A 115,343-nucleotide genomic window follows, 5' to 3' on the forward strand; every position below is an offset into this window, starting at 1 on the left:
GTGATGGACGCCTGGAACGCCTGTCTGGAGGAGGGCGCCGACTTCTCCGACATGAACCGCGCCATGCGCGAGCGCGACGTACCGCGCATCCGCGAGATCTGGGCGAAGCTCGTCGAGAAGCTGGACAACCAGACCTTCTACGGCTTCCTGTGCGAGTCGGAGGCCTTCAAGTCCTTCCGCCACCGCGAGATCTTCGGCCAGGTCGGCTTCGGCACGGGTGGCTGGGACACCGACTTCCCGAACTCCATCCTGGAGATCCTGCGCGTCGTCTACTCCGAGGCCGACGACCACCACCGCGGCATCGTCGAGGGCAGCCAGCAGCTCCCGCTGCGCCTGTGGGACCGCGAGCCCGAGAAGATCGTCCACTGGCCGCTCGGGACCTCGCTGTCGTCGCTGCACGACGGCGAGCCGCGGCCCGCCGTCACCCGGCTGAACCGCACCGCGGGCAACCGGATCACGGTCACGGACGCCTCCGGCGACATCCGCACCTACCGGGCGGCCGTCTTCACCGCGCAGTCGTGGATGCTGCTCTCCAAGATCGCGTGCGACGACTCGCTCTTCCCCATCGACCACTGGACGGCGATGGAGCGGACCCACTACATGGAGTCCTCCAAGCTGTTCGTCCCCGTGGACCGGCCGTTCTGGCTGGACAAGGACGAGATCACCGGGCGCGACACGATGTCGATGACGCTCACCGACCGCATGACCCGCGGCACGTACCTGCTCGACAACGGTCCCGACAAGCCGGCCGTGATCTGCCTGTCGTACACCTGGTGCGACGACAGCCTGAAGTGGCTGCCGCTGTCCGCGAACGAGCGGATGGAGGTCATGCTCAAGTCGCTCGGGGAGATCTACCCGAACGTCGACATCCGCAGCCACATCATCGGCAACCCGGTGACCGTGTCGTGGGAGAACGAGCCCTACTTCATGGGCGCGTTCAAGGCGAACCTGCCCGGCCACTACCGCTACCAGCGCCGCCTGTTCACCCACTTCATGCAGGACGGGCTGCCCGAGGACAAGCGCGGCATCTTCCTCGCCGGCGACGACATCTCGTGGACGGCCGGCTGGGCCGAAGGCGCCGTGCAGACCGCGCTGAACGCCGTCTGGGGCGTCATGACCCACCTCGGCGGGTACACCGACCCGTCCAACCCCGGTCCCGGCGACCTCTACGACGAGATCGCGCCCGTCGAACTGCCGGAGGACTGAACCGCCGCCCCGGCTCCGCGTGCCCGTGGAGCCGGGGCGCGTCAACGCCAGGGGGTCAGCAGGCAGCGGCCCACCAGACCGACGCCCGCGTCGAGGCGCTCGGTGAACTCCTCGGCCAGGTCCGGCAGATCACGCAGCCCCCACAGCAGCCGCGCAGCCGACCACGCGCCCTCCCTGGCGCGGTCCAGGCTCCACGAGCCGACGAGATGCGTCAGGGGGTCGGCGATCTGCAACAGGTCGGGCCCGGGCATCACGTCCTCGCGGATGCGTTCCTCCAGCAGCACGAGCACGTCGCCGACCCGGTCGAACGCGCCCTCCAGGTCGGCCGGTTCGCAGCCGAGCGCATGGCAGGTGTCGACGACGGCGAGCGCCAGGTCGTGTCCGATGTGCGCGTTGATCCCGGCGAGCGCGAACTGGAGCGGCCGTACGCCGGGATGGCGGCGGTACTGGAACAGCGGCCGCCAGCAGGCCGGCGGGCGCAGCCCCTGCGACGCCGCGTCGAGCGCCGACAGGTAGCGGCGGGCGAACAGCACGTCGAGCGTGACGGCGGCCCGCCGGTCCGCGAACAGGCCGTCGTCGATGTGCCGGCCGATCTCCCGGGTGACCGCGAGATAGACGCGGTTGAACACCGCGAGGCCGTCCCCGGCCGGCCAGGCGGAGCCGTACGCGAGCATCCGCCGCACCACCGAGTCGACCGCCGCCGGGACGTCGCCCGGTAGCACTGCGAGCTGTTCACTCTGCGCCATGGAGGCAGGGTCCCAGGCCGCGGCCGGGCGGCGCGGTGACGGGCCGCGGCTTCCCCGGAAAGGAGGACGAGGCGCCTCTAGGAACCCGCTCCGGGCCCGCTCCGGGCGTCCTCGGCGTCCTTCGCGTCGTACGAGGAGGTCCCTGAGTCCAGCAGGGGCTCCTGCTCCCTCATCCGCTCCTTCATGTGCGCCGGGGCGAAGGCGCGCAGCACGTGGTAGCCCGTGATGACGACGATCGTGCCGAGCGCGATGCCGCCGAGCTCGAAGGTGTCGGTGATCTTCAGGCTGACGCCGCCGACGCCGATGATGATGCCCGCGGCGGCCGGCACGAGATTGAGCGGATTGCGCAGATCGACGTCGGCGTTGATCCAGATCTGGGCGCCGAGCAGCCCGATCATGCCGTACAGGATCACGGTGATGCCGCCGAGCACTCCACCGGGGATCGCGGCCACGACGGCGCCGAACTTGGGGCACAGGCCGAAGAGGAGCGCGAATCCCGCGGCGGCCCAGTAGGCGGCCGTGGAGTAGACGCGGGTGGCGGCCATGACGCCGATGTTCTCGGAGTACGTGGTGTTGGGCGGGCCGCCCACGGCGGTGGAGAGCATCGACGCGGCGCCGTCGGCCGCGATCGCGGTGCCGAGCCTGTCGTCGAGCGGATCGCCGGTCATCTCGCCGACCGCCTTGACGTGCCCGGCGTTCTCGGCGATGAGCGCGATCACCACGGGCAGGGCGACGAGGATGGCGGACCACTCGAAGCTCGGGGCGTGGAACGACGGCAGCCCGATCCAGTCGGCCTTCGCCACGCCGGAGAGGTCCAGCCGCCAGTGGTCGACGGCATCGCCGCCGACGGGGGAGTGGATCTTTCCGAAGATCCGGTCGAGGGCCCAGGAGAGGGCGTATCCGAAGAGCAGGCCCAGGAAGATCGCGATGCGGGAGAAGAACCCGCGCAGACACACCACCGCGAGACCGGTGAACAGCATGACGAGCAGCGCGGTCCACTGGTCCTGGGGCCAGTACGTGGACGCGGTGACGGGCGCGAGGTTGAAGCCGATGAGCATGACCACCGCGCCGGTGACGATCGGCGGCATCGCCGCGTGGATGATCCGCGCGCCGAACCGCTGCACGGCGAGGCCCGCGACGAACAGCGCCGCGCCGACCACGAGCACCGCGCCGGTCACGGTCGCGCTGTCGCCGCCGGTCGCCCGGATCGTCGCGGCGACACCGACGAAGGAGAGCGAGCAGCCGAGGTAGCTGGGCACCCTGCCGCGGGTCGCGAGCAGGAAGATCACGGTCGCGATGCCGGACAACATGATCGCGAGATTCGGGTCGAGCCCCATCAGCACGGGCGCCACGAACGAGGCGCCGAACATGGCGACGACGTGCTGGGCGCCGAGGCCGGCGGTACGGGGCCAGGACAGCCGCTCGTCGGGTCGTACGACGGCACCCGGAGCGGGGGTCCGCCCGTCGCCGTGCAGGGTCCAGCGCACGCCGAGGTCCACGGGTCGCTCCACTTCATGCAGTAGTCAACTATCGGGCGCCATCGTAATGGCCGGGAAAAACGCCTCGGCGCGGCCCGGAGGGAGGCGGCCGTGTCCCCGACGCCGCGCGCCCCTGACACCGGACCCGTGGCGAGCGACGCTCCGAGCGACCGCACGACGACGTACGCGCACGGCTCGCGGGTGCTCGTCCGGCTGGACGCCGGCAGCCTGCGGCCCGCGCCCTGGAGCGAGCGGCTCAGGGACGCCGGCCGGGCACTGGTGCGTCCTGCGCACTGACGACCTTCAGGCTCTCCCGGCCTGCCATCCGCAGCACGCCCGCGCCCAGCACCAGCCCGAGCGCGAGCGCGGTCACCAGGCCGAAGGAGACGACGAGGCTGGTCGCGTCGGCGACGGCGCCGATGGCCGACGGCGCGATGAGCCCGGAGGTGTACGTGATGGTGGCGACGCCCGCGATCGCCTGGCTCGGGTTCGGCCCGCTGCGGCCCGCGGCCGCGAACGCCAGCGGCACGACGACCGCGACCCCCAGGCCGATCAGCCCGAACCCGCACAACGCCACCCCCGGCCGGGGTGCGACGACCACCAGCAGCCCGCCCGCCGTCGCCAGCACACCGCCGACGCGCACCGTGCGCACCGGCCCGAACCGGTCGACGATCCGGTCGCCGGCGAGCCGCGCCACCGCCATCGTCAGCGCGAAGGCCGTGGTCGACGCGGCGGCGAGCCCCGGCGACGTGTCCAGCACGTCACGCAGGTACACCGCGGACCAGTCCAGGCTCGCGCCCTCCGCGAACACCGCGCAGAATCCGATCGCGCCGATGACCAGCGCCGACCTGGGCGGCAGCGCGAAGCGCGGCGGCGGCTCCTCGTCGGGGGTGCTGCGCAGGTCCAGTACGCCCTGGCAGGCGATCAGCCCGAGCGCGGTGAGCGTCGCGGCCGCGAGCACGTGGTGGAGGCGGGCGTCGCTGCCCAGATGGGCGGCGAGCGTGCCGCCCGCCGAGCCGATCAGCGCGCCCGCACTCCACATGCCGTGCAGCCCGGACATGATCGAGCGGTCGAGGCGGTTCTCGATCTCCACGCCCAGGGCGTTCATCGCCACGTCCGACATGCCCGCGGTCGCGCCGAACGCGAACAGCGCGGCGCACAGGGTGAAGAGGTTCGGCGCGAGGGACGGGAGGACCAGGCTCAGCGTCCACAGCGCGAGCAGTCCGCGCAGCGCGGTCCGCGCCCCGAAGCGGTGACTGATCGCCCCGGCCAGCGGCATCGCCACGGACGCGCCGAGCGCCGGGAACGCGAGTGCCAGTCCCAACTGGCCCGCGCTTACGCTCGCGTGGTCCTGGATCCAGGGAATGCGGGTCGCGAAGCTGCCGGTCACGGCGCCGTGCACACAGAAGACGGCGGCGACGGCGGCGCGGGCGCGCTTCAGCCGGCCCGGCTCCGTGGCCATTTCCCTCGACATGCGGATATCCCTCCCCGAGTACGTGAGCCGTAAACTATCAGGGACCCTTCCTGATAGTTGACGGATTTCGTGCTCCTCGTCCCTGAGCGGCCGGGGCCGTCTGGAAGGATTCCGGCATGCCCGCATCCCCGAGCACCGCCCGGGCCATCAACGACCGGCTCGCCCTGGAACTCCTCCAGCAGGAGGGCCCGTTGACGGCAGGTCAGCTGAAGAGCCTCACCGGCCTGTCCAGGCCGACGGTCGCCGACCTGGTGGAGCGGCTCCAGGGCTCCGGCCTCGTCCGCGTGGTCGGCGAAGCGGGCGCGGACCGGCGCGGGCCCAACGCCCGCCTGTACGGGATCGTCGCCGACCGCGCGCATCTCGCCGCCCTCGACGTCCGCACGCAGAGCGTCGCCGTCGTGGTCGCCGACCTGCTCGGGACCACGCTGGCCGAGGCCACGCTGCCCATCGACGGTGACACCGGCACCGAACCCGCCGTCGAACAGGCCGTCGCGCTCCTGGAGCACGCCGTCCGTGAAGCCGGCGCCGCCCGCCTGCACAGCGTGGGCATCGGGGCGCCGGGGCTGATCGACCTGGTCGCCGGAGAGCTGCGCGAGTCCAGCGGGCTGCCCGCCTGGCACCGGCGTCTGGTCACCGCGCTCCAGGAGCGGCTCCCCGCACAGGTGGTCGTCGAGAACGAGACGAACCTCGCGGCCCTGGCCGAGCAGCGCGCCGGTGCGGCCCGCGACCGGGAGACGTTCGCCTTCCTCTGGCTGGGCCATGGCGTCGGCGCGGCCCTGTTCCTCGACGGACGGCTGCGCAGGGGCGCGTCCGGGGGAGCGGGCGAGATCGGTTTCCTGCCCGTGCCGGGGACGGCGGGGCTGCCGTCGGCGGTCGACTGCGGCGGCGGTTTCCACTCGCTGGCCGGGTCGGCGGCGGTCTGCGTGCTGGGCGAGCGCCATGGGATCGCGGCTCCGGCCGGCGGTCCGGAACCACGGGCCGCGGCGGTGGTCGCGGCCGCCGTGGCCGACGGCCGGGACGACTTCCTCGACGCCCTCGCCGACCGCCTCGCGGTGGGCGCGGCGGCGGTCGTGTCGGTGCTGGACCCGGGCTGCGTGGTCCTTGGCGGAGAGGTGGGCCACGCGGGCGGCGCGGCGCTGGCGTCGCGCGTGGAGGCGCGGCTCGCGAGGATGTCACCGCTGCGGACGGAGGTGCGTGCGGGGGAGCTGGGCGGGTCGGCGGTCCTGAGCGGCGCTCTGCGACTGGCTCATGAAGCGGCGCAACGGGAACTGTTCGCGGGGGCGTGACGCCGGCGCGGGGTTCTTTCCCCTCCCGGCCCTCCCCCTACGGCCTGGCGGCCGTGGGAGGGACCTCCGGACGGGCTGCGTTGCGGCCTCGCCGGCGTTCGAGGCGCGGGGTTCGAGGCGGAGCGCCGACGAGGACGCCGCGGCCACCAGTCACGTCCACGCTGGAGGCGCGGGTCCCGGGGCAGCGCCCCCGGGAAGGCCCGGCGGCGGCAAGGGCCTGGGACCGCCGCCGGGCCGCTTGGGAGGGGTCAGCAGGCGCCGAGGTCCTGCCAGACGCCCCACTCACCCGTGGTACCGGGCTCCTCCCCCTTCGTCCACCACTTGGACTTCCACGTGTGCGACCGGTGGGAGACCGTCGTCCCCCCGCCGTACTCCGTCGACGCGGACCACGCCGGCGCGGTGCACGCCCCCGGCGTGGGCGTCGGCGTGGGGGTCGGCGACGGCGATGTACCGCCGCCCGGCTCCACCACCGTCGTCCCGCGCGCCAGGTCCCCGGCGAGCGCGTACGTCTTCCCCCCGAACGTCATCGTCCAGTTCGACGGCGTCGACGTCGGCAGGTAGTACACGAAGTCCAGCTCCACCGACGCCCCCGGCGCCAGCGTCTGCCACGCCGGCAGCTTCAGCGAGACCCGGTGGAAGTCGCCGTCCAGGCCGCCCACGTTGTTCCCGCTGTGGTCGCTGCGCACGACCGTCGTGCCGAAGCCGGACTGGTCCTTGGCGTTCGCCGGTGCCGAGGTGCCGTAGTCGAACTGGAACTCCGTCCCGCCCGGCAGTGTCGCCTCGGAGTTGTTGGTGATCTTCAACTTGGGGCTGATCGGGTAGTTGGAGTCGCCCAGCGGGAACTGCCCGAAGTCCACGTCCACCATGACCGCCTCGGTCGGCAGGGCGGTGTTCGACCGCTCGGCGCCGTAGGGCGGGGCCGCCTTGAACTTCTCGTACATGGCGGAGGTGAGGGTGTCACCGGCTTCGTACTGCCCCTTCGCCGCGTTCCAGCCGTAGTCGCCCGCCAGTTCCCACACCATCGTGCCGCCGATGCCGCGGTCGACGACGTAGTCCGCCTTGGCCGCCACCGACTGCTCGTCCTCCGTGGACAGGAAGACCTTCTTGTCGGCGTTCCACAGCCAGGGCGCGACCAGCGTCGCGTCGTACCTGCGCACATAGGCGCCGGTCAGCTTCGTGCCGGCGGGGAAGCCGTAGCGGGTGACGTAGTCGCCGACGATCCCCTTCTCCAGGTTCTTGGCGTGCCACATCGGGTTGGAGCCCGCGGGGGACTCGTTGCCGCCTGTGTCCTTGTCGTGCCAGAGGTTGTCGATGCCGACGGCCCCGTCACCGCACTTGGTCAGGCCGGCGCCCGCCGGGCAGGTGGTCGACGGCGCCCTGCCCCACAGGCCGTCCGTTCCGCCCTGGACGTTCTTGAAGCCGCGGGTGTAGTACGGCAGCCCGATGTTGATCCGGCCGGCCGGCATCGAGCCGCGGAAGTAGTGGTACGCCCAGTCGGTGTTGAGGTAGCCGATGCCGCCGTACTGGGACGTCGAGTACACCCCGGCTGACTGCGTCGAGAGGACTCCCGGGGACGCGGCTTGGGAGACGCCGGACGAGAGCGAGCCGGCCAGCAGTGCGGCGGCGGCTGCGCCGACTGCGAGCAGCGATGCTCGTCTGTGGGTGGGGGACTGCACGGTCGGTTCCTCCTGGTGGGGGTCCCGAGACGCCCCGCCAGGGGCGCCCAAGGGGGAGTTCGGCTCGGCTCAACCGGCATGGGGATGACATGCTTTGGCCCGCCGGTGTGCGCACACCGGCGGGCCGGTCCGCGGAGGTGACGCAGAGATTAAGAGGACTAGACCAGTGAGTCAATAGGTCTGGACCTTTCCGTGCGACTGTGTCATCTGTGAGTCAGCCCACAGCGTTCACCCGCATGGCCGAGCGTCCGGCATGGCACACTGGCCCTGTATCAGCAGCAGCGCACTCCGGGGTCGGTGCAATTCCGAACCGGCGGTTACAGTCCGCGACCCGTCCGCAGCCAGCGGCCGGTTGACCAGGTGAAATTCCTGGACCGACGGTTAAAGTCCGGATGGGAGGCAGTGCGCGGCGGGCGACCCTCACGGGTGTGCCGGCCGTACGGGTACGGATCGACGTTCGCGGCGATCCTGTGCCATCGGCCTCGGCGTTCCCCGTGCCGTGTTGTTTCCCGCTCTCTGTCGTCACCGACAGGCCCCGGAGTCCGTGCCCGAATGAGGCAGGAGGACCCGGTGGCCACAGCCGACACGGACGCCATGCGACGGGCGATCGCGCTCGCCGCCCGCGGTCTCGGCTCCACCAGCCCCAACCCGGTCGTCGGGTGCGTCGTCACCGACGCCGCCGGACGCGTCGTCGGCGAGGGCTTCCACCAGCGTGCCGGCGGACCGCACGCCGAGGTCCACGCCCTGCGCGCCGCCGGCGACCTGGCCCGCGGCGGCACCGCGTACGTCACCCTCGAACCCTGCAACCACACCGGACGCACCGGCCCCTGCGCACAGGCCCTGATCGAGGCCGGTGTCGCCCGTGTCGTGTACGCGGTCGCCGACCCGACCCCGCAGGCCACCGGCGGGGCCGACACCCTGCGCGCCGCCCGGGTCCGGGTCGAGCACGGGCTCCTGGAGGACGAGGCCGAGGCGGGCAACGCCGCCTGGCTCACCTCCGTACGCCTCGGCCGCCCCCACGTCACCTGGAAGTACGCGGCCACCCTCGACGGCCGCATCGCCGCGGCCGACGGCACCAGCCGCTGGATCAGCTCGCCGGAGTCCCGGGCCGATGTACACCGCCTGCGCGCCGAGTCGGACGCGGTCGTCGTCGGCTCGGGCACCATGCGGGCCGACGACCCCCACCTCGCGGTGCGCGGCGTCGAGGGCGCGACCCAGCCCCTGCGGGTCGTCGTCGACAGCGACGCCGCGGCGGTGCGGCCCGGCGCGCGCGTGCTCGACGACGCGGCGCCCACGCTCGTCGCGATCGCCGAGGACGCCGAGAGCGACCTGCCCGACGTCCTGCGCCTGCCGCGCGCCGAGCGCGGGCTGTCCGTGCCTGCGCTGCTCGCCGGGCTGCACGAGCGCGGCGTCCGCTCCGTCCTCCTCGAAGGCGGGCCGACCCTCGCCGGAGCCTTCGTCACCGCGAACGCCGTCGACCGCGTCGTCGGCTATCTCGCGCCCGTACTCCTCGGCGCGGGCCCCGCGGCCCTCGCCGACGCCGGAATCACCACCATCGCCGAAGCGTTGCGGCTCGACGTCACCGAGACCGTGCGCATCGGGCCCGATCTGCGCATCACCGCGACCGTCACCAAGGGAGCTTGAGTGTTCACCGGAATCGTCGAAGAGCTGGGTGAGGTCACCGCCGTCGAGAACCTCGGCGACGCCTCCCGCTTCCGCCTGCGCGGACCCGTCGTCACCGAAGGGGCCAAGCACGGCGACTCGATCGCCGTCAACGGTGTCTGCCTCACCGTCGTGGAGACCGGCGACGGCGAGTTCACCGCCGACGTGATGGCCGAGACGCTCAAGCGCTCCAGCCTCGGGGCCCTCACCACCGGATCCCGCGTCAACCTGGAGCGCCCGATGGTGGCCGACGGACGCTTCGGCGGCCACATCGTCCAGGGGCACGTGGACGGCACCGGCACCATCGTCGAGCGCACCCCCTCGGAGCACTGGGAGATCGTGAAGATCTCCCTCCCCGCCGAGCTGGCCCGGTACGTCGTCGAGAAGGGCTCCATCACCGTCGACGGCGTGAGCCTCACCGTCGTCGAAGCGGGCCCCGACTACTTCACGATCAGCCTGATCCCCACGACGCTCGCGCTGACCACGCTCGGCGTCAAGCAGAGCGGCGACCCGGTCAACCTCGAGGTCGACGTCATCGCCAAGTACGTCGAGCGGCTGCTCGGCGCGGACCCGAAGGAGAGCGCGAAGTGAGCGCGCTGAGCTGGCTCAACACGGAGGCGTTCACCCTCTTCGGGCAGCACATCATGTGGTCCGACATGATCGGCAACACCATCGGGCTCGTCGCGCTCGCCCTCGGCTGGCGCCGCTCCGTCCTCACCTGGCCCGCGCAGCTGCTGTCCGGAGTCATCCTCGTCGGGGCGTACGCCTCCGCCCATCTCAGCGGCGGCGTCGGCAAGCAACTCCTGGTCATCGGCGTGGCCGCCTGGGGCTGGCACCAGTGGACCCGCGGCCGCCGGCAGGCCCAGGACGGCTCCATCGCCGTCCGGTTCGCCTCCTGGAAGGAGCGCGGCTGGCTCGCCGCCGGCGCGGTGCTCGGCACGCTCGCGGTAGGCGGCCTGTTCACCGCGTTCCCGTCGCTGTCCTGGAGCCCGTGGGCCGACGCCTACATCTTCGTCGGCACGCTGGTCGCGATGGTCGCCCAGGCCCGGGGCCTGGTCGAGTTCTGGTTCGCCTGGCTGCTGGTCGACCTCGTCGGCGTGCCGCTCGCCTTCAGCAGCGGCCTCGCCTTCTCCGGCCTCGTCTACGTGATCTACTTCGCCCTCGTCGTCTGGGGCGCCTACGACTGGTGGCAGCGCTCGCGCCGGAGTGCCGCGCCCGCCCTGGAAGGAGTCGCAGCATGACTGCCCTGCCCGCCTTGTACGCCGCCGACAGCTTCGAGGACCTCGCGCTCGACCCCGTTGAGCAGGCCATACGCGACATCGCCGCGGGCCGCCCGGTCGTCGTCGTCGACGACGAGGACCGCGAGAACGAGGGCGACCTCGTCATCGCCGCCGAGAAGGCCACGCCCGAGATCATCGCCTTCATGATGAGCGAGTGCCGCGGCCTCATCTGCGCCCCGATGGAGAGCGACGAGCTGGAGCGCCTGGAGCTGCCCCAGATGGTGGGCAACAACACCGAGTCGATGCAGACGGCCTTCACCGTCTCCGTCGACGCGGGCCCTGCCTACGGCGTCACCACCGGCATCTCCGCCTCCGACCGCGCCACCACGCTCCAGCTGCTGGCCGGCGGGCAGGCCGGCCCGTCCGACTTCGTGCGGCCCGGGCACATCTTCCCGCTGCGCGCCAAGCCCGGCGGCGTGCTGACCCGTCCCGGCCACACCGAGGCCGCCGTCGACCTCGCGCGGCTCGCGGGGCTGCGCCCGGCCGGCGCGATCGTCGAGATCGCCGGTGAGGACGGCGTCATGCTGCGGCTGCCCGAACTCGTCCCGTTCGCCCGCAAGCACGGCCTGACGATCATCTCCATCGAGGACCTGATCGCCTACCGCCGCAGCTCCGAGCCGACCGTCAAGCGTGAGGCGGAGGTCAACCTGCCCACCGCGCACGGGCAGTTCACCGCCTACGGCTACCGCTCCACCGTCGACGGCGTCGAGCACGTCGCCCTCGTCCACGGCGACCTCGGCGACGGCGAGGACGTGCTCGTGCGCGTCCACTCCGAGTGTCTGACCGGCGACATCTTCCACTCGCTGCGCTGCGACTGCGGGCCCCAGCTGGAGGCCTCCATGGACCGCATCACCGAGGCCGGCCGCGGCGTCGTCGTCTACCTGCGCGGTCACGAGGGCCGTGGCATCGGACTGCTGTCCAAGCTGCGGGCGTACGAGCTCCAGGAGCGCGGCCGCGACACCCTGGACGCCAATCTGGAGCTCGGACTGCCCGCCGACGCCCGCGACTACGCGGCCGGGGCGCAGATCCTCGCCGACCTCGGGGTGCGCAGCACACGGCTGATGACCAACAACCCCGACAAGACCGCCGCGCTCATCCGGCACGGCATCGCCGTCCTCGGACGCGAGCCGATGCCCGTGAAGGCCGGCGAGCACAACCTGCGGTACCTGCGCACCAAGCGGGACCGGATGGGCCACGACCTGCCCTGGCTCGACGCCGCCGGCACGTCCGCCTGCAACAACCAGTAAGACAGCCACAGAGCATCAAGGAGACACGTACGTGAGCGGCAAGGGCGCACCCGAACTGAGCGTGAAGAACTGCGGCGACCTCCGGGTCGCCGTGATTGCGGCGCAGTGGCACGAGAAGATCATGGACGGACTCGTCGACGGCGCCCTGCGCGCCCTCCACGAGCTCGGCATCGACGAGCCGACCCTCCTGCGGGTCCCCGGCAGCTTCGAGCTGCCGGTCGTCGCCAAGGTCCTCGCCGGCCGCGGCTACGACGCGATCGTGGCGCTCGGAGTCGTCATCCGCGGCGGCACTCCCCACTTCGAGTACGTGTGCCAGGGCGTCACCCAGGGCCTCACCCAGGTGTCCATCGACACGGGCGTCCCGGTCGGCTTCGGCGTACTGACCTGCGACACCGAGGAGCAGGCGCTCGACCGGGCCGGACTGGAAGGGTCGAACGAGGACAAGGGGCACGAAGCGGTCACCGCCGCGGTGGCCACCGCGACCATCCTGCGTTCAGTATCCGAACCCTGGCGCTGAGGGGAGCCCACTTCCGCGTAGGGTGGGAGCACCATGTCCAAGAAGACGTTCGAGGAGCTCTTCACCGAGCTCCAGCACAAGGCCGCCAACGGCGACCCCGCCACCTCCCGCACCGCCGAGCTGGTGGACAAGGGCGTGCACGCCATCGGCAAGAAGGTCGTCGAGGAGGCCGCCGAAGTGTGGATGGCCGCCGAGTACGAGGGCAAGGACGCCGCCGCCGAGGAGATCTCCCAGCTGCTGTACCACGTCCAGGTGATGATGGTCGCGCGCGGGATCTCCCTCGACGACGTCTACGCCCACCTCTGAGCCCGCCCCGCCCGTACGTACAACCCACGCGAACAAAGGAAGCCCGTCTCATGCTGCGCATCGCCGTCCCCAACAAGGGTTCACTGTCCGGACCTGCGTCGGCGATGCTCCATGAGGCCGGCTACCAGCAGCGCAAGGAGTCCAAGGAACTCGTCCTCGTCGACCCCGAGAACGAGGTCGAGTTCTTCTACCTGCGCCCCCGCGACATCGCCATCTACGTCAGCTCCGGCAAGCTCGACATCGGCATCACCGGCCGCGACCTGCTGCTGGACTCCGGTGCGAACGCCGAGGAGATCCTCCAGCTGGGCTTCGCCCGCTCCACCTTCCGCTACGCCACCAAGCCCGGCACCGCGAAGGGCGTCCAGGACTTCGGCGGCATGACGATCGCCACCTCCTACGAGGGCATCGTCGACAAGCACCTCGCCGACAACGGCGTCGACGCCTCCGTCGTCCACCTCGACGGCGCTGTCGAGACCGCGATCGAGCTGGGCGTCGCCCAGGTCATCGCGGACGTCGTCGAGACGGGCACCAGCCTGCGCAACGCGGGCCTCGAAGTGATCGGCGAGCCGATCATGACCTCGGAGGCCGTCGTCATCCGGCGCACCGGAGCCGACGCCGAGGACCCGCAGGTGCAGCAGTTCCTGCGGCGTCTCCAGGGCGTCCTCGTCGCCCGCAGCTACGTGATGATGGACTACGACTGCCGCGTCGAGAACCTGGAGCAGGCCGTCGCGCTCACCCCCGGGCTCGAGTCGCCGACCATCTCCCCGCTCCACCACGAGGGCTGGGTCGCCGTCCGCTCGATGGTCGCCGCCAAGGAGGCCCAGCGGATCATGGACGACCTGTACGCGCTCGGCGCGCGGGCCATCCTCACCACGGCCATCCACGCCTGCCGGCTCTGAGGGACGGCCCGACACATGTCCACCGCGACACCCCGCGTCCCCGCGCTCCCGGTCACCTTCAGGCCGACCCGCACCCGGATCGTCCTGCTCACCGTGGGCGCGGTGATGTGCACCGTTCTCATCGCCGTCACGCTCCTCCTCGAACGCCTCAGCGGTCCCGAGCGGGTGAGCTTCATCTTCACCGCGCTGCTCTTCTTCGGCGTGCTGGCGCTGCTCAGCAGGCCGAAGGTGGTCGCCGACGAGGACGGCGTGACCGTCGTCAACCTCACCCGGACGCGCCGGCTCGCCTGGCCGGAGATCCTGCGCGTCAACCTGCGTCCCGGTGACCCCTGGGTCTTCCTCGACCTCAGCGACGGCACGAGCCTGCCGGCCCTCGGCATCCAGCCGGGCATCGCCAAGGCACAGGCCATCGACGACGCGCGCGCCCTGCGTGCCCTCGCCGAGACCCACGGCACCCGCCCGGACACCCCCTAGCCCACACAACTGCCCCCGCCGCCCCCGGCTTGATTACTCTGGTGGGCGGCGGCGCCAGGTGCGCCCCGCCCCGCACCGTGCGGCCCCAAGCGGCCGGCGGGGCTTTCCTACGACCCGAGGAGTGACTCCCTCCGGCAATGGACGGATCGTCCGGTAGTACCTGCGCCGCCCCCTCACAGGAGGCGGCGGCATGATCATCCCGCTTCTGCTGCTCGCCGCAGCGTTCCTTCTCATCCTCGCCAACGGCTTCTTCGTGGCGGCCGAGTTCGGCCTCGTCACCGTGGAGCGACCCGACGCCGAGCGTGCCGCCGCCGAAGGCGACAAGCGCGCCCGCCGGGTCGTCGCCGCTCTGCGGCAGCTGTCGTTCCAGCTGTCCGGCACCCAGCTCGGCATCACCATCACCTCTCTGGTCGTCGGCATGCTCGCGCAGCCGGCGCTCGCCCAGCTGCTCGACGGACCGCTCACCGCCACCGGACTGCCCGACGGCGTCGTCCCCGGCGTCGCCGTGGTGATCGGCATGCTGCTCGCCTCGGCCGTCCAGATGGTCATCGGCGAACTCGTCCCCAAGAACTGGGCGGTGTCCCGGCCCCTGCAGGTCGCGCGCTTCGTCGCCGGCCCGCAGACGCTGTTCTCGGCCGTTTTCCGGCCCGTGATCACCCTGCTCAACGCCGCGGCGAACCGACTCGTACGGCTCTTCGGCGTCGAGCCCGCCGAGGAGCTGGCCTCCGCCCGCACCCCGGGCGAACTGGTGTCCCTCGCCCGTCACTCGGCTCGGGCCGGCGCGCTGGAGCAGGACACCGCGGACCTGTTCGTACGGACCCTGTCCCTGGGCCACCTGACGGCCCAGCATGTCATGACCCCGCGGGTGAAGGTGAGCGCGCTCCAGTCGGACGCCACCGCCGCCGACGTCCTCAACCTCACGCGTGCCACGGGCCTTTCCCGGTTCCCCGTCTACCACGAGCGCATCGACGAGATCGTCGGAATGGTGCACCTCAAGGACGCGCTCGCGGTACGGGCCGAGGAACGCCGGCGCGTGCGAGTGTCCCGTATCGCCGTACCGCCGCTGCTCGTTCCCGAGACGCTGCCCGTGCAGCAGCTCCTCGAACGGCTGCGCAGCGAACAGCCGATGGCCGTCGTCGTCGACGAGTACGGCGGCACGGCCGGCGTGGTCACCCTCGAGGACATCGTCGAGGAACTGGTCGGCGAGGTCCGCGACGAGCACGACGCCGAGGCCGACGCCCGGCCCGAGCTCGTGCCCGTCGCGCCCGAGGACGGCAGGCCGGCCTGGGAGGCCGACGGAAGCTGCCGGGTCCTCACCCTGCGCCGGATAGGTCTCGACGTGCCCGACGGCCCGTACGAGACCGTCGCCGGCCTCGTCGCCGACCTGCTGGGCCGCATCCCCGTCCCCGGCGACCGGGCCGAACTGCCCGGCTGGCGCCTCGCGGTGCGCCAGGTCGACCGCTACCGCGCCGAGCGCGTGCGCCTCGTGCGCACCGCCGACGTACCGGCGCTGACGGAGGCCGCCCGATGAGCGCCGTCCAACTGCTGTTCGCCCTGCTCCTGGTCCTGGCGAACGGTTTCTTCGTCGGGGCCGAGTTCGCCCTCGTCTCCGTACGCCGCAGCCAGATCGAACCGCTCGCCGCCGACGGCTCGGGGCGGGCCCGGCAGGTCCTGCACGGGCTGGAGAACCTGCCGCAGATGATGGCGGCCGCCCAGTTCGGCATCACCGTCTGCTCGCTCACCCTCGGCGCCGTCGCCGAACCGACCGTCGCGCACCTCCTGGAGCCCGTCTTCCACGCGGCCCGTGTGCCCGAGGGGCTGATCCACCCTCTCGGTTACGTGATCGCGCTGGCGGTCGTCGTCTTCCTGCACCTCGTCATCGGCGAGATGCTGCCCAAGAACCTGGCCATGGCCGCGCCCGAGCGGACGGCGCTGTGGCTCAGCCCCGGCCTCGTTGGTTTCGCCCGGCTCTGCCGTCCGGTGACGTCGGGGCTCGGCGCCTGCGCCAAGCTGGTGCTGCGCGCCTTCCGGGTCGAGCCGAAGGACGAGGTGGAGGCCGTCTTCACCAGCGACCAGCTGGGACAGCTCGTCGAGGACGCGGGCCAGGCCGGACTGCTGGCGCCCGCGGAACAGGAGCGTCTGGAGGACGCGCTGGAGCTGGGCAGCAGGCCGGTGAGCGAGGTGCTCATCGCCCGGTCCGCACTCGTGACCGTGCCGCCGTCGGTGACGGCGCGGCAGGTGGAGGAGCTGACCGTCCGCACGGGCTACTCCCGGTTCCCGGTCTCCGCCGGGGGCACCGGGCCCTTCATGGGTTATCTGCACGTCAAGGACGTGCTGGACCTGGAGGACGGCGAGCGGCCCGTGCCCCAGCACATCTGGCGGCCGATGGCGACGCTCCGCGCCGAGCTGCCGCTCGACGACGCGCTCACCGTGATGCGCCGCGCGGCGACGCACCTGGCGCAGGTCGCCGACGAGTCCGGGCGGGTGCTCGGCCTCGTGGCCATGGAGGACGTGCTGGAGAAGCTGGTGGGCGAGGTCCGCGACCCGGCCCACCGCGTCACGGTGCCGGCACGGGCGCCGAGGACGTCCGCCAGCCCGGACTCGGCCCTCGTGAGCTGAGCCGGGCGCCCCGGCACGACCGGGAGGCAGCGCCTTAGCCGAGGGGAGGCTCCTGCGGGCCGCGGCCCGCAGGACCGCGGCCCGACAGGACCTCCCCGTAGGCCTGCATCAGATCCGGGAGCCGCAGCGTCGACAGGTCCTCGCGGTTCAAGGTGCCCGGATACGTGGACAGCCGCAGGTCCCGGTACGCGCAGCTCTTCTCGTACAGCGTGCGCAGGAACCGGCCGTTGCCCAGCTCGTCGATCCAGCCCTGCTCGACGACATGGCCGCTGATCGAGCACAGCTCGTCACGGGCCTCCTCGTCCCACACGTCGCCGTTCTCCGCGGCCAGCACCTCGCCGATGGCGGTCAGCTCGAGCGGGCGGTAGGACGGGAAGTCGACCCGGGTGGTGAAACGCGAGGAGAGGCCGGGGTTGGTCGCGAGCAGGCGGTCCATGCCCTCGGGATAGCCCGCCAGGATGACCACCAGATGGTCGCGGTTGTCCTCGGCGCGTTTGAGCAGCACCTGCAGCGCCTCGTCGCCGTACGCGTCGCCCTTGCTGTAACCGGAATTGGAGAGGCTGTACGCCTCGTCCACGAAGAGCACCCCGCCGAGCGCCGAGTCGATCAGCTCATTGGCCTTCACCGCCGTCTGGCCGAGGAACTCGCCCACGAGGTCGGCCCGTTGGGCCTCCACCAGGTGGTCGCCGCCGAGCAGCCCGAGCGCGTAGAACACCCGGCCGAGGATGCGGGCCACGGTGGTCTTGCCGGTGCCGGACGGGCCGGAGAAGACGAAGTGCCGCTTGGGCGGTCGTACGGGAAGGCCCTGACCGGCCCGCAACCGGGCCATCTCCAGCTGCGCCGACAGCGCTTTGACCTGCCGTTTCACCGGCTCCAAGCCCACCATGCGCTCCAGCTCCGCCAGCGCCTCTGCCAGGAGCACCGGGTCGGTGGGGCCCGACGGGAAGTGCGGGGGAGTGGCCTGCGGGGACACGGTCGTGCGCCGCCGGGGTCCGTCCGAGGGCGTCGGCCCGTTCCCCGGCAGCTGGCTGCCCGGGTCGCCGGGCAGGCGCTCGGTGGCGACCGGGCCCTCGCCCTCGGTCTGGACGTCCGCGGCGTCGGCGCCGAAGCCGGTCAGCGACACGGCGGCCAGGCCCGCCGCCTCGTCGTAGCCGTCGATGCCGTCGTACTCCGCGATGGCCGCGAGCCGTGCCGAGGTGTCCATGAAGGCCGGGTCGATCCGGTGCACGGCCCGGTACAGCGGCATGGCCGCGGCGCTGCGTCCGGTGCCCTCGTGGGCACGTGCCAGCCAGTACCTCAGCTCCTTGCGCTGCGGCTGCTCGCTGCGGCAGCGCATCAGCGCGGCGGACAGCATGGGCTCCGCCTGGCGGAACATCTCCAGCCGCACCCGGGCCATCCCGCCGAACAGGCCGGCCTCGATGCCCAGCAGCGGATCGTCGACGAGCGGCTCGGTGTGGCGGACCAGCTCTTCCCAGTCCTTGACCAGGTAGGCACGGCAGGCGTGCAGGAAGCGCACCTGGGGGTCGGTGTCCACCGGCGGAAGCCCGGCCAGCGCCCGGTCGAGCTCGGGCACGTGGCGGCCGTCGAGCCAGTGGGAGGCGTGCGCCAGCAGGAGATCACGCCGGCTCTCCAGCACGGGCTGCACCCACCAGCCCAGCCAGTACCAGGAGTTGAGCGTGCGGCGGTGGCGGGCGCGCTGTTCGCCGAACCGTTCGCGGTGGCGGTACATGCGCAGCAGGGCGGTGGTGGTGTCGACGCGCAGGGCGTGGAGCCCCAGCCACGCGTCCGCCATCCCCGGGTCGAGCCGCACAGCGGCGCGGAACTCCTCCTCCGCCTGCGGGTAGGCGCCCATGGTGCAGGCGTCCACGCCGCGCAGCCAGGCGAGCTCGGCCGGAGTCCGTGCCCCCTGCGTGCCGTCGTCCATAGGGTCCCCCACACTCCCCCCACAAACCGTGCACCAGTGTTGTCGCGCCAGGGGGCGCCCACCGGCAGCGTACGCAACGACCATGCCGCGGACGGGAATTGAGCCCACCGGGGTGCATCGTACCGGCGAGCGGGAGCTGCGCTAAGAGCGCCGCAAGGACCAGGCGCCGGTGACCCACTGTGAGCGAAAGGGCCGGAAGAGTGCCGACGGTGAGAGGGAAGGGCGGAACGAAGCCCCCGATCACGGGGGAACAACCGGGGGCTTCGTGTCCGCGGCGGCTCCGGAAAGCCGCACATTGAGAACGTAAGACCTGTCCGCCCCGTCGGTCAAGCAGAGTTGAGGCACTCTTGTGCGGGAGGCCCGACTGCTCAGTATGCCTGGCCAGGGCGATCACCCTCGGTGATCGCGTCATCCGTTCGTGCTGTCCCGTCAGGTACCACCGACCACTCGTAACCCTCGGAGCACTCGCGCACCAGGATGTCTGCGTGCGGACGGGACGGGTCCGCGGAGAAATGGCGCATCTCCGCCGCCGTCCACCCGTCCCAGAAGGCGCTGAGCCCGGCACCGTCGCGCCGCCTGCCGCGCGCCCAGGAGTCCTCGGCCGCACGGTCCATCCACAGGAGACGGGCCAGGTGGGGCCGCAGGGCCCGCCTCCCCGCGCCGACGCCCTCGACCAGGACGACGGGCGCCGCGGGCAGCGGACGCGACTGACGAAAACGCCTCAGATTCCAGTCGTACGGGTGATACAGCGCCGTCCGTCCACGGGACAGCGGGGCGATCACCTCGTCCAGCATCCGGCCGGTCCACGCGAACAGCTCCTCGTGCGTGGCGAGGTCGTCCAGGTGCAGCACCGGCACGTCGTCCCCGCCGAACGCGGCGGCGAGCCGGGCCGTGAACGTGCTCTTGCCCGAACCGGCGTGGCCGTCCACCGCGATCAGGCGCACCGGACCGCACGAAGGGGCCAGTGCGCTCAGCCGCGCGGCGAGCCGGTCGAGATCGTCCATGGGGCAAGAGTAGAAGCCGTCACGGCGCGGCCGGGGCGCCCCCGCAGGTCATGCCAGTGGACCAGACCAATATTGCCCCGGCCGACGCGGTCCGAAGTGCTGGCCGAAGCCCCGCCCGAGCCGGGATAGTTGGCCCACTGTCGCGCACCTGACTTGGGGGTCCCATGGCCAGACCTACTTCGCGCAGAACCGTCCTGGGCGCCGCGATCGCGGCCGCCGCGAGCGCCGGAACGCTGTCCGCCGCCGGGCCGGCGGCCGCCTCACCCATGGCCGGCCCGGTCGGCGCCGCCCCCTCCTCCGGCCGGAACGCCGCCGCGGCCCCGCTCGTCGACAACCGCTTCTGGTCCACCTACACCGACTGGCGCTGCGGCGACCCGGCCGGCACCGCCGCCGTCTCCGGCCGACGCCCCGGCGTCGTGATCACCACGCCCGCCGGCACCGTCGACTACACCGATCCGCACAGCGGGCGCGGCGCCCGCTGGGAGTACGCGACCTGGACCTCGCCGGTGCACCGCTCGGCGGTGCCCGCGACCGAGGTCATCGCCTCCTGGAACGCGCACACCCCCGCCGGGACCTGGCTCCAGGTGGAGCTCGCGGGCACCTACTCGGACGGCACGGACACGCCCTGGTTCGTGATGGGCCGCTGGGCCGCGGGCGACGGGGACATCCGCCGCACCTCCGTCGACGACCAGAGCGACGGCAAGGCGAGCATCTGGACCGACACCTTCGCCGTCGACGACGCGGCGAGCGGGCTGCGCCTGACCTCGTACCGGCTGCGGCTGACGCTCTACCGCAGGCCCGGCACCCGCCTCACCCCGACCGTGTGGCGCCTCGGCGCGATGGCCTCGGACATCCCGGACCGCTTCGGCGTACCGGCCTCGGAGCCGGGCCTCGCCCGCGAGCTCGTGGTCCCGCGGTACTCGCAGAACACGCACGTCGGCCAGTACCCGGAGTACGACAACGGCGGCGAGGCCTGGTGCAGCCCCACCTCGTCCCAGATGATCATCGAGTACTGGGGGCGCAGGCCGACCGCCGACGACCTGGCCTGGGTGAACCCGGACTTCGCGGATCCGCAGGTCTGCCACGCGGCCCGCTTCACCTACGACTACCAGTACGAGGGCTGCGGCAACTGGCCCTTCAACGCGGCCTACGCGGCGACCTACCGCGACATGAGCGCGGTGGTCACCCGGCTCTCCTCGCTCACCGACCTGGAAACCCTGATCCGTGCCGGCATCCCGGCCATAACGTCGCAGTCGTTCCTCGAGGAGGAACTGACCGGAGCGGGCTACGGGACCGCGGGGCACCTGATGACGGTGATCGGCTTCACCGCCGACGGCGACGTGATCGCAGGTGATCCGGCGTCGCCGAGCAACGAGGCCGTGCGGCGTGTCTACCGGCGCGCCGAGTGGGAGAAGATCTGGCTCCGCACGAAGCGCTACAACGCGAGCGGGAAGGTCGTGTCCGGCACCGGCGGCGTCTGCTACGTGTACTGGCCGGCCGCCGCCACACCCGCGCAGCGCCGGGCTCTCGAGGCGGTCGGCATCCACTGAGGCGGCCGACCGGGCCCCGGGGGCGTGACGAACGTCTCTACCCCGGGGCCCGGAGGGGCTGGCACTGTAGTGGGGTCACGGGGGACGTCACCTGCACACCGACCGAACGAGACCGCCATGACTTCGACCGCCGCCACCGCCCACAGCGCCCGGCTCGGCACCCGCACCGGAGGCCCCGACGACGAGTCGTCGGTGCTGGAGCACGTCCTCGGCTGGACGCTCGTGGTCGTGATCGCCATGCTGATCACCCAGCTCGGCATGCTCTAGTCCGCGCCCCCGTCGGTCAAGACCGCGGACCGATTTCGCCGCTCTCCGGCAACATCGCGGCATCGCCGCACCCGCTCCCTGGCACCTCGTGACGGGAGCCGCCCGATCGGGCATACTCAACGCGCCAACAGCCGCCAACCAGCCTCTTTCGTGATCCGGAAGGGGACCATCGGCGTGGCAGAAGACCCGGCGACGCGCCCTCACCCTGCCCGCGCGACGCCGCAGCGCCCGACAGGGAGGAGAGCGCCGCAATGCCCGACCGCGCCCCGCAGCCGGTGGACCGTCAGCTGCCCACCGAGGAGGCCAGGGACCTGATCGCCCTGGTCCGCGACATCGCCGAGCGGGAGATCGCTCCCCGCGCGGCCGAGGAGGAGGAGGCCGGGCACTTTCCGCGCGAGGTCTTCCGGCTCCTGTCCGAATCCGGCCTGCTCGGCCTGCCCTACGCGTCCGAGTACGGCGGCGGCGACCAGCCGTACGAGGTCTACCTCCAAGTGCTCGAGGAGCTGGCGGCCGCCCGCCTCACCGTGGGCCTCGGCGTCAGCGTCCACTCCCTCGCATGTCACGCGCTCGCCGGCTACGGCACCAAGGAGCAGCGCGCCGAGCACCTGCCCGCGATGCTCGGCGGCGGCCTGCTCGGGGCGTACTGCCTCTCCGAGCCCGCCTCCGGTTCCGACGCGGCCTCGCTGCGCACCAAGGCGGTGCGCGACGGCGACGACTGGGTGATCACCGGCACCAAGGCGTGGATCACGCACGGCGGCGTCGCCGACTTCTGCACCGTCCTCGCCCGCACCGGTGGCGAGGGTGCCCGCGGCATCACCGCGTTCCTGGTCCCGGGCGACGCTCCGGGGCTGACCGCCGCCCTGCCGGAGAAGAAGATGGGCATGAAGGGCTCGCCCACCGCCCAGCTGCACTTCGACGGCGTCCGCATCCCCGACTCACGCCGCATCGGCGACGAGGGACAGGGCTTCGCCATCGCGCTCTCCGCGCTGGACTCCGGGCGCCTGGGCATCGCGGCCTGCGCCATCGGCGTGGCCCAGGCCGCGCTCGACGCGGCCGTCGGGTACGCGACGGACCGCAAGCAGTTCGGCCGCCCGATCGCCGACTTCCAGGGACTGCGCTTCATGCTCGCCGACATGGCGACGCGTATCGAGGCCGGGCGGGCGCTGTACCTGGCGGCGGCGCGGCTGCGGGACGCGGGCCGGCCGTTCTCGCGGCAGGCCGCCATGGCCAAGCTGTTCTGCACCGACGCCGCCATGAGCGTCACCACGGACGCCGTCCAGGTGCTCGGCGGCTACGGCTACACGCAGGACTTCCCGGTCGAGCGCTACATGCGCGAGGCCAAGGTGCTGCAGATCGTCGAGGGCACCAACCAGATCCAGCGCATGGTCATCGCCCGTCACCTGGCCGGGCCCGAGACCCGCTGACCCGCCCCTCCCACGCCAGGGGCGCCGCGAGCCTGCTCCACTCGGGGTCGCGGCGCCCCGGCAGCGTCCTGCCGCGGCTCGCCCACAGTGTGAGCAGCTCGCGGTAGATCGGCGGATCCGCCGGGTGATGAACCGATTCTTCATAGGCGGGCACGAGAAGCCGCCGACGGCCGCGCGTCGCGGTCGTGGAGTACAGCGTCATGCCGGGCCAACGCCCGGGCCCCGCGGCGGGTTACCGCCGGGCCGATTCGAGCGCCAGTCCACGGCGTACGCATGACGTCCGCGCCGTGACATGGCGGCGGGCCGCGGCAGCGCGGCCCGCGCGCTCAGGGGCGCGGAGTCAGGGGTATGGAGTCAGGCCGCGCGCCGCATCGGCGGCACCTTCAGCGGCCGCGACCCCGGACCGCCGACATGCGAGAACGGCTGGGTGCGCCAGTCGAGCCCCTGGGGCAGCGTCAGCAGCAGGGCCATGTCCTGCTCCTGCGCCTCGAGCGACTCGTCCGCGGGCCGGGCGTCCCCGGCGGACCGGCCGGTGCCCGAGCACACCGTCAGTCCGAAGGGGTTCCACGGGGTGGGGCACAGCGCGTGCTCCGGCAGGACGTCCTCGTCCGCCAGGAGCGCGATCGGCTGGGCGCAGTCCGGGCAGACGACCCGGTACATCTCGAAGGTGTCGTACGCGTCGAGCTCGTCGCCGTCGGCCTGTTCGGCCGAATCGACGGGCTCCAGTTCGGTACGGCCGTCGTTCTTAACGCTCTGCATGGAGAATCTCCCCCTCGGATGGGCCGACCAGGCGCTGATGGCCTCGACCACAGCAAGCAATGCCCATCGCGCGGGGCAGGTAACCGTGAGGTCACGGCGGACCGGGGGCGCAAACCTGTGGCGTTCGTCACATGGGTGTCGTAAGGCCCCCTCGCGGCCGCTGCGGACTGTGCCGGAGGCGGCCCGGGGCAATAGGTTGATCCGCATGGAGGAGCTGGATCGTCAGATCGTGGAGTTGCTCGTCAAGGACGGGCGGATGAGCTACACCGACCTGGGCAAGGCCACGGGCCTGTCCACCTCGGCGGTGCACCAGCGCGTCCGCCGTCTGGAGCAGCGGGGGGTCATCCGCGGCTACGCCGCCGTCGTCGACCCCGAGGCCGTGGGCCTGCCGCTCACCGCGTTCATCTCGGTGAAGCCGTTCGACCCCAGCGCCCCCGACGACATCGCGGACCGGCTCGCCGGGGTCCCCGAGATCGAGGCGTGCCACAGCGTCGCGGGCGACGAGAACTACATCCTCAAGGTGCGCGTCGCCACGCCCCTCGAACTGGAGCACCTGCTCAGCCGCATCCGCTCCCTGGCCGGCGTCTCCAGCCGCACCACGGTCGTCCTGTCGACCCCGTACGAGGCCCGCCCGCCGCGTATCTAGGCTTGGTCCCATGACCGAGCGCACCGCCCCCCAGAGCGAACACCGCACCGTGCTGCTGCGCGGTGGAGAAGTCCACAGCCCCGCCGACCCCTTCGCCACCGCGATGGTCGTCGAGAAGGGACATGTCGCCTGGGTGGGGTCCGAGGGCGCGGCCGACGCCTTCGCCTCCGGCGTCGACGAGGTCGTCGACCTGGAAGGCGCCCTCGTCACCCCCGCGTTCACCGACGCGCACGTGCACACCACGGCGACCGGCCTCGCGCTCACCGGCCTCGACCTCTCCGGCGCCGCCTCGCTCGCCGAGGCCGCCGCGCTCGTCCGCGCCTACGCGGACGGCCGTCCCGGCGACCGCATCCTGATCGGACACGGCTGGGACGCCGCGCGCTGGCCCGAGGCCCGTGCGCCGCGGCGCGACGAGCTCGACGAGCTCACCGGCGGACGGCCCCTCTACCTCACCCGTATCGACGTCCACTCCGCCGTCGTCACCACGGCCCTTCTGGACCGCGTCCCGGGCATCCGCTCCCTGGCCGGCTTCCGAGACGGCGAACCGCTGACCGGCGACGCCCACCACGCCGTACGCGCCGCCGCCTACGCGACCCTCTCTCCGCAGCAGCGCACCGAGGCGCAGCGCGCCGCTCTCAGGCACGCCGCATCCCTCGGCATCGGAACCCTCCATGAATGCGGCGGTCCCGACATCTCCTCCGAGGACGACTTCACCGGCCTGCTGCAGCTCGCCCGGGACGAGCCGGGCCCGCGCGTGGTCGGCTACTGGGCCGACCGGGACGTCGAGCGGGCGCGCGCCCTGGGCGCCCTGGGCGCCGCCGGTGACCTCTTCGCCGACGGTTCCCTCGGCTCGCACACCGCCTGCCTCCACGAGCCGTACGCCGACGCCGGCCACACCGGCGCCGCCCACCTCGACGCGGACGCCGTCGCGTCCCACGTCGTCGCCTGTACCGAGGCCGGCCTCCAGGCCGGGTTCCACGCCATCGGCGACGCGGCCCTGACCGCGGTCCTCGACGGCGTCCGCGCCGCGGCGGACAAGCTGGGCCTCGCCCGCGTCCGCGCCGCCCGTCACCGCGTCGAGCACGCCGAGATGCTCACCCCCGAAACCATCGCCGCCTTCGCCGAGTTCGGGCTCACCGCCTCCGTCCAGCCGGCCTTCGACGCGGCCTGGGGCGGCGAGACGGGCATGTACGCCCAGCGGCTCGGCGCCGAACGCGCCCGCACGCTCAACCCGTACGCGGCACTGCTGCGCGCCGGCGTCCCCCTGGCCTTCGGCTCCGACAGTCCCGTGACCCCCCTGGACCCGTGGGGGACCGTCCGGGCCGCCGCCTTCCACCGCACCCCCGAGCACCGCATCTCCGCCCGGGCCGCCTTCACCGCCCACACGCGGGGCGGCTGGCGGGCCGTCGGCCGCGACGACGCGGGTGTCCTGGTGCCCGGAGCACCGGCGGACTACGCGGTCTGGCGCACCGGCGAACTCGTCGTCCAGGCACCCGACGACCGCGTGGCCCGCTGGTCCACCGACCCGCGCTCGGGCACCCCGGGTCTGCCGGACCTCACGCCCGGCCACGACCTGCCCGTCTGCCTGCGGACGGTGGTCTCCGGCCACACCGTCTTCGGGGGACCGAACGGGTGACGTGCGGACATTTCGTACCGCCGATCGATGCCCGGACCGCTCGGCCTCGACCTGCGGATCTTCGCCTCTGACCTGGTGATACGGCCGATTCCCGCTGGTGGCGCGACTGTTGACAGCGAGCGCCCACCGGCCGGTAGGTTCGGCCGGGTCCACCACAGGACGTCCGACCGGCACCTTCCACGCAGTCGTCGAACGCCGCTGGGCCATGGGGTGGTGTGCCGCACCGGCGCACCACCACTGGGAGCCAGGTTCAGCGCCCGCGCCTCGGGGGCAGAGGGAAGGCTTCAGCCGGCCGGCAGGTGCGACCCGGGTGGGGCCCGGCGTTCAGTAGACAACGGCTCTCGGTCGACCCGCAGCCAGCGGGCCCCAGGTCGGCCCGAAGGACGCCGGGTCCGATCCGCTGCCGCCCACCGCCGTCCGGCGGCCCGCTCCCCGCTCCGGCGGCCCGTCACGACTCTGCGACGCGCCTGCCCGTCATCCGTTGCGTCATGATCCGCCGCCACCCCGCGGTGCGTTCCGCGCGCTCGCTATGGTGGGGCTCTGCGTACGGACTTTAAGGGGCAGCAGTGAACGACGGTGGTGCGGTTCCCCATGGCGGACCCCAGGGGAGGCGGTACGGCCCGCTCGGCAGGACCCTGGTGATCATCCCGACCTACAACGAGGCCGAGAACATCAAGGCGATCGTCTCGCGGGCGCGCGCCGCCGTGCCCGACGCCGACGTCCTCGTCGCCGACGACAACAGCCCCGACGGCACGGGCAAGTTCGCCGACGAGCTCGCCGCCACCGACGAGCAGGTGCACGTTCTGCACCGCAAGGGCAAGGAAGGGCTCGGCGCCGCGTACCTGGCGGGCTTCCGCTGGGGCATCGAGCACGGCTACGGCGTCCTCGTCGAGATGGACGCCGACGGATCCCACCAGCCGGAGGAACTGCCCCGGCTGCTCACCGCGCTCAAGGGCGCGGACCTGGTCCTCGGCTCGCGCTGGGTGCCGGGCGGCCGTGTCGTCAACTGGCCCCGGCACCGGGAGTTCCTCTCCCGAGGCGGCAGCACGTACTCCCGCATGCTGCTCGGCGTGCCCATCCGTGACATGACCGGCGGCTACCGGGCCTTCCGCGCCGAGACGCTGCAAGGTCTGGGGCTCGACGACGTCGCCTCGCAGGGCTACTGCTTCCAGGTCGACCTCGCGCGCCGGGCCGTGGCCGCGGGCTTCCACGTCGTCGAGGTCCCGATCACCTTCGTCGAACGTGAACTGGGCGACTCGAAGATGAACAGGGACATCGTGGTCGAGGCGCTGTGGCGGGTCACGGCCTGGGGCGTGGGGAGCCGGGCGAACCGGCTGCTCGGCCGGAAGCCCAAGGCTTCCTGATCCACTCCTTGCGCCACTTCGGCGGGCGCCCAGGCACACTGGGGGCATGACGACCGGCGCATCGACCCCGACCGCACCCCGGCGCTCACGCGCCCGCACCCTCGCTCCTCTCGGCGTCGCCGCCTGGCTGGTCCTCGAGATCTGGCTGCTGACCCTCGTGGCCGGAGCGGCCGGCGGCTTCGCCGTCCTCGGTCTCCTGGCCGGCGCGGGTGTGCTCGGCACGGTGGTGATCAAGCGGGCGGGACGCCGTGCGTTCACCAACCTCACGCAGACGCTGCAACAGCAGCCGGGTGCCGCCGCACCGACGGGCGGCGGAGAAGGCAACGGCCTGCTGATGCTCGGCGGCCTGCTGCTGATGCTGCCCGGTGTGGTGTCGGACGCGCTGGGCCTGCTGCTCCTGCTGCCGCCCGTGCGCACCCGGCTCGGCCGGTACGCGGAGCGCTCGCTGGAACGCCGGATGAGGGCGGCGTCGCCGGGCACGCTGGGCAACGCCTTCCAGCAGGTCAGGATCCACCGCCCCGACGGCAAGGTGGTCCAGGGAGAGGTCATCCGCGAGCCGGGCGCGGGGCGCCCGGACGAGCCGGATGTCCCGAGGCCCCCGCTGACCCCCTGACGCCGCGTCCTCCGCCCGCGCTTTCCCCGAGCCGGGGCGGGGGCCGACGCCATGGGGACCTGCCCCCGGATGCGGCCGGCGGGCAGCGCAGCCGGGGCGGCGCGACCCGCGCCGGGTGCGAGGCCCCTGCGTCCCGGCGGAACCGGCAGCACGAAATGGTCCGGCAGCACAAAACGGCGGAGCCGCGGGCTGGTCACACCACTGGTGTGGCCGGCCCGCGGCTCCGTACGTGCGTGACCGCGCGCTTCGGCGCGCCTACGCGGACTTGCGGCTGTCGCGCGGGTGCACCGCGATGTTCATGGCGCCGGAGCGCAGGACCGCCAGCCGCTCGGCCAGCACTTCCTCGAGCTCCTCGCGGGTGCGCCGCTCCATGAGCATGTCCCAGTGCGTACGCGCCGGCTTGCCCTTCTTCTCCTCGGGGCCGTCCCCGTCAACAAGGAGCGCCTGGCTTCCGCAGACCTTGCACTCCCACTCCGGCGGAATCTCCGCCTCGACCGAGAACGGCATCTCGAAACGATGCCCCTTCTCGCATGCGTACTCCACCGCCTGGCGCGGGGCCAGATCGATGCCGCGGTCGGTCTCGTAGCTGGTCACCACGAGGCGCGTGCCGCGAAGAGCTCGCTCACTCATGAATCGTGCCTCCCGGGCTTGTCGCCCACAGGACAGGTGTCGCTGTCGTCGTCATCCGGTCAACGTCCGGTCGGCGGTAAAGATTCCCGTTGCGGGTCATGCGTCGCCCGTCGTGCCGCCCCTTGTTCTACCCACCAGTGCCCGGTTTGTCACATCTGGCATCAGATGTCACCCAGCGTCTTCGCTACTTGAGCACGCAGTAACGGTCCGCCTGGCGGGCCAAAGGCGTACACTACCGGCCTTTCATCTCCGCGTCTAAATCCGGTCCGGAACGGGGTTGCCCGCGGCGGCCACCGCACGCCGCACCGGCACCCGCGCGAGCAGCACGAACCCGAGCATGAAGAAGATCACCAAGGAGATGATGGCATCCCGGTAGCTGCCGGTCAGCTGATACGCGAGACCGAACACCAGCGGGCCCAGCCAGCTCAGCCCGCGGTCGCTCATCTCGTACGCGGAGAAGTACTCCGCCTCCTTGCCCCGCGGCACCAGGTGGGAGAACAGCGAACGCGACAGGGCCTGGCTGCCGCCCAGCACCAGCCCGATCGCCGCCGCCAGGCAGTAGAACCACACCGGCGCGCCCGCCGGCAGGAAGTAGCCCGCGGCGAGGATGAGCGTCCACACCGCGAGTGAGGCGAGCACGGTGCGCTTCGCGCCGTGCGTCCGTGCCAGCCGGCCCATGCCCAGCGCGCCCGCGACCGCCAGGACCTGGACGAGGAGCACCGCCGTGATGAGCGTCGTCTGGTCCAGGCCCAGCTCTTCGGAGCCGTAGACCGAGGCCTGCGAGATCACGGTCTGCACGCCGTCGTTGTAGACGAGGTACGCGAGCAGGAAGGACAGCGTCAGCGGATGGCGGCGCATGTCCTTCAGCGTGGCCAGCAACTGACGCCAGCCGGAGCCGACCGCCCCCTCCCCGTCGACGGTGAGGCGGCGGTCCCGCAGCCGGCGCAGCGGAACGAGCGTGAAGGCGCCCCACCACAGACCGGCGGAGGCCAGGCAGATCCGCACCGCGTCGCCCTCGGACAGCCCGAAGGACTCGTGGCCGGAGTAGACGACGAGGTCGAGCACCAGCACCAGAGCGCCCGAGGTGTAGCCGAAGGCCCAGCCCCGCGAGGAGACCGCGTCGCGTTCGTGCGGCTCGGCGATCTGCGGCAGGTACGCGTTGTAGAGGACCATCGACACCGCGAGCGAGGCGTTCGCCACGATCAGCAGGAAGGCGCCGAGCAGGTACCGGTCGCCGTCCAGGAGGAACATGCCCGTCGTCGCGGCGGCGCCGAGATACGCGGAGACGGCGAGGAGAGGCTTCTTGCGGCCACTGCGGTCCGCCGCCGCGCCCGCGAACGGCATCACCAGCACCGCGAGGACGACCGACGCCGAGACCGCGTAGGGGAAGACGGAACCGGCCCGCACCGCGATCCCCAGCGGATGGACGAAGCCGTCGGCGTCGGCGGCGGCCTTGGCGACCGATGTCAGATAGGGCCCGAGGAACACCGTGAGCACGCTCGTCGAGTACACCGAGCACGCGAAGTCGTAGAAATACCAGCCCCGTTGCTCGCGTCTTCGCTCGCGGGCGCTGTCCGCGCCGTCCGTGCGGTCGGGGGTGCCGGCCGTCATCCGCGCCCCCTCGCTCCTGCTGTCCCGGACGCGCTCCGGGTCAGACCCACACCCCACGGTCGGTCAGTACCGTGCGCAACGTCTCCAGATGATCGGTCATGATGCCATCCACGCCAAGGTCCAGGAGCGCGGCCATCCGGCCGGCGTCGTTGACCGTCCAGACATGGACCTGCAGTCCCCGCGCATGCGCCTCGCGCACGAAGCGGCGGTCCACCACCCGGATACCGCCCTGGGTCTCCGGAACCTGCGCGCACACCGCGCCGCTGCGCACGGCGGCCGGTATCCCCACGGACGCGAGGCGCAGGCCCAGCACGCCCCTGACGCCGTACGACGTGGCGAGGCGCGGACCGGCCCGGCGCACCGCCCGCGCCACCCTGCCCTCCGAGAACGAACCGACGCACACTCGGTCCCAGGCGTCCGTCCTGCGGATCAGGTCCACCAGCGGCTCGAGCGCGGACTCCGCCTTGAGGTCCACGTTCCAGCGGGCGGTGGGGAACTCCTCCAGCAACTCCTCGAACAGCGGCAGCGGTTCCCGGCCCGCCACCCGGGCCCGGCTCACCTCGCTCCAGGGCAGCTCGGCTATGCGTCCGCGCGAGTCGGTGACCCGGTCCAGCGTCGCGTCGTGGAACGCGACCAGGCGTCCGTCGGCCGTCGTGTGCACATCGGTCTCGAAGTAGCGGTATCCGGCGTCGGCGGCCCGGCGGAAGGCGGCCGTGGTGTTCTCGATGCCGTCGGCGGAGCCTCCGCGATGGGCGAAGGCGAGCGTCGCCGGATGGTCCAGATAAGGGTGGCGTGTCGGATTCACCGCCGCAGTATGGCCTGCCTCGGTGTCGAGCCGGCGACCACGGTGCTGCCTTCGTTCGCCCCCGGGATGGCGAAGAGCCGCAGGAACGACTGCGCCAGCGGCCCGATCGCCAGCGCGTACACCACCGTGCCGACGCCCACCGATCCGCCGAGCAGGAACCCGGTGGCGACGACCGCGGCCTCCAGCGCCGTGCGGACCAGGCGGATCGACCGGCCCGTGAGGCGGTGCAGACCCGTCATCAGGCCGTCGCGCGGACCGGGGCCGAAGCGGGCCGCGATGTACAGGCCGGTGGCCACACCGTTGAGTACGACACCCGTGAGAAGAAGCGGGATCTGCGCCACGAGTCCGCGGACATCGGGCACGACCGCAAGTGTCGCGTCCATGGCGATCCCGATGACGAACACGTTGGACACCGTGCCGAGCCCCGGCCGCTGCCGGATGGGGATCCACAGCAGCAGCACCACGGCGCCGACGATGATCGACACCACGCCGATCGAGATTCCGGTCAGCTCCGACAGGCCCTGATGCAGCACCCCCCACGGTTCGAGCCCGAGCCCGGCGCGCACCAGGAGTGCGGAACTCACCCCGTACAACGACAGACCGACGTACAGCTGGAGCAGCCTGCGGGTGAGATGTCCGGACACGATGGCGTCCCCCTGTGTGGTGGTAGTGGACCGACGCATGACACTCTGTGGCTACGGAAGAATGCTCAACCATGGCCAATTCGAGGAAGGTGGACTGACTTCCATGTCTCAGTGGACCTCAGCGGTGGGGGCGGCGCAGCTCGCCCGGCAGCTCACCTCCCAGCAGCCGCGCCCCGCCGGCCCCGGCACCCGCAAGCCGCCCGCCTACCGCGCGCTCGCCGACGGCATCCGGCTCCTCGTCCTCGAAGGGCGGGTGCCCGTCGCCGCGCGCCTGCCCGCCGAACGGGAGCTGGCGCTCTCGCTCTCCGTCAGCCGCACCACCGTCGCCGCCGCCTACGAGGCCCTGCGGGCCGAGGGGTTCCTGGAGTCCCGCAGGGGGGCCGGCAGCTGGACCGCCGTTCCCGCGGGCAACCCGCTGCCCGCCCGCGGCCTCGAACCGCTGCCGCCCGAGTCGCTCGGCTCCATGATCGACCTCGGCTGCGCGTCCCTGCCGGCCCCCGAGCCATGGCTGACCAGGGCCATCCAGGGAGCCCTCGAGGAACTGCCGCCGTACGCCCACACCCACGGCGACTACCCGGCGGGCCTGCCCGCGCTGCGTCAGATGCTCGCCGAGCGCTACACCGAGCGTGGCATCCCGACCATGCCCGAGCAGATCATGGTCACCACCGGTGCGATGGGCGCGATGGACGCCATCTGCCACCTGTTCGCCGGCCGCGGTGAGCGCATCGCCGTCGAGTCCCCTTCCTACGCCAACATCCTCCAGCTGATGCGCGAGGCCGGGGCCCGGCTCGTGCCGGTGGCGATGGCCGAGGGGCTGGCCGGATGGGACATGGCGCGCTGGCGCCAGGTGCTGCGCGACGCGGCGCCCCGGCTCGCCTACGTCGTCGCCGACTTCCACAACCCGACGGGCGCGCTCGCCGACGAGGACCAGCGCCGTTCGCTGGTGGAGGCGGCCCGCTCGGCGGGCACCGTCCTGGTCGTCGACGAGACCATGTCCGAGCTGTACCTCGACCCGGACGTAAAGATGCCCCGTCCCGTCTGCGCCTTCGACCCGGCCGGTTCCACCGTGCTGACCGTCGGCTCGGCGAGCAAGGCGTTCTGGGCCGGCATGCGGATCGGCTGGGTGCGCGCGGCTCCCGACGTCATCCGCTCGCTCGTCGCCGCCCGCGCGTACGCCGACCTCGGCACGCCCGTGCTGGAGCAGCTCGGCGTCAACTGGCTGATGCGCACCACCGGTTGGGACAGCGCCGTGTCCATCCGCCGCGAACAGGCCCGCGACAACCGCGACGCGCTCGTCGCGGCGGTGCGCAGGGAGCTTCCCGACTGGGAGTTCGACGTGCCCTCCGGCGGTCTGACGCTGTGGGTCCGCACCGGTGGCCTCTCCGGCTCCCGGCTCGCGGAGGTCGGCGAGCGGGTCGGTATCCGGGTGCCGTCCGGCCCGCGTTTCGGGGTCGACGGGGCGTTCGAGGGATACGTACGGCTGCCGTTCACGGTCGGCGGGCCGGTGGCGGAGGAGGCCGCCACGCGGCTCGCGGCGGCGGCGCGGCTGGTACGCACGGGCGCGACCACGGGCACGGAGGCCCCGCGCACGTTCGTGGCGTGACCGCCGGGCGGGGCCGGGTGCGCTTCGGGCGGGGTGCCTTGCGTGAGCGGGACGTGGCCGCCGGCCGGGCGGTCGGTCGCCGGGTGGTGCGGGGCCGTCGGACACGGGCCGGTTGTCGGCGTGCGGGGCCCGGGGACGCGCCGGGGCCGGGGCCGCGTGGGACGCGCGGGCCCGGCCGGGGGTGGTGGCGTCAGCCTTCGGCGGGGACCGCGGCGGCCGCCGGTGCGGGGGAGGACACCGGCCTCGCACCGGGCTCGGCCTCCGGCGCCTGCGTCGGCTCGTCCGGACGCGGTGGCAGCAGATCGAGCACCGCCTGCCGGTGCGCCTCGCTCGTCGCGTCGTCGAACGGGTCCGGCGTCGCCGGGACCTGGAGCCTGAGCACCGGACCCGTGCTCAGCCGCGCATAGCCGCGCCCGGGCGGGACGTCCGTGGCCGGCGTCGTGCGGGGAACCGTGCCCAGCACCGCCTTGACCTGGTCGAAGTCCGCCGGGCCGAGCGCGACACGGGCGCGCGTATGCGTCCGCACGGTCTCGGTCAGGGCGTCCGCGCTGTCGAACTGCTCGGCCACCACGACCGTGACGTGCACCGCCCGGCCGTGCCGCAGTGGCGCCTGCAGCAGCTCCTGCGGGTCCATGTGGCCGTCGGCCGCGGCGAGATGGCCGAGGACGCTCGGCCGGTCGAGCAGGATCCACAGCGGCCGCTTCGCGTCGTCGGGTGCCGGCCTGCCCGCCTGCCGTGCGCGGTTCGCGACGATCAGGCGCCGCTCGGTCTCGTGCGCGGCCCATTCGAGGCCGGCCAGCGCTCCGGCGAGGTCGCACTCGACGGCGAGGACGCCCGGGCGGCCGGTGAGGCAGGCGTACTCGCCGGTGCCGCCGCCCTCGACGATCAGGACGTCGCCGTGCTGGAGGGCCTGCAGGGCGATGGAGCGCAGCAGTGTGGTGGTGCCGCTGCCGGGCTCGCCGACCACCAGCAGGTGGGGTTCGGTGGAGCGCGGCCCGGTGCGCCAGATGACCGGCGGCGCCTGCTCCGTGGTCTCGCCGCGGGTGACCGGCAGCATGCGCTGGACGGAGTCGGCGTCGGTGAAGCCGAGCACGGTCTCGCCGGGGCCGGTGACGAAACGTTGGGCGGCGATGGAGGTGGACAGCGGGGGCAGCACGCTCATGTCCAGCTGGTTGGCCTCCTCGTCCCAGCTGAAGCGGTACTCGCGGCCGCGGCCGGACTTGGTGTGGAGCAGGTGCTCGATCCGGGCGCGGGAGTCGGCCTCGGAGTCGGTGAAGTACGCCGGGTACGTCACGCGCAGCCGGGTGAGGCGGCCGCTCTCGTCGAACTCGTACCTGCTGAAGACCTTGTTCCACTCCCCGCCGTGGGTGAAGAGCGGAGCGGGGTCCTCGGGGGCCGAGAAGTACGGCACGAGGGCCTCGTACAGGGCCTTGAGCCGGGCGACCTCGGCTTCGTCGGGGCCGGTCCTGACCGGTTCCCCGACCCTGCCTGCCCAGGCGGCCGCGGCCATCACCGTGATGAGGGCGACCAGCAGCCCGTACGGGACGACCGCGGCGGCCAGGACGCAGGCCGCCACGAAGAACAGGGTGGGACCACGCCGTTCCTTGGGAGTGGCGGCCCACTTGCTCCGGGCCATGGCGGCCAGCTTCCGCAGACCCCGGGTGACCGTGATCAGCGGATGGAGGACATCGGTGGCGCCGTCGGCGGCCGTGCGCGCGATCTCACGGCTTCGGGCGATCTGTGCGCTGCCGCTGGTCAGAATGCGGGGGAGTGGTCGCCGGGCCACATCTGTCTCCTGAAGGCTCGTGTCTCCTGAAGGTGCTCGTCGGTCGTTCGGGGCGTCAGAACTTGATCCCGCCCAGCAGCCCGGCGAGGCTCGTGGTGCCCGCCGTGATGCTCGGCGCGATCGCGGTGCCCGCGAGGAAGAAACCGAAGAGCACGGAGACGAATGCGTGAGACGCCTTGAGCCCGTCTTTCCTGAAGAAGAGGAACACGATGATGCCGAGCAGCACGACGCCTGAGATGGACAGGATCATGAGGTTCTCCTGGGTGAGGGGACATTCACCATGAGTTCTTCCATGCTTACAGAAAGTGTCTATACGATAAAAGCTGCGAATGGGTGAAATCGGGCGGGTTTCACTGCACCGGACCACACGCGTTCGTTGATCGGCGCGCACACGGCACGGCGCACCGGCGCAGTGCCTCCCGAGGCCTTGCCGCCGAGGGGCCCGTTCGCCCTCGTCAGCGCCCTCGTGCCGGGCCGCCTGGCAGTACCCTGTCGGTTCACTCGTACGGCTGCTCCTGCCGTGCGGCCCAGGTCAACGTGGTGAAAGGCGGTCCGTCCGATGAGCGAAGTCCCGGACTCCGAGGTGATCGAACTCGCGACCAAGGTCTTCGACCTGGCGCGCCAGGGGGAGACCGAGACGCTTGCCGCGTATCTCGACGCCGGCGTCCCGGCCGACCTGACCAACGACAAGGGCGACACCCTCGTCATGCTCGCCGCCTACCACGGGCACGCCGCCACGGTCGAGGCGCTCCTCGCCCGGGGTGCGGAACCGGACCGGGCCAACGACCGCGGCCAGACGCCTCTCGCCGGCGCGGTCTTCAAGGGCGAGGACGCCGTCATCCGCGCACTGCTCTCCGGCGGCGCCGATCCGCAGGCCGGAACCCCCTCGGCCGTGGATACCGCGCGGATGTTCGGGAAGACGGATCTTCTGGAGCTGTTCGACGGCCGCTGAGCGGCCGTCGCGCACGTTCCGGTCGGCGCCGCACGCGCTCCGACCAGCCATGACGTGATCATCCGCGGGGGTGGGCCTCCAGAGCGGCCGCCAGGTCGTGGGGGAGCCGTAAATGTGGTCGCGGTGGCGAAATGTGTGGGTCATCATGACGTCAGCCCTGTCCCGGACCTCATCATCCGGGAATTCCCCTGGGGCCACCGAAGAGAGGCAGAGGAACATGCTCACCACCAAGCAGAAGACGCGTATGACGACGGGCGGCCCGACATGCTGCTGCGCGGCCTAGGCATTCCAGTCACCGGTTGCGTCGACAGCTTGATGTGAGGCATTCCCCATGTTCGATCCAGTCATAGCGCCGAGCGGCACTCTGCTCGGCCTGCTGCAGAGGGGCCGCGGCGACGGCACACTGCACGCGCTCGCCGCGCCACGGGCCGAAGCGCTCGCGGCGCTCAACCACTGCGTCCTCAACGATCCCCGCCATGACTGGCAGGTCGAGAACCGCTCCCTCTACTACGCCCGCCTGTACCTCGACCTCCACGGCAGCCTCGACGAGATCGAGCGGCACCTGTGCGACGCCGACGACCACCTCGACGCCGACGAGACCAGGACCGGCCTCGCGCTCGCCGTGCTCGGGCACCTCGCCTCCTACGGCCGGGGCGACGCCCTCGCCCTGCTGCGCCGGTACGCCGCGCAGGGCGCCAACTGGGCCTGGGCCCTCGACGAACTCGCCCTGCGCGACGACGACGCGGGCCTGCGCTCCCTCGCGGCCCCGATCCTCGCCCGCTTCCCCGCCACCCCCGAGGGCGACGCCGACCTGGCCGTCGCCGTCCGCGACGCCTTCGAACCGCGGCCGTGGCGGCTGTGGGCGGAGGACCGGCGCGAGTTCATCGGCGGCCGGGTGCGCGCCGCGCAGGAAGCGGGCTCCTTCGACCGCTGGCAGCGTCAGATGCGTCCCTCCGGCCCCCGCCCCGGCTGGAGCGTCCAGGCCGTCCTGGAATGGGCCGACCAGGGCCTGTCGCGCGGCAGCGCGCTGCACGTGCCCGCCGCCCGCTGCCTGTCCGCCGTCGCGGGACCCGAGGACCGCCCCGCGATCGTCCGCGCGGCGCACGGTGGATCCGACGGAGCCCGCTGCGCCGCCCTGCACTACCTCGCCGAGTCCCGGGACCCCGTCGTCCTCGACCTGATCGAGGCGGCCGTCGCGAACGGATCGGCCACCGTCGCCGAAGCGGCGGTCTCCGCGTTCGAGCGGATGTGCGGCGACGAGGCCGTGGACCGGGCCCGGGGCTGGGTCCACCGTCCCGACGCCCTCGGCGCGTCCGCCGCCGGAGTCCTCGCCTGCCGGGGCGCCGCGAAGGACGCACCCCTCGTGCTGGGCGCCCTGCGCGAGACCGTCCGTGCCGACGGGCCCGACGCGCCCCTGCTGTGGACTCTCGTCGACGGCACCGGCCGCCTCGGCATCGCCTGCGCCGCACCCGTACTGCGCCACGTCTACCGTGAGACGACCTCCTCCCGTCTCCGCGGCCGTGCCGCCCGGGCGCTCGCCGCCACCGACCCCTCCTTCGCCACCGGATTCGCCGTCGAATGCCTGTGGGACTGCGAGGAGACCACCAGAGAGGTCGCCGCCCTCCACGCCGAGACCGGCGACGTACGCGTCGCCGAACGACTGCGCCGGCTCGCCGCCGACCCCGCCGAGGAGGCGGAGGTGCAGACCGCCGTACGCAGCAGGATCGGGCCCGACATGCCCGCTGTGTGACGACTCGCAGCCGTCGGGCCGGGCGTGGCAACAAAACGCTCATGGGACGTTCCCCGGCCGGAAAGATCCACGTTGGCGCAGCCACCCCGGGCCCGACGACAACACGGGTATGCGTGTCGTCATCGTCACCGAATCCTTCCCGCCCGACGTCAATGGTGTGGCGCACTGCGCCCTGCAGACCGCACGGCACCTCGCCGCGCGCGGTCATGAACCGCTCGTCATCGCCCCGGCCGCGGCCGGGGCCGACAGCGCCGACCCCCACGCGCCGTGCCCTGTCGTCCGGGTGCCCTCCCTGCCGCTGCCCGGTTATCCGCAGGTACGGGTCGCGCTCCCCAGCCGCAGGGTGGCGGCGGCGATCACCGCGCACCGCGCCGACATCGTCCACCTCGCGAGCCCCTTCGTGCTCGGTGTCCGCGGGATGGCCGCGGCGACCCGGCTCGGCCTGCCGGCCGTGGCCGTCTACCAGACGGACCTGGCCGGGTACGCCCGTACCTACGTCGGAGCGGGCGAGGGCACGGCCTGGCGGCGCATCAAGGCGGTCCACGGAGCCGCCGACCGCACCCTCGCACCGTCCACCGCGGCCCGGCGCGACCTGGAGGAGCACGGCGTCGAGCGCGTGGCGCTGTGGCCGCGCGGGGTGGACACGGCCCGCTTCCGTCCCGAGCTGCGCGACGAGAACCTGCGGCGCGAACTGGCGCCCGGCGGGGAGCTGATCGTCGGCTACGTCGGCCGCCTCGCCCCCGAGAAGCACGTCGAACTCCTCGCGGGCGCCTGCGGCCTGCCAGGAGTACGGGTGGTCGTCGTCGGCGACGGACCGAGCGAGACCTCGCTGCGCGGCGCGCTGCCCGGTGCGGTCTTCCTCGGCCGGCGCACCGGGGACGACCTCGCGCGGATCTTCGCCTCCCTCGACGTGTTCGCGCACACCGGCCCGTACGAGACCTTCTGCCAGACCGTGCAGGAGGCCATGGCGAGCGGCGTCCCTGTCCTCGCGCCCGCCGCCGGCGGCCCGCTCGACCTCGTCGACCACGGGCGGACCGGCCTGCTCGTTGCGCCCCACAGCACCGACGCGGTGCGTGACGCCGTACGGGCGCTGGCCGACGACCCCTGGCTGCGGGCCGGTTTCGCACGCGCCGGGCGCGCCGCCGTCGAGGGCCGCACCTGGGCCGCGGTCGGCGACATGCTGCTGGACCACTACGCCGACGTCCTCGGCGCGCGCACGGCGGTGGCGGCATGAGCGGACTGCGCATCGTACGGCTCGCGAACTTCGTCACGCCGTCGTCCGGCGGGCTGCGCACCGCGCTCGACCAGCTCGGCCGCGGCTACCTCGCCGCCGGGCACGAGCCCGTTCTGGTCGTCCCCGGAGACCTGGAGAGCGACCGGCACACCCCGCAGGGCCGCGTCGTCACCCTGCCCGGCCCCGAGCTCGTCGGCACCGGCGGCTACCGGGTGCTCGCCGGGCGCCGACGGCTGCGCCGCCTCCTCGAGGACCTCGCACCCGACCGCCTCGAGGTCTCGGACCGCACGACCCTGCGCTGGACGGGCGAGTGGGCGCGCCGCCACCGCATCCCGTCGGTGATGGTCTCGCACGAGACCGCCGACGGTGTGCTGCGCACCTGGGGCCTGCCGGACTCGCTCGCCGCGCGGACGGCGGACCGGCTCAACCGGCGCAGCGCCTGGGCCTACTCGAAGATCGTGTGCACGACGGAGTGGGCGGAACGCGAGTTCATCCGCATCGGCGCGCGCAACGTCGTACGGGCGCCGCTCGGCGTGGACCTCCGGCGGTGCCGGCCCGGGCGGCGCAGCACGGTGCTGCGCGCCCGGTACGCCGACGGCGCGCGCGTCCTGCTGCTGCTCTGCTCGCGGCTCTCGGTGGAGAAGCGGCCCGGCACCGCCCTGGACGCGCTGGCGGAACTCCGGGAACGGGGCGTGCCGGCGGCGCTGGTCGTCGCAGGGGACGGGCCCCTCAGGGCGCCGCTGGTGCGCAGGGCGGAGGCCGAGCGCCTGCCGGTCCGGTTCCTCGGCCACGTCGCCGACCGGGAGGCGGTCGCCGACCTCCAGGCGGCGGCGGACGTGTGCCTGGCGCCCGGCCCGGCGGAAACGTTCGGGCTGTCCGCGCTGGAGGCCCTGGCCTGCGGCACGCCCGTCGTGGCGAGCGCGTCCTCCGCGCTGCCGGAGGTGATCGGCGACGCCGGCGTCGCCGCGGCGGACACGGCGACGGACTTCGCGGACGCGGTCCTGGAGGTCCTCGCCAGGCATGAGAGCACCCGACGCGAGGCGGCCCGGGCGCGGGCCGAACTCTTCGACTGGGACAGCTCGGTGACGGCGTTCCTGGCCGCCCACGACGCCCTGCCGGTACGGAACGGAGCGAAGGAACCGGGAGTCCAGGCATGACGACCGCGGACCTCGACGGGGAGCGCGGCGTGCGGTGCCTGTGCGCGCAAGCCGGTCCCGAGAGCATGGCCGGATCCAGGATCGGCGCGGCGGGAGCGGGCGCGGACGGGGACGGCTCCACGGGCGGATGGCACGCCGTACCACCGCCACGGGACGGCCGTGCCGGGTCGGTGCTCCTGGACGAGACGGCCATGCCGCCGCGCGCAGCGCAGAGAGCGCGGACGGACACGGCCCCGCCCCTGCGGTTCGTCGCGCTCGGCGACTCGCTCACCCAGGGCGTCGGCGACCCCGTCGACGGCGGGTGGCGGGGGTGGGCCGCGCTGCTCGCCGACGGCGTCGGGAGCGCCGAGCGGCCCGCCGTCTTCCGGAACCTCGCCGTCAGCGGCGCCCTCAGCCGGGACGTCGCCGAGCACCAGGCGCCGCAGGCCCTCGAGTTCGGACCGGACATCGCGTCCGTCGTCGTCGGCGTCAACGACACCCTCCGGCGCACCTTCGACATCGGCCGGCTCACGCACCATCTCGACCGGGTGTGCGGTGCGCTCGCCGCGCGCGGCGCCGTCCTGCTCACGGCCTGCCTGCCCGACCCCGGTGCGATGTTCGCCCTGCCCGTCCCCCTGGCCCGGCCTCTGGCCCGGCGGCAGCGGGCCGTCAACGCCGTGGTCCACGCCCTCTCCGACCGCTACGGCGCCGTCCATCTGCACGCCGCGGACCCCGCCTGGGTCGCCGACCGGTCCATGTGGAGCGCCGACCGGCTGCATCCCGGCGAACGGGGACACCGCATGCTCGCCCGGTCCTTCCACGACCTGCTCTCCACCCGCGGACTCGTCCACGGCCCGCCCCCCTCCACCGAACCCGACCGGCCGCGGCCCACCCGCGCCGAGGCGCTGCTGTGGCTCGCCACGGCGGGCACCGGATGGGTGGCGCGCCGGTGCACCGACCTGATCCCGCAGCTCCTGCGGCTCGCCGGCGACGAGATGCAGCACTGGGCCCGCGGCACCAGCGCCCGGCTCGACCGGTCCGCCGAGCACGCCCTGTCCGCCGCTCTCGCCGCCGTGTCGCCGGAGCCGCCGTTCCGCCCCGCCGGGGCAGGAATGGGGGAATGAGCGGGCGCTGGGAGTTCTGGATCGACCGTGGCGGCACCTTCACCGACATCGTGGGCAAACCCCCCGACGGGCGGCTCGTGACCCGCAAACTGCTCTCGCACAACCCCGAGCGCTACCGTGACGCCGCCGTCGCCGGGATCCGCCTGCTGCTCGGCACACCCGACGGCGAGCCCGTCCCGGCCGACCGCGTCGCCGCGGTCAGGATGGGCACCACCGTCGCCACCAACGCCCTGCTGGAGCGCCGCGGCGAACCGACCGTGCTCGTGATCACCGAAGGGTTCCGTGACGCCCTGCGCATCGCGTACCAGAGCCGGCCCCGGCTCTTCGACCGCCGCATCGTCCTCCCCGAGGCCGTGTACGACCGGGTCGTCGAGGTCCCCGAGCGCGTCGACGCCCGCGGCACCGTGGTCACCTCGCTGAGGGGAGGGAGTGCGGTGGGGTGTGCTGCGGACGCGCGACGTCCGTGCGGGAGCGTGCGGGGGACTGACTGGGACTGCTGGGCTGCGCGGCCGGTGGGAGGCGTGCCTGTGCGGGTCGAGCGATGACGCCAACGTAGAGGATCATTGAACGATCCGACAAGGGGCGCGTTGAGTTGTTCGAGCTTCTACGATGGACCCCGTGCGCCGGTGTGAGCCCGTCCGGCGAGGGAGAGAGGGCGTTGTGGGGACGACGGAGCCCGGGGCCGGCGGACTGGCCGAGGACCGCCCGCTGTTGGGGCGCACGAGCACGGCCGAGCGGGTGGCGGACATCCTGCGCACCCGCATCGCCGAGGGCTACTTCCCGCCCGGCGAGCGGCTGTCGGAGGACAGCATCGGCAAGGCGCTCGGCGTCTCCCGCAACACCCTGCGCGAGGCGTTCCGGCTGCTCACCCATGAACGGCTGCTCGTCCACGAGCTCAATCGCGGCGTCTTCGTGCGCATGCTCGCCGTCCAGGACGTCGAGGACATCTACCGGACCCGGCAGCTCGTCGAATGCGCCGTCGTGCAGGGCCTGGGGGAGCCGCCCTACGACCTGGCCGCACTCGACGCGGCGGTCACCGGCGGCGAACGCTCCGCCCGCGAACGTGACTGGAAGGGCGTCTCGACCGCCAACATCCACTTCCACCGCGAACTCGTCGCCCTCGCAGGCAGTGCCCGCACCGACGAGCTCATGCGCGGCGTCCTCGCCGAGCTCCGCCTCGCCTTCCACGTCGTGGACGATCCCCGTGGCCTCCACCAGCCCTATCTCGTGCGCAACCGGGAGATCCTGGAGGCCCTGCGCGCCGGCGAACGCACCAGGGCCGAGCGGCTGCTGGCCGACTACCTCGACGACTCGCGCACCCGCGTCGTCGAGGCCTGCGCGGGACTCGTCGCCGACGCCGACAGGGCGTAGCGGGCCCGGGACCGACTCCCCGGCGGCCGGGAGTGCGCAGGGGGACGGCCGGGGCGCGGAGCGGTCGCTTCTGCGCCGTTTTCTCCGTTGTCAGTGCGAGGACCTAATCTGTGCACCGTGACTTCGCCTGCCCCGACGGAATTCGTTCCGCCCCAGCTCAGCGCGGTGCCGCGGCCCGCGCAGGGCCCGGCCGCCGACGAAGGGCTGGCGCGGCGCCTCCGCGCGCTCGCGTGCACCGCTCCGCTGCACGACCTCGACGCCCGCAAGGCCAACCTCGCGGGGGAGTACACGGTCTACGCGATGGCCGAGGTCGCCCTCGCCGCGATCGACCTCGTCACGCTCAACATGGACTTCGACACCGGAGCCGACCACGACCAGATAGTGGCCAGACTCCTCCCGCGGGTCGCGGCCCAGGCGCCGCACCGCCCGCAGGCCGAGCACGAGCGCGTCGCCCGCTGGGTCCTGGAGAACCTGATCAACGTCGGCAGCGTGGACCGCGGATTCCGCGCCGTGTACGGCACCTTCGGTACCGACGGGGTCTACACCCGCCGCGACTACGACTTCAAGCTCGTCGAGGAAGTCCCCGGATACGGCGGCAGCGTCTACCTGCGTACGACCGACGAGGCGGTCAACGTCCTCGTCGGCGCCCTCGACACCGACGTCACCAGCGCACAGATCGCGGCCGAGGTGAAGCTGGAGGTCCTCATCAGCAGGGGCCGCCTCGCCGACGCCCAGCTCGCCGCCGAGCAGGCGCGGTACCGCACCGTGCAGTACTCGGAGACCCTGCGCCGGACCCTGGACGCCACCCGGCGCAACGTGCGCGCGGTCGACTGGCTCAACACCGTCCCCGACATGATCGCCGAGGCCCTCGACCACGTCGCCGGCCGCTACCGCCACGAGAACGCGATCCTGACCAACATCCGCAAGGCACGCGACGAGGCGGAGGACCCGGAGCACAAGCGGCGGGCCGCCGAGCTCGTCGACATCGTCAAGGACTGCATCCGCCGTCACACCCAGCTGCAGTCCCGGCTGCTCGAGGCCGGCCCGCTCTTCCGCGCCGAGCAGGACCGCCAGGCCTTCGCCCGCCCCACCGCGCGGACCGGACTCGACCTGTACGGCCAACTGCTGGCCCCCCTGCTCCCTCTGCCCGTCGCTTCGGCGACCCGCGTCACCCACGCCTTCTTCGCCCGCGGCACCGGGCTGCGCACGCCCGCCTCCGTCCGCGTCGGCGACCTGGTCGACCTGCTGCTCACCCCGCCGCCGGAGCGGGAGCACCTCGGTGCGGAGATGCCGGAGCCCGATCTGATCGCCACCCCCGACGACAGCCGCTTCAGCGAGGAGCAGCTGGCGAGCGCCATGGAGCTGCTCGATCTGGAGCACGACGCACCCCGCCGGCTCTCCGGTCTCCTCGCCGAGGCCCGCCGGGCCGACCCCGAACTGCCCTACCTCGTCGCCCTGTTGGCCGTCCACGCGGCGAGCCCGCCGGTCGGCACTGCGTACCGGCAGGGCGAACAGCGCCTGCTCTTCGCCGTCGACGACGGCACGGAGCTGGACGACCCCGAGTTCGGCGGTGCGGACCTGATCGTGGGCACCGCACTGCTGGACGCGGCGGGCATGGCGGCGGACCGCACGGAGGGCACGTGACCGACCTTGCGCCCTCCCTCGACCGGCGGCTTCGCCCCCGGACCCTGCGCCCAGCGGATGTGGGGGGACCCCCAGCGCCTCAAACGCCCGCCGGGCTGGATTCGGCCACGCACCGTCAGTCCGTCCGCGGGTTGCTCCCACGGCTGCCGGGCCGTACAGGCAGATCGAGGACACCGCGCGCAGCGCGGTACGGAGTCCGGGGCCTGCCCCGGCTCGCGAAGGGCCGGACAGGGGAACAGCCCGCCGCAGGCGCCGCCCGCCCGCACACGCACCACCACCGCACAGAGGAGCACCGACCGTGACCGAGCCGCACGCAGAGCACGCCACGCCGTGGCGTGAGGCCGACGCGCCGCTCGGCCCCCCGGCCGGCCCGGTCTCCACGGCCACCGGACCCACCCGCGGCCCCGGCAACGTCACCCCCGCGGATGCCGCCGACGCCGCCCGGCTCGTCTCCTTCGGCCTGCAGCCCAAGCTGCTCCCCGCCCGCGACGCGGAGTACGCCGAACTGCTCCGCCGCTACCGCGAGGACACCTCTTTCGCGCGGCTCGCCGACGCCGTCGCGACCGGCCTCGGCCTCGTCGTGCTCGAGGTCTCGCCCCGCGCGGGCATGGCCGTCACCGCGGCCGAGGACTCCGTCTTCGCCGTCCGCATGGGGGACTACGCGCGCCGCGCCGCGGCCGACTCCGCCGACCGCTTCCTGCACGGCCTGGCCCACCTCGCCGTCGCGGCCATGGCCTTCCCCCGTCCCGAGGACCTCGCGGACGACGGCTACATCGGCCGGATCACCGTCAACGGCGTCGACGCCTTCGTCCGGCAGGCCTGCCGCAGGCTGGAGGAGCGCGCCGAGGAGCAGGGCGAGAACAGCGACCCGGCCAGCGACGCCCCCGGCCTGGAGGCGGCCTGGCGGGTGTACGCGCGCCGCAGCGCGACGGGCGCCACCAAGGACGCCCGCCGCCTCGCCGGATCCACCACCGGCATCGTCGGCAAGGCCGTCGCCTTCCTCACCGACTCCGGCTTCCTCCAGCGGACCGGCGACGACGCGGGAGGCGCGTACCGCACCACCGCGCGCTACCAGTTGCAGGTGCGCGACATGGCCGGCAGCGCGGCGATGGCCGAACTGCTGGAGCTGGGTGTCGTCCCCGTCAGCGACGGCACCGCGACCCTCGTCCCGCCGCCCGACGGCGACGACCTGGAGCTCGCGGCGGACGCCGGCCTGCCGTTCCACGCGTGACCGCCCCCGCCCCGCGTCACCGTCCCCTCGCAGCCGCCTTCCCCGCGCCACCGCACCGCACGCGCCACCGCTCGACGAAGCCAGAAGAAGACTGAGAGTCCGCCGCCATGTACGAGTTGTCCCGGGTCCGCCTCTACTCCATCGGCCCTGCCGGTGCGCGCTACGCCGACACCGTGCTCGACCTGCGCGGAGTCGGCGAGCCGGTGCCCAACCCCGCTCCCACCCAGGCGGAGTTCTTCGAGGAGGAGCCGGTCGGCCCGCCGCGCCGTCCCGCCCCCGCCGGCGTGCTCTTCCTGGAGAACGGCGGCGGCAAGTCCGTCCTGCTCAAGCTGATCTTCTCGGTCATGCTGCCCGGCCACCGCAACACCCTCGGCGGCGCGAGCTCGGGCGTGCTGCGCAAGTTCCTGCTCGCCGACGACTGCGGACATGTCGCCCTGGAATGGCAGCACACGCAGACCGGTGAGCTCGTCGTCGTCGGCAAGGTCAGCGAGTGGCGCGGGCGCCAGGTCTCCAACGACCCGCGCAAGTTCGCCGAGGCCTGGTACTCCTTCCGGCCCGGCCCCGGCCTCAGCCTCGACTCCCTCCCCGTCGCCGAGTCCACGGCCGTCCGGCCGCCGGTCGAAGGGGCCTCCGGGGCCCGTGGCCGGCGCCGGACCATGAAGGGCTTCCGCGACGCCGTCACCGAGGCCGGCAAGGCGTATCCGCACCTCGACGTGTACTGGGAGGAGATCCACGATCGCTGGAACGAACACCTCGGCGAGCTCGGCCTCGACCCCGAACTGTTCCGCTACCAGCGCGAGATGAACGCCGACGAGGGCGAGGCCGCGGGCCTCTTCGCCGTCAAGAAGGACTCCGACTTCACCGATCTGCTGCTGCGAGCCGTCACCGACACCCGCGACACCGACGGCCTCGCGGACCTCGTCAGCGGCTTCGGCAACAAGCTCGGCCGCCGCGCCGAGCTCACCGCGGAGCGGGACTTCACGGCCGGCTCGGCCGACCTCCTCGGCCGGATCGTCGAGGCCGCCGAGGCGCGTACGCGAGCACGCGAGATCCACACCGGCGCCGAGCGCCGCACCCGCACCCTGGCGCGCCGCCTCTCCGCCCGCGCCACGCAGGAGCGGGCCCGTGCCGCCGACCTCGCCCAGCAGGTCACGGCCGCCGCGCACACCGTCACCGAGGCCGAGCAGGCCCGCAGCCGCAGCTCTCTGATCGCCGCCGAACTGGCGTACCGGCACGCCTCCCTGGCCCTGACCGTCGCCGAGAAGGGCGCCGCCGCGCAGCGCCGTGAGCTCATCGACGCGCGCACGCTGCACTCGGCCTGGCAGGCGGCCGAGGCCGTGCTGCGACACCGCGCCGCCGGTGACCGCTCCGCCCGCGTCGCGGCGGCGATCCGCGAGGCCGAGCGGGACGCGGCACCCGCCCTGGCCGCACGCGCCAAGGCCGCCGGAGATCTCGTACGCGCTCTGCACAAGGCCGCCGAGGACGGTGAACGGGTCGCGAACGAGGAGGAGGAGCGTTCCCGCGCCCTCCAGGAGACCGGCGAGGCCGCCCACCGTGACGCCACGGTCGCGGCGACCGAGGCCCAGCGCGCCCGCAGCGAGATCGGCCACCTGCGTCAGCGCCTCGCCGAGGTCGAGCAGGAGACCGCGGAAGCCGTACGGGCCGGCTGGCTCGACGACACCGCACCCGACGCCGACCCGGCCAGGGCCGCGCTGGCGGCGAGCGACGCGGAGAAGACGACGGTCGCGGCCTGGGACGCCGCACGTGAGGCGGCGCGCGTCACGGCCGAGCGCGCCAAGGAGGCCGCCGCGGCGGAGTCGCGCGCCGAGCTGACCGCCGCGCGAGCGGCGGACGCGGCGCAGGCCGCGGAGAACGCGTACGAGGCGGAGCGCCGCGCGGCCGAGTCCATCGCGGAGGACGGCCGGCTGGCGGACCTGCTGAGCCTTCCCGCGCCCCAACTGCCCGGCCCGGCGGTCCCGGCACCGCGCGGCCCCGGCGCGGTCCCCGCCGACCACGCCCGCGGTCCGGCGGCCGCCGCCCGCGTGCCGCACCCCGGTGACGCCGCGCACGACGGGGCCGGTGCTCGGCCCGAGGACGCTCAGCCCGAGGTCGAGCCCGGGCATCGCGGACCGAGGGCGTCGGCCGATGCGAGCACCGCAGCGCACGACGGGACGTCCGGCGGCCATGCCGAAGGGGGCGTGGACGGCGGTGCCCACGGGGCCCTGGCCGAAGCAGGCGCCGGAGCCCCCGGCGGGGCACCCGCAAGCCCCTGGAACGACGGCACCGCTTCCGGCGGCCGGGCCCATGGGGAGGCGGCCCGGGCGGGACACGGCGTTCCCGGTGCTCCGGCCACGGGGAACACGGCGGCGTACGGCGGGGTTCCCGAGGATGCCGCCGACGGGCGGAGCACCGCGTCGCGACGGGCCGGTGACGGTCCCCTCGGCGCCGCCGAGCTCGACGGATTCGCGGACGAGCTCCGCGAGTTGCTGGAGCAGTCCATCGCGTCCGCCGAGCGGCAGCTCTTCGACCTGCGCACCGCTGCCGCCGACGACGCCCGCATCCTCGGCGCCCTCGGTGACGGCGGGCTCCTGCCGCCCGCGCCCGACGTGCTCGCCACCGTCGAGTTCCTCGGCGAGCACGGCATTCCGGCGCTGCCCGGCTGGCGCTATCTCGCCCAGTCCGTCGACCCCGCCGACCATGCCGCCGTTTTGGCCGCGCGGCCCGAGCTCGTCGACGGTGTCGTGATCACCGACCCCGCCTCGCACGCCCGCGCGCGCGAGGCGCTCGCCGGCGCGGCACTGCTGCCGCGTTCGGCCGTCGCCGTCGGCACCGCCGCCGCGCTGCTCGCTCCCGTGCCCGCGACGGGCACCGGCACCGAGCAGGACGTCTTCCTCGTCCCGCCGAACCCCGCCATGCACGACGAGGCCGCGGCCGACGAGGAACGGCACGCGCTGCGGGCCAGGGCGACCGCCCGTGACGAGGAGATCCGCGCGCTCGCCGCACGCCTCGCCGGCGACCGCTCCCTCGCGGCCCGGCTCGCCGCCTGGCGCGAGGACTGCCCGCAGGGCATGCTCGCCGAACTCGCCCACGCCGCGCGCACCGCCCGCGCCGTGGCGGTGGAGGCGCAGGAGGCCCTCGCCGAGGCCCGTACGGCACGGGCCGAGGCCGACGTGGCGGCCGCCGACGCCGCGCGTGTGCGGGAGGAGCGGCAGGAGGCCGCGCAGCGCGCCCGTCGCGCCGCGGACGCGCTCGCCGGCCTCGCGTTCCGGCTGCGCGAACGCGCGGGCTGGCAGGCCAAGCTGCGCGAACTGGCCGACGAGGCCGCCGAGTCCGAGGCCCGCGCCGCCGCCTGCCTGGAGCGCGCCAAAGCCTCCGACGAGGACCGCCGCGCCGCCCAGCGCGCCGGTGACGACGCCCGCCGCACCGCCCGCGCCCTGCGCGCCGAGCGTGCCGAGATCGCCGGAGCCCCCGAGAACCTCCCCGAGCACGACGGCGACGCCCCGCGCGCCTCCCTGCCCGCGCTCCGCGAGGCCTACCGTGCGGCGTCCCAGCTCTACGAGAAGGTCGGCGTCGGCGCCGATCTCCGCGCCGAACAGGCCCGTGCCGAGAGCGACGAGAGCGCCGCACTCGCGGAGCTCGACCGCCTCACCAACAAGGTCCGCACCCGCGCCGCCCAGCTCCTCGAAGGCACGGACGGCGCCGACGGCCCGTCCCGCCAGGCAGCCGCCGCCCGCGCCGAGGCGCTCGTGCAGATGCTGGAGTCACGCGCGTCCGAGGCGAGCGAGAAGCTCGGCCGTCTCCGTGGCGAGGCCGAGCGGCTGGCCCCGGCCGACGGCGCGTCGCACACCGACCTGCCCGACGACCTCGTCCCCGCCGACGCCGAGCACGCCAAGGCGCTGCTGCGCACCGCCGACGGCGAACTGGCCGCTCGCACGGAGGCGCTGGAGACCGCCCGCACCACGCACGCGGAGCTGCTCCGGGCCCATCGAGCCGCCGAGGACGCCGCCGGCGGCTTCGACGAGACGGCGGCGCTCTTGCGCGACCTGCTCCGCGACCACCACCAGGACGACGAGGCGGCCGACGCCCCGGAGCCGTATCCGGGCACGCTGGAGGAGGCCCGCCATACCGCGGCCGAGGCACGCCGTTCACTGCGCGGCTGCGCGACCGACCTGTCGGCCGCCGAGTCGGCCGTACGCGAGGCGAGCGACGTGCTCGTACGGCACGCCAACTCCACGCGCTACGAGCAGGTCCGCACCCCCGCGCGGCAGCAGATCCGCGAACTGCCCGCGGCCGCGCTGCCCGAGCACGCCGCGAAGTGGGCCGAGGCGTTCGCGCCCCGGCTGCGGGTGCTCACCGACGAACTGGCGCAGCTGGAGCGCAACCGCGTCACCATCGTGGACCGCCTGCGCGGTCTGGTGGAATCGGCCCTCGCGACGCTGCGCTCGGCCCAGCGGCTGTCCCGGCTGCCCGAGGGGCTCGGGGAGTGGTCGGGACAGGAGTTCCTGCGGATCCGTTTCGAGGAGCCGGATCAGGCCACGCTCGCGGAGCGGCTCGGCGAGGTCATCGACGAGGCGACCCGCGCGGCGGTGAAGAAGAACGCGTCCGCCGCCTACGGCGAGGGGCGCAGGGACGGCATGTCCCTGCTGCTGAGGGGCGTCCAGGCGGCCCTGGAGCCGAAGGGCGTCGCCGTGGAGATCCTCAAGCCGGACGCCGTGCTCCGCGCGGAGCGGGTGCCGGTGGGGCAGATGGGCGACGTCTTCTCCGGCGGACAGCTGCTGACGGCGGCGATCGCTCTGTACTGCACGATGGCGGCCCTGCGCAGCAACGACCGCGGGCGCGACAAGCACCGGCACGCGGGCACGCTCTTCCTCGACAACCCCATCGGCCGGGCCAACGCGACCTACCTCCTGGAGCTCCAGCGTGCCGTCTCCGACGCTCTCGGTGTGCAACTGCTCTACACAACGGGCCTGTTCGACACGACGGCACTCGCGGAGTTCCCCCTGGTGATCCGGCTGCGCAACGACGCGGACCTGCGGGCGGGCCTGAAGTACATCAGTGTCGAGGAGCACCTGCGTCCCGGGCTTCCCCAGATCGAGCCCACGGGGGAGACGGTGCACGGCGAGATCACGGCCACGCGCATGTTCAAGCGGGCCCCGCTCCCGGAGCAGTCGGCGTCCGAGCCGTCCCCGGCGGTCGAACGGACGACGACGGCACCGGACGCGTAGCCGACCGCCCGGCCTGGCCGACAAGGGCGGGATGGCCACGGCATCGGCTCGGCCGGTCACGGGGGCGGCTGCCCGGCAACGTCGGTCACATGACCTGCGGTTGTGCGGCTCCGGCGCGGTTCTCGGCCGACCAGCGGGGTTCACCAGGGCAATTCGGCCCCGCAACGTCGGCCGCGTGACCTGCGGCTCGAGTGGCCTTGTCCTTCTGGGCGCCCAAGTCGGCTGTCGCCCGGGCGACATCGCCGCTCAGCAGGCGAACCCGCGCGGGTCAGGCTCGTGACAGCCCGCCCGCGCCGGGCCTCCGTATCCGCGACGCCTCGCGCGCGGACGCCCGCGCCGCCCGGCGCGCCCGGCGGCGCTCACGGCGCAGTTGCCGCGCCGTGCTGCTGGGCACGGACACCACCCCATGCCGCTGGTTCCACACCTGCCGCGTCACCCACACGTCCAGCACCGACCAGGTCGCGACCACCGTGCTCGCCACACTGCTGAGCACCATCGGGAACGCCAGCCACGAACCCGTCACCGACAGAAGGAAGGCCGCCATCGCCTGGATCAGCGTGAGGGACGTGATGATCACTGCTCGGACCGCAGCCGTACGCACCGGATCCGCCATGCGTCGCCTGGCGCTCGGCTCCTCGGTCCAGAGCGAGCGCGGCACATACGCGTCGTCATGTGCCGACGTCGCTCCGGACGCTCCGGACGCCGCTTTCCGCAACGCCACCGGCGCGGAGCCCGGAGTCTCTTCGCGGCGCTCGTGCGTGTCCATGGATCCTGTCACTCCCCACCTCTGTCCCGCTTCAGGGTGGCTGCCCGGAATCCGTCGTTCTACTCCGGCTGTCCCGGCCCGCGCACTCCTGCACGGACAACCGCCGCATTCCGTGGAATGCGGTGCGCATCGACGAGTCGGCGCGTGACGACTGTGAACCTCCGCGGCTCCCCGTACGTATGGACGATCGGGAAGCCGTGAAGATTCCCGCCGTACCGACCACGTCCCGGACTCGAGTCCCGACCCCGAACACCCCGCCCCCGCACCTCGAAGCGAAGAATTCCGGCCAACTGCCCCGGTCCGAAAAGAGGCGTGTCGCCGCTCCCTCGTGACACGGAGAGGAATGCCATCACCGCGAATACCCGGACATGCCGCTACCGCGTTCACTTCCGTCGGCCGAAAATCGTCCGGACGTTCCTTCGAGTTGTCTGTGTGACAGTAGTAGGCTCGCGCCGTTTGTTGACGGAACACCCGCCGAGCCGGGCCGGGTTGAGCAGGGGGAGGCCATGCGCTTTCGCGGGAAGTCCATCCGCCGGAAGATCGTGGCGCTGCTCCTCGTGCCGTTGCTGTCCCTCACGGCACTGTGGGGATTCGCCACCGTCCTGACCGGCCGGGACGCCGCTCAGCTCCTGGCTGCCAGTTCCGTCGCCGAACAGGTCGGCCACCCGGTCGAGAACACCGTCGACGTCCTCCAGAAGGAACGCCGTCAGACCCTCGTCTACCTGGCCGACCGCCGTGCCTCCGACGCGCTGCCGGCCCTGCGCACCCGGCGGGACGCGACCGACACCGTCGTCGCCGCGCTGCGCGACAAGGCCAGGACGCAGTCCGTGCGCGACGACATGACGCCCGAGACCGCGCAGCAGCTCACCTCGCTCCTCGACGCGCTCGACGGCCTCGGCGCGCTGCGCCGGTCCGTCGACAGCAACACGATCACCCGGTTCCAGGCCCTCGAGTTCTTCAACCGCCTCGTCGACCCGTCCTACGGCTTCCTGCTCACCCTGCACGGCCACAACGACGCCGCGCTCGAACGGCAGGGAATCGGCCTGGTCGGGCTGCTCCGGGCCCGCGAGATGCTCGCACGCGAGGACGCTCTGGTCGCCTCCACCCTCACCACCCGCAAGGTCACCGGCGAGGAGATACGCACCCTCACCGACCTCGTCGCACAACGCAATCTGTACTACGAGCTCAACCTCGCGAGCCTGCCGGCGAAGGACCGCGAGATCCACGAGGAGTACTGGCGCAGCCCCGAGACCGTGCCGCTGCGCGAGACGGAGGAACGCCTCATCACCGAGGGCCCCGTCGACCGGCTCGCCTCCACCGAGATCGACCGCTGGGAAGAGGCCGCGACACCCGTCCTGGACGACCTCGCCCGCGAGAGCAAGGAGGCCGGCGACCGTCACGAGGACCGCATCGAACCCGCCGCGTACAGCGTCTTCGTACGCGCCGGAGTCGCCGGCGTGCTCGGCTTCCTCGCCGTCCTCGTCTCCTTGATCGTCTCCGTGCGCATCGGCCGCGACCTGGTCCGCGACCTGACCCGTCTGCGCAAGGAGGCCCACGAGGTCTCCGGCGTACGCCTGCCCAGCGTGATGCGCCGCCTCGCCGCCGGAGAGCACGTCGACGTCGAGACCGAGGCCCCGCGTCTGGACTACGACAAGGACGAGATCGGGCAGGCGGGGCAGGCGCTCAACACCCTGCAGCGCGCCGCCGTCGAGGCCGCCGTGCGCCAGGCCGACATGCGGCGCGGCGTCTCCGAGGTCTTCGTCAACCTCGCCCGCCGCAACCAGGTCCTGCTGCACCGGCAGCTCACCCTGCTCGACGCGATGGAGCGGCGCACGGAGGACACCGAGGAACTCGCGGACCTCTTCCGCCTCGACCACCTCACCACCCGTATGCGCCGCCACGCCGAGGGGCTGGTGATCCTCTCCGGCGCGGCGCCCTCCCGCCAGTGGCGCAAGCCGATCCAGCTGATGGACGTCGTACGGGCCGCGGTCGCCGAGGTCGAGGACTACGAGCGCATCGAGGTGCGCAGGCTGCCGCGTATCGGCGTCGGCGGACCCGCGGTCGCCGACCTGACCCACCTGATCGCCGAACTGCTGGAGAACGCCACGGTGTTCTCGCCCCCGCACACGGGTGTGCAGGTCCACGGCGAGAGAGTGGCCAACGGGTTCACCCTGGAGATCCACGACCGCGGACTCGGCATGGCGCCCGACGCGCTCCTCGACGCCAACCTGCGGCTGGCGGAGACACCCGAGTTCGAGCTGTCCGACACCGACCGGCTCGGCCTGTTCGTCGTCAGCCGGCTCGCCCAGCGTCAGAACGTGCGCGTCTCGCTCCAGCAGTCCCCGTACGGCGGCACCACGGCCGTGGTGTTCATCCCTGCCGCGCTGCTCACCGAGGCGCCGGAGACCCAGGGAACCGGATTCCGGCTCGACCGCAAGACCGAGAGCGCGGCGGGCCGGCGCGACCACAGCAGGCTGGCCCTGTCCAAGGTCCCCTCCGGGCTGACCGGCTCGGCCCTGCTCGACGGGCCCGTCGAACTGGAGGCGCCCGTCGGCGCCCTGGGGCCGGACGACCGCCGCGATGACCGGTCCGGCGCAGTCGACCGCGCGGCCGTCGTCGACGCCGCCCTCGGCGACCTGGAGGACACCGAGAGCGAACGCGGCGGCATCTTCCGTCCCCGCTCCCAGCGCCGTGACGGCGCGGGCCGCGAGGGCGCCGGCCGCGACCAGCACCGGCAGGGGCTCGTACCGGGGCAGGAGCCGCCGGCCGGACCCGTCCCGCTGCCCCGGCGCAGGCGGCAGCCGACGCTCGTCGCCGACCACGGCCGCCGCGTCGACGAGCGGAACACCGCCGGGCGGCACCATCCCGCCCCCGGCGCCGGGCGCGGCACGGACGCCCCCACACCCTTCGGACGGACCTCCCCGCCCGCTGGGGGCACCGCTCCGCCGGCCCTGCCGATCCCGCTCGTCCAGGACCGCCGCGACCGGTCGGGCCAGGGACGCGAGCCGGTGGCCCAGGAACCCGATCCGTCGCCCCGCGGCCGGGCACCCGGCTCCGAGGCGCCTGCTGCCGCTCCGCCGCTGCTCGACGGACTGCCGCGGCGCGTCCGGCAGGCCAGCCTGGCCCCGCAGTTGAGGGAAGCGGCCGCCGCACAGCCGTCGGTGGCGCCGGCCGTGAGGCGGGAGTTCGAGCGGGACGCGGAGGAGGTCCGCAACCGTATGGCGTCCATGCAGCGGGGCTGGCAGCGCGGCCGCCGGCGCAACGCCGAGGAAGCCGCGGCCGAACGCGGCACGGACCAGGCCACCGGCCCCGGCCGGAACGCACCAGGAACGACATCGGAGGGGGACGGTCCATGACCGCACCGAACGCCGCAGCATCCAGCGCCACCGGCGCACCGGTCGCCGCCGGGGGCGCCGGCGAACTCAACTGGCTCCTCGACGAGCTGGTCGACCGCGTCGCCAGCATCAGCAAGGCGCTCGTGCTCTCCAGCGACGGCCTCGCCACCGGCACCTCCAAGGAGCTGACCCGCGAGGACAGCGAGCACCTGGCCGCGGTGGCCTCGGGCTTCCACAGCCTCGCCAAGGGGGTCGGCCGCCACTTCGAGGCAGGGCAGGTCCGCCAGACGGTGGTGGAGCTCGACGAGGCGTTCCTCTTCGTCACCGCGGCCGGTGACGGCAGCTGTCTGGCCGTGCTCGCCGACGCCGACTCCGACGTGGGCCAGGTCGCCTACGAGATGACGCTCATGGTCAAGCGCGTGGGCGCCCACCTGGCCACCTCGCCACGGACCGGTCAGGCCGCCGGAGGGTGAGAGGCTGCCATGAGTGATTCACTCCGGAACAGCCGCACCCCGCACCACTGGATCGACGCGGACGCCGGTCCCGTGGTCCGTCCGTACGCCATGACGCGCGGCCGCACCGCGCACGACAGCCGCCACCGGCTCGATCTGATCGCCCTGGTCGTGCCCGATGCGTCCGCCGCCGACCCCCGCCACGACCAGACGCTGTCCCCGGAGCATGTCGAGATCGTCGAACGCTGCGGCGGCACACCGCAGTCGATCGCCGAGCTCGCCGCGGGACTGGACCTGCCCGTGGGCGTGGTCCGGGTCCTCGTCGGCGACCTCGTGGACGACGAACTCGTCCACGTGACCCGTCCCGTACCCCCGGCCGAGCTGCCGGACGTAAGCATTCTGCGCGAGGTGATCAATGGCCTTCGGGCGCTCTAGCCGCCGAGAGGCACCGCCGGAGCCGGTGACTCTGAAGATCCTGGTGGCGGGCGGCTTCGGCGTCGGCAAGACCACCCTGGTCGGCGCGGTCAGTGAGATCAGACCCCTGCGCACCGAGGAGACGCTCAGCGAGGCGGGGCGCCCCGTCGACGACGTCTCCGGTGTGGAGAGCAAGACCACGACCACGGTCGCCATGGACTTCGGGCGGATCACCCTGCGCGAGGACCTGGTGCTCTACCTCTTCGGCACCCCCGGTCAGGACCGCTTCTGGTTCCTGTGGGACGAGCTGGCACAGGGTGCGCTCGGGGCGGTCGTCCTTGCCGACACCCGGCGCCTGGAGGACTGCTTCGCCGCCATCGACTACTTCGAGCGCCGGGACATCCCCTTCGCCGTCGCGGTCAACTGCTTCGAAGGGGCGAACCGCTTCCCCGCCGAGAGCGTGCGGGCGGCGCTGGACCTCGACGCCGAAGTCCCCCTCCTCATCGGCGACGCGCGTGAACGCGAGTCGGTCAAGGAGATCCTGGTGGCCGTCGTGGAACACGCGCTGGTCCGCGCGGACCAGGCCCGCGAGCCCGCCACCACCTGAGGTCACCGGCACGGGACACGGCCCGTACCCCCACCCACAGGGGTACGGGCCGTGCGCCTCCAGGGGCGTCCCGCGGGGGCCGGCCGCCGCCGGTCTCAGCTTCCGCCGGACTCCTCCTCCCAGCCGAAGCTCTTCTCCACCGCCTTGCGCCAGTTGTGGTACTCGCGCTCGCGCACCTCGGCCTCCATCCGCGGCGACCACTCGACGTCGCGCTGCCAGTGGGCCTTCAGCTCGTCCAGGTCCGACCACACGCCGGTCGCGAGCCCGGCCGCGTACGCGGCGCCCAGACAGGTCGTCTCGGAGACCTTCGGCCGGATCACGGGCACGGCCAGCACGTCCGCCTGGTGCTGCATCAGCAGGTTGTTGGCGGTCATGCCGCCGTCGACCTTCAGCGTGGTGATGCGCACCCCGGAGTCCTGGTACATCGCGTCGACGACCTCACGCGTCTGCCAGCTCGTCGCCTCCAGCACGGCCCGCGCCAGATGCGCCTTGGTGACGTACCGGGTGAGCCCGGTGATCACTCCGCGCGCGTCCGAGCGCCAATAAGGCGCGTAGAGGCCGGAGAAGGCGGGCACGATGTACGCGCCGCCGTTGTCGTCGACGCTCGCGGCCAGTGTCTCGATCTCGCCGGCCGACCGGATGATCCCGAGCTGGTCGCGGAACCACTGGACCAGCGCCCCGGTGATCGCGATCGATCCCTCCAGGCAGTACACCGGATTCTCGTCGCCGATCTTGTAGCCGAGCGTGGTGATCAGTCCGCTCTTCGAGGGCACGGGCCGGTTTCCGGTGTTGAGCAGCAGGAAACTTCCCGTGCCGTACGTGTTCTTGGCCGTGCCCGTGTCGTAGCATGCCTGGCCGAAGACGGCGGCCTGCTGGTCGCCCAGAGCGGAGGCCACCGGGACGCCGGAGAGCTGGCCCACCGCCGTGCCGTACATCTCGGCGGACGACCTGATCTCCGGGAGGATCGCCTCGGGCACATTCATCGCCGACAGGATGGCCGGGTCCCACCGCAGGGTCTCCAGGTCCATCAGCATGGTGCGCGAGGCGTTGGTGACGTCGGTGACGTGGACACCGCCGTCGGTGCCGCCGGTGAGGTTCCAGATCAGCCAGGAGTCGATGGTGCCGAACGCGATCTCGCCGCGCTCGGCCCGTGCGCGCAGCCCGGGTACGTTGTCCAGCAGCCAGGCGGCCTTGGGCCCGGAGAAGTAGCTGGCGAGCGGCAGACCGGTGGTGTCGCGGAACCGGTCCTGGCCGTCCGCGCCGCCGAGTTCACGGCAGAGCGCGGCCGTGCGGGTGTCCTGCCAGACGATCGCGTTGTGCACGGGCTTGCCGGTGGCGCGGTCCCACAGGACCGTCGTCTCGCGCTGGTTGGTGATGCCGAGCGCGCTGAGCTCGCCGGCCCGCAGCCCCGCCTTGGCGAGGGCGCCCGCGACGACGGCCTGGACCTTGGACCAGATCTCGGTGGCGTCGTGTTCCACCCAGCCGGGCCGGGGGAAGATCTGGCGGTGCTCGCGCTGGTCGACGGCGACGATCTCGCCGTGCTGGTTGAAGACGATGCAGCGGCTGGACGTGGTGCCCTGGTCGATTGCGGCGACGAACCTGTCGGTCATGACGTCCCCTTACGTCCCCTTGTCGAAGCGGCCCCGAGGCCGGGAGGCATGCGGCTAGAAGGCTGCGTTGAAGATCAGACCCGCCAGCAGCCCGCCAATGAGGGGCCCGGCGACAGGCACCCAGGAGTAACCCCAGTCCGACGTCCCCTTGTTGGGGATCGGGAGCAGGGCGTGGACGATGCGCGGACCGAGGTCGCGGGCGGGGTTGACGGCGTATCCGGTGGGCCCGCCGAGGGACAGGCCGATGCCGACGACCAGGAGGGACACCAGCAGGATGGAGATGCCCGATCCGTAGATGCCGGCGTCCTGGCCCGGGATCTGGCCGACTCCGATGCCGTCGTTCTTGCCGAAGGCGAGTATCGGCAGCACCAGGCCGACCGTGGCGATGATCTCGGTGACGAGGTTGGCGGCCGGGTTGCGGATCTCGGGGCCGGTGGAGAAGATCCCGAGCGTCGGCTGGGCGGTCTTGATGTCGGCGTTCGCCTGGAACTGGGCGTAGTAGACGAGATAGGCGAGTACGGCGCCGATGATCGCGCCGACCATCTGCGCCGCGATGTACAGCGGCACCTTGCCCCACTCGCCGGTGTCGACGGCGACGCCCACGGTCACGGCCGGGTTGAGGTGCCCGCCGGACAGGGGAGCCGCGGTGTAGGCGCCCGCCAGCACCGCGAAGCCCCAGCCGAAGGCGATGACGACCCACCCGGCTGCCCTCGCCTTGGAGTGGTGCAGCGTGACGGCGGCGCAGACGCCCGCGCCGAAGAGGATGAGGATCGCGGTGCCGATGACCTCACCGAGGAATATGTCTCCGTTGCTCATGGCGGCTCCTTTGCCCTGGCCCCGGGGCCCGGCCCCGGTCCTCCGTGCAGGGTGCGTGCTCCATGGCGTGCATGGCTGCGGACCCGGAGGCAGGGGAGGTCCCCGGCCCCGCCCGGCGTCCGTGACGAGCGTGGTGAGCGTGCCGAAGTGCGGCGATGCCGACGAGGAGGCAGTTTTCCCCTGCCGTGATGGGGCGTCAAGGTCGCGGACAGCATGCACGGTTCATGGCGGGTGCCGGACACGGAGGGCGGGAACGTGGAAGAGGCCGCGCGTGTGCCACGCCGGATTGGATCGTCAGCGGTTCTCGGCGAGCCACTTGGCGGCGATCTCCGCCAGCTCCGCGTCCCGGCCCGCCAGCATCATCCGGATCATCTGCGCGTCACCGCGCAGTGACCAGGCCGGATGCCCGAACGTGGCCGGGTTGTTCCTCTCGATGAGGAAATGGGCCGGCCAGGCCGTCCCGTAGCCGATCAGAGGGAGGGCGGCCGCGTACCGCAGCCGCCCCCGCGCCAGGCCGTACACACTGATCGCGAGCCCGGTCAGGGTGCCCGTGAGATGTACCCACCGGGTAGCGGCCCGCGAGTGCATCGCCACGTAGTAGGGCCAGAACTCCTCGTACGTATCGAACGTCTGCTGCGTCATGACCGCACCGTAACGGCCCGGCGCCCCCGCGTCAGCCTGCGCGGTGCCCCGCGACCGAGCGCCGCGCCACCGGGAAGTCGAAGTACGTGTCCGGGAACGGCTCCGGCTTGAACGTGAAGTGCCACCACTCCTCCGGCAGATTCACGAACCCCTGCGCGGCGAGCGTCCCCTTCAGCAGCTGCCTGTTGGCGCGCTGGGCCGCGGTGATCCGCGGGTCGTCGGTGTGCGACAGCGTGTCGAAGCAGTCGTAACCGGTGCCCATGTCCACGGAGTTGTCCGGGAAGCGCTCGGAAGCGGGCGCGTAACACGCCGTCAGCGGCTCGCCCGGCACATACCCCCGCGTCGGCTCGGCGGGCAGCTTCACGATGGTCAGGTCCACCGTGCTGCCGCGGCTGTGCCCGGACTTCTCCGCGATGTAACCGTCCGCGAACAGCCGTGACTTGTCGACCCGCGGATAGAACTCCTGCTTCATCGCCTCGTCGTCCAGGTCCTTCGCCCAGCGCACGAAGTGATCGACCGCGCGCTGCGGCCGGTAACAGTCGTACACCTTCAGCGAGTACCCCTGTCGCAGCAGCTGCGACTGCGCCCGGCCCAGCGCCTCGGCGGCCGGCCGGGTCAGGATGCACAACGGCTGCCGGTACCCGTCGACGGGCTCGCCGACGAAGTTGTGGTCCGTCGTGTAGCGCATCTCCTGGATGATCGTCGGCGCGACGGTGCGCAGCGACACGAACTCCCGCGGCGCCTTCGGTTCGGGGGTCGCCCGGGCGACGGGAGCGGCTGCCGAGACGGCGAGCAGCCCGGCGGCGGCCACGGTCAGAGCGCGGAAAGCGGAACCAAGTCGAGTCATGCGCACACCGTTTATCACTTCCCGCCCCGGCGGGAAAGAGTGATCGGATACAGTCCGCCCGTGCCCCAGGACTCCCACTGCGGCCACTGCGGAGCGCCGTACGGCTCCCCAGCCGGCTGGCCCCGCACCTGTCCCGACTGCGGCGAGACCGCCTACCGCAATCCTCTGCCCGTCGCCGTCGCCCTGCTGCCCGCGTACGACGACCGCGGCACCGGACTCGTGGTCATCACCCGCACCATCGAACCCGCCCGCGGCGGCACCGCACTGCCCGGCGGCTTCATCGACCACGCCGAGGACTGGCGGCACGCCGTCGTCCGCGAACTCGCCGAGGAGACCGGCATCGAGGTTCCGCAGCACGACGTGCGCCTCGCCGACGCCCTCAGCTCGGCCGCCGGGCACCTGCTGCTCTTCGGACTGCTGCCCGCCCGCCCCGCCGCCGCGCTGCCACCGCCCCGGCCCACCGAGGAGACCGACGGCTGGCACCTGCTGCGCGGAGCCGAGGAGCTGGCCTTCCCGCTCCACACGACCGCCGCGCGCAACTGGTTCACGGGCGCGTACGCACACCGCTGACCGGCCTCGCCGTCAGCCGAGGCCGCGCACCCGCACCGGGTCGTCCACCGCCACACGCCCTGCGTCCGTGATCCGCTCCACCACCACACGGCCCTCCACCAGACGCGTCGCGTAGCGCTCGATCTGCGACAGCGCCCAGCCGTCACCGGTGTCGCGCACCACCAGTCCGCCGCCCTTGCGCCCCGGTGCCGGCGCCCAGACCTCCAGCTCCACCCGGCCGTCGTCACCCTGCACCGCGAGCACCGTCCCCGCCCTCGCCAGCACGGGGATCCGTGACACAGGCGCGTCCACCAGCACCTGAGCCGGGCCCTCGTACACGCGGCCCGTCACCGTGTCGTACCAGCGCCCCCGGGGCAGCCGCACCGCCCGCCGGTCCGAACCCGGCTCCAGCACCGGCGCCACCAGCAGCGAATCGCCCAGCAGAAACGCGTCCTCGCAGTCCCGCAGCCCCCGGTCCTCCGGGCAGCCCCACCACAGCGGACGGACGTACGGCGCACCGGTCAGCCGTGCCAGATGCGCCAGCCCCACCAGATACGGCCGCAGCCGCTCCCGCTCCCGCAGGGCCGCACGCGCATGCGCCAGCACCTCCGGCCCGAACTCCCACGGCTCCGCGCCCGTGTTCCCTGCACACAGCAGCGGAAGGTACGCGGCCATTTGGAGGCGCCGCAGATACAGTTCCGCCGACATGCCGGGCACCGGCCGGGCCTCCGCCCCCGCGAACGGCACCCCGCAGACGCCGAGCCCCAGGACCAGCGCCAGCGAGGCACGCAGCCCCGCCCACCCCTCGGGCACCGGCCCGGCCCACACCCCGCCGTACCGCTGCGCCCCCGTCCAGCCGGAGCCGGACACCAGGAACGGACGCTCGTCGGGGCGCAGCCGGCACAGCGCCTCGTACGCGGCGCGTGTCATCGCCAGACCGCCCACGTTGTGCGCTTCCCGGTGGTCACCGCCACGGCCCTCCAGCACGTGCCGCGCCGAACGCGGCAGCGCCATGGCCCCGAACGGCGACCTTGCCCACGGCACGGGCGCCTCGTGCCACATCCCCGAGAAGCCCTGGTCCAGCAACTCCCCGTACAGCTCCCCCCACCACGCCCGGGTCCGCGGATCGGTGAAGTCCGGGTGCACGCGATCGCCCGAAGCCGCCACCCCGCGCACCACGGCGCCCCCCGCGTCCCGCACGAACGCCCCCGCGCGCACCCCGGTCTCGTACACCTCGTCACCCGGCCGCGCCGCGACGGCCGGACCGACGACGCGGACCAGCCGCACCCCGTCCTCGCGCAGATCCTTCGCCAGCGCGGGCGGATCCGGGAACCGCGCCTCGTCCACGCCGAACGCCGCCGCCGCGTCCTCGGGAGGCGTCCGGCGGAACCAGCCGGCTCCGGCCTGCTGCGCCGGACGCCCCTTTCCCCCGCCGAGATGCACCGCCGACAACGGCAGCCCGCGCTCCCGGTAGGCGGACACCAGACGCCGCACCGCGTGCTCGTCATCCGCCCCGGCGCCCGCGTGCTGAATCCCGAGCGCCCACGAAGGCGGCAGCGCGGGCGCCCCCGTGAGCTGCGCGAAACCGCTCAGCACACGGGCCGGAGTGCCCACCAGCACCCAACTCCGCAGCGGCCCGCCGTCCATCCTCAGCTCGACGGCCCCCGGCCGGTCGTGGCCCGAGCCCGCCCCCTCCTCGCCCTCCCGCACCGTGACCCGGCCGTCCCACGACGTGTCGTGGAACGCCAGATGCGACCCCGCGTCGGCGACCACCATCTGCACGGGCATCGTGAGGTGCGGAGCATCTCCCTCCGGCCCTGCGGCTCCGCCGTTCCAGAGCCGGTACGCGCCCCCACGCAGCCGGAGGCCCGTGCCCCGGCCGCCCAGACCGAACATCCGCGCGTCGGCGCCGACCTCGCTGCGCTGCACCCAGCGGGCCGGACCGCCGCCGACCGGCTCCCACCAGCGCGGCGGCAGATCACGACGCAGCACCACACCGCCGGGAGTGCGGATCTCCACCGCCCCGTGGCGCGACACCTCGACCGTCACCCGCTCCGACACCACCCGCCAGCCGCCGTCCTTGTCCGGCTCGAGAGCGGCCCGCGGATCGGGCTCCGGAGGCGGACCGGCCAGCCCGTACGACGGCAGAGGCTCGGCACCGTCCCAGCCCCGGAACACCGCCCCGCCCGTGGCGACCACGATGCGCAGCTCGGAACGGGCGAACCGGACGATCCCGCCGCCCGGCAGCGGCTCCGCCTCCTGCGCCGCACCCGGCACTCTGGCCCGCTCCGCCCCCCTGGCCGACAGCTCCCGAGCGTCCGCCCTGCCCCGCCGCCACGCGGAGCGCGCCGCCCGCAAGCCCTGAACCGAGCCGACATTCCTCACCGAGCGCACCAGGTCACGACCGTCCATGCAGCTCACCCTGCCACCCGGCCGACGGATCGGGTGCCCTGTTCAACTGCCGTTCACCCGTGGTCGGAGCACATATTCGCCCTCCCGACCATGGGCGGAGAGCCCTGGTGCGAAAGACGATCACGTGGCATCGTCCCTTTCAGCCCGCGTCCGCGCACACCCCGCCCGCCCGCGGGCCGCGCAGACACCGCGCACCGACCGCGTAGAGAAAGCCCGGGAGCCGACCCATGACCTCAGCAGCGAACCCCGCCCCGCTCTGGCAGCCCGACGCCGACCGCATCGCGGCCGCCCGCGTCACCCACTTCCAGTCCTGGGCCGCCGAGCGCTACGGAGCACCGGCCGAGGGCGGCTACCCGGCGCTGCACCGCTGGTCCGTGGCGGAACTCGAGACGTTCTGGCAGGCCGTCGCCGACTGGTTCGACATCCGCTTCTCCACCCCCTACGAGCGCGTGCTCGGCGACCGGACCATGCCCGGCGCCCAGTGGTTCCCCGGCGCCACGCTCAACTACGCGGAACACGCCCTGCGCACCGCCGAGGACCCGGCACGGGCACACGACCCCGCACTTCTTCATGTGGACGAGACACATAAGCCCACGCCCATCAGCTGGGCGGAGCTCCGCCGCCAAGTCGGCGCACTCGCCGCCGAGCTGCGCGCCCTCGGCGTACGCCCCGGCGACCGCGTCAGCGGATACCTCCCCAACATCCCCCAGGCCGTCACCGCCCTGCTCGCCACCGCCGCCGTCGGCGCCGTATGGACCTCCTGCGCCCCCGACTTCGGCGCCCGCAGCGTCCTCGACCGCTTCCAGCAGGTCGAACCCGTCGTCCTCTTCACCGTCGACGGCTACCGCTACGGCGGCAAGGAACACGACCGCACCGCGACCGTCGCCGAGCTCCGCCGCGAACTCCCGACCCTGCGCGCCGTCGTCCACATCCCCCTGCTCGGCACCGGGGCCCCCGAAGGCGCCCTCGACTGGTCCGCGGTCACCGCCGGCGACGCCGACCCCGTCTTCGAGCAGGTCCCCTTCGACCATCCCCTGTGGGTCCTCTACTCCTCCGGCACCACCGGCCTGCCCAAGGCCATCGTCCAGTCACAGGGCGGCATCCTGCTCGAACACTTCAAGCAGCTCGGCCTCCACTGCGACCTCGGCCCCGGCGACCGCTTCTTCTGGTACACCTCCACCGGCTGGATGATGTGGAACTTCCTCGTCTCCGGCCTCCTCACCGGCACCACCGTCGTGCTGTACGACGGCAGCCCCGGCCACCCCACCACCGGCGCCCAGTGGAGCATCGCCGAACGCACCGGCGCCACCCTCTTCGGCACCTCCGCCGCCTACGTCATGGCCTGCGCCAAGGCCGGCGTCCACCCCGCCCGCGACCACGACCTGTCCAAGATCGCCTGCGTCGCCACCACCGGATCCCCCCTGCCGCCCGACGGCTTCCGCTGGCTCCACGACGAGGTCGCCGAGGACCTCTGGATCGCCTCCGTCAGCGGCGGCACCGACGTCTGCAGCTGCTTCGCCGGCGCCGTCCCCACGCTCCCCGTCCACATCGGCGAACTCCAGGCCGCCTGCCTCGGCACGGACCTCCAGTCCTGGGACCCCCAGGGCAAGCCGCTCATCGGTGAGGTCGGCGAACTCGTCGTCACCAACCCCATGCCCTCCATGCCCATCCGGTTCTGGAACGACCCCGACGGCAGCCGCTACCGCGACAGTTACTTCGAGATGTACCCGGGCGTCTGGCGGCACGGGGACTGGATCACCATCAGCGAAACCGGCTCCGTGGTCATCCACGGCCGCTCCGACTCCACCCTCAACCGCCAGGGGGTGCGCATGGGATCCGCCGACATCTACGAGGCGGTCGAACGCCTCCCGGAGATCCGAGAGTCGCTCGTCATCGGGCTGGAGGAACCGGACGGAGGCTACTGGATGCCCCTGTTCGTCCACCTCGCCGAAGGCGCGGTACTCGACGACGCCCTCAAGGACCGCATCAAGCGGACCATCCGCGAACAGCTCTCCCCGCGTCACGTCCCCGACGACATCATCGAGGTCCCCGGCGTACCGCACACCCTCACCGGCAAGCGCATCGAGGTCCCCGTCAAACGCCTCCTCCAGGGCGCTGCACTCGACAAGTCGGTCAACCCCGGATCGGTCGACAACCTCGAACTCCTGCGCTTCTACGAGGACCTGGCCCGCACCCGCAGGTAGCCCCGGGCCCGGACGCCGCTCCCGGGCGGCGTCCGGGGCGACCGGCCGCCGTTGTCAGTGCCACCACCTACCGTGAGTGAGCAGTGACCAACAGCGCTCAGGGGGGAATCAGCATGGCGCACACCAGCAGGTCCAAGCGGCCGGGCACCCACGCATCGATGCGGCGCATCCTGCGCCGCGAAGTCCCCAGCACCGTCGGCGTCCTCGCCGACGCCCGCGACTTCACCGCGATGCGCCGCTACCGCAGCTTCACCTTCGACGACCACACCACCTATCTCCGCCAGTCCGAGCAACTCCTGAAGACACTCGCCACCCGGCAGCTGCACACCACGGTCGCCCTCTTCGACCCCGACGAATACGCCGAGTTCTGCACGGAGACCGGCCTCGACGCCGACACCGCCGAGGCCCGCAGCCGCTTCACCGCCGAGCTCACCGGCCGCGGCCCCACCGTCACCTACACGGGGCAGCCACTGACCGAGCTGCTGCCCCGGCTCATCGACCAGGCCGTCCGCCACGCCACCTGGCAGTACGCGACGCTGCTCCTCGCCGACCTCGGCACCTGCGCCGACTGCGGCCAGGACATCGGACGCTCCGCATTCGACCGGGCGTCCCGGATCCTCATGAGGCTCCTCGAAGTCGCCGGACCCGGCACCCACCATCTCGTGTGCAGCGTCCCCGGCCCCGACGAACAGCTCCTCGCCGTGCTCCACGCCCATGGCTCCGCCTCGGCCTCCGCAGAGATCGACGCCGGGGAGGGCGCCGAGTTCGTCACCGTCCTCGCGGCCGGAATCGCCCTCGAAACCACCGGCGGAGTCGTCCTGCGCACCAGCCGCCCCGGCAGCCCGGACCACCTCCACGGCTGGCGCCTCGACCACGGCCGGCTGATCCCGCTCACCGCGGGCGAGGTCTTCAGCGCCTACTGCACCGACGCCGCCACCGGCGAACCACTGTCACCCGAGCCGGGCGTCGAGTACTGCGCCGGGTTCCCCGTCACCACCGACGACCCGGACATCCACCACTGAACGGCGAAGGGGGCCTCCCGCCACCCGGCGGAAAGCCCCCCCTTCGACAGCACCCGGCCGACGACTACTCGCCGGACAGCACCGCCTGCGCGGCCAGCCGCGCCTCCTCGGCGGTGTCGGCGGCGCGCGCAGCGGCCGCGGCCCGCTCGCACTGCGCCAGCGTGTACTTCGCCAGCGTCGCGCGCACATAAGGAATGGACGCCGCGCCCATCGACAGCGACGTGACACCCAGACCCGTCAGCACACACGCGAGCAGCGGATCGGAGGCCGCCTCACCACACACACCACAGCTCTTGGCCTCGGCCTTCGCGGCCTCCGCGGCCAGCGCCACCAGATCCAGCAGCGCCGGCTGCCACGGATCCTGCAGCCTCGACACCGCACCCACCTGCCGGTCGGCGGCGAACGTGTACTGAGCGAGGTCGTTGGTCCCCAGCGAAAGGAACTCGACCTCCTGCAGGATCGAGCGCGCCCGCAGCGCGGCGGACGGGATCTCGACCATCGCGCCGAACTTCGCCTGCAGCCCCGCCTCCCGGCACGCGTCCGCGAACGCCTTCGCGTCCGTACGGTCCGCCACCATCGGCGCCATGACCTCGAGGTACACCGGCAGGCCCTGCGCCGCCTTCGACAGCGCGGACAGCTGCGTGCGCAGCACCTCCGGGTGGTCCAGCAGCGAGCGCAGCCCGCGGACACCCAGCGCCGGGTTCGGCTCGTCGGCCGGCGTCAGGAAGTCGAGCGGCTTGTCGGCACCCGCGTCGAGGACACGCACCACGACCCGGCCCTCGGGAAACGCCTCGAGCACCTGGCGGTACGCCTGGACCTGCTTCTCCTCGGACGGCGCCTGCTTGCTGTCGTCGAGGAAGAGGAACTCGGTACGGAACAGCCCGACGCCCTCCGCGCCGGCATCCACGGCCGCCGGCACGTCCGCGGGACCGCCGACGTTGGCCAGCAGCGGCACCTTGTGCCCGTCCGACGTCGCACCCGGTCCGCTCGACGCCGCGAGGGCGGCCTTGCGCTCGGCGGCGGCCTGCTCCATCGCGGCCCGCTTCTCGGCACTCGGCTCGACGAAGATCTCTCCCGTGCTGCCGTCCACCGCGATCAGCGTGCCCTCGGCCAGCTCGCCCGCGCCCGGCAGAGCCACGACAGCGGGGACGCCGAGCGCACGCGCCAGGATCGCGCTGTGGCTCGTCGGACCGCCCTCCTCGGTCACGAAGCCGAGCACGAGCGCCGGGTCCAGCAGCGCCGTGTCGGCCGGCGCAAGATCGCGCGCGATCAGTACATACGGCTCGTCGCTGTCCGGCACGCCCGGCATCGGCACCCCGAGCAGCCGGGCCACGATCCGGTTCCGCACGTCGTCCAGATCCGCGACCCGTCCGGCCAGGTACTCACCGGCACCCGCCAGCAGGGCCCGGTACGCGGCGAACGCGTCGTACACGGCACGCTCGGCCGTGCTGCCCACGGCGATGCGACGCTCCACGTCCGCCATCAGCTCGGGGTCCTGCGCCATCATGGCCTGCGCCTCGAGCACGGCCTGCGCCTCGCCGCCGGCGAGATTGCCCCGGGCGATCAGGTCGGCGGCGACGGCCTCGACGGCCTTCCGGGCCCGTCCCTGCTCGCGCTCCGCATCCTCCGCCGGTATCTGCTTGGCCGGCGGCTCGAGAACCGCCGTGCCCATGTGCCGCACCTCGCCGATCGCCACCCCGTGGCTCACGCCGACGCCTCGCAGCGTTGTCTCCATGTCACCCGTCTCCGGTTGAGCGGCGATCCGTGCCGCCGCGGTCGATGTCGAACTCGCCGTCACCGGCGTGCGGTGGTCACTGCCAGCCGAAGAGGCTGTCGCCGGCCTTCACGTCGCCGTCCTCACGGACGTCGGAGAGGGAGTCGGGGGTGGCCTCGAGTGCCACGACCGGACAGATCGGCGACTTCCCGGCCGCCTCGACGGCTGCCGGGTCCCACCGGACCACAGCCTGTCCGCGCTGCACGGTGTCCCCCTTGTTGACGAGGAGCTCGAAGCCCTCACCGTTGAGCTGCACGGTGTCGATGCCCAGATGCGTCAGAACTCCGTGCCCCTCTTCGTCGACGACGACGAACGCGTGCGGGTGGAGAGAGACGACGATGCCCGCGACGGGGGATACGGCCTCCGTAGCCCCGGGCTCGGGATCGATGGCAGTACCAGGACCGACCATCGCGCCGGAGAACACCGGATCGGGCACCGCCGCGAGCCCGATGGCCCGTCCGGCGAGAGGGGACGTCACTGTGGTCATGGAGCCTCCCAGGGCGGGGATTTCGTGCTGCGTCGTCACTGCTCGTACCGGACGACGCACTGTTCAGCAGGGTATGTCATATGAAGTCCTAGTTCCGCATGACAGCTACCAGTTGACGGACCTAGGGGGTACCGCAAGCGATTTGCCTCGACTGCGGCCGACCTGTACTGTCGTACCCCTGCCTGGCCCCAACGCGACATCGAGTCGGGGGTCGGCAGCGCTATCAAGCCGAGATCCTAACTGGTCTAAACCACTGCTGTCCGCAGGGTGGGTGGTCAGAGGGAGTGAGAAAGCCTGATAGTGTTGGAAACGCAAGACCGAAGGGAAGCGCCCGGAGGAAAGCCCCAGAAGATGTTCTGCGGGTGAGTACAAAGGAAGCGTCCGTTCCTTGAGAACTCAACAGCGTGCCAAAAATCAACGCCAGATATGTTGATACCCCGTCCATCTCCGGATGGTCGAGGTTCCTTTGAAAAAGTCCATCCCGCTTGCGGAATGGCAATCACAGCGAGGACGCTGTGAACGACCGGTCTTATTCCGACCGGTTGTTCCGCTCTCGGATGTGTCACCCGATCACGGGTAAACATTCATGGAGAGTTTGATCCTGGCTCAGGACGAACGCTGGCGGCGTGCTTAACACATGCAAGTCGAACGATGAACCTCCTTCGGGAGGGGATTAGTGGCGAACGGGTGAGTAACACGTGGGCAATCTGCCCTGCACTCTGGGACAAGCCCTGGAAACGGGGTCTAATACCGGATAACACTGCGGATCGCATGGTCTGCGGTTGAAAGCTCCGGCGGTGCAGGATGAGCCCGCGGCCTATCAGCTTGTTGGTGGGGTGATGGCCTACCAAGGCGACGACGGGTAGCCGGCCTGAGAGGGCGACCGGCCACACTGGGACTGAGACACGGCCCAGACTCCTACGGGAGGCAGCAGTGGGGAATATTGCACAATGGGCGAAAGCCTGATGCAGCGACGCCGCGTGAGGGATGACGGCCTTCGGGTTGTAAACCTCTTTCAGCAGGGAAGAAGCGAAAGTGACGGTACCTGCAGAAGAAGCGCCGGCTAACTACGTGCCAGCAGCCGCGGTAATACGTAGGGCGCAAGCGTTGTCCGGAATTATTGGGCGTAAAGAGCTCGTAGGCGGCTTGTCACGTCGGATGTGAAAGCCCGGGGCTTAACCCCGGGTCTGCATTCGATACGGGCAGGCTAGAGTGTGGTAGGGGAGATCGGAATTCCTGGTGTAGCGGTGAAATGCGCAGATATCAGGAGGAACACCGGTGGCGAAGGCGGATCTCTGGGCCATTACTGACGCTGAGGAGCGAAAGCGTGGGGAGCGAACAGGATTAGATACCCTGGTAGTCCACGCCGTAAACGTTGGGAACTAGGTGTTGGCGACATTCCACGTCGTCGGTGCCGCAGCTAACGCATTAAGTTCCCCGCCTGGGGAGTACGGCCGCAAGGCTAAAACTCAAAGGAATTGACGGGGGCCCGCACAAGCAGCGGAGCATGTGGCTTAATTCGACGCAACGCGAAGAACCTTACCAAGGCTTGACATATACCGGAAACGGCCAGAGATGGTCGCCCCCTTGTGGTCGGTATACAGGTGGTGCATGGCTGTCGTCAGCTCGTGTCGTGAGATGTTGGGTTAAGTCCCGCAACGAGCGCAACCCTTGTTCTGTGTTGCCAGCATGCCCTTCGGGGTGATGGGGACTCACAGGAGACTGCCGGGGTCAACTCGGAGGAAGGTGGGGACGACGTCAAGTCATCATGCCCCTTATGTCTTGGGCTGCACACGTGCTACAATGGCCGGTACAAAGAGCTGCGAAGCCGCGAGGCGGAGCGAATCTCAAAAAGCCGGTCTCAGTTCGGATTGGGGTCTGCAACTCGACCCCATGAAGTCGGAGTTGCTAGTAATCGCAGATCAGCATTGCTGCGGTGAATACGTTCCCGGGCCTTGTACACACCGCCCGTCACGTCACGAAAGTCGGTAACACCCGAAGCCGGTGGCCCAACCCCTCGGGGAGGGAGCTGTCGAAGGTGGGACTGGCGATTGGGACGAAGTCGTAACAAGGTAGCCGTACCGGAAGGTGCGGCTGGATCACCTCCTTTCTAAGGAGCACAGCACCGATTGCAGACAAACGTTCTGCACGGTCAGCTCATGGGTGGAACGTTGATTATTCGGCGCACTCGGTCACTGGTGACCGCTAGTACTGCTCCTCGGAGCGTGGAACGCGACCATCCAGGGATCGGCTGTGCCGGGCACGCTGTTGGGTGTCTGAGGGTGCGAGCGTTGCTTGCCCTTCGGGATGCCGGCCCCAGTGAACTCGCCGCTTGTCGGCGGGGTGGTGGGTGGCTGGTCGTTGCTTGAGAACTGCACAGTGGACGCGAGCATCTGTGGCCAAGTTTTTAAGGGCGCACGGTGGATGCCTTGGCACCAGGAACCGATGAAGGACGTGGGAGGCCACGATAGTCCCCGGGGAGTCGTCAACCAGGCTTTGATCCGGGGGTTTCCGAATGGGGAAACCCGGCAGTCGTCATGGGCTGTCACCCACTGCTGAACACATAGGCAGTGTGGAGGGAACGAGGGGAAGTGAAACATCTCAGTACCCTCAGGAAGAGAAAACAACCGTGATTCCGGGAGTAGTGGCGAGCGAAACCGGATGAGGCCAAACCGTATGCGTGTGATACCCGGCAGGGGTTGCGCATACGGGGTTGTGGGATTTTCCTTTCACGGTCTGCCGGCCGTGAGACGAGTCAGAAACCGTTGATGTAGGCGAAGGACATGCGAAAGGTCCGGCGTAGAGGGTAAGACCCCCGTAGCTGAAACATCAGCGGCTCGTTTGGAGAACACCCAAGTAGCACGGGGCCCGAGAAATCCCGTGTGAATCTGGCGGGACCACCCGCTAAGCCTAAATATTCCCTGGTGACCGATAGCGGATAGTACCGTGAGGGAATGGTGAAAAGTACCGCGGGAGCGGAGTGAAATAGTACCTGAAACCGTGTGCCTACAAGCCGTGGGAGCGTCGGATGCAAGCTTGCTTGTATCTCGTGACTGCGTGCCTTTTGAAGAATGAGCCTGCGAGTTTGCGGTGTGTTGCGAGGTTAACCCGTGTGGGGAAGCCGTAGCGAAAGCGAGTCCGAACAGGGCGACATAGTAGCGCGCTCAAGACCCGAAGCGGAGTGATCTAGCCATGGGCAGGTTGAAGCGGAGGTAAGACTTCGTGGAGGACCGAACCCACCAGGGTTGAAAACCTGGGGGATGACCTGTGGTTAGGGGTGAAAGGCCAATCAAACTCCGTGATAGCTGGTTCTCCCCGAAATGCATTTAGGTGCAGCGTCGTGTGTTTCTTGCCGGAGGTAGAGCACTGGATAGGCGATGGGCCCTACCGGGTTACTGACCTTAGCCAAACTCCGAATGCCGGTAAGTGAGAGCGCGGCAGTGAGACTGTGGGGGATAAGCTCCATGGTCGAGAGGGAAACAGCCCAGAGCATCGACTAAGGCCCCTAAGCGTACGCTAAGTGGGAAAGGATGTGGAGTCGCAGAGACAACCAGGAGGTTGGCTTAGAAGCAGCCACCCTTGAAAGAGTGCGTAATAGCTCACTGGTCAAGTGATTCCGCGCCGACAATGTAGCGGGGCTCAAGCGTACCGCCGAAGTCGTGTCATTGCAGTACATACCCCCAACGGGGACTGTGATGGGTAGGGGAGCGTCGTGTGCCGGGTGAAGCAGCCGCGGAAGCGAGTTGTGGACGGTTCACGAGTGAGAATGCAGGCATGAGTAGCGATACACACGTGAGAAACGTGTGCGCCGATTGACTAAGGGTTCCTGGGTCAAGCTGATCTGCCCAGGGTAAGTCGGGACCTAAGGCGAGGCCGACAGGCGTAGTCGATGGACAACCGGTTGATATTCCGGTACCCGCTTTGAAACGCCCAGTACTGAACCCGTTAATGCTAAGGCCGTGAAGCCGCCGGCTGAGTCTTCGGACGAGGTCGGAGTGGTGGAGCCGCTGACCCAAGGCGGTAGTAGGTAAGTGATGGGGTGACGCAGGAAGGTAGTCCAGCCCGGGCGGTGGTTGTCCCGGGGTAAGAGTGTAGGCCGTTGTGTAGGCAAATCCGCACAACATCAAGGCTGAGACCTGATGCCGAGCCGATTGTGGTGAAGTGGATGATCCTATGCTGTCGAGAAAAGCCTCTAGCGAGTTTCATGGCGGCCCGTACCCTAAACCGACTCAGGTGGTCAGGTAGAGAATACCGAGGCGTTCGGGTGAACTATGGTTAAGGAACTCGGCAAAATGCCCCCGTAACTTCGGGAGAAGGGGGGCCATCACCGGTGAGAGCACTTGCTGCTTGAGCTGGGGGTGGCCGCAGAGACCAGCGAGAAGCGACTGTTTACTAAAAACACAGGTCCGTGCGAAGCCGTAAGGCGATGTATACGGACTGACGCCTGCCCGGTGCTGGAACGTTAAGGGGACCGGTTAGCTGACTTTCGGGTCGGCGAAGCTGAGAACTTAAGCGCCAGTAAACGGCGGTGGTAACTATAACCATCCTAAGGTAGCGAAATTCCTTGTCGGGTAAGTTCCGACCTGCACGAATGGCGTAACGACTTCTCGACTGTCTCAACCATAGGCCCGGTGAAATTGCACTACGAGTAAAGATGCTCGTTTCGCGCAGCAGGACGGAAAGACCCCGGGACCTTTACTACAGTTTGATATTGGTGTTCGGTTCGGCTTGTGTAGGATAGGTGGGAGACTGTGAAGCTTGGACGCCAGTTCAGGTGGAGTCGTCGTTGAAATACCACTCTGGTCGTGCTGGATGTCTAACCTGGGTCCGTGATCCGGATCAGGGACAGTGTCTGATGGGTAGTTTAACTGGGGCGGTTGCCTCCCAAAGGGTAACGGAGGCGCCCAAAGGTTCCCTCAGCCTGGTTGGCAATCAGGTGTTGAGTGTAAGTGCACAAGGGAGCTTGACTGTGAGACCGACGGGTCGAGCAGGGACGAAAGTCGGGACTAGTGATCCGGCGGTGGCTTGTGGAAGCGCCGTCGCTCAACGGATAAAAGGTACCCCGGGGATAACAGGCTGATCTTCCCCAAGAGTCCATATCGACGGGATGGTTTGGCACCTCGATGTCGGCTCGTCGCATCCTGGGGCTGGAGTCGGTCCCAAGGGTTGGGCTGTTCGCCCATTAAAGCGGTACGCGAGCTGGGTTTAGAACGTCGTGAGACAGTTCGGTCCCTATCCGCTGTGCGCGTAGGAGTCTTGAGAAGGGCTGTCCCTAGTACGAGAGGACCGGGACGGACGAACCTCTGGTGTGCCAGTTGTCCTGCCAAGGGCATGGCTGGTTGGCTACGTTCGGAAAGGATAACCGCTGAAAGCATCTAAGCGGGAAGCCTGCTTCGAGATGAGGACTCCCACCTCCTTGAGAGGGTAAGGCTCCCAGTAGACGACTGGGTTGATAGGCCGGATATGGAAGCCAGGTAACTGGTGGAGTTGACCGGTACTAATAGGCCGAGGGCTTGTCCTCAGTTGCTCGCGTCCACTGTGTTAGTTCTGAAGTAACGAACTCGCCTTGCCGGCTGGTAGTTCGGACATCTTCATAGAGTTTCGGTGGTCATTGCGTTAGGGAAACGCCCGGTTACATTCCGAACCCGGAAGCTAAGCCTTTCAGCGCCGATGGTACTGCAGGGGGGACCCTGTGGGAGAGTAGGACGCCGCCGAACAATCATTGTGGGAAAGCCCCGGAACACTGTTCCGGGGCTTTCCTGCGTTCCGGGATCGTATGAAGGCGAGCTCCGACCCCCTGTGCTCGGTGTCGGAGCGACTGCCGGTAAGGTCAGGGGGCATCGTTGGTACGTTTCCCACAGGAGGCCCCCGGGTGGAGGTCCAGGAGACCCGCGTCCAGACGGAGCGGGTGCTCACCATCCCCAACATCCTCAGCATGGCGCGGCTTGTCGGGGTGCCGCTCTTCCTGTGGCTGATTCTTCGCCCCGAGTTCGGCGGGCCCAAGAGCGACGGCTGGGCACTGCTCGTTCTGATGCTGAGCGGAGTGAGCGACTATCTCGACGGGAAGCTCGCCCGCCGGTGGAACCAGATCAGCAGCCTGGGCCGCATCCTCGACCCCGCCGCCGACCGGCTCTACATCCTCTCCACTCTCGTGGGACTGACCTGGCGCGAGATTCTCCCGATCTGGTTGACCGCTGCACTTCTCGCCCGGGAACTGATGCTGCTGGTGATGGTGTACATCCTCCGAAGGCGCGGTTATCCGCCGCCGCAGGTGAACTTCCTGGGCAAGGCGGCCACCTTCAACCTCATGTATGCCTTCCCCTTGCTGCTCCTGAGTGACGGAACGGGATGGCTTGCGTCACTGGCCGCGATTTTCGGATGGGCGTTCGCCGGATGGGGTACAACTCTGTATTGGTGGGCAGGGATCCTCTATGTGGTTCAGGTCCGCCGACTCGTCAAGGCGGACGCAGAGGCCGATTGACCCCGAAGACACGGTGACCGGCAGTGTCGCCGGCCGTGGATGCCCTGAGGGTTTGTTGTGCGGGTGAAGTCGGCTGGACCGTCATCTCTTCAAGGAGGACGCTTCCGACATGAAGGCCGTCGTGATGGCTGGTGGCGAAGGAACGCGACTTCGCCCCATGACCTCGAGCATGCCCAAACCGCTCCTGCCGGTGGCGAACCGGCCGATCATGGAGCATGTACTGCGGCTGCTCAAGCGGCACGGGCTCACCGAGACCGTCGTTACCGTTCAGTTTCTCGCCTCACTCGTCAGGAACTACTTCGGTGACGGCGAAGAGCTCGGAATGGAGCTCACCTATGCCAACGAGGAGAAGCCACTCGGCACTGCGGGGAGTGTCAAGAATGCCGAGGAAGCGCTGAAGGACGACGCGTTCCTCGTCATTTCCGGTGACGCCCTCACCGATTTCGACCTCACCGACCTGATCTCCTTCCACAAGGAGAAGGGCGCCCTTGTCACCGTCTGTCTGACACGGGTGCCCAACCCTCTGGAATTCGGCATCACCATCGTCGACGAGGAGGGAAAGGTCGAGCGGTTCCTCGAGAAGCCGACCTGGGGGCAGGTCTTCTCGGACACCGTGAACACGGGCATTTACGTCATGGAGCCCGAGGTCTTCGACTACGTCGAGGCCGATGTGCCCGTCGACTGGTCGGGGGACGTCTTCCCGCAGCTCATGAAGGAAGGCAAGCCGATCTACGGCTACATCGCCGAGGGCTACTGGGAAGACGTCGGCACGCACGAGAGCTATGTGAAGGCGCAGGCCGACGTCCTGGAGCGGAAGGTCGACGTCGAGCTCGACGGGTTCGAGATCTCTCCCGGAGTGTGGGTCGCCGAAGGGGCCGAGGTGCATCCCGACGCGGTGCTACGGGGGCCGCTCTACATCGGGGACTACGCCAAGGTCGAAGCCGGCGCCGAGATCCGCGAGCACACGGTCGTGGGCTCCAACGTCGTCGTGAAGTCCGGGGCGTTCCTCCACAAGGCCGTGGTCCACGACAACGTCTACATCGGGCAGCAGGCCAACCTGCGAGGCTGCGTCATCGGCAAGAACACCGACATCATGCGCGCCGCGCGCATCGAGGACGGTGCGGTGATCGGCGACGAATGCCTGGTGGGTGAGGAATCGATTGTTCAGGGCAATGTGCGGGTCTATCCGTTCAAGACCATCGAGGCCGGCGCGTTCGTCAACACCTCGGTCATCTGGGAGTCCCGGGGGCAGGCGCATCTGTTCGGCGCCAGGGGTGTCACCGGCATCCTGAACGTGGAGATCACCCCCGAGCTCGCGGTGCGCCTCGCCGGGGCGTACGCGACGACGCTCAAGAAGGGCGCCACCGTCACCACGGCGCGTGACCACTCCCGTGGTGCACGCGCCCTGAAGCGGGCGGTCATCTCCGCGCTCCAGGCCAGTGCCATCGACGTCCGGGACCTGGAGAACGTGCCGTTGCCCGTGGCGCGGCAGCAGACGGCCAGGGGCAGCGCGGGCGGCATCATGATCCGCACGTCCCCGGGCGTGCCGGACTCCGTCGACATCATGTTCTTCGACGAACGTGGTGCCGACCTGTCCCAGGGCGGCCAGCGGAAGCTGGACCGGGTGTACGCGCGCCAGGAGTACCGTCGTGCGTTCCCCGGCGAGATCGGTGACCTGCACTTCCCGTCGAGCGTGTTCGACTCGTACACGGGCTCCCTGCTGCGCAACGTGGACACGTCGGGGATCGCCGAGTCCGGGCTCAAGGTGGTCATCGACGCGTCCAACGGCAGTGCCGGCCTCGTTCTGCCGAGCCTCCTCGGCCGCCTCGGTGTCGACGCGCTGACGATCAACCCGGGTCTGGACGAGTCCCGGCCGACCGAGTCCGCGGACACGCGCAGGTCGGGGCTCGTGCGGCTCGGTGAGATCGTCGCCTCCGCGAGGGCCGCGTTCGGTGTCCGCTTCGACCCCGTCGGCGAGCGGCTGTCCCTCGTCGACGAGCGCGGGCGGATCGTCGAGGACGACCGGGCGCTGCTGGTCCTGCTGGACCTCGTGGCCGCCGAGCGGCGCAGCGGCCGGGTCGCCCTGCCGGTGACCACCACGAGGATCGCCGAGCAGGTCGCCGCGTACCACGGGACCCAGGTGGAGTGGACGACGACGTCACCGGACGACCTGACCCGTGTGGGCCGGGAGGAGACCACGATCTTCGGCGGTGACGGCCGCGGCGGCTTCATCGTGCCGGAGTTCAGCAGTGTCTTCGACGGCACGGCCGCGTTCGTGCGGCTCGTGGGGCTGGTGGCCCGTACGCAGCTCACGCTGAGCCAGATCGACGCCCGGATTCCGCGGGCGCACGTGCTCAAGCGGGATCTGGCCACGCCCTGGGCCGTCAAGGGTCTGGTGATGCGCCGGGTCGTCGAGGCCGCTGGCGATCGACATGTCGACACCACGGACGGGGTGCGGGTCGTGGAGGCCGACGGACGCTGGGTGATGGTCCTGCCCGACCCGGCCGAGGCGGTCACCCATCTGTGGGCGGAGGGACCCGACGACGCCTCGGCGCAGGCCCTGCTCGACGAATGGGCGTCGGTCGTGGACAGCGCGGGTCGGTGAGGCGCCCGTCGGTGTGCCGCCCGCCTTTCCGGGGCGGTGTCCGGCACACCGGTGGGGCCATTCGGCGGTAGCGGCTGCGACATGCGACGATGTGCGGCATGTCGCAGCAGCCCCCCGTTCGGAGCACAGGTTCTCCGCCCGCGCGTCCCGATGCGTCGATGTCGCTGCTGACGAACGTGATGGAGCACAGCCTCGACGACGGGTACGCGGAAGCGGCCGCGCGCCGGGCCGAGCACGGGGGACTGCCCCGGACGCTGCGCGCCAAGCTCGGGCTCGCCGCCGGCCTGGTGCTGGCGGCCGTCATCGTCACCGTGGGTGCCGCCGAGGCGCGGGTATCGGCACCGGTCCTGGCGAAGGAGCGCGAGGAGCTGATCGACCGCGTCCAGGCGCAGACCGAGTCCGTGGACAAGCTGGAAGAGAGCGTCGACGCGCTCCGCGACGACGTCCAGGAGCGCCAGCGCAGGGCCCTCAACACCCAGGGCGGCGACCAGGGCGCGCTCGTGGGTCTGCTGGCCGGCGCCACGGAGGTGTCCGGGCCGGGCGTGAAACTCGTCGTGGACGACGCCAAGGGCACCGACCAGGGCGGTGACGGGCCGCGTGAGAGCAGCGGGTTCTCCGACACGGGCCGGGTCCGCGACCGTGACATGCAGCGTGTCGTCAACGGGCTGTGGGAGTCGGGAGCCGAGGCCGTCGCCATCAATGGGCAGCGACTGACGGCCCTGTCGGCGATCCGTGCCGCGGGCGACGCCATACTGGTCGACAACAGGCCGCTGGTACCGCCGTACACGGTGCTCGCGGTGGGGGACGGGAACAAGCTGAGCACCGCGTTCCAGGACAGCGCCGACGGGCAGTATCTGCACGCGTTGCAGGAGAACTTCGGTATCCGCTCCAGCATTTCCGACGAGCAGACGGTGCGGTTGCCCGCGGCCCCCAGCTTGATCGTACGTACAGCAGAGCCGATGACCGCCGACGCCGACCGGGGCAGCGGGCCGGGGACGGCAGACACAGGGAAGGGCACATCGTGATCGCCGTACTGGGCCTCGTCGCCGGAGTCGTGGTCGGACTGTTGATCCGGCCCGAGGTGCCGGCGGTGGTCGAGCCTTACCTTCCGATCGCGGTCGTCGCCGCCCTGGACGCGGTGTTCGGCGGTCTGCGGGCCATGCTCGACGGGATCTTCGTCGACAAGGTCTTCGTCGTCTCCTTCCTGTCGAACGTGGTCGTGGCCGCGCTGATCGTCTTTCTCGGCGACAAGCTCGGCGTCGGTGCGCAGTTGTCGACCGGCGTGGTCGTCGTCCTCGGTATCCGGATCTTCTCCAACGCCGCCGCGATCCGCCGGCATGTCTTCCGGGCGTGACGAACATGAACAGCGAAGAGAAACCCCACCGCAGTTCGCCGGAGCCCAGGCGCGAGCCGCTGCCGCCGCTCGCCCCGCCGCCGGCGCAGCAGCCCGATCCCCCCGCGGACGAGAGCCCCTCGCAGACAGGACGGCAGCGGCTGCGTGCCGCCGTGTGGCCGCCTCGGGTGACGCGCGCCCAACTCATCGTCGCGGTGCTGTTGTTCGTACTCGGTCTGGGCCTGGCCATCCAGGTGCGTTCGAACAGCGACGAGAGCGCGTTGCGCGGGGCGCGCCAGGAGGACCTGGTGCGCATCCTCGACGAGCTCGACAACCGATCGCAGCGCCTGGCGGACGAGAAGCAGCGCCTGGAGGACCAGCGCACCGAGCTGGAGAGCAGTTCCGACCAGGCCGAGGAGGCGCGCAAGCAGACGCTCCAGAAGGAGCAGCAGCTCGGGATCCTCGCCGGCACGGTGGCCGCGCAGGGTCCCGGCATCACGCTGACCATCGGGGACCCGTCGGGCACGGTGGAGCCCGACATGCTCCTCGACGCGATCCAGGAGCTGCGGGCCGCCGGCGCGGAGGCGATCCAGGTCAACGGGGTCCGCGTCGTCGCCGACACGTTCTTCTCCGGTACGGCGGGTGACATAGAGGTCGACGGGAAGCGCGTCAGCGCGCCGTACACCTTCGAGGTCATCGGCAAGCCGCAGGACCTGGAGCCCGCGCTGAACATCCCCGGTGGTGTGGTGCAGACACTGGAGAAGGAGCAGGCCACGGCGACCGTGGAGCGTTCGGAGAAGATCATTGTCGACGCCTTGCGACCGGCGGAGCGGCCTGACTACGCTCGGTCGTCCTCCCAGTGAAACGGGGAAGCATGGAGTCTGCTGCCGGGCCAGGGCGGAAATTTGCAGGGGGGCGACGCACCGGATCGGTGGCGCGTGGTGGAAACTGTCCGGTGGTTACGGACGTTGTGAAGATGTCCGGGTCGGCAGGTGTGTTCGTTCAGGATTCGTCCTGCCCCACGGGCGGGTCTATTTCGGTCAAGGGGAAACGCCCGTGAAGTTGTTTGGAAAGTTGTTCGGCAAGAGCGCACGCGAGGACGGCAACGCCCGCCACCGCGCGCCGCGCCACGGCCAGAGCGAGGAGCAGGGCGCCGAGCGGCCGCTGTTCCGCGACGAGGTCGCCGGTGGCGACAATTCGGGCGGACAGGGCGCGTCGTCTGTTGACCCTGCCGGTGCCGGGCGCATAGGTTTCGGGGAACCATCAACCTCAAGTGCGGGTGGAGGGTTTGCCCCCGATCCGTATGCGACCAATCCCCACGCGGGACAACCGCGGCAGGAGGATCCCTCCATGGCGGGTCTGCCGGTTTGTACGAGGTGCGGCCACCGGAACACCGAGGCCGGTCGGTTCTGCTCCAACTGCGGTGCGCCGCTTCGCGGTGGTGCTCCGGCCGAGCGCGCCTCCGAGACGACGTCGACCATCTCGATCTCTGGGATCGAGGCGTACGACTCCGAGGTCACCGGGCAGACCGCCCTGCCCTCGCTGTCGCCCGAGGCTCAGGCGGCGGTCGACGCCCTGCCGCTCGGCTCCGCCCTCCTGGTGGTGCGCCGCGGCCCGAACTCGGGCAGCCGCTTCCTGCTGGACGGTGACCTGACGACCGCGGGCCGTCACCCGCAGAGCGACATCTTCCTCGACGACGTGACGGTCTCGCGCCGCCATGTGGAGTTCCGCCGAGGCCCGGACGGCAGCTTCAGCGTCTCCGACGTCGGCAGCCTCAACGGCACGTACGTGAACCGCGAGCGGATCGACTCGGTGGTCCTGGCGAACGGTGACGAGGTCCAGATCGGCAAGTACCGGCTGGTGTTCTACGCGAACCAGCGGGGCGTGTGACCGTTTCCCCAGACTCCGTCCGGGGGGACTCCCACAGGGAAGGTACATGCTGCGTACACCGACGGGCGGTGCCGGACACGGCACCGCCGGCCCGGGCGACCGGCTGATGAGCATCGGCGCGGTGCTGGCACGGCTGCGCGACGAGTTCCCCGAGGTGACGATCTCCAAGATCCGTTTCCTGGAGGCCGAGGGGCTCGTCGAGCCGCGCCGGTCCCCGTCGGGGTACCGCAAGTTCAGTGCCCAGGACGTCGAGCGCCTGGCCCTCGTCCTGCGCATGCAGCGCGACCACTACCTTCCCCTCAAGGTCATCCGCGAGCAGCTGGACGCCCTCGAGCGCGGCGAGCAGATCCAGCTGCCCGTCCAGGGGGCCCAGCGCGAGCTGTTCGAGGGCGGTGACGGGGGCGAGAGCGACCGCCGTACCGCCCGGCGGCTCGGCCGGGCCGAGCTCCTGGCAGCCGCGGAGGTGGGCGAGGAGGACCTGGCCGAGTGGGAGTCGTACGGGCTGCTCACGGCCGACGCGAGCGGCGGTTACGACGCCGAGTCGGTGACGGTGGCCCGGCTCGTCTGCGAGCTCGGCAGATTCGGACTCGAGCCGCGGCATCTGCGGGCGATGAAGGCGTCCGCCGACCGGGACGCCGGGCTGGTCGAGCAGATCGTGGCGCCACTGCGCAGACACCGTAATCCGCAGACCAGAGCGCATGCGGAGGCCACTACGAGAGAGCTGGCCGCGCTGTCCGTGAGACTGCACGCGGCCCTGGTCCAGAGCGCCCTCGGAGTGCGGCTGCACTGATCTTGGCCCAGCCCGACTACCCAAACCTCGTCCGCACGTCCTAGGGTTGCTGTGTGAACGAGCTCGACGTTGTGGGTGTCCGGGTCGAAATGCCCTCGAACCAACCGATCGTGCTCCTGCGTGAAGTGGGAGGCGATCGGTACCTCCCCATTTGGATCGGACCGGGGGAGGCGACCGCGATCGCCTTCGCGCAGCAGGGGATGGCCCCCGCCAGACCCTTGACGCACGACCTGTTCAAGGACGTCCTCGACGCGGTGGGCCAGGAGCTCACCGAGGTCCGCATCACCGACCTGCGCGAGGGCGTGTTCTACGCGGAGCTGGTCTTCGCCAGCGGTGTCGAGGTGAGTGCCAGGCCGTCCGACGCCATAGCGCTCGCCCTGCGCACCGGGACCCCGATCTACGGCAGTGACGGTGTGCTCGACGACGCGGGGATCGCCATCCCGGACGAGCAGGAGGACGAGGTGGAGAAGTTCCGCGAGTTCCTCGACCAGATCTCGCCGGAGGACTTCGGTTCCAGCAGCCAGTGAGGCCGTCGCGGGCGGTGAGCACCCGGCCGTGCGGCATCGGCGCATTCGAGTAGCCTTTCCCCGGATCGGGCACGAGAAACCACTCTCAGGGTGATTATCACTCGGCGTGCCGAGTGTGGCGATCGTTGACGCACCCCTGGTGACTCCCTACCTTCGAGGTGGCAGGTCAAGGACGGAGGTCGGCGTGAGAAGCAGCGGCGACAGTACGGCTGGGGGCGGCCCCGGAATCAGTCCGGTGGAAGGCGGGCCGTATCCGCTGCACGACAGCGCGGCCGACCCCTTCACGGACACCATCGGATACCGCGGACCGACCGCGTGCGCGGCGGCGGGAATCACCTACCGGCAGCTGGACTACTGGGCGCGTACGGGCCTGGTGGAGCCGAGCGTGCGGCCGGCGTACGGATCGGGCACACAGCGGCTCTACAGCTTTCGGGACGTGGTCGTCCTCAAGATCGTCAAGCGGTTCCTGGACACCGGCGTCGCGCTGCAGAACATCCGCGCCGCCGTCCAGCACCTGCGTGCCCGGGGCTTTCGCGACCTCGAGCGGATGACGCTGATGAGCGACGGGGCGACGGTGTACGAGTGCTCGTCGCCCGACGAGGTCGTCGACCTGCTCCAAGGGGGTCAGGGCGTCTTCGGGATCGCGGTGGGCGTCGTGTGGCGCGACGTCGAGGCGGCCCTTTCGCAACTGCACGGAGAACGCGTCGACACGGGCGAGACGCTGATCGGCAACAACCCCGCCGACGAGCTGGCGAGGCGCAGGCGCGACCGCGCGGGGTGATCCGGGTGCCGCGCCCCAGCGGCACCAGGCGGACACAGGCGTCGCCGCGCTGTTCGCGCGGCGACGTTGTCAGTGGTGTAGGGCAGCATCGATGGTGTGAGATCCGCGCCGACGATCCTGCATCTGGACATGGATGCCTTCTACGCCGCTGCCGAGCAGGCGGCGAAGCCCTCGTTGCGCGGAAAGGCCGTGGTGGTCGGGGGGCTCGGGCCGCGCGGAGTGGTCGCCACCGCGTCGTACGAGGCGAGGCGTTTCGGCGTGCACTCGGCGATGCCGATGGCGCAGGCCAGACGGCTGGCGCCGAACGCGGCATACCTGGTGCCGCGGTTCTCGCTCTACCGCTCGGTCAGCGAGCACGTCATGGAGCTGCTGGGGCGGCTGTCGCCGCTCGTGGAGCCGCTCAGCCTGGACGAGGCCTTCGTCGACCTGGAGGCGGGCGGTGCCGCCGACGACTCGGCCTCGGCCCGTGCGACGGGAGAGCGGCTGCGGGCCGACATCCGGGCGATGACGGGGCTGACCGGGTCCGTCGGCCTGGCCGGCTCCAAGATGCTGGCGAAGATCGCCTCCGAGCAGGCGAAGCCGGACGGTCTCGTCCTGATAGAGCCCGGCACCGAAAGAGAGCTGCTCGGGCCCCTGTCCGTGCGGACACTGCCCGGCGTGGGCCCCGCGACGGGTGAGCATCTCCGACGCGCGGGGATGACCACGGTCGCCGACCTCGCGGAGGCAGGCGAGGACGAGCTCGTACGCCTGCTGGGCAGGGCCCACGGCACCGCGCTGTTCCGGATGGCGCTCGGGCACGACGACCGGCCGGTGGTCGCCGAGCGGGACGCCAAGTCGGTGTCGGTGGAGGACACCTTCGACGTGGACCTGCACGACCGGGTGCGGGTGCGGATCGAGGTGGAGCGGCTCGCCGAGCGCTGCGTGCAGCGGCTGCGGGCGGGCGGACACTCCGGCCGGACGATCGTCCTCAAGGTCCGGCGCTACGACTTCTCGACGCTCACGCGCTCGGAGACGCTCAGGGGGCCGACCGACGACCCGGCCGTGGTGCGGGAGGCCGCGGGCCGGCTGCTGGAGTCCGTGGACACGACGGGCGGTGTACGGCTGCTCGGAGTCGGGGTCACGGGGCTTGCCGACTACACGCAGGAGGACCTTTTCGCGCAGGCCGCGGCCGAGGAGGCCGCGGCCTCCTCGGCCGCGTCGTCGGTCGAGGCCGGTGAGCCGCCGGAGGGGGCCGAGCGCGAGGAGGCGCCGGTGGAGCCCGGACCGGCCGGGCCGATCGCGCGGCACTGGTCCGCGGGGCAGGACGTCCGGCATGCCGTGTACGGGGCGGGCTGGGTGCAGGGGAGCGGCGTGGGGCGCGTGACCGTGCGCTTCGAGGAGCCGGGATCGGCGCCGGGCCGGGTGCGCACGTTCCGGGTGGACGACGAGGACCTCCAGCCGTCGGACCCGCTGCCGCTGGTGCCGGCGGTCTCTCCGCGGACCGATGCGTCCGGGGAGGAGGCGGTCGCCTCGGGTGGGCCGGCGGCGGGGGCCGAGGGGCCGCTGCCGGAGACGGTTGCCTCGGGGGAGCCGGCACCGAGGGCCGGTGGGCCCGGCAGAGACGCGGCCGCTTCGGATGGGGCGGCCACAGGGCCCCCTCATGCGATCGCTCGGCCGGGGCCTGAGGCGCCGGGTGCCCCTCCGCCGGGAGCGGCGGAGGGGAGCGCGTCCGTTCCGGGCGGCGACGAGCACAGGGTGGCGCCGAGCACCTGACGGCCGAGGGAGCCCACAGACCGCCGGGCTCGTCCTGGAGCGGACCGGAACTCACCGGGCAGGGCGGTCGGGGCGCCCGCGTCGGAATGCCACGGCTCGCGGGCCCAGCCGGGGGCTGAGGGGGGGCCGGCGTCAGTGCTCCTGACGGGGCCACGGAGCATGGCGTCCGATGCGGGAAATGGGGCCCTCGACCGGGGGCTGAGGTGGGAGGGAGGGACGGCGTCAGTCCTCCTGGCCTGTGACCTGGCCGAAGGAGCGGTCGCCGGCGGACGGGGCAGGCGTTGGGGGAGCCGAGAGGTCGAGGCCGTAGTGGTGATAGAGCTGAAGCTCCTGCTCGGGAGAGAGATGCCGTCCGACACCGAAGTCGGGCGCGTCCTTGATCAGGGCGCGCTCGTAGGGGACGTGGAGTGCGTTGTCGACGACTTCGCTCGGCTCCAGGGGCACGAAGGCGTCCCGGCTGAACAGTCCCGTACGAACGGCGGCCCACTCGGGCTGGCCCGTGGCGTCGTCCAGGTAGACCTCGTCGACAGTGCCGATCTTGTGGCCGTCGCGGTCGAACGCCTTGCGGCCTATCAGGCTGCGCGGATCGATATCGGTCTGCACGGTCCCTCCAATGGGTCGCACCTGCTCTCAGTCACTACAAAAGGGCACATCCCGGGTGACGGCCACTTGAAGGTTTTTCATAGGAACGCGCTGGTACCCTGGCAATCGGCTGTTGACCCTGTGCGGGAGAGTCCACCGGTGATCCCACCGGCGGCGCCGAAGGAGCAAATCCTCCCCGGAATCTCTCAGGCCCCTGTACCGCACGGACGAGGTCACTCTGGAAAGCAGGGCGGGCGTCGGACGGCATCCGCTCTCACCGACGGTGAAAGCCGGCGCGTCGCTCCATGGCGCCCGGTGAAGCTCTCAGGTTCGAGATGACAGAGGGGGAGGCCGTCCGGGCATCCGCGCCGCGATGCCCCTCGCAGGTCGCATAAGACCAGGAGGCCTCCCACATGACCGCCAACCGCATTCCGCTCTCCCAGTTGGAGCGAGGCACACCCTTCGAGCAGCGACACATCGGCCCCGACGCCGCTGCCCAGGCGAAGATGCTCGCGCAGGTGGGGTACGGATCGCTCGACGAGCTGACCGCCGCCGCGGTGCCGGATGTGATCAAGAGCGCCGAGGCGCTGAACCTCCCCGACGCCCGCACCGAGGCCGACGTCCTCGCCGAGCTGCGTTCGCTCGGGGACCGCAACCAGGTGCTCGCGCCCATGATCGGCCTCGGCTACTACGGCACCTTCACGCCGCCGGTCATCCTGCGCAACGTCATGGAGAACCCGGCCTGGTACACCGCGTACACGCCGTACCAGCCGGAGATCTCCCAGGGACGGCTCGAGGCCCTCCTGAACTTCCAGACCGTCGTCGCCGACCTCACCGGCCTGCCCACCTCCGGCGCCTCCCTGCTGGACGAGGGCACCGCGGCCGCCGAGGCCATGTCGCTCGCCCGCCGGGTCGGCAAGGTCAAGGACGGCGTCTTCCTCATCGACGCCGACGCCCTGCCGCAGACCATCGCCGTGATCGAGACCCGCGCCGAGCCCACCGGCGTCGAGGTCGTCACCGCCGACCTCAGCGAGGGCATCCCCGCCGAGATCGCCGAGCGCGGCGTCTTCGGCGTGCTGCTCCAGTACCCGGGTGCCTCCGGCGCCGTACGGGACCTGAAGCCGGTCATCGAGCAGGCGCACGAGCTCGGCGCGATCGTCACCGTCGCCGCCGACCTGCTGGCGCTCACCCTGCTGACGTCGCCCGGCGAGCTCGGCGCGGACATCGCCGTCGGCACGACCCAGCGCTTCGGCGTCCCCATGGGCTTCGGCGGCCCGCACGCGGGCTACATGGCGGTGCGCGACAAGTTCGCCCGCAGCCTGCCCGGCCGCCTCGTCGGCGTCTCCGTGGACGCGGACGGCAACAAGGCCTACCGGCTCGCGCTCCAGACCCGTGAGCAGCACATCCGCCGCGAGAAGGCCACCAGCAACATCTGCACCGCGCAGGTGCTGCTCGCCGTCATGGCGGGCATGTACGCCGTCTACCACGGCCCCGACGGTCTGCGCGGCATCGCGGAGCGCACCCACCGCTACGCCACCGTCCTCGCCGACGGGCTGCGGGCCGGCGGCGTCGAGGTCGTGCACGGCGCCTTCTTCGACACGCTCACGCTGCGCGTGCCCGGCAAGGCCGCCGACGTCGTCGCCGCCGCGCGCGAGGGCGGGGTCAACCTGCACCTCGTGGACGCCGACCACGTCTCCGTCGCCTGTGACGAGACCACCGGCCGCGACCAGCTGACGGCCGTGTGGTCCGCCTTCGGAGTCCAGGGCGAGGTCGAGGCGCTGGACGCGGCGAGCACCGACGGCCTGCCGGCTGCGCTGCTGCGCTCCGACGAGTACCTCACCCACCCGGTCTTCCACCAGCACCGCTCCGAGACCGCGATGCTGCGCTACCTGCGCAGGCTCGCCGACCGGGACTACGCGCTGGACCGCGGCATGATCCCGCTCGGCTCCTGCACGATGAAGCTGAACGCGACGACGGAGATGGAGCCGGTCACCTGGCCGGAGTTCGGCCAGATCCACCCCTTCGCGCCCGTCGAGCAGGCCGAGGGCTACCTGACGCTCATCCACGAGCTGGAGGACCGTCTCGCCGAGGTCACCGGCTACGACAAGGTCTCGATCCAGCCCAACGCCGGGTCCCAGGGCGAGCTGGCCGGTCTGCTGGCCGTGCGCGCGTACCACCGCGCAAACGGCGACGAGCAGCGCACCGTGTGCCTGATCCCGTCCTCCGCGCACGGCACCAACGCCGCCAGCGCCGTGATGGCCGGCATGAAGGTCGTCGTCGTGAAGACCGCCGACGACGGCGAGGTGGACGTCGAGGACCTGCGCGCCAAGATCGAGCAGTACGGCGACGAACTCTCCGTGCTGATGATCACCTACCCCTCGACACACGGCGTGTTCGAGGAGCACGTGGCCGACATCTGCGCTCAGGTGCACGACGCGGGCGGCCAGGTCTACGTGGACGGCGCCAACCTCAACGCACTGGTCGGTCTCGCCAAGCCGGGCAAGTTCGGCGGCGACGTCTCGCACCTGAACCTGCACAAGACCTTCTGCATCCCGCACGGCGGCGGCGGTCCCGGCGTCGGCCCGGTCGGCGTACGCGCGCACCTCGCGCCCTATCTGCCGAACCACCCGCTGCAGCCGACCGCGGGCCCCGAGACGGGCGTCGGCCCGATCTCGGCCGCCCCGTGGGGCTCGGCGGGCATCCTGCCGATCTCCTGGGCGTACGTCCGTCTCATGGGCGGCGAGGGTCTCAAGCGGGCCACGCAGGTGGCCGTTCTCGCGGCGAACTACATCGCCAAGCGCCTGGAGCCGCACTACCCGGTGCTGTACACGGGTCCGGCGGGTCTGGTCGCCCACGAGTGCATCGTCGACCTGCGGCCGCTGTCGAAGGCGACCGGTGTCAGCGTCGACGACATCGCCAAGCGCCTGATCGACTACGGCTTCCACGCGCCGACCATGTCGTTCCCGGTGGCCGGCACGCTGATGATCGAGCCGACGGAGAGCGAGGACCTGACCGAACTCGACCGCTTCTGCGACACGATGATCGCGATCCGTGCCGAGATCGAGAAGGTGGCGTCGGGCGCATGGCCCGCGGACGACAACCCGCTGCGCAACGCCCCGCACACCGCGGCCGCCCTCGGCGGCGAGTGGAACCATGCCTACAGCCGTGACGAAGCCGTCTTCCCGGCGGGTGTGAGCGCTGCGGACAAGTACTGGCCGCCGGTCCGCCGTATCGACGGCGCCTTCGGCGACCGCAACCTGGTCTGCTCCTGCCCGCCGCTGGACGAGTACGACAACTGACGCCCTGCGCGCATGGATCGGGGCCGGTACGGAGAACTCTCCGGCCGGCCCCTGGTCGTCTCGGCGACCGCTCTACGCGGCCGTCATCACCTGGCCGGTCTCACGCGGCCGGTGCGGAGCGATGATCTGCCCGTCGGGCAGCAGTTCGCCGGTGTCCTCGAAGAGGAGCACACCGTTGCACAGGAGGCTCCAGCCCTGCTCCGGGTGGTGTGCCACCAGGCGCGCCGCCTCCCGGTCGGCTGAGTCGGGCGTAGGGCAGGCTGGCTGGTGCTGGCACATGGATGGGTTCTTTCCCTGCGGTGTGGTGAGTGTCCTGCGGCTCGATGAGCTGTTCATGGCCGCCCCCCGTCTCTGTCGGTCCGGTCCCAGTGTTCCCCCACGGGCGTCGATCCGCAGGGATTTCACAGCAGCTCTTCCTACTGATTCATGACGCATCACCCGCGTGAGCGGTTCAGCGCAACCGGCCTGTCCTTTCGGGTGGTTCGAAGTGACCCGGCAGGGCTAGTCCGGCCGGGCCATACGCTGCTCAGCAGTACGCCCCGCGACCGGCCGGTCGCGGGGCGTACTGGAGGTCAGGCGAGGTCAGGCGGCCGGTGAGTCGAGCAGGGGCTGCGGTGTCAGCCGCAGGGTCAGCACGGGCAGTAGATCGGCGACCTGGTGCGGCCGGTGAGCCGCGATGCCGGGCGGGGCCGGTGCCAGCGGCACCAGAACGTCGGTCGGCTGAAGAGTGCCGGCGGACGCGTCGGCCTCGATGTCGCGGTGCAGCCAGAGTGTGAGCATGTACAGCTCCGGTACGGACAGCAGGCGCGGCTGGAAAGGTGCTCCCATCGCCTCTGCCTGGCGCAGCGCACGTTCCGTGGAACCGAGATAGGGCCCTTCGAAGAAGTGGGAGAAGGCCCAGCCGTCCGGCGTCAGCCTCGTGTCCGCCGCGGCCACGGCACGATCGCCGTTGCGGATGAGGAAGCGCCAGCCGGCGAGCCGTGTGTACGGGGCGCCGGCGGTCGGGACGACTCGGTCCAGGACATGGACCGGAAGGGGCAGTTCGGGGCTCAGGGGTCCCTGGACGGACCTGAGAGCGGGTGTCGGAGCCTCACGGACGGCCGTGGGGGAACCGAGTGCTGCGAGAACGCTGCGCAGGGCGGGCACGGGGGCCGGGGGAACATGCAGCGGCATGATGGGTCGCCTCTCACTCAAGAGACACGGTGATGCGGGGAGATGCAGACGGCACTGTCGGCGTACGGGCCGCGCGGGGCCGGAAAGACCACCTGGCGCCGAATCCCGGCCCATCCGCAGAGTTTATACGACCCGTGTTCAGTGATTGTTTCCGCTAGCCTTCGCGGTGATTTTTCGCAAGGCGAATACCGGACCCGCCGAGCCCGAGTTTCCGGCGTGTTTTCCGGAGGCCGAGGACGTGGCCTGCGGTTTCTTCCGCGGAGTGGTAGGCCGAATCCGTACGGTGTTTTCGCCCCGGCCGGATCCGGAAAGTGACCGTCGCATCACACCGTGGGAAGTGCCCGGTGAATGTGCCCCGTGCGTACTGACTCCAGACTATCGGGAGCGGACCTGCCGCGCGGGCGTTACGGATCTAAGAGTCTGGGCATTATCGTCCGTGACGCGAGCGGCCCACGCTGCGTGGCTGCCCACTCGAGGAGGGACCCTTCGATGGGGGAGAAGATCGTGGCAGGCGGGTTCGACCTGTCCGATCGTCAACGGTACCGGCGCAAGCTCCAGCAGTGCCTGGCGGGACTGGGGCGGCTGCTGGCGGAGAAGAGGTTCGACCGGCCCAGGAACCTCATGGGGCTGGAGATAGAGCTGAATCTCGCGGATGCGGACGGGACGCCGAGGATGATGAATGCGGAAGTACTCTCCCGCATCTCGAGTCCTGATTTCCAGACCGAACTGGGAATGTTCAACCTGGAAGTAAACATCGTTCCGCACCGGCTGGACGGGCACGTTTTCGATCAGTTGGCAGAGGAGTTGCGGACCGGTCTGGGATATGCCGACCGCAGGGCCGCCGAAGTGGGCTCCGGGCTCGTGATGATCGGAATTCTGCCCACCTTGCGGCAGCACGACCTCGTCTCCGCCAATCTCTCCGACGTCGACCGCTACATGCTGCTCAACGATCAGATCGTGGCCGCGCGCGGCGAGGAGTTCACACTCGACATCGAGGGCGTCGAGAGGCTGACCTGCACCTCGTCGTCGATAGCCCCGGAATCGGCCTGCACGTCGGTCCAGCTGCACCTGCAGGTGACACCCGCCCGGTTCGCCGACGTGTGGAACGCGGCGCAGGCGGTGGCGGCCGTCCAGGTCGCCGTCGGCGCCAACTCGCCCTTCCTGTTCGGCAGGGAGCTGTGGCGCGAGTCGCGGCCTCCGCTGTTCCAGCAGGCCACCGACACCCGCCCGCCCGAGCTCCAGGCGCAGGGTGTGCGGCCGCGCACCTGGTTCGGCGAGCGCTGGGTGAACTCCGCGTACGACCTCTTCGAGGAGAACCTGCGCTACTTCCCCGCGTTGCTGCCGATCTGCGACGAGGAGGACCCCCTGCGGGTGCTCGACGACGGCGGGGTCCCCCGGCTCCAGGAGCTCGTCCTGCACAACGGCACCGTGTACCGGTGGAACAGGCCGGTGTACGCCGTCGTCGACGGCGTGCCGCATCTGCGGGTGGAGAACCGCGTCCTGCCCGCCGGCCCCACGGTCGCCGACGTCGTCGCGAACGCGGCCTTCTACTACGGACTGGTGCGGGCACTGGCCGAGGAGACGCGGCCGGTGTGGACCCGGCTGCCCTTCGCTGCCGCCCACGAGAACTTCGAGGCCGCCTGCCGTCACGGCATCGACGCCGAACTGCTGTGGCCGCGCCCCGGCCGCGGCGGCGGGGTCACCCGCGTGCCCGTCGCCAAGCTCGTGCGGGACGAACTGCTCCCGCTCGCCGCGGCCGGTCTCGACGCGTGGAACATCGAGCCCGCCGACCGTGACCGGTACCTCGGCATCATCGAGGAGCGGTGCAGGCGGCGCACGAACGGCGCCTCCTGGCAGGTGGACACCTTCCACCGGGCACTGGAGGCCGGGCTCGAACGGGACGCGGTGCTCGCGGCGACCACCCGGCGCTACGGCGAGCTGATGCGCGAAGGGGAGCCGGTGCACACCTGGCCCGTGGGATTCCCCGGCGCGGCGTCGTGAGCCGGCCCGTCGTCAGCCGGCCGCGCCGCCCTTCTGCCCCACCGCCATGATCGCCTTGAGGATCACCGACGTGATCTCCGCGGGGTCGCTGACCTCGTAGCCCACGCCGCCCGTCGCCCTGGCGATCTCGTCCACCTCCTGCAGGTCCGCCTCCGGACCGATGGCGATGGCGATCACGGGGACCGGGGTGTTGGGATTGCTCAGCTGGTTCAGCTCGGAGATCAGATTGCTGCGCGTGATGCTGAACCGGTCCTGGTTCGAGCCGTCGGTGAGCACCACCAGCGCGTTGAACTTGTCCTTCACATACGTGTCCTGGGCCTTCTTGTAGACCGCGAGCGTGGTGTCGTACAGGCCGGTCGCGCCGTTGGGGACGGCGGCGAGGCCGTCGAAGGCCTTGGAGAGGCGGGCGCGCTGGGTGCCGGGCCTGCCCGCCGGACCGAGCGGGTCCGTGGGTACGACCTCGCGGTAGTCGTTCGGGCCGTCGAGCCCCGTCGCGAACTCCCAGAGTCCGATCTCGTCCTCCGGTGTGAACTGGTCCAGCGCCTTCTGCAGCGCCTCCCTGGTGACGTCGAGCCGGGTCTGCGCCCCCCGCCCCGGCACCGGTGTCTGCATCGACCCCGAGACGTCGACGACCGTCGTGAGCCGGGCGCTCTGCACGGTGATGGTCCACATGCCGAGCGTCTGCTGGATCGCGTCCGCCGGGAGCGGATCGGCCGCCGCGCCCTCGGCCGCGAACGGCTGCGGAGCCCGGCCGCCCGCCGCGCGGACCAGCCGCGCGTCCACGGGCTTGTCCGGCACCCGGAACCCCTGCCGTGCGAGCGCCGTGCGCGAGCGCGGCTCGTCCAGCAGCGCCATGAAGCGGGTGGCCGCCCGGCTCTCGTCGGTGGACAGGTCGGTCTCGTCGACGAGCTCGTACGGGTAGTCCAGCATCGGGCTGCCGTCCTCGGGATAGAACAGCCGCAGGTCGGGGACGCCTTCGCCGGCCGACGCGTTGTACGCGAAAGCGGCCTGCTCCGTCAGGAACACGGCCTGGTTGCGGGCCGGGTCACCGGCGGCCTCGCCCGCGTCCGCGCGTGCCAGGGTGCTCGCGGCCTCCGTGTCCGTGTCCGACAGCCGCTGGGAGAGCAGCTTGGCCGTCGCCGCCACGCCGGTGTCCGCGTCCGGGTCCGTCCGCTGCGCGGAGCGGGAGACACTCGTGAGCGCGAGCAGCCCGGTGGCGCTGCGGGCTGGATCGGCCGAGCCGAGGCGCACGTCGTCCGTCGCCGTGGCGGCGGCTGTGAGCTCCGCCCAGGTGTACGTCCTGCGGGGCCAGCCCAGCTGTGCGCCGGCCGACGGCACGGTGGCCAGGGTCACGGGCGTGCGGGCGACGTTGCCGGCGGGCGTGAGCGGCACGCCGTCGCCCGTGCTGCGGACGCGTTCGGCCCAGACCTCGGAATCCGGCAGCCAGACCTCGTAGTCGGGGCTGTTCGACCCCGTCGTGAGCAGGTCCGCCACCTCGTGGTTCTCGCGGGAGACGACGTGCACGTCCATGCACTGGCCGTCGGACCTGACGCCCTCCTCACGGGCCCGTTCGGCGATCTCCTCGACGGCGGGGGCGATGTCGGGGGACGCGGCCAGATCGATCCTGACGGCGGAGTCCTGGCAGGAACCCGCGAAGGAGAGCAGCCCGCTCTGCACGGCCGCCCCCGCCCCGGCCGCGACGCCGAGCACGAGAGCGGTGGCGATGACGGTCGTGCGACGGCGCACGCGGGGACGGGACCTGCCTCCCTCCGTCACCTCGGCGTCGGGCAAGCTGTGACGTCCCATGCGGTGGTGCCCCTCCTTGTGCGGTGTGCAAGGAAAAAGGGGACCGCGTCATCGTGATGACGTGTGTCCCCCCGGCCTGTCGCGTGATCTTCGTACCTGCATTCGAGACCCTAGCGGGACGAGGATGGGGACGAGACGGGATTGGCGAACTGGAGGCAGTTGTGCAGGCGGAGCCGGAAGGCATGGCCGGATCTCTTCCCCGGGAGGGCGCGTCGCAGAAGATCTTGCGGTCCGAGACCGTGCTCGTCCTCGCGCTGTCGCTGGGCGCGAGCGCGGTCTCGTCCCTGATCAGCTTTGTCGGGTCGCTGACGAGGCCGGGGGGCCTCAAGGACCAGGCCGCGATGCTGAACTCGTCGGCGGCCCCGGGGCGGCCGTGGCTCGATCTCGCCTGGCAGCTCTTCGGGATCACCACCGCACTGGTGCCCGTGCTGCTCGTCGCGCACTTCCTGGTCCGCGAACGCGCCGGGCTCGGGGCGATCGGCTTCGACCGGAGCCGCCCGTGGTCGGACCTGGGCAGGGGCGCACTCGTGGCGGCGGGCATCGGAAGCGCCGGGCTGGCCTTCTACCTCATCGCGCGCGCCGCCGGCTTCAATCTCACCGTCGTGCCGGAATCCCTGCCGGACGTGTGGTGGAAGTACCCGGTGCTGATCCTCTCGGCGATCCAGAACTCCGTGCTGGAGGAAGTGATCGTCGTCGGCTATCTGCTGCGCAGACTGGGGCAGTTGGGGTGGTCGCCGACGGCCGCGCTGGCCGTGAGTTCGCTGCTGCGCGGCTCCTACCACCTCTACCAGGGGATCGGCGGGTTCGTCGGCAACATGGTGATGGGCGTGGTCTTCGTGCTCCTCTACCGCCGCTGGGGCCGGGTCGGGCCCCTGGTGGCGGCCCACGCGCTGCTCGACATCGTGGCCTTCGTCGGCTACGGGCTGCTGGCCGGTCATGTGTGCTGGCTGCCCACGCCGACAGGCCGCGAGAGCTGCTGACCCGGGGCGTACGGCACCGGCCGTACGCCCCCGCGCCGTGTCAGGGCGCCGTCAGCAGCTCCCCGTCGATGACGGTCACGGCGCGGCCGGTGAGCAGTGTGCGCCCGCCGCGCAGCGCGGTGCGGACCAGGCCGGAGCGGGCGGACGCCTGCAGTCCGGTCAGCTCGTCGCGGCCCTGGCGTGCGGACCAGAACGGTGCGAGCGCGGTGTGCGCGCTGCCTGTGACCGGGTCCTCGTCGATGCCGAGGCGGGGGAAGAAGCCGCGTGACACGAAGTCGTACCCCGCCGACGGGTCGGCGGCCGCCGCGGTCACGATGACGCCCCGCTCGGAGTGCGCCACCAGGGCCGCGAAGTCCGGGGTCAGGGAGCGGACCGTCGCCTCGTCGGTCAACTCCACCAGCAGGTCGCCGACGTGCTCGCCGGTGTCGTGGGCGGAGAGGACCTCGGCGCCGAGTGCCTTGGCGATGCCGTCGGGAACGGGGACGGGGGTGAGCGGCGCGGTGGGGAAGTCGAGCGTGATGGCCGCGTCGTCGTGGGCGGTCGCGGTCAGGACGCCGCACCGTGCGCTGAAGCGCACGGTGCCGCTCGTCGCGCCGGTGCTGTGCAGGACGTGGGCGGTGGCGAGGGTGGCGTGCCCGCACATGTCGACCTCGGCGACCGGCGTGAACCAGCGCAGCGCCCAGTCCGCCTCGCCCCCGCCGGGCAGCGGGTGGGCGAAGGCGGTCTCGGAGAGATTCACCTCCTTGGCCACGTTCTGGAGCCATACGTCGTCGGGGAACGCGCCGGAGTCGAGCAGCAGGACTCCGGCGGGGTTGCCGGCGAAGGGGCGGTCGGTGAAGGCGTCGATGATTCGAATCCGCATGCCGTGACCGTAGAGCCCGCGTAAAGCCGCAGGCCAAGGCCAATCCGTGAGAGCTGGACCTGCCGGGCATTGTCATGCGACAGATTCCGATATATCGTTGACGCATCGCGACAGATCAACGATGGAAGGAGCGTAGCGATGCGTTCACATGGACACGGTCAGGAAGGCGAACACGGCCGAGGTCGTGGGCACTGCGGGCCCGGCCATCAGGGTCAGGGTGAATGGGAGGGCCGGCGCGCGGCGTTCGGGCCCTGGGGGCCTCCGTTCGGCGGACCCTTCGGCCGCGGGCGCGGCGGCGGCCGGGGGAGGGCGCGGCGCGGTGATGTGCGCGCCTCGATCCTGGCTCTGCTCAAGGACCGGCCGATGCACGGCTACGAGATGATCCAGGAGATCGGCGAGCGCAGCGGCGGGGCCTGGAAGCCCAGCCCCGGCTCGGTCTATCCGACGCTCCAGCTGCTCGAGGACGAGGGGCTGATCGTCTCCGAGAGCGAGGGTGGCAAGAAGCTGTTCACGCTCACGGACTCCGGTCGCGCCGAGGCCGAGACAGGGCCCGAGGCTCCCTGGGAGGAGGCCGGGCGCGGCGTCGACTGGGACACGGTCAACGAGGTCCGCCAGGCCGGCTTCGGGCTGATGGAGGCATTCGGCCAGGTCTGGAAGACGGGCAGCACGGAGCAGCGGCAGAAGGCCGTGGCGGTCATCAACGAGGCCCGCAAGAAGCTCTACCTGATCCTCGCCGACGAGCACTGAAGCGCCCGCCGACGCCGAGGGGCCCCGTACCGCGGGGCCCCTCGCGGATGCTCAGGTGACCAGTCCGCCCAGCTTGCGCAGCGACTCGTTGAGCGCCGCCGTGGCCGAGTCCTTGAGCTTGCCGGCCATGAGGGAGACCGCCGCGCCCGTGAACTCGCCGTCGATGCGCACCGTCGTCGCCGAGCCGTCCGGGACGAGTTCGTAGCGGGTGCCGACGTCGACGGACATCGGCCCCTTGCCCCTGATGGCGAGCACCCGTTCCGTCTCCAACTCCTCGACGGTCCAGGTCACCTCGGCGGGGAAGCCCATCAGCTTCATGTTCTCCGCGAACGTGGCCCCCCTCTCCAGCGGCTCGGGGCCGCCCCTGGGGAAGCTGGTGTGCGTGGCGTTCCAGCGGCCGTACGAGGCGAAGTCCGTCAGCTGGGCCCAGACCTTCGCCGCCGGCGCCTCGATGCGTGCCTCCGCGCTGACCTCGGCCATGCGGCCACCCCTTCCAGTCGGGTTACGGTGCCGCGGAACGTAGCTCCAGGTGCGCGAACATTCAATACTGACGGCTCGTCAGACGTGGCGGCCGGGACAAGGCGGCGCGCCGCCCGGAGGGGGAGTTGTCGCGATCTCATCCGTGAGGAGGAGAAACCGGCCAGGTGCGCCCGACCTGCGTGGGATGCGGAAATGCTCCCCCGCGGGGACGCTGCGGCCGTCGGCTCCTGATGAGGTGGGACCTGTGCAGAACCCCATGCCACCGGTGCCCCGGCACCCCGCCCCCGTCCATGCCGGGATCGAGGCCTCGCTCACCGTCGAACTGGCCTCCGTGGTCGCGGGCGCCCGCCGGAGGGCGCTGCGCGACGGTGACCGGCAGATCGACACGGCCCATCTGCTGCACTCGCTCCTGGAGTCGGACGCCGAGGTGCGGGCGGCGGTCGGCGACGGGGCGCAGGTCGCCCGCGTCCTGGGCTACCTCGTGCAGCGCAGCATCGGCTACGGACTGCGCTGGCAGGGGTCGGTCGAGGGCTCCGGGGTGCTCCCGCTGGTGCGGGCGGCGGCCGCCGTGCCCGGCTGGTCCCCGTCGGCCGTCGCCGCCATGACGGGCGCTCTGGCACGGGCGCAGACGCGCGGCGATCCGCGAGCCCGGGGCATCGACGTGCTCGCCCGCGTCGTCACCGATGCCGGGTGCCGTGCCGTCGACGTCCTGTGCCGTGCGGGTGTCGACACGGCGCAGGTCGGCGAGCGGATCGCGGCAGCGTCTCGACATGCGTCACGGGGGTGACGGTACTGACGCGCGCTGACATGATGGCCCGATGCGCACGTCTTCGGGAAGAAGCGCCGGCCTGGGCATCGCCCTCGGGTCGGCCTTCGCGTTCGGTGGGTCAGGAGTCGCGGCCAAGCCGCTGATCGAGGCGGGGCTCGACCCGCTCCATGTGGTGTGGCTGCGGGTGGCGGGCTCCGCCCTCGTCATGCTGCCGCTGGCCTGGCGTCATCGCGCTCTCGTACTGCGCAGGCCCGCGCTGCTCGCCGGCTTCGGCCTGCTGGCCGTCGCGGGCGTGCAGGCCTGTTACTTCGCGGCGATCTCCCGCATCCCCGTCGGTGTCGCGCTCCTCATCGAGTACCTCGCGCCGGCCCTCGTGCTCGGCTGGGTCCGCTTCGTGCAGCGGCGTCCGGTGACCCGCGCCGCGGTCGTGGGCGTCGTCCTCGCGGCCGGGGGACTCGCCTGCGTCGTCGAGGTGTGGGCCGGGCTGAGCTTCGACGTCCTCGGCCTGCTGCTCGCGCTCGGCGCCGCGTGCTGCCAGGTCGGCTACTTCGTCCTGTCCGACCAGGGCGGCGACAGCGACGACGCGCCCGACCCGCTCGGCGTCATCGCGTACGGCCTCCTCATCGGCGCGGCCGTGCTCACCCTCGTGGCCAGGCCCTGGGGCATGGACTGGTCACTGCTGGCGGGCAGCGCCGGTATGAGCGGCACCCAGGTGCCCGCGGCGCTGCTGCTCGGCTGGATCGTGCTGATCGCGACCGTGCTCGCGTACGTCACCGGCGTCGTCTCGGTGCGCATGCTCTCCCCGCAGGTGGCCGGTGTCGTGGCCTGCCTCGAGGCGGTCATCGCGACCGTGCTCGCCTGGGTGCTGCTCGGTGAGCACCTGTCCGCACCGCAGATCGCCGGCGGCGCCGTGGTGCTGATCGGTGCGTTCATCGCCCAGTCGCAGGCGCCCAAGGCGCCGTCGGGACCGGTCGCCGAGGGCGGACGGGAATCTGTCCGCGGCGCCGGGACTGTCGGGGAGTTGTCGGCCGGACACCCCGGGCCGTAGTGTGGCGATCATGCATTCGACCGTACTTCCGCCGCCTGCCGCTTAGCGCGGGCGGCCGTTTCCTGACGAGGACCGGGCTCGGGGTGTTCCCGAGCGGTTCGCCGCTGCCCGCGTGACGGAGCCGAGCGACCTTCATCCCCTGTCCTCCACACGGAGAAGTCACGTGTCGAATTCCTCTGCAGCTCCTGTCGGCGTCCCCGTCGGACGGAGCCTCGTCTATCTCGTCTTCGCCGGCGTCGCCTGGGGCACCGCCGGTGCGGCGGCCTCCCTCGTCTTCGCGGTGAGCGACCTCGGTCCCCTCTCGCTGTCCTTCTGGCGCTGTGCGGGCGGACTTCTGCTGCTGCTCGGCGTCCTGGCCGTACGCGCCCGCGGGCGTGCGGCGGCTCCCGCGGCCTGCGCCGTCGCCGAGTCCCGCGGGCGCAAGTACCTGCGCATCGTCGGCACCGGCGTGGGGCTCACCCTCTTCCAGAGCGCGTACTTCGCGGCCGTCGAGGCGACCGGCCTCGCCGTGGGCACGGTCGTCACGCTCGGCGCGGGACCCGTTCTCATCGCCGTCGGCGCCCGGCTCACCATGGGCGAGCGCCTCGGGCGCGGCGGCACGCTCGCGGTGGCCGGAGCGCTCACCGGGCTCGGCGTGCTGGTGCTCTGCGGCGAGGGAGGCACCGTACGGCCCGTGGGCGTCGTGCTCGCCGTGCTGTCCGCCGCAGGGTACGCGGCGATCACCCTGCTGACGCGATGGCTGGGCCGCGAGGGCGGAGGCGGCGACTCGCTGTCGACGACGGCCTGGGCGTTCGCGATCGGCGCGGTCGGCCTGCTGCCCATGGCGTTCGCCGAGGGGCTGCTGCCGCACACCGCGGACCCGGTCCGGGTGGTGTGGCTGCTCGTCTACGTGGCGGCCGTGCCCACGGCGCTCGCGTACGCGCTGTACTTCGCGGGCGCGGCCGTGGTCCGCGCCGCCACCGTCTCCGTGATCATGCTGCTGGAGCCGGTCAGTGCGGCCGTCATCGCGGTGACGCTGCTCGGCGAGCACCTGACGGTGGCGACGGTCGTCGGCACCCTGCTCCTGCTGACCGCCGTGGCCGGGCTCGCGGTGGCCGAGGCGCGCGTCGCCGCCGTCCGCAGGCGGGCGATGGCCACGGTGTGAGCGACGGGGGCGGGGACGGCGCGGCCCCGCCCCCGGTCGCCGCACCGGTGTGTGTCAGCCGAGCGCGGCCAGGTAGTCCGGCAGGGCCACCGACTCCGCGAGGTCCGCGGACGGGACGGGGGCGCCGTACACCGGAGCCACCGGGACGACACCGGCCCAGTGCGGGAGCGTCATGTCCTCGGGCTCGTCGTTCGGACCGCCCGTGCGGGACTTGGCGGACACCTCAGCGAGGTCGATACGGATCACGGCCGTCGCCGCCAGTTCCTTGGCGTTCGCCGGCCGTGAGTCCGCGGAGCGGCCCGCGACCGCGTGGTCGACCAGGGCGTCGAGGGCCATGCGCTTCTCGTCCTCGTCGGTGACCTGGTACGCCTTGCCGTGGATCACCGCCGAGCGGTAGTTGACGGAGTGGTGGAAGGCCGAGCGCGCCAGCACCAGGCCGTCGACGTGGGTGACCGTCAGGCACACGTCCAGGCCCGGGTCCTCCTGGCCCGCCATCCGCAGCGGCCGCGAACCGGTCGAACCGTGGACGTACAGCGTCTCGCCGACGCGCGCGTACAGGGTCGGGAGCACGACCGGCGCGCCGTCCCGGACGAAGCCGAGGTGGCAGACGTAGGCGCTGTCGAGTATCGAGTGGACGAGCTCGCGGTCGTACGAGGCCCGGTCCCGGCCCCGCGTGGGAACCGTGCGGCCGGTCGGCTCGTACGCGAGGGCGGTGTCCGGCTGGGCGGTGGGCGACATTGCGGAACTCCATTGCACTAGTGCATAATCGATTTTGTGCTAGGAGAGTATCGGATCACGGGCCGGCGCGCATCGGAGATTGCCGCGAGCGTCGAGCGCGCGGTGGGCTCGGGCGACCTCGAACCGGGGCAACTACTGCCTCCCATGCGGGAGTTGGCGACCGACCTCGGGGTCAATCCCAATACCGTGGCCGCCGCCTACCGCACCCTGCGCGAGCGCGGCGTCATCGAGACCGCCGGCCGCCGGGGGAGCCGAGTGCGCCCGCGCCCCGCGAGCACGCCCCGCAACGCCATCCGGGTCGAGGCGCCGCCCGGCGTGCGCGACCTCGGCGCGGGCAATCCCGACACCGCCCTCCTGCCGCCGCTCGACGAGGCGCTGGCCGTCGCCGCCCGTCACCACGCGAAGCACCCGACGCTCTACGGCCAGGGGCCGCTCGACGCCGAGTTCGCGCGCCTCGCCAGGGCCTCCCTCGACGCCGACGGTGTTCCCCCCGGGCCGCTCGCCGCCACCTTCGGCGCGCTGGACGCCATCGAGCGCGTGCTGGCCGCCCACCTGAGGGCCGGAGACGCGGTGGCGGTCGAGGATCCGGGGTGGGGGAGTCTGCTCGACCTGGTCACCGCCCTCGGACTCAAGGCGCTGCCGGTCGGCCTGGACGACGACGGGCCGCTCCCCGCCGACGTCGAACGGGCCCTTGTGGCCGGGGCCCGCGCCGTCGTCGTCACCGACCGGGCACAGAATCCCACCGGAGCGGTCCTGACGGCCGCGCGGGCGGCCGAACTGCGGTCCGTCCTCGGCCGGTTCCCGCACGCCCTCGTCGTCGAGGACGACCACGGGCACGCCATCGTCGACCAGCCGCTCCACCCCCTCGCCGGCGCCACCGCGCACTGGGCCTTCGTGCGCTCTGCTGCCAAGGCGTACGGGCCGGATCTGCGCGTCGCGGTCCTCACCGGTGACACCGTCACCGTCGACCGGGTGCAGGGGCGCCTGGGGCTCGGCCCGGGCTGGGTCAGCACGCTGCTGCAGCGCGCGGTCGCCCACCTGTGGGCGTCGGAGGCGGTCGACGCCCGGGCCGTGGCCCGCGCGTACGGCGAACGGCGGGATGCGCTCATCGGGGCGCTGGCGCGCCGTGGTGTCCCGGCGTACGGGCGCAGCGGGATGAACGTGTGGGTGCCCGTGCCCGACGAGACCGGCGCGGTGACGCGCCTGCTGCACGCAGGGTGGGCGGTGGCCCCCGGGGCCCGGTTCCGGATGTCCGCGGCGCCGGGCGTGCGCATCACGGTCTCCGCGCTCACGCAGGCGGACATCGAGCCGATCGCCGCGGCGGTGGCCGCGGCGATCGGCCCGGTGCCGACGCGCAGTTACGGCTGAGCGGCGCGAGCCGGGGTGACGACGGGCGGGGCCGCTTCCGGTGCGACGCCGGCCGGGGCCGGTGAGGCCGCTTCCGGGCCCGGGGCCGCGTCCGCCGCCGTGGCGGTACGCGCGCTCCTGGCGCGGCTCTGCGTGAGCGCTGCCCCCGCCAGCACGATCAGCGCGCCGACGGGCGTGTTCCAGGCGAGCTGTTCGCCCAGCAGTGTCACGCCCGCCGCGGTGGCGATGACCGGGATGAAGTACGTGACCATCTGCGCCGTCGTCGGACCGACCTCGGCGACCAGCCCGTACTGCATCAGCAGCGCCAGTCCCGTGCCCAGCGCGCCGAGCGCGACGACGGCGAGCAGGGGCACGAGGGGGAACGAGGCCGGCGCGCTGGTGAACAGCGGGGTGACAACGCCCAGTTGGACGGTGGCGAGCCCGAGCTGAGCGCCGGTGAGCGACAGATGGGAGTGGCTCGACCCCGCGAGCGTACGGCGCACGTAGATCCAGCCGACCGGGTAGCTGAGGGAGGCGAGCAGCGCCATCGCCGTGCCGCGGACGTCGAGGCCCGAGAAGCCCTGCCAGGCGCCGAGGACCGTCAGCACACCGAGGAACCCGATGCCCAGTCCCGCCACCCGCCGCCGGGTCGGCCGGTCCTCGGACAGCGCGACCAGGGACAGCGCCATGCCCCACAGCGGCGACGTGGCGTTGCAGATGCCCGCGAGCGTCGAGGGGATCGTCAGCTCGGAGTAGGCGAAGAGGGAGAAGGGCAGCGCGTTGAGCAGGAACGCCGCGACCGCGAGATGGCCCCAGGTGCGCAGCCCGCGCGGCAGCCGCTCCCGCCGGAACGCCATGGCAGCGGCCAGGACCGCGGTGCCGAAGAAGAGCCGGCCGAAGGTGACCTGGAACGGCGCGTACGCCCCCGTGCCGACCTTGATCAGAAGGAAACTGAAGCCCCAGACCGCCGAGAGCACCGCGAACCGGATGCGCCAGTCGACGGCGTGGCGGCGGGATGCGGCGGAGGGAAGGGGCGGGCGGGCACGGCCGGACGAGGCCGGCGCCGGGGCAGCGGTGGTCATGTACTCAACGATCCCGGATTCGATATCTTAGGACAAGCGAGAAAAGCTGGACTCGTTCGCTTAGCATCACTTACATGTTGAACCTGGAGCGCCTGCGCACCCTCGACGCCCTCGCCCGGCACGGTTCCGTGAGCGGCGCCGCCGACGGACTGCACGTGACGACCTCCGCCGTCTCCCAGCAGATGGCGAAGCTGGAGCGGGAGGTCGGTCAGCAACTGCTCGCCAAGAACGGGCGCGGGGTGCGCCTGACCGACGCCGGCCGGCTCCTCGCCGACCACGCCGCGCGCATCCTGTCCCAGGTGGAGCTGGCGCAGTCCGACATCGAGGCGCAGCGCGGACAGGTCGTGGGGGAGGTGAGGCTCGGCGCCTTCCCCACCGCTGCCCGCGGCCTGTTCCCCGCCGCCGTCGCCGCGCTGCGCGGCGACCACCCCGACCTGCGGGTGCAGACCCGCGAGCTGGAGCCCGAACTGGGCATCCGGGCTGTCATCCGCGGCGACCTCGATCTCGCGGTGGTCCTCGACTGGAGCAACAAGCGCCTGCCCGTGCCCGGCGGTCTCAGCCAGGCCCGGCTGCTCGACGACGTGCCCGATGTCGCCATGCCGGCCGGCCATCCCCTCGCGGACCGCGACGAGGTGGACCTGGAGGAGTTCGCGGACGACGAGTGGGTCTCCTGGCCCGAGGGGGAGTTCTGTCACGACTGGCTGGTGTTCACCCTGCGCGCCAAGGGGTTCGAGCCCCGGATCACGCACCTCGCCGGCGAACACCACACCCAGCTGGCGCTCATCGCCGCCGGTCTCGGTGTGTGCGTCGCCCCCCGGCTCGGCCGGGGACCCGTGCCCGAGGGCGTCGCGCTCGTCCCCGTACGGCAGCGGATGCGCCGCCATGTGTACGCGGTGTGGCGCACCGACGCCGACCGCAGGCCGTCCATCAGGGCGGCCGTCGATGCGCTGCGCACGGCCGCGGGGTCAGAGGGCTGACAGTTTCCTGAAGTCCCAGGAGGCGATCGCGTCGGGCGTCAGCCGCAGCCAGGCGTGCCGGCCGTCGTGCGGCATCGCCTCCAGGCCGAAGTTCTTGCGGGCGAACAGGGCCTCGGGCGCCGCCAGTTCGGGGCAGTCCGCGCCCGTTCGCGGGGCCTCGCCGACGAACACGGCGGTGCCCGCGAGCTCGACGCCCCTGAGCTCCCCGTACTCCTCGCCGTCGTCCACCACCACGGCGAGGCGCGGGTCGCGGCGCAGGTCGGCCCAGCGGCGGCTGCGGGTCAGCGAGTACAGCCACAGCGACGTGCCGTCCCAGGCGAACCACAGGGCGCTCACGTGCGGACGGCCGTCCGCCGAGACGGTGGCCACCCGGCAGGTGCGCCGCTCGGCGAGGAAGGCGTCCAGCTCCTCGGGGGTCATCATGATGCGCCGGCCGCGGCGCTGGGTGACGGCCATCGGCGTGCCCCTCCCAGAATGCTGACGGTGTGTCAGGAATGATGGCGCCGCTTCCTCCCTCGCGCAATGGCGGCTACTCTCGCGCGCCCCGGCACAGCGAGGAAGGGACACGCCATGGCGTCCAGGGAAGAGCTCGCCGACGAGCTGGATCCCGCCACCACCGTGCTGCTCACCGTCGAGTGCCAGGAGGGCGTCGTCGGAGCCGGGAGCGCATTGCCCCAACTCGCCGCACAGGCCCGCTCCTCCGGCGTGCTCCACAACATCGCGCGCCTGGTGGACGCGGCGCACGAGGCGGACGCGCAGGTGATGCACGCGGTCGCGGAGCGGCGGCCCGACGGGCGCGGAGCGAACGGCAACGCCCGGCTGTTCCGGTCAGCGGCCCGGCTCCCGGTGCAGCAGCACTGCGGCTCGGCCGCGGTCCGCGTCGCGTCGCCGATCACCCTGGCGGACGAGGACATCGTCGTCCGCAGGCTGCACGGCCTGTCTCCTGTGGCGGGCACCGGGGTCGATCCGGTGCTGCGCAACCTCGGCTGCCGCACCCTGGTCGTCACCGGCGTCTCTGCCAACATCGCCGTCCCGGCCGCCGTCTTCGACGCCGTCAACCTCGGCTACACCGTCGTCGTGGTGGCGGACGCCATCGCGGGAGTGCCCGCCGAGTACACCCCCGCGATGATCCGCAACACGCTGTCCCTGGTGGCGACGATCGCGACCACCGACACCGTGCTGGGTTGCTGGAAGCGGCCGCGCCGGGCCCTGCGCGCCTGACCTCGCGCACACCCCTGACCCGGCGGCGGCCGCCTCCCACGCGTGACCCCCGAGGCGGTTCCGGCGCCTGACCCCGTGCGCCGGAACCGGCCGAGTCACGCGAGCTTGATGGAGTCGCCTTCCACGGTGATCTCCGCCGGGGGCAGCGGCGCGGTCGCGGGACCCGCCTTGACGCTGCCGTCCGACGCGTCGAACGCGCTGTTGTGGCAGGGGCATGTGATGACCCCGTCCGCCACGTCCTTGACCGCGCAGCCCTGATGCGTGCACTTGGACGAGAACGCCTTGAACTCGCCCGCCCGGGGCTGCGTGATCACCACGTCCCCGACGACCTTGCCGCCGCCCTCCGGGATTTCGGTGGTCCGTGCGACCACCGAGCCGCCGCCCGTGCCGCCCGTCGCCCCGGCGCTCTGGTCGGCGGGCTTGTCGGACACCGACCCTGCCGAGTCGTCCGAACCGCCGCAGGCGGTCAGGGCGACGGCGAGACCGGCGCCGCCCGCCGCGGCGACGACGGTACGACGCGCCACGGTCCGTGCGGTCCCCTGCGATCCGGTCATGTTGGCTCCCTCTCCACGGCCAGCCCTCTGCCGGCCGGTTCGTGAGGGTGTACGGACCATCCGCCGTCGATGTTCACCCCTTCCCCGGATTGTTGCGGGCCCGTGCTCTGCGAGGTCACCGCGGCGGTACGTCACGCTCCGGTGCGGGCGGCCCGGTCCCTCCGGTCGGACCGCGGGAAACCTGGGGCAACGCTCGGCGAAGTCACGGCGACCCGCTCGTGGTCGCCGTGCTCCTCGCGGGCCGTCAGAAGCTCCGCGACATCGAGGCCGCTCGGGTCGTGGAGGGCTCCGTGGTACGCCGCACTGGAAGAACGCCGCCTCGGCGTCGCGAGCAGCGTCGGGCGGCGCTCCTGCCACTCTGTGACCCATGCCACATGCCGTTCCTGTCAGGAATCGGGGCGCTGTTCCGCTCAACTCACAACTCACCGCGAGCAGCGCATCGCCGCCGTCGCACGGGCCGGTTTCAAACCGACACCCGCGAAACGGCGACTTGCCGGCGGCACGCCCGCCGTCCACTACGCGCTCGTCAACGGCGCCCCCGCCCTCCTCTTCGTGCCCGGCGACCAGGTCGTCGGCGCCGTGACGTTCGACATCACCGACGGCAAGATCGCGACCGTGCGCGGCATCGCCGCCCCCACCCGCCTCGCCCGCCTCGCCGAAGCCTGGCGGCAGCACGAACCGGACACACCGCTCATCACCCAGTGGTGAACCCTGCCCTCGCCCGCCGTGAGCAAGCCGACCGCCTCCGCCCCCGACCTGCGCGCAGGGGCGGGGGCGGTCGGCTTGCGACCCACCGCAGGTGCCCTCGCTCAGCTCTTGACCGCACCCAGCGTGAGTCCCGCGACGATGCGGCGCTGGAGGAGGAGCGTGAGCAGCACGACCGGAATCGAGTAGACCGTCGCCAGAGCCGTCATCGACCCCCACTGCAGTCCGAACTGCGTCTGGAACTCGGCGATGACCAACGGAGTGGTCTGCGCCGTGACCCCGGTGAGGAGGAGCGCGAACAGGAACTCGTTCCACGAGGCCAGGAAGGCGAAGATCGCCGTGACGGCCAGGCCGCCGGAGACCACGGGCACGACCACGCGCAGCATCGCTTCGAGCCGGTTGCAGCCGTCCACCTTGGCGGCCTCCTCCAGTTCGCCGGGAACGGCTTCGAGGAAACTCGTCATGAGCCAGATCGACAGCGGCAGCGACACGGTGGTGTGAGCCAGCGCCAGCCCGAAGGGAGTGTCGGTCAGATGGAGCGTCTTCATCATGCCGACGAGCGGCACGCCGACGGCGACCGGCGGCACCATCCTCGTCACCAGGGCGGCGAGGATGAAGACCCGCCCACTCGGGGTCCTGAACCGCGTGACGGCGTACGCAGCCGGAACCGCGAGGACCAGGGAGAGCACCGTGCTGATGGTTGCGGTGCTGATGCTGTTGACGAACGAGGCGGGAACGCCGGACTCGGAGAAGGCGTTCGCGTAGTTCTCCCAGCTCCACGTGCTCGGCACGAGCGTCGGAGGAACCGAGATCGCCTCGCTCGGGCTCTTGAACGACGTGAGGACGAGATACGCGAAGGGGAACGCGTACAGCACGATCAGTGCGGTCAGCAGGGCCCACAGCAGCGTGCGGGCCGATGGCCGCCGGGCTTCCGGGCTGCTCATGCTCACGCCTTTCCAGGGCGCCAGATCGTGGCGACCGCGACCAGGGCGACGGCGAGCATCGCCAGGAGATACAGGGTTCCCATGGCCGAGGCGAGTCCCGGATCGCCGAATCGGACCATGGTCCGGTAGATCAGCAGGCTCAGCGTCTGCGAGGCGTTCTCGGGCCCGCCGTTGGTCTGGATGAGGATGACGTCGAAGGCGCGGGCCGCGTCGATTCCCCGGACGACGAGGGCCACGGCGATCACCGGGCGCAGGAGCGGCAGGATGATCCGCAAAAGCATCTGCACCGGGTTCGCCCCGTCGAGGCGGGCCGCTTCGAGGACGTCGCCGGGAAGGTTCTGCAGGCCGGCGAAGAGGACGAGCGCCATGAACGATGTGGTCAGCCAGATGTCGGGAAGGGCGACCGAGAACAGGACGATGTCGGGATCGCTGAGCCAGCCGATGGCATCAGGATCGTCGATGACGCCGAACCCGGTGAGCAGCTCGTTCACGATGCCGAAGTTGTCGATCATCAGGAAGCGCCACAGCAGACCGGCGACGACCGGCGCGATCATGAGCGGGTAGAGGAACACCGTGCGCAGGACCCGGGAGCGCCGGCCGAGGGCATGGAACAGGAGGGCCGCCGCCAGGCCGAGCACGAACTCGGCGCCGACGACGAGGAGCGTGTAGAGCACGGTGCGCACCGAGGCGCCGATGAACTCGGCGGATCCGAAGGCCTCGCGGTAGTTGTCCACTCCGCTGAAGCGGCGCTCGCCGGCCATCGGGGAGATGTCGTAGAAGCTGTCGACGACCAGGCTCACCAGCGGCCAGAGGACGAACGCCGCGAGGAAGACACCGGCCGGCGCCATGAGCAGGAGGGCGAATCCGCGGTCGGTGAGCCGCACGGCCCGGGTCCTGGGACGACCGGGATCGCCGGGGGCGTGGCCGGACCGGGGGAGGTCGGTCCGGCCACGCTCGCGGCTAGCCGACGAGACGCTCGACATCGGAGCGGGCTCCCTTCAGAAGCGCCTCGTAGTCGGCTCCGGGGGTCAGCGACTTCTGGATCGTGGGGATGAGCACCGTGTCGACGATCTGCTGCCACTTCGGCGTCGCCGGGCGCGAGCGGGTGGCGGGCGAGGACAGGGTCTGCACCAGCGGCTTGAAGTGCTCGTGACCGGGCTTGTCCTGGTATTCCTCGAAAGCCGAGACGCGGGCGGCGAGTCCGAGCGAGGACTGGATGCCGAGCGCGTTGTTGTCGTAGCAGAACTGGACGAACTCCGTCGCCAGGTCGGCCTTCTTGGTGGCCTGCGGCACGGACAGGTACCACGGCCCCGGTACGCCCGCGATGCCCGCGGCACCGGCGATCATGGGCGCCGCCCCCACCTTCCCGTGTACCGGCGAGTCCGTCGGAACCAGCGGGAAGGCATGCGCCCAGAACCGCATCATCGCCGTCCTGCCCTGGTTGAACAGGTTCTGTGCGCCGCCCCAGTCGAGCTGCTTGGCACCGGGGGGAGCGACCTTGGCCTTGGTGCTGAGGCCGCTGTAGAAGCGGAGGGCGTCCAGGTGCTGCCGGTTGTCGATGATCACCTTGCCCTGGTCGTCGAGGACCGCCCCGGGCGATCCCGCCTGCAGGACATGGGTGAGCCATTCGGTCTCGACCGCGCCCTTCACGTCCGTGCCGTACAGGGCGTTCTTTCCCTTGGTGTCGCGTGTGAAGAACTCCGCCGCGTCGGTGAACTGGTCCCAATTCGTGGGCGGGGCGAGCGGATAGCCGTACTTCTTCTCGAAGGCGGCCTGCTCCTTGGAGTCCTCGAACAGATCCTTCCGGTAGAACAGGATCTCGGAGTTGGTCCAGGCCGGCATGCCGAGATACCTTCCCTTCACCTGCGCTCCCTGGACGAGCGAAGGAAACAGGTCCTTCTTCACGGCCTCGGTGAACAGGTCGTCGAGAGGGCGCAGAACGCCTTCTGCGAATGCGGGAAGCCAGATCGCGTCGAGGGCCGCGACGTCGAAGCTCACGGCTCCCGAACTGAATTCACCGAGCAGCCGGTTGAACAGTCCGTCGTAGGGGAGCTCGACGAACGTCACCGAGGTGCCGGTCTTCTTCTTGAACAGCTCGGCGATCTTCAGCAGTTCCTGCTTGCCACCGGCTTCGCACAGCACGCGCAGTGAGCCCGAGCCGCCCGACGAATCGTCCGCCGCGCCGCCTGCGCCGCAGCCGGTCGCCGTCAGCAGACCGAGCCCGGCCAGGCCTCCGAGCTTCAGTACGTTCCGACGCGGCAGCCCCGCGGCACCAGGTGCTGGACTCCACTTGTTCATGACGTGCTCCAGTTCGAGTTGAACGACATTGCTGAGATTTCGGAACGATGGGGGGAACGGGTAACCGAGGAGGCGAGGGAGGATTCCCTTTACCTCCCCTATGCACCGACCGCCGGAATCCGGGACTTCCCGGACTTCGCGCTACGGGGTGGCGCGGAATGTGTGATTCTGTGTATCCGCCCGAAATTCGGACGCCGTGGCGCTGTCCAGCACTTTGGTGGCCGTCGAGGTCGATGACAGCAGTACACGCGTCGCCGCGACATTGCTGACGGCCCGGTTGTTCGAGATGTGGTTCGCGTCCCCGGACTCGACGCGGATGATGACCGGAGTCGCCCCCGACGGGCTGACGGAGCCCGCTGCGACGTTGAACGCGAACAGGTTCGTGGAGACCAAGTTGTTGTCGCCCCGCAGGTGGATCAGCCCGTACAGATCGTCCTTGCCGTTGCCGTACGACTGCATCGGGGCCCACGGCTCCACATCACGCCGGAAGTGGTTGCCGCTGATCAGGTTCTCCTTGTTGACGCCCTCGAAGTCGATCATTCCGGGATAGAAGGCGTGCAGACGGTTGGCGGTGATGGACGACCGGTTCACGTTCTTGAAGTGAACGGAGCTCCTTCCCCGCGGAAAGATGTTGTTGCCGGCCAGCAGGAGCCCCTCGTGCTGTTCCGCGAAGACCGAGAATCCGACGTAGCCGGCTCCGATCAGGTTGTCGGTCACCTTCGAGGCCTGGCCCGATCCGACCAGTTCGATGCAACTGCCGCACTCGGCCATGAAGTTCCCGCTGATGTTGAGCGCGTCAGCGTCGCGCACCATCACCGCGTGTTCGAGGTAGACGAAGCCCATCCCCTCGATCCGGAACGCGTCGTTGGCGGTGTCGACCTTGATGCCGAACTTTCCGTTCCGATAGGAGTTCTGATGGGGGCTGAAGCCGACCCCGTCGAGACAGAACTCCTTGAACACGACGGAACTCAGGCGCGGATCCCCGGTCCGCGACACCAGGAACGCCTCGCTCCGGCCGTCCGTGTTCTCCACCTTGATGCGGCTTCCTCCCGGCCACACCTCGTGCCAGTCCGACGTATCGGCCGTGTTGTACCGAATGCTCGAGGAAGTGAAGCCGTGCCCCGACCCCTTGATGGTCAGATAGCTGATGTCCACGGTGACCCGCGTCTTGAGCGGATAGTCGCCGGGCGGGATGTAGATCACGGCCCCCGGCTTGGAGGCCTGATTGGGCTGGTCCTGCTTGATCCTGGCAATGATGTCGTTGATCAGGGCGCCGATGTCGGTGTAGCAGGTGATGGACGGATTGGTGGAGTGGGTCCATGTTGTGACGTCGAAGACGGTGGGCAACGTGATCAACCCTTCGGCTGGATGCTTGAGTCCGTGAGAGGAACAGCCACCAAGGAGGCGGAGGCGTGCGCGGATCAACCGCGCCGCGGCGTGGTTCCCCACTGCGGCGGACCGAGGAGCGCTGCTGTGCCGACGGCACAGGGAAATGCCGTACGAGTGCTGTGCGGGAATGCGGCGAGACGGAGAGAAGGCGGTGCCTGCCGGCCTGCGATCCGCGGCCGACCGCCGGGCAGAGCCTGCCCGGCCGTCACCGCAAGGCGATCACTTCGACGGATGCACGGCTCAGGGGTGCGAGCCGCACGAGCGGCGAATGCGCAGCCGGGGCTCGGCAAGGATCCTGGAGAGCGCCCGGCCGGGCTCGGCGATACGTGCGAAGAGCAGGTCCGCCGCGGTCCGCCCGATCTGCTCGATCGGCTGCGCGGCGACGGTGAGCGGAGGTTCCAGAAGGTCGAACAGGGGGAGGTCGTCGAAGCCCACGAGTGCCATGTCCTGCGGGACGCGCACGTCCCGCTCGCGCAGGGCACGCACAACTCCCTCCGTCAGGAGGTTGTTTCCGCAGAACAACGCCGTCGGCCGTTCGTCGCCGTCCATGTCCAGCAACTCGGCGACCACACGCCGGCCCAGGTCGAGAGTCCGCGCCACCCCGATCGCGTCCTGGGGCTTGCCCTCACAAACCGTCAGACGCACACCCGAGCGGCCCTCCAGCGCCTCCCGGCAGCCGGCCAGCCGCTCCCGGGTGGGGGTCGCCGTGGTGGTGCCGACGACTGCCGCGATGTGCCGGTGACCGTGATCCAGGAGGTGGTCGACGAGAGCGCGGGCTCCGGCTCGGTGGTCGATCGACACCGAGTCGAACAGATCCCCCGACACTCGCCGGTCCACGGTCACCGTAGGGGTGCTCGTGTCGACCAGCTTCTTGAGTGATGCCGGGTCCTCGGTGGAAGGCGCGATGATCACACCTGCCACACTTTCGGCAATCATCAGGTCAAGGTAGAGATCTTCCTGCTCGAGTCGCTCCGCAGTGTTGCACAGCAGCACCGCGTAGCCCCGGTCGGCGGCGACGGCCTCCACGGCCCGTGCCACCGACGCGAAGAACGGGTTCTCCACATCCGAGATCAGCAGGCCGACGGCGTCGGCCCGTTGGGTTCGCAGGGCACGTGCCGCCTTGTTCGGACGGTAACCGAGTTCCGCGGCGCTCGCGCGCACCCGCTCGCCCAACTCCGCCCTCACGAAGTCCCGTCCGGCCAGGACCCGAGACACCGTCGCAGTCGACACGCCGGCATGCCGGGCGATCTCCTGGTAGGTGATCCGGGCCATGGAAGGCTCCTGTAATGGATTACGTAATGGATTACTCGACTGGCTCGGCACAGATATAGCGGCGGCTCGTCGGGGGCGTCAAGGCATGGGGCAGACCCAACGCTTGACGATACGTCAGTCCGATTCGCTCCCGTCCGGAGTATTGACGCGGGGCAGGCGGAACCTCATGCTCTCCCACCATCCGCACTCCCCACTTCACGCACCGTGACGTCAGGCTGTGTGCGCACCGCTCCAGCGCGTCGTGCCTGGAGCAGGAGGACGCGTTTCCGGATCCTCACGGCCGCGTGGACCAGCGGATCGCTTCGCGCCGCTGTTTCCCCATGACAGGCATGGGTCACCAGGCCTCTCGTACGGCGACGCACTCACCCATGTGCACCCGTGCACGTTTCCCTCCCTGCCCAGGAGGTCGTCCTGTGACGACGAGCCGCATCCGAAAAACCCTCGTCGTGCTTCTGGCACTGACGCTGACCTTCCTCATTCCTCCATCGGCGGCCGCGGGTGAGACCGCGGACTACCCGGAGTTCCCCTACGCCCCCACGAACTACACCGAGCCCTACCGGGGGCAGTTCCACTTCAGTTCCCGCGGGGGCTGGATGAACGACATCAACGCACCCTTGTACTACAAGGGCGAGTACCACCTCTTCTATCAGCACAACCCCCACGGCCTGGCCTGGGACTCCATGCACTGGGGCCATGCGACCAGCAAGGATCTGATGCACTGGGTCCAGAAACCGATCGCCCTGGAGCCCGGCGTCCACCCCGGGGACCTGTGGTCGGGCGCGGGCGTGGTGGACGCCCGGAACACCTCGGGGCTGCGTACCGGCACGGAAGACCCGATCGTGGTTTTCACCGGCAGGAACGGTGTGCGCATCGCCTACAGCAATGACGCCGGCCGGACGTTCCAGAGCTACAACAACGGTCAGGTGGTCGTACCCGTCGCCGGCGAGGACAGAGACCCCAAGGTGTTCTGGCACCCACAGTCGAACCGCTGGGTCATGGTGATCTGGTCCGACACCGACGGAAACGGCGCCGAAGGAAACGGCCAGGTGGGGAATGGCGTCGACATCTACACGTCGACGGATCTCCTGGAATGGACGTTCCGGGACCGGTACGCGGCTCCCTGGCTCTACGAGTGCCCGGACTTCTACCCGCTGGCCGTGGACGGCCAGCCGGGGGACATCAAATGGGTCCTGAACGACGCCGAAGGCCAGTACGTCATCGGCGACTTCGACGGCACCGACTTCTCCACGAACTGGTCCTCACCACAGCGCATGGATCAGGGCCGGACCACGTTCGACAACGGCAGTTTCTACGCCGGCCTGACGTTCAACCACATGCCGGACGGCCGCGTCGTCCAGATGGCCTGGATGCCGGCGAACAGGGGCAGCACCTGGAGCGGCAGCGCGACCGTCCCCGCCGAACTCGGTCTCAGGACCTATCCCGAAGGCGTGCGCGTCACGCGCAGACCCGTCGCCGAGCTCGCAGGCCTGCGCACCAGCACCTCCTCGTGGACCGACCGGACCATCACGTCCGATCCCTCGACGGATCCGCTGCCAGGTGTCTCTGCCGACACGTACGAGATCGAGGCCGAGTTCGACCTCGGCGGGGCGACGGCACCCCGCTTCGGGTTCGCTCTGCACGCCCGCAGCGACGGCTCGTCCGACCGGACCGTGCTGTACGACCGCGCGGCCCAGACGCTCTACGGCGCGTCCCTGCCGCCGGTCGGCAACCGCGTGAAGATGCGGCTGGTCGTCGACCGCGGACAGCTCGAGATCTTCGGCAACGACGGGAAGCTGTCCTACTCCGACAACGTCAACTTCGATGCGTCGCCAGGCAGTCAAGGCATTCGTCTCTTCGCCGAGAGCGGCAGCGTGCAGCTCGTCTCTCTCAAGCTCCACCGCATGGGATCAGGCTGGGGAACGGGCCAGTCCACCCTCGAGAGCAACCTCACCGGTCCCTGGCAGGCGGTGAACGGCACATGGACGGACACCGCCGGCGGCAAGCGCGGAGTGCACTCCGGTGATGCGTTCTACCTGAGCCAGAGCACGGCGGCGGACTTCACCTACGAAGGCGACCTGAAGGTCGTGAACGGTGTGGCGGCGGCCCTGACGTTCCGTGCCAACGCCGACGCCACACAGCACTACAGCGCCAACATCGACACCAACGGTCTGCTCAAGCTGTGGCGGCCGGGTCACGTCATCGCGACCCGTCCGACCACCGTCACACCCGGACGTACCTACCACCTCAAGGTGGTGGCCTCCGGCTCGAACATCAAGGTCTACCTCGACAACAACACCACGCCGGCCATCGACGCCACGGACTCCACGTACACCTCGGGCCGCCTCGGCATCAACACCTTCAACGGCACCGGCGAATTCCAGAACCTGTACCTCAACACAGGGGGCTTCCGCACGAACATCCCGACGGGCTGGCAGGCGGTGAACGGCACATGGACGGACACCGCCGGCGGCAAGCGCGGAGTGCACTCCGGTGATGCGTTCTACCTGAGCCAGAGCACGGCGGCGGACTTCACCTACGAAGGCGACCTGAAGGTCGTGAACGGTGTGGCGGCGGCCCTGACGTTCCGTGCCAACGCCGACGCCACACAGCACTACAGCGCCAACATCGACACCAGCGGCCTGCTCAAGCTGTGGCGGCCGGGTCACGTCATCGCGACCCGTCCGACCACCGTCACACCCGGACGCACGTATCACCTCAAGGTGGTGGCCTCCGGCTCGAACATCAAGGTCTACCTCGACAACAACACCACGCCGGCCATCGACGCCACGGACTCCACGTACACCTCGGGCCGCCTCGGCATCAACACCTTCAACGGCACCAGCGAATTCCAGGACGTCAACGTCTTCATCGAGTGACGGGCCGCGAGGCGCCCAGGAGTGCTCCTGAACGCCTCTTCGGACGCGTTGCAGCTGCCCGGCCGTCATGCGACGGCCGGGCAGCCGCGGTTCCGCTAGCTCGGAGTTGCGACCATGAAGTGGTTGGTCGTGAAAGCATCGAGCTGCGCG

94 protein-coding genes, 3 rRNA genes, 4 pseudogenes and 2 riboswitches (2 of these 103 running past the window's edge) are annotated in these 115,343 nt (G+C 71.3%); of the genes and pseudogenes, 63 read left to right on the plus strand and 38 right to left on the minus strand.

The window, feature by feature from the left end; all coding sequences use genetic code 11:
• On the plus strand, positions 1–1,206 hold the 3' portion of the coding sequence (locus QFZ82_RS32145; RefSeq protein ID WP_307716465.1) for an NAD(P)/FAD-dependent oxidoreductase. Its footprint begins 492 nt before the window's first position; only the last 1,206 of its 1,698 coding nucleotides appear in the window; its start codon lies beyond the left edge, outside the window; the stop codon is at positions 1,204–1,206.
• A 41-nt stretch (positions 1,207–1,247) separates the two neighbouring features.
• Here the strand turns inward: QFZ82_RS32145 and QFZ82_RS32150 are convergent, their stop codons facing one another.
• Both QFZ82_RS32150 and QFZ82_RS32155 read right to left on the minus strand, forming a co-directional pair.
• Complete coding sequence (locus tag QFZ82_RS32150) at positions 1,248–1,952, minus strand: DUF5995 family protein (protein WP_307716466.1); 705 nt, start codon at positions 1,950–1,952, stop codon at positions 1,248–1,250.
• Positions 1,953–2,029: 77 nt separating this feature from the next.
• Positions 2,030–3,451 (minus strand): uracil-xanthine permease family protein, encoded by a 1,422-nt coding sequence (locus QFZ82_RS32155; protein ID WP_307716467.1) that lies wholly within the window; start codon positions 3,449–3,451, stop codon positions 2,030–2,032.
• Positions 3,452–3,595: 144 nt separating this feature from the next.
• Between QFZ82_RS32155 and QFZ82_RS32160 the strand changes: the two are divergent.
• Positions 3,596–3,727 (plus strand): annotated as a pseudogene (locus QFZ82_RS32160) (acyl-CoA thioesterase); the annotation flags it as partial.
• On the opposite strand, the gene QFZ82_RS32165 reads toward QFZ82_RS32160, so the two are convergent.
• Positions 3,687–4,904, minus strand: a complete 1,218-nt coding sequence (locus tag QFZ82_RS32165; protein ID WP_307716468.1) for an MFS transporter — start codon at positions 4,902–4,904, stop codon at positions 3,687–3,689. The pseudogene QFZ82_RS32160 and the gene QFZ82_RS32165 overlap by 41 nt on opposite strands.
• 116 nt (positions 4,905–5,020) lie before the next feature.
• Between QFZ82_RS32165 and QFZ82_RS32170 the strand changes: the two genes are divergently transcribed.
• Positions 5,021–6,190, plus strand: coding sequence for an ROK family transcriptional regulator (locus QFZ82_RS32170; RefSeq protein ID WP_307716469.1), 1,170 nt, complete (start codon positions 5,021–5,023; stop codon positions 6,188–6,190).
• Positions 6,191–6,438: 248 nt separating this feature from the next.
• On the opposite strand, the pseudogene QFZ82_RS32175 reads toward QFZ82_RS32170, so the two are convergent.
• Positions 6,439–7,737: pseudogene (locus QFZ82_RS32175) on the minus strand (chitinase C-terminal domain-containing protein); the annotation flags it as partial.
• 408 nt (positions 7,738–8,145) lie between these two features.
• Positions 8,146–8,276: riboswitch (FMN riboswitch) on the plus strand.
• A gap of 160 nt (positions 8,277–8,436) precedes the next feature.
• Between QFZ82_RS32175 and ribD the strand changes: the two are divergent.
• From ribD to QFZ82_RS32225, 10 genes are all read left to right on the plus strand, one after another.
• Positions 8,437–9,510, plus strand: coding sequence for a bifunctional diaminohydroxyphosphoribosylaminopyrimidine deaminase/5-amino-6-(5-phosphoribosylamino)uracil reductase RibD (gene ribD, locus QFZ82_RS32180; RefSeq protein ID WP_307716470.1), 1,074 nt, complete (start codon positions 8,437–8,439; stop codon positions 9,508–9,510).
• Positions 9,511–10,119, plus strand: a complete 609-nt coding sequence (locus QFZ82_RS32185) for a riboflavin synthase (protein WP_307716471.1) — start codon at positions 9,511–9,513, stop codon at positions 10,117–10,119. It begins immediately after the preceding gene.
• Positions 10,116–10,769, plus strand: a complete 654-nt coding sequence (locus tag QFZ82_RS32190) for a nicotinamide mononucleotide transporter family protein (protein WP_177153273.1) — start codon at positions 10,116–10,118, stop codon at positions 10,767–10,769. Before QFZ82_RS32185 ends, QFZ82_RS32190 begins: the two co-directional genes overlap by 4 nt.
• On the plus strand, positions 10,766–12,055 hold the full coding sequence (locus QFZ82_RS32195; protein ID WP_307716472.1) for a bifunctional 3,4-dihydroxy-2-butanone-4-phosphate synthase/GTP cyclohydrolase II: 1,290 nt from the start codon (positions 10,766–10,768) through the stop codon (positions 12,053–12,055). Before QFZ82_RS32190 ends, QFZ82_RS32195 begins: the two co-directional genes overlap by 4 nt.
• A 31-nt stretch (positions 12,056–12,086) precedes the next feature.
• Positions 12,087–12,572 (plus strand): 6,7-dimethyl-8-ribityllumazine synthase, encoded by a 486-nt coding sequence (ribH, locus tag QFZ82_RS32200; protein WP_177153271.1) that lies wholly within the window; start codon positions 12,087–12,089, stop codon positions 12,570–12,572.
• A 33-nt stretch (positions 12,573–12,605) separates the two neighbouring features.
• Positions 12,606–12,878: a phosphoribosyl-ATP diphosphatase gene (locus tag QFZ82_RS32205; RefSeq protein ID WP_011027788.1), complete on the plus strand. Its 273-nt coding sequence runs from the start codon at positions 12,606–12,608 to the stop codon at positions 12,876–12,878.
• 50 nt (positions 12,879–12,928) lie between these two features.
• Positions 12,929–13,777 (plus strand): ATP phosphoribosyltransferase, encoded by an 849-nt coding sequence (hisG, locus tag QFZ82_RS32210; RefSeq protein ID WP_177153270.1) that lies wholly within the window; start codon positions 12,929–12,931, stop codon positions 13,775–13,777.
• A 15-nt stretch (positions 13,778–13,792) separates the two neighbouring features.
• Positions 13,793–14,251, plus strand: coding sequence for a PH domain-containing protein (locus QFZ82_RS32215; RefSeq protein ID WP_307716473.1), 459 nt, complete (start codon positions 13,793–13,795; stop codon positions 14,249–14,251).
• A 190-nt stretch (positions 14,252–14,441) separates the two neighbouring features.
• Positions 14,442–15,782, plus strand: a complete 1,341-nt coding sequence (locus QFZ82_RS32220; RefSeq protein ID WP_307716474.1) for a hemolysin family protein — start codon at positions 14,442–14,444, stop codon at positions 15,780–15,782.
• The gene (locus QFZ82_RS32225) at positions 15,779–16,870 is read left to right on the plus strand and encodes a hemolysin family protein (RefSeq protein ID WP_307716475.1); all 1,092 of its coding nucleotides are present in this window, start codon (positions 15,779–15,781) and stop codon (positions 16,868–16,870) included. The genes QFZ82_RS32220 and QFZ82_RS32225 overlap by 4 nt, the downstream gene beginning before the upstream one ends.
• 34 nt (positions 16,871–16,904) lie before the next feature.
• Here QFZ82_RS32225 and QFZ82_RS32230 read toward each other — a convergent pair whose 3' ends face one another.
• Positions 16,905–18,794: an AAA family ATPase gene (locus tag QFZ82_RS32230; RefSeq protein ID WP_307716476.1), complete on the minus strand. Its 1,890-nt coding sequence runs from the start codon at positions 18,792–18,794 to the stop codon at positions 16,905–16,907.
• Positions 18,795–19,162: 368 nt separating this feature from the next.
• Complete coding sequence (locus QFZ82_RS32235; RefSeq protein WP_307716477.1) at positions 19,163–19,798, minus strand: uridine kinase; 636 nt, start codon at positions 19,796–19,798, stop codon at positions 19,163–19,165.
• A 164-nt stretch (positions 19,799–19,962) separates the two neighbouring features.
• On the opposite strand from QFZ82_RS32235, the gene QFZ82_RS32240 reads away from it, so the two are divergent.
• The 3 genes from QFZ82_RS32240 to QFZ82_RS32250 all read left to right on the plus strand — a co-directional run bounded on the left by QFZ82_RS32240 (position 19,963) and on the right by QFZ82_RS32250 (position 23,039).
• On the plus strand, positions 19,963–21,348 hold the full coding sequence (locus QFZ82_RS32240; protein WP_307716478.1) for a peptidase C39 family protein: 1,386 nt from the start codon (positions 19,963–19,965) through the stop codon (positions 21,346–21,348).
• Positions 21,349–21,465: 117 nt separating this feature from the next.
• Positions 21,466–21,615 carry an SCO1431 family membrane protein gene (locus QFZ82_RS32245; protein ID WP_307716479.1) on the plus strand — a complete coding sequence of 50 codons (150 nt, stop codon included), beginning with the start codon at positions 21,466–21,468 and terminating at the stop codon, positions 21,613–21,615.
• A gap of 251 nt (positions 21,616–21,866) precedes the next feature.
• Entirely contained in the window at positions 21,867–23,039 is a 1,173-nt protein-coding gene (locus tag QFZ82_RS32250; RefSeq protein ID WP_307716480.1) for an acyl-CoA dehydrogenase family protein, read from the plus strand.
• 354 nt (positions 23,040–23,393) lie between these two features.
• On the opposite strand, the gene QFZ82_RS32255 is transcribed toward QFZ82_RS32250, so the two are convergent.
• Positions 23,394–23,798 (minus strand): hypothetical protein, encoded by a 405-nt coding sequence (locus QFZ82_RS32255; protein ID WP_307716481.1) that lies wholly within the window; start codon positions 23,796–23,798, stop codon positions 23,394–23,396.
• Between the two features lie 205 nt (positions 23,799–24,003).
• Here QFZ82_RS32255 and QFZ82_RS32260 point away from each other — a divergent pair, with 205 nt between their 5' ends.
• From QFZ82_RS32260 to fxsA, 4 genes are all read left to right on the plus strand, one after another.
• Entirely contained in the window at positions 24,004–24,444 is a 441-nt protein-coding gene (locus tag QFZ82_RS32260; RefSeq protein WP_307716482.1) for an Lrp/AsnC family transcriptional regulator, read from the plus strand.
• 10 nt (positions 24,445–24,454) lie between these two features.
• Complete coding sequence (locus QFZ82_RS32265; protein ID WP_307716483.1) at positions 24,455–26,080, plus strand: amidohydrolase; 1,626 nt, start codon at positions 24,455–24,457, stop codon at positions 26,078–26,080.
• A gap of 566 nt (positions 26,081–26,646) precedes the next feature.
• On the plus strand, positions 26,647–27,444 hold the full coding sequence (locus QFZ82_RS32270; protein ID WP_307716484.1) for a polyprenol monophosphomannose synthase: 798 nt from the start codon (positions 26,647–26,649) through the stop codon (positions 27,442–27,444).
• Between the two features lie 46 nt (positions 27,445–27,490).
• Positions 27,491–28,057 carry an FxsA family membrane protein gene (gene fxsA / locus QFZ82_RS32275; RefSeq protein WP_307716485.1) on the plus strand — a complete coding sequence of 189 codons (567 nt, stop codon included), beginning with the start codon at positions 27,491–27,493 and terminating at the stop codon, positions 28,055–28,057.
• 255 nt (positions 28,058–28,312) lie between these two features.
• Here the strand turns inward: fxsA and QFZ82_RS32280 are convergent, their stop codons facing one another.
• The 4 genes from QFZ82_RS32280 to QFZ82_RS32295 form a co-directional block, all read right to left on the minus strand.
• Positions 28,313–28,687 carry an RNA polymerase-binding protein RbpA gene (locus QFZ82_RS32280; RefSeq protein ID WP_026278069.1) on the minus strand — a complete coding sequence of 125 codons (375 nt, stop codon included), beginning with the start codon at positions 28,685–28,687 and terminating at the stop codon, positions 28,313–28,315.
• Between the two features lie 255 nt (positions 28,688–28,942).
• Positions 28,943–30,298, minus strand: a complete 1,356-nt coding sequence (locus QFZ82_RS32285) for an MFS transporter (protein ID WP_307716486.1) — start codon at positions 30,296–30,298, stop codon at positions 28,943–28,945.
• Positions 30,299–30,338: 40 nt separating this feature from the next.
• Positions 30,339–31,103: a glycerophosphodiester phosphodiesterase gene (locus QFZ82_RS32290; protein WP_307716487.1), complete on the minus strand. Its 765-nt coding sequence runs from the start codon at positions 31,101–31,103 to the stop codon at positions 30,339–30,341.
• Positions 31,100–31,786, minus strand: a complete 687-nt coding sequence (locus tag QFZ82_RS32295; RefSeq protein ID WP_307716488.1) for a YitT family protein — start codon at positions 31,784–31,786, stop codon at positions 31,100–31,102. The genes QFZ82_RS32290 and QFZ82_RS32295 overlap by 4 nt, the downstream gene beginning before the upstream one ends.
• A 64-nt stretch (positions 31,787–31,850) precedes the next feature.
• Here QFZ82_RS32295 and QFZ82_RS32300 point away from each other — a divergent pair, with 64 nt between their 5' ends.
• A complete protein-coding gene (locus QFZ82_RS32300) occupies positions 31,851–33,350 on the plus strand; it encodes a PLP-dependent aminotransferase family protein (protein WP_307716489.1) in 1,500 nt (499 codons plus the stop codon).
• A gap of 190 nt (positions 33,351–33,540) precedes the next feature.
• On the opposite strand, the gene QFZ82_RS32305 is transcribed toward QFZ82_RS32300, so the two are convergent.
• Together QFZ82_RS32305 and QFZ82_RS32310 are read right to left on the minus strand one after the other, a co-directional pair.
• Positions 33,541–35,136 carry a hypothetical protein gene (locus QFZ82_RS32305; protein ID WP_307716490.1) on the minus strand — a complete coding sequence of 532 codons (1,596 nt, stop codon included), beginning with the start codon at positions 35,134–35,136 and terminating at the stop codon, positions 33,541–33,543.
• A gap of 55 nt (positions 35,137–35,191) precedes the next feature.
• Positions 35,192–35,386, minus strand: coding sequence for a hypothetical protein (locus QFZ82_RS32310; RefSeq protein WP_177153084.1), 195 nt, complete (start codon positions 35,384–35,386; stop codon positions 35,192–35,194).
• 309 nt (positions 35,387–35,695) lie between these two features.
• Here QFZ82_RS32310 and QFZ82_RS32315 point away from each other — a divergent pair, with 309 nt between their 5' ends.
• The 10 genes and pseudogenes from QFZ82_RS32315 to QFZ82_RS32360 all read left to right on the plus strand — a co-directional run bounded on the left by QFZ82_RS32315 (position 35,696) and on the right by QFZ82_RS32360 (position 50,803).
• On the plus strand, positions 35,696–36,088 hold the full coding sequence (locus tag QFZ82_RS32315; protein WP_307716491.1) for an ankyrin repeat domain-containing protein: 393 nt from the start codon (positions 35,696–35,698) through the stop codon (positions 36,086–36,088).
• A 331-nt stretch (positions 36,089–36,419) separates the two neighbouring features.
• On the plus strand, positions 36,420–37,838 hold the full coding sequence (locus QFZ82_RS32320; protein ID WP_307716492.1) for a HEAT repeat domain-containing protein: 1,419 nt from the start codon (positions 36,420–36,422) through the stop codon (positions 37,836–37,838).
• A gap of 109 nt (positions 37,839–37,947) precedes the next feature.
• Positions 37,948–39,072, plus strand: a complete 1,125-nt coding sequence (locus QFZ82_RS32325) for a glycosyltransferase family 1 protein (RefSeq protein ID WP_307716493.1) — start codon at positions 37,948–37,950, stop codon at positions 39,070–39,072.
• Entirely contained in the window at positions 39,069–40,229 is a 1,161-nt protein-coding gene (locus tag QFZ82_RS32330; RefSeq protein ID WP_307716494.1) for a glycosyltransferase, read from the plus strand. Before QFZ82_RS32325 ends, QFZ82_RS32330 begins: the two co-directional genes overlap by 4 nt.
• 191 nt (positions 40,230–40,420) lie before the next feature.
• Positions 40,421–41,332, plus strand: a complete 912-nt coding sequence (locus tag QFZ82_RS32335) for an SGNH/GDSL hydrolase family protein (RefSeq protein WP_307717911.1) — start codon at positions 40,421–40,423, stop codon at positions 41,330–41,332.
• A pseudogene (locus QFZ82_RS32340) lies at positions 41,329–41,754 on the plus strand (hydantoinase/oxoprolinase N-terminal domain-containing protein); the annotation flags it as partial. The gene QFZ82_RS32335 and the pseudogene QFZ82_RS32340, both read left to right, overlap by 4 nt.
• Positions 41,755–41,992: 238 nt before the next feature.
• Positions 41,993–42,703 (plus strand): GntR family transcriptional regulator, encoded by a 711-nt coding sequence (locus QFZ82_RS32345; protein ID WP_307716495.1) that lies wholly within the window; start codon positions 41,993–41,995, stop codon positions 42,701–42,703.
• 117 nt (positions 42,704–42,820) lie between these two features.
• On the plus strand, positions 42,821–44,347 hold the full coding sequence (locus tag QFZ82_RS32350; RefSeq protein WP_307716496.1) for a hypothetical protein: 1,527 nt from the start codon (positions 42,821–42,823) through the stop codon (positions 44,345–44,347).
• 298 nt (positions 44,348–44,645) lie between these two features.
• The gene (locus tag QFZ82_RS32355; protein ID WP_307716497.1) at positions 44,646–45,578 is read left to right on the plus strand and encodes a hypothetical protein; all 933 of its coding nucleotides are present in this window, start codon (positions 44,646–44,648) and stop codon (positions 45,576–45,578) included.
• A gap of 107 nt (positions 45,579–45,685) precedes the next feature.
• The gene (locus tag QFZ82_RS32360) at positions 45,686–50,803 is read left to right on the plus strand and encodes a hypothetical protein (protein ID WP_307716498.1); all 5,118 of its coding nucleotides are present in this window, start codon (positions 45,686–45,688) and stop codon (positions 50,801–50,803) included.
• A 268-nt stretch (positions 50,804–51,071) separates the two neighbouring features.
• Here QFZ82_RS32360 and QFZ82_RS32365 read toward each other — a convergent pair whose 3' ends face one another.
• On the minus strand, positions 51,072–51,569 hold the full coding sequence (locus QFZ82_RS32365; RefSeq protein ID WP_307716499.1) for a hypothetical protein: 498 nt from the start codon (positions 51,567–51,569) through the stop codon (positions 51,072–51,074).
• A 506-nt stretch (positions 51,570–52,075) separates the two neighbouring features.
• On the opposite strand from QFZ82_RS32365, the gene QFZ82_RS32370 reads away from it, so the two are divergent.
• From QFZ82_RS32370 to QFZ82_RS32385, 4 genes are read left to right on the plus strand one after another with little or no spacing between them, the layout of a single operon-like run.
• Complete coding sequence (locus QFZ82_RS32370; RefSeq protein WP_307716500.1) at positions 52,076–54,925, plus strand: nitrate- and nitrite sensing domain-containing protein; 2,850 nt, start codon at positions 52,076–52,078, stop codon at positions 54,923–54,925.
• The gene (locus tag QFZ82_RS32375; protein WP_307716501.1) at positions 54,922–55,377 is read left to right on the plus strand and encodes a roadblock/LC7 domain-containing protein; all 456 of its coding nucleotides are present in this window, start codon (positions 54,922–54,924) and stop codon (positions 55,375–55,377) included. The genes QFZ82_RS32370 and QFZ82_RS32375 overlap by 4 nt, the downstream gene beginning before the upstream one ends.
• 9 nt (positions 55,378–55,386) lie before the next feature.
• Entirely contained in the window at positions 55,387–55,791 is a 405-nt protein-coding gene (locus QFZ82_RS32380) for a DUF742 domain-containing protein (RefSeq protein WP_307716502.1), read from the plus strand.
• A complete protein-coding gene (locus tag QFZ82_RS32385) occupies positions 55,772–56,377 on the plus strand; it encodes an ATP/GTP-binding protein (RefSeq protein WP_307716503.1) in 606 nt (201 codons plus the stop codon). Before QFZ82_RS32380 ends, QFZ82_RS32385 begins: the two co-directional genes overlap by 20 nt.
• A gap of 95 nt (positions 56,378–56,472) precedes the next feature.
• Here the strand turns inward: QFZ82_RS32385 and glpK are convergent, their stop codons facing one another.
• From glpK to QFZ82_RS32405, 4 genes are all read right to left on the minus strand, one after another.
• Positions 56,473–57,987 (minus strand): glycerol kinase GlpK, encoded by a 1,515-nt coding sequence (gene glpK / locus QFZ82_RS32390; protein WP_307716504.1) that lies wholly within the window; start codon positions 57,985–57,987, stop codon positions 56,473–56,475.
• Between the two features lie 54 nt (positions 57,988–58,041).
• The gene (locus QFZ82_RS32395) at positions 58,042–58,803 is read right to left on the minus strand and encodes an MIP/aquaporin family protein (protein ID WP_307716505.1); all 762 of its coding nucleotides are present in this window, start codon (positions 58,801–58,803) and stop codon (positions 58,042–58,044) included.
• 294 nt (positions 58,804–59,097) lie between these two features.
• A complete protein-coding gene (locus tag QFZ82_RS32400; RefSeq protein ID WP_307716506.1) occupies positions 59,098–59,445 on the minus strand; it encodes a DUF962 domain-containing protein in 348 nt (115 codons plus the stop codon).
• A 31-nt stretch (positions 59,446–59,476) separates the two neighbouring features.
• Positions 59,477–60,292: a M15 family metallopeptidase gene (locus QFZ82_RS32405; RefSeq protein ID WP_307716507.1), complete on the minus strand. Its 816-nt coding sequence runs from the start codon at positions 60,290–60,292 to the stop codon at positions 59,477–59,479.
• Positions 60,293–60,331: 39 nt separating this feature from the next.
• On the opposite strand from QFZ82_RS32405, the gene QFZ82_RS32410 reads away from it, so the two are divergent.
• Complete coding sequence (locus QFZ82_RS32410) at positions 60,332–60,862, plus strand: NUDIX domain-containing protein (RefSeq protein ID WP_373429357.1); 531 nt, start codon at positions 60,332–60,334, stop codon at positions 60,860–60,862.
• 12 nt (positions 60,863–60,874) lie between these two features.
• Here QFZ82_RS32410 and QFZ82_RS32415 read toward each other — a convergent pair whose 3' ends face one another.
• Positions 60,875–63,253, minus strand: a complete 2,379-nt coding sequence (locus QFZ82_RS32415; RefSeq protein ID WP_307716509.1) for a glycoside hydrolase family 31 protein — start codon at positions 63,251–63,253, stop codon at positions 60,875–60,877.
• Between the two features lie 227 nt (positions 63,254–63,480).
• On the opposite strand from QFZ82_RS32415, the gene QFZ82_RS32420 reads away from it, so the two are divergent.
• Positions 63,481–65,457 carry an acetoacetate--CoA ligase gene (locus QFZ82_RS32420; RefSeq protein ID WP_307716510.1) on the plus strand — a complete coding sequence of 659 codons (1,977 nt, stop codon included), beginning with the start codon at positions 63,481–63,483 and terminating at the stop codon, positions 65,455–65,457.
• A 113-nt stretch (positions 65,458–65,570) separates the two neighbouring features.
• Positions 65,571–66,479: a hypothetical protein gene (locus QFZ82_RS32425; RefSeq protein ID WP_307716511.1), complete on the plus strand. Its 909-nt coding sequence runs from the start codon at positions 65,571–65,573 to the stop codon at positions 66,477–66,479.
• 64 nt (positions 66,480–66,543) lie between these two features.
• Here QFZ82_RS32425 and ptsP read toward each other — a convergent pair whose 3' ends face one another.
• Both ptsP and QFZ82_RS32435 read right to left on the minus strand, forming a co-directional pair.
• Entirely contained in the window at positions 66,544–68,214 is a 1,671-nt protein-coding gene (ptsP, locus tag QFZ82_RS32430; RefSeq protein ID WP_307716512.1) for a phosphoenolpyruvate--protein phosphotransferase, read from the minus strand.
• A gap of 76 nt (positions 68,215–68,290) precedes the next feature.
• Positions 68,291–68,740 carry a PTS glucose transporter subunit IIA gene (locus QFZ82_RS32435; protein ID WP_307716513.1) on the minus strand — a complete coding sequence of 150 codons (450 nt, stop codon included), beginning with the start codon at positions 68,738–68,740 and terminating at the stop codon, positions 68,291–68,293.
• 583 nt (positions 68,741–69,323) lie between these two features.
• Between QFZ82_RS32435 and QFZ82_RS32440 the strand changes: the two genes are divergently transcribed.
• The 13 genes from QFZ82_RS32440 (at position 69,324) to QFZ82_RS32500 (ending at position 84,899) form a co-directional block, all read left to right on the plus strand.
• Positions 69,324–70,850 (plus strand): 16S ribosomal RNA (locus tag QFZ82_RS32440).
• A 287-nt stretch (positions 70,851–71,137) separates the two neighbouring features.
• Positions 71,138–74,261: ribosomal RNA gene (locus QFZ82_RS32445) — 23S ribosomal RNA — on the plus strand.
• 79 nt (positions 74,262–74,340) lie between these two features.
• Positions 74,341–74,457, plus strand: a 5S ribosomal RNA gene (gene rrf / locus QFZ82_RS32450).
• Together the 16S, 23S and 5S rRNA genes form the textbook arrangement of a ribosomal RNA operon.
• Positions 74,458–74,612: 155 nt before the next feature.
• Positions 74,613–75,221: a CDP-alcohol phosphatidyltransferase family protein gene (locus QFZ82_RS32455; protein WP_307716514.1), complete on the plus strand. Its 609-nt coding sequence runs from the start codon at positions 74,613–74,615 to the stop codon at positions 75,219–75,221.
• Positions 75,222–75,330: 109 nt separating this feature from the next.
• Complete coding sequence (locus tag QFZ82_RS32460) at positions 75,331–77,826, plus strand: mannose-1-phosphate guanyltransferase (RefSeq protein ID WP_307716515.1); 2,496 nt, start codon at positions 75,331–75,333, stop codon at positions 77,824–77,826.
• 98 nt (positions 77,827–77,924) lie between these two features.
• Complete coding sequence (locus tag QFZ82_RS32465; protein ID WP_307716516.1) at positions 77,925–78,851, plus strand: DUF881 domain-containing protein; 927 nt, start codon at positions 77,925–77,927, stop codon at positions 78,849–78,851.
• Positions 78,848–79,180: a small basic family protein gene (locus tag QFZ82_RS32470; protein ID WP_168437949.1), complete on the plus strand. Its 333-nt coding sequence runs from the start codon at positions 78,848–78,850 to the stop codon at positions 79,178–79,180. Before QFZ82_RS32465 ends, QFZ82_RS32470 begins: the two co-directional genes overlap by 4 nt.
• 5 nt (positions 79,181–79,185) lie before the next feature.
• Complete coding sequence (locus QFZ82_RS32475) at positions 79,186–80,022, plus strand: DUF881 domain-containing protein (protein WP_307716517.1); 837 nt, start codon at positions 79,186–79,188, stop codon at positions 80,020–80,022.
• Between the two features lie 64 nt (positions 80,023–80,086).
• Positions 80,087–81,049 (plus strand): FHA domain-containing protein, encoded by a 963-nt coding sequence (locus QFZ82_RS32480; RefSeq protein ID WP_307717912.1) that lies wholly within the window; start codon positions 80,087–80,089, stop codon positions 81,047–81,049.
• 46 nt (positions 81,050–81,095) lie between these two features.
• Complete coding sequence (locus tag QFZ82_RS32485) at positions 81,096–81,839, plus strand: MerR family transcriptional regulator (protein WP_307716518.1); 744 nt, start codon at positions 81,096–81,098, stop codon at positions 81,837–81,839.
• Between the two features lie 53 nt (positions 81,840–81,892).
• Positions 81,893–82,366: a bifunctional nuclease family protein gene (locus tag QFZ82_RS32490; RefSeq protein ID WP_177152903.1), complete on the plus strand. Its 474-nt coding sequence runs from the start codon at positions 81,893–81,895 to the stop codon at positions 82,364–82,366.
• Between the two features lie 184 nt (positions 82,367–82,550).
• Complete coding sequence (locus QFZ82_RS32495) at positions 82,551–83,147, plus strand: MerR family transcriptional regulator (RefSeq protein WP_373429358.1); 597 nt, start codon at positions 82,551–82,553, stop codon at positions 83,145–83,147.
• A 96-nt stretch (positions 83,148–83,243) separates the two neighbouring features.
• On the plus strand, positions 83,244–84,899 hold the full coding sequence (locus tag QFZ82_RS32500) for a DNA polymerase IV (RefSeq protein WP_307716519.1): 1,656 nt from the start codon (positions 83,244–83,246) through the stop codon (positions 84,897–84,899).
• A 222-nt stretch (positions 84,900–85,121) separates the two neighbouring features.
• Here the strand turns inward: QFZ82_RS32500 and QFZ82_RS32505 are convergent, their stop codons facing one another.
• Entirely contained in the window at positions 85,122–85,514 is a 393-nt protein-coding gene (locus QFZ82_RS32505; RefSeq protein WP_307717914.1) for a PRC-barrel domain-containing protein, read from the minus strand.
• Between the two features lie 101 nt (positions 85,515–85,615).
• Positions 85,616–85,713: riboswitch (glycine riboswitch) on the plus strand.
• Positions 85,714–85,894: 181 nt separating this feature from the next.
• Here QFZ82_RS32505 and gcvP point away from each other — a divergent pair.
• Positions 85,895–88,780: an aminomethyl-transferring glycine dehydrogenase gene (gene gcvP / locus QFZ82_RS32510; RefSeq protein WP_307716520.1), complete on the plus strand. Its 2,886-nt coding sequence runs from the start codon at positions 85,895–85,897 to the stop codon at positions 88,778–88,780.
• A 72-nt stretch (positions 88,781–88,852) separates the two neighbouring features.
• Here gcvP and QFZ82_RS32515 read toward each other — a convergent pair whose 3' ends face one another.
• Together QFZ82_RS32515 and QFZ82_RS32520 are read right to left on the minus strand one after the other, a co-directional pair.
• Positions 88,853–89,059, minus strand: a complete 207-nt coding sequence (locus tag QFZ82_RS32515; RefSeq protein WP_305737813.1) for a DUF5999 family protein — start codon at positions 89,057–89,059, stop codon at positions 88,853–88,855.
• Positions 89,060–89,362: 303 nt separating this feature from the next.
• Complete coding sequence (locus QFZ82_RS32520; protein ID WP_307716521.1) at positions 89,363–89,953, minus strand: hypothetical protein; 591 nt, start codon at positions 89,951–89,953, stop codon at positions 89,363–89,365.
• 489 nt (positions 89,954–90,442) lie between these two features.
• Here QFZ82_RS32520 and QFZ82_RS32525 point away from each other — a divergent pair, with 489 nt between their 5' ends.
• Entirely contained in the window at positions 90,443–91,954 is a 1,512-nt protein-coding gene (locus QFZ82_RS32525) for a glutamate-cysteine ligase family protein (protein WP_307716522.1), read from the plus strand.
• Between the two features lie 12 nt (positions 91,955–91,966).
• On the opposite strand, the gene QFZ82_RS32530 is transcribed toward QFZ82_RS32525, so the two are convergent.
• Positions 91,967–93,760 carry a substrate-binding domain-containing protein gene (locus QFZ82_RS32530; RefSeq protein WP_307716523.1) on the minus strand — a complete coding sequence of 598 codons (1,794 nt, stop codon included), beginning with the start codon at positions 93,758–93,760 and terminating at the stop codon, positions 91,967–91,969.
• A gap of 182 nt (positions 93,761–93,942) precedes the next feature.
• Between QFZ82_RS32530 and QFZ82_RS32535 the strand changes: the two genes are divergently transcribed.
• Positions 93,943–94,740, plus strand: a complete 798-nt coding sequence (locus tag QFZ82_RS32535; protein WP_307716524.1) for a CPBP family intramembrane glutamic endopeptidase — start codon at positions 93,943–93,945, stop codon at positions 94,738–94,740.
• 40 nt (positions 94,741–94,780) lie between these two features.
• Here the strand turns inward: QFZ82_RS32535 and QFZ82_RS32540 are convergent, their stop codons facing one another.
• Entirely contained in the window at positions 94,781–95,602 is an 822-nt protein-coding gene (locus tag QFZ82_RS32540; protein WP_307716525.1) for a PhzF family phenazine biosynthesis protein, read from the minus strand.
• A 138-nt stretch (positions 95,603–95,740) separates the two neighbouring features.
• Here QFZ82_RS32540 and QFZ82_RS32545 point away from each other — a divergent pair, with 138 nt between their 5' ends.
• Positions 95,741–96,349, plus strand: a complete 609-nt coding sequence (locus QFZ82_RS32545) for a PadR family transcriptional regulator (RefSeq protein ID WP_307716526.1) — start codon at positions 95,741–95,743, stop codon at positions 96,347–96,349.
• A 51-nt stretch (positions 96,350–96,400) separates the two neighbouring features.
• On the opposite strand, the gene QFZ82_RS32550 is transcribed toward QFZ82_RS32545, so the two are convergent.
• Entirely contained in the window at positions 96,401–96,829 is a 429-nt protein-coding gene (locus tag QFZ82_RS32550) for an SRPBCC family protein (protein WP_177152892.1), read from the minus strand.
• A gap of 244 nt (positions 96,830–97,073) precedes the next feature.
• On the opposite strand from QFZ82_RS32550, the gene QFZ82_RS32555 reads away from it, so the two are divergent.
• The 3 genes from QFZ82_RS32555 (at position 97,074) to QFZ82_RS32565 (ending at position 99,790) form a co-directional block, all read left to right on the plus strand.
• Entirely contained in the window at positions 97,074–97,616 is a 543-nt protein-coding gene (locus QFZ82_RS32555; RefSeq protein WP_307716527.1) for a Clp protease N-terminal domain-containing protein, read from the plus strand.
• A 31-nt stretch (positions 97,617–97,647) separates the two neighbouring features.
• Entirely contained in the window at positions 97,648–98,646 is a 999-nt protein-coding gene (locus tag QFZ82_RS32560; protein WP_307716528.1) for a DMT family transporter, read from the plus strand.
• Between the two features lie 163 nt (positions 98,647–98,809).
• Complete coding sequence (locus QFZ82_RS32565; RefSeq protein ID WP_307716529.1) at positions 98,810–99,790, plus strand: DMT family transporter; 981 nt, start codon at positions 98,810–98,812, stop codon at positions 99,788–99,790.
• 54 nt (positions 99,791–99,844) lie between these two features.
• Here the strand turns inward: QFZ82_RS32565 and QFZ82_RS32570 are convergent, their stop codons facing one another.
• Positions 99,845–100,528 (minus strand): pyridoxamine 5'-phosphate oxidase family protein, encoded by a 684-nt coding sequence (locus QFZ82_RS32570; RefSeq protein ID WP_307716530.1) that lies wholly within the window; start codon positions 100,526–100,528, stop codon positions 99,845–99,847.
• A 36-nt stretch (positions 100,529–100,564) separates the two neighbouring features.
• Between QFZ82_RS32570 and QFZ82_RS32575 the strand changes: the two genes are divergently transcribed.
• Complete coding sequence (locus tag QFZ82_RS32575) at positions 100,565–101,896, plus strand: aminotransferase class I/II-fold pyridoxal phosphate-dependent enzyme (protein ID WP_307716531.1); 1,332 nt, start codon at positions 100,565–100,567, stop codon at positions 101,894–101,896.
• Here QFZ82_RS32575 and QFZ82_RS32580 read toward each other — a convergent pair.
• Positions 101,887–102,957: a DMT family transporter gene (locus QFZ82_RS32580; protein ID WP_307716532.1), complete on the minus strand. Its 1,071-nt coding sequence runs from the start codon at positions 102,955–102,957 to the stop codon at positions 101,887–101,889. The genes QFZ82_RS32575 and QFZ82_RS32580 overlap by 10 nt on opposite strands.
• A gap of 74 nt (positions 102,958–103,031) precedes the next feature.
• On the opposite strand from QFZ82_RS32580, the gene QFZ82_RS32585 reads away from it, so the two are divergent.
• Positions 103,032–103,934 (plus strand): LysR family transcriptional regulator, encoded by a 903-nt coding sequence (locus QFZ82_RS32585; protein WP_307716533.1) that lies wholly within the window; start codon positions 103,032–103,034, stop codon positions 103,932–103,934.
• On the opposite strand, the gene QFZ82_RS32590 is transcribed toward QFZ82_RS32585, so the two are convergent.
• Positions 103,923–104,390 (minus strand): pyridoxamine 5'-phosphate oxidase family protein, encoded by a 468-nt coding sequence (locus QFZ82_RS32590; RefSeq protein WP_307716534.1) that lies wholly within the window; start codon positions 104,388–104,390, stop codon positions 103,923–103,925. The genes QFZ82_RS32585 and QFZ82_RS32590 overlap by 12 nt on opposite strands.
• 114 nt (positions 104,391–104,504) lie before the next feature.
• Here QFZ82_RS32590 and QFZ82_RS32595 point away from each other — a divergent pair, with 114 nt between their 5' ends.
• Positions 104,505–105,155, plus strand: coding sequence for a cysteine hydrolase family protein (locus QFZ82_RS32595; RefSeq protein WP_307716535.1), 651 nt, complete (start codon positions 104,505–104,507; stop codon positions 105,153–105,155).
• 95 nt (positions 105,156–105,250) lie between these two features.
• Here QFZ82_RS32595 and QFZ82_RS32600 read toward each other — a convergent pair whose 3' ends face one another.
• Complete coding sequence (locus QFZ82_RS32600; RefSeq protein ID WP_307716536.1) at positions 105,251–105,709, minus strand: Rieske (2Fe-2S) protein; 459 nt, start codon at positions 105,707–105,709, stop codon at positions 105,251–105,253.
• Between the two features lie 131 nt (positions 105,710–105,840).
• Complete coding sequence (locus QFZ82_RS32605) at positions 105,841–106,083, minus strand: hypothetical protein (RefSeq protein ID WP_307716537.1); 243 nt, start codon at positions 106,081–106,083, stop codon at positions 105,841–105,843.
• Between the two features lie 58 nt (positions 106,084–106,141).
• On the opposite strand from QFZ82_RS32605, the pseudogene QFZ82_RS32610 reads away from it, so the two are divergent.
• A pseudogene (locus QFZ82_RS32610) lies at positions 106,142–106,417 on the plus strand (RNA polymerase subunit sigma-70); the annotation flags it as partial.
• 101 nt (positions 106,418–106,518) lie between these two features.
• Here QFZ82_RS32610 and QFZ82_RS32615 read toward each other — a convergent pair.
• The 5 genes from QFZ82_RS32615 to QFZ82_RS32635 form a co-directional block, all read right to left on the minus strand.
• On the minus strand, positions 106,519–107,358 hold the full coding sequence (locus tag QFZ82_RS32615; RefSeq protein ID WP_307716538.1) for a carbohydrate ABC transporter permease: 840 nt from the start codon (positions 107,356–107,358) through the stop codon (positions 106,519–106,521).
• Positions 107,359–107,360: 2 nt separating this feature from the next.
• Positions 107,361–108,242, minus strand: a complete 882-nt coding sequence (locus tag QFZ82_RS32620; protein ID WP_307716539.1) for a carbohydrate ABC transporter permease — start codon at positions 108,240–108,242, stop codon at positions 107,361–107,363.
• A 76-nt stretch (positions 108,243–108,318) separates the two neighbouring features.
• Entirely contained in the window at positions 108,319–109,656 is a 1,338-nt protein-coding gene (locus QFZ82_RS32625) for a sugar ABC transporter substrate-binding protein (protein WP_307716540.1), read from the minus strand.
• 141 nt (positions 109,657–109,797) lie between these two features.
• Positions 109,798–111,003: a NosD domain-containing protein gene (locus QFZ82_RS32630; RefSeq protein WP_307716541.1), complete on the minus strand. Its 1,206-nt coding sequence runs from the start codon at positions 111,001–111,003 to the stop codon at positions 109,798–109,800.
• 282 nt (positions 111,004–111,285) lie between these two features.
• Positions 111,286–112,317, minus strand: a complete 1,032-nt coding sequence (locus QFZ82_RS32635) for a LacI family DNA-binding transcriptional regulator (RefSeq protein ID WP_307716542.1) — start codon at positions 112,315–112,317, stop codon at positions 111,286–111,288.
• 413 nt (positions 112,318–112,730) lie between these two features.
• Here QFZ82_RS32635 and QFZ82_RS32640 point away from each other — a divergent pair, with 413 nt between their 5' ends.
• On the plus strand, positions 112,731–115,193 hold the full coding sequence (locus QFZ82_RS32640) for a glycoside hydrolase family 32 protein (protein ID WP_307716543.1): 2,463 nt from the start codon (positions 112,731–112,733) through the stop codon (positions 115,191–115,193).
• Between the two features lie 95 nt (positions 115,194–115,288).
• Here QFZ82_RS32640 and QFZ82_RS32645 read toward each other — a convergent pair whose 3' ends face one another.
• Positions 115,289–115,343, minus strand: partial view of a NosD domain-containing protein gene (locus QFZ82_RS32645; protein WP_307716544.1) — the end only. It continues 1,130 nt past the right edge of the window; 55 of the gene's 1,185 nt are visible here — the last part of the coding sequence; its start codon lies off the right edge, out of view; the stop codon is at positions 115,289–115,291.

The sequence above is a fragment of the Streptomyces sp. V4I23 genome, from assembly GCF_030817975.1.
GTDB lineage: Bacteria > Actinomycetota > Actinomycetes > Streptomycetales > Streptomycetaceae > Streptomyces.

Coding starts and splice junctions, on each gene's coding strand:
- QFZ82_RS32150 (WP_307716466.1), bottom strand. CDS start 1,952: ATGGCGCAGAGTGAACAGCTCGCAGTGCTACCGGGCGACGTCCCGGCG.
- QFZ82_RS32165 (WP_307716468.1), bottom strand. CDS start 4,904: ATGTCGAGGGAAATGGCCACGGAGCCGGGCCGGCTGAAGCGCGCCCGC.
- QFZ82_RS32170 (WP_307716469.1), top strand. CDS start 5,021: ATGCCCGCATCCCCGAGCACCGCCCGGGCCATCAACGACCGGCTCGCC.
- QFZ82_RS32195 (WP_307716472.1), top strand. CDS start 10,766: ATGACTGCCCTGCCCGCCTTGTACGCCGCCGACAGCTTCGAGGACCTC.
- QFZ82_RS32205 (WP_011027788.1), top strand. CDS start 12,606: ATGTCCAAGAAGACGTTCGAGGAGCTCTTCACCGAGCTCCAGCACAAG.
- hisG (WP_177153270.1), top strand. CDS start 12,929: ATGCTGCGCATCGCCGTCCCCAACAAGGGTTCACTGTCCGGACCTGCG.
- QFZ82_RS32215 (WP_307716473.1), top strand. CDS start 13,793: ATGTCCACCGCGACACCCCGCGTCCCCGCGCTCCCGGTCACCTTCAGG.
- QFZ82_RS32220 (WP_307716474.1), top strand. CDS start 14,442: ATGATCATCCCGCTTCTGCTGCTCGCCGCAGCGTTCCTTCTCATCCTC.
- QFZ82_RS32225 (WP_307716475.1), top strand. CDS start 15,779: ATGAGCGCCGTCCAACTGCTGTTCGCCCTGCTCCTGGTCCTGGCGAAC.
- QFZ82_RS32230 (WP_307716476.1), bottom strand. CDS start 18,794: ATGGACGACGGCACGCAGGGGGCACGGACTCCGGCCGAGCTCGCCTGG.
- QFZ82_RS32235 (WP_307716477.1), bottom strand. CDS start 19,798: ATGGACGATCTCGACCGGCTCGCCGCGCGGCTGAGCGCACTGGCCCCT.
- QFZ82_RS32240 (WP_307716478.1), top strand. CDS start 19,963: ATGGCCAGACCTACTTCGCGCAGAACCGTCCTGGGCGCCGCGATCGCG.
- QFZ82_RS32245 (WP_307716479.1), top strand. CDS start 21,466: ATGACTTCGACCGCCGCCACCGCCCACAGCGCCCGGCTCGGCACCCGC.
- QFZ82_RS32250 (WP_307716480.1), top strand. CDS start 21,867: ATGCCCGACCGCGCCCCGCAGCCGGTGGACCGTCAGCTGCCCACCGAG.
- QFZ82_RS32255 (WP_307716481.1), bottom strand. CDS start 23,798: ATGCAGAGCGTTAAGAACGACGGCCGTACCGAACTGGAGCCCGTCGAT.
- QFZ82_RS32260 (WP_307716482.1), top strand. CDS start 24,004: ATGGAGGAGCTGGATCGTCAGATCGTGGAGTTGCTCGTCAAGGACGGG.
- QFZ82_RS32265 (WP_307716483.1), top strand. CDS start 24,455: ATGACCGAGCGCACCGCCCCCCAGAGCGAACACCGCACCGTGCTGCTG.
- fxsA (WP_307716485.1), top strand. CDS start 27,491: ATGACGACCGGCGCATCGACCCCGACCGCACCCCGGCGCTCACGCGCC.
- QFZ82_RS32280 (WP_026278069.1), bottom strand. CDS start 28,687: ATGAGTGAGCGAGCTCTTCGCGGCACGCGCCTCGTGGTGACCAGCTAC.
- QFZ82_RS32285 (WP_307716486.1), bottom strand. CDS start 30,298: ATGACGGCCGGCACCCCCGACCGCACGGACGGCGCGGACAGCGCCCGC.
- QFZ82_RS32295 (WP_307716488.1), bottom strand. CDS start 31,786: ATGCGTCGGTCCACTACCACCACACAGGGGGACGCCATCGTGTCCGGA.
- QFZ82_RS32300 (WP_307716489.1), top strand. CDS start 31,851: ATGTCTCAGTGGACCTCAGCGGTGGGGGCGGCGCAGCTCGCCCGGCAG.
- QFZ82_RS32310 (WP_177153084.1), bottom strand. CDS start 35,386: ATGATCCTGTCCATCTCAGGCGTCGTGCTGCTCGGCATCATCGTGTTC.
- QFZ82_RS32315 (WP_307716491.1), top strand. CDS start 35,696: ATGAGCGAAGTCCCGGACTCCGAGGTGATCGAACTCGCGACCAAGGTC.
- QFZ82_RS32320 (WP_307716492.1), top strand. CDS start 36,420: ATGTTCGATCCAGTCATAGCGCCGAGCGGCACTCTGCTCGGCCTGCTG.
- QFZ82_RS32325 (WP_307716493.1), top strand. CDS start 37,948: ATGCGTGTCGTCATCGTCACCGAATCCTTCCCGCCCGACGTCAATGGT.
- QFZ82_RS32330 (WP_307716494.1), top strand. CDS start 39,069: ATGAGCGGACTGCGCATCGTACGGCTCGCGAACTTCGTCACGCCGTCG.
- QFZ82_RS32335 (WP_307717911.1), top strand. CDS start 40,421: ATGCCGCCGCGCGCAGCGCAGAGAGCGCGGACGGACACGGCCCCGCCC.
- QFZ82_RS32360 (WP_307716498.1), top strand. CDS start 45,686: ATGTACGAGTTGTCCCGGGTCCGCCTCTACTCCATCGGCCCTGCCGGT.
- QFZ82_RS32365 (WP_307716499.1), bottom strand. CDS start 51,569: ATGGACACGCACGAGCGCCGCGAAGAGACTCCGGGCTCCGCGCCGGTG.
- QFZ82_RS32370 (WP_307716500.1), top strand. CDS start 52,076: ATGCGCTTTCGCGGGAAGTCCATCCGCCGGAAGATCGTGGCGCTGCTC.
- QFZ82_RS32375 (WP_307716501.1), top strand. CDS start 54,922: ATGACCGCACCGAACGCCGCAGCATCCAGCGCCACCGGCGCACCGGTC.
- QFZ82_RS32380 (WP_307716502.1), top strand. CDS start 55,387: ATGAGTGATTCACTCCGGAACAGCCGCACCCCGCACCACTGGATCGAC.
- QFZ82_RS32385 (WP_307716503.1), top strand. CDS start 55,772: ATGGCCTTCGGGCGCTCTAGCCGCCGAGAGGCACCGCCGGAGCCGGTG.
- glpK (WP_307716504.1), bottom strand. CDS start 57,987: ATGACCGACAGGTTCGTCGCCGCAATCGACCAGGGCACCACGTCCAGC.
- QFZ82_RS32395 (WP_307716505.1), bottom strand. CDS start 58,803: ATGAGCAACGGAGACATATTCCTCGGTGAGGTCATCGGCACCGCGATC.
- QFZ82_RS32400 (WP_307716506.1), bottom strand. CDS start 59,445: ATGACGCAGCAGACGTTCGATACGTACGAGGAGTTCTGGCCCTACTAC.
- QFZ82_RS32405 (WP_307716507.1), bottom strand. CDS start 60,292: ATGACTCGACTTGGTTCCGCTTTCCGCGCTCTGACCGTGGCCGCCGCC.
- QFZ82_RS32415 (WP_307716509.1), bottom strand. CDS start 63,253: ATGGACGGTCGTGACCTGGTGCGCTCGGTGAGGAATGTCGGCTCGGTT.
- QFZ82_RS32420 (WP_307716510.1), top strand. CDS start 63,481: ATGACCTCAGCAGCGAACCCCGCCCCGCTCTGGCAGCCCGACGCCGAC.
- QFZ82_RS32425 (WP_307716511.1), top strand. CDS start 65,571: ATGGCGCACACCAGCAGGTCCAAGCGGCCGGGCACCCACGCATCGATG.
- ptsP (WP_307716512.1), bottom strand. CDS start 68,214: ATGGAGACAACGCTGCGAGGCGTCGGCGTGAGCCACGGGGTGGCGATC.
- QFZ82_RS32435 (WP_307716513.1), bottom strand. CDS start 68,740: ATGACCACAGTGACGTCCCCTCTCGCCGGACGGGCCATCGGGCTCGCG.
- QFZ82_RS32460 (WP_307716515.1), top strand. CDS start 75,331: ATGAAGGCCGTCGTGATGGCTGGTGGCGAAGGAACGCGACTTCGCCCC.
- QFZ82_RS32465 (WP_307716516.1), top strand. CDS start 77,925: ATGTCGCAGCAGCCCCCCGTTCGGAGCACAGGTTCTCCGCCCGCGCGT.
- QFZ82_RS32475 (WP_307716517.1), top strand. CDS start 79,186: ATGAACAGCGAAGAGAAACCCCACCGCAGTTCGCCGGAGCCCAGGCGC.
- QFZ82_RS32485 (WP_307716518.1), top strand. CDS start 81,096: ATGCTGCGTACACCGACGGGCGGTGCCGGACACGGCACCGCCGGCCCG.
- gcvP (WP_307716520.1), top strand. CDS start 85,895: ATGACCGCCAACCGCATTCCGCTCTCCCAGTTGGAGCGAGGCACACCC.
- QFZ82_RS32515 (WP_305737813.1), bottom strand. CDS start 89,059: ATGTGCCAGCACCAGCCAGCCTGCCCTACGCCCGACTCAGCCGACCGG.
- QFZ82_RS32520 (WP_307716521.1), bottom strand. CDS start 89,953: ATGCCGCTGCATGTTCCCCCGGCCCCCGTGCCCGCCCTGCGCAGCGTT.
- QFZ82_RS32525 (WP_307716522.1), top strand. CDS start 90,443: ATGGGGGAGAAGATCGTGGCAGGCGGGTTCGACCTGTCCGATCGTCAA.
- QFZ82_RS32530 (WP_307716523.1), bottom strand. CDS start 93,760: ATGGGACGTCACAGCTTGCCCGACGCCGAGGTGACGGAGGGAGGCAGG.
- QFZ82_RS32535 (WP_307716524.1), top strand. CDS start 93,943: ATGGCCGGATCTCTTCCCCGGGAGGGCGCGTCGCAGAAGATCTTGCGG.
- QFZ82_RS32540 (WP_307716525.1), bottom strand. CDS start 95,602: ATGCGGATTCGAATCATCGACGCCTTCACCGACCGCCCCTTCGCCGGC.
- QFZ82_RS32545 (WP_307716526.1), top strand. CDS start 95,741: ATGCGTTCACATGGACACGGTCAGGAAGGCGAACACGGCCGAGGTCGT.
- QFZ82_RS32550 (WP_177152892.1), bottom strand. CDS start 96,829: ATGGCCGAGGTCAGCGCGGAGGCACGCATCGAGGCGCCGGCGGCGAAG.
- QFZ82_RS32560 (WP_307716528.1), top strand. CDS start 97,648: ATGCGCACGTCTTCGGGAAGAAGCGCCGGCCTGGGCATCGCCCTCGGG.
- QFZ82_RS32570 (WP_307716530.1), bottom strand. CDS start 100,528: ATGTCGCCCACCGCCCAGCCGGACACCGCCCTCGCGTACGAGCCGACC.
- QFZ82_RS32580 (WP_307716532.1), bottom strand. CDS start 102,957: ATGACCACCGCTGCCCCGGCGCCGGCCTCGTCCGGCCGTGCCCGCCCG.
- QFZ82_RS32585 (WP_307716533.1), top strand. CDS start 103,032: ATGTTGAACCTGGAGCGCCTGCGCACCCTCGACGCCCTCGCCCGGCAC.
- QFZ82_RS32590 (WP_307716534.1), bottom strand. CDS start 104,390: ATGGCCGTCACCCAGCGCCGCGGCCGGCGCATCATGATGACCCCCGAG.
- QFZ82_RS32595 (WP_307716535.1), top strand. CDS start 104,505: ATGGCGTCCAGGGAAGAGCTCGCCGACGAGCTGGATCCCGCCACCACC.
- QFZ82_RS32600 (WP_307716536.1), bottom strand. CDS start 105,709: ATGACCGGATCGCAGGGGACCGCACGGACCGTGGCGCGTCGTACCGTC.
- QFZ82_RS32615 (WP_307716538.1), bottom strand. CDS start 107,358: ATGAGCAGCCCGGAAGCCCGGCGGCCATCGGCCCGCACGCTGCTGTGG.
- QFZ82_RS32625 (WP_307716540.1), bottom strand. CDS start 109,656: ATGAACAAGTGGAGTCCAGCACCTGGTGCCGCGGGGCTGCCGCGTCGG.
- QFZ82_RS32635 (WP_307716542.1), bottom strand. CDS start 112,317: ATGGCCCGGATCACCTACCAGGAGATCGCCCGGCATGCCGGCGTGTCG.